A 115343-nucleotide genomic window follows, 5' to 3' on the forward strand; every position below is an offset into this window, starting at 1 on the left:
GTTGCAATCATACCTGGCACTCTCATTGTTGTTTCCCTATGATACCGAACTGCTCAGAAATTGCATTGATACCTTGCTAGGCATATCAATAATGGCCAAATCCGTATATTCAATGGCGCTTATGAGATTACATTTTGTGAATTGAGGAGGTACAGAGCTTCTTAGAGCAAGAAATTAGCACGCCTCTCAAACGACATTAAGAAAGACATGCATCACGATTTAATGAAAGAGCAAAAACGTGCTGCTAAAAGCAAGGACAATGGTGAAAAAGCATTCATCAAAGAAATGGCCAACTATCGTAAGTCATGCAAAGCCGGAAGAGCTGAGGAAACTTCAGGTCACAAAAAATCCACCATCGATCATAAAAACAAGATTTAACTGAACAACTTTCAAATCTCACCTGCCCGAAATTATTATGCCCTAAAATTCATTAACCAGTGCAAGCGTTGGTGATCGGACGATTATATCGATTAGTGATGGGTATGTAGGATATGCGGAACAAGAGCCCCTGCTTCCAAAAATCCAAATCTATCAATAGGCTCAAGAGATCGCGTCAAGTATTCAGGCGATAATGCCAGCGGCAAATCAACACTGATTAAGGCAATTTTAGATGATGTCCGGTGTTATTAAAGCGGGCAATTGGCATACACCAAAGGTCAGTGCTATTGGATATTTGGATCAGCATTACAGTACCTTGTCTGCTCAAAAAGACGGTATTAGAGACCATTGATGAATTGGTGCCAACCTGGCCCCATATTGCAGTGCGTCGTCATTTAAACGATTTTCTATTCCGCAAAAATGAAGAGGTCAACAGCCTGGTTGCTCGGCTATCAGGTGGCAGCACGTCTGTCACTCTCGCACAAATTGCAGCTAAAACACCTAAACTTCTGATCTTGGATGAGATCACGAATAACCTTGATTTAGAAACAAAAGAACATGTAGCGCAAATCCTCAAAGCTTATCCCGGAGCGATTGATTATATCTCCCATGATGCTGATTTCCTGAAAGAGATAGGTGGGATTCTTTTTTTTAAAATTAGTGATGGCTATGCAAGTTTTAGCACCAGATGATGGCAATTAAATTCGAACCCTCGTTTTAGGTAAACTTTATGCGCAGCATGTCTTGCATATCCTGTGTGTCCAAATGAACCTCTTGGCACAAAAGTTCCCTTGCAATTTGTATGACATGATCTAATAAAATTTAACCATATCCTTTACCACGGTTTTTTCTTTTGTGATCAAATCATCAATATAAAGAATTTCCCCCCATGCAAGCATTGTAAGAAAAGGCTGTGTTTACGGAGAAGATAATTGAACATCATAATAAAATAACTTTTTTCAAGATCTACCTATTTTTTAATGAACCCAACTAATCTTACTGGAGCTTCTGTCCCGTCTTTAATTTTGATGGGAAGAACCATAGTAAAACTGTTTGTAGGTAGCATACTATCCAAATTTGCTACATTTTCTATGATTATCTTATCCGAGCCTAAAAAGGTTTTATGCACTTTAAAGCCATCCTCAGGGCGATCGGGTGAAAGTGTATCAATGCCAAGAGCATTCACGCCTCGTTCAAATAAAAGTGACGCGGCTCCAGAAGATACGGATGGAAATACATGGTTGTTATGGTATTTCGAAGGTGTATGCCAAAATTTGCTCCAACCAGTTTTAACCATCGCACATGAGCCTTTTGGAATAAGCCCATACTTACTTTCAAAATCCAATACATCTTGGGCGCTTAAGGAATAGCGTTCGTGGCATTTATCTGATACATTGATGACCACGCACGGCATTATCAAGTCATTCACATCAAAATCATAAATGAATTTTCCTCCAAGAATACAGTGGCTTGGCGCGTCCATGTGCGTGCCGATTCCAGCATGCATTTTTACTTTCATCACACGGAATTTATCTTCGCTCGTGCAATCAGAATAATCTATATGCACATCATGATTAAACCCGCATCCACCATTCCAGGTAGGGATAGTGCTATCGAGCGCGTGGGTTAAGTCAATAAGTTTATAGGGGAAAGTCATAATTTACTCCTGATGCTTTTGATCTAATCTTGCGGGCCAAATAGTAGTTGCATCACCAAACTTTGGATCAGCTGATCAGCTACTTTATGGTCGATTAAAAAAACCCTTTAGGTTACTAATAGACATAAATGCTATAGCAAGTACTAAAAAGTGTCATATTTCGTTATTTTAAGAACATAGCAAGCTTAGTTTGAGTAAGAATCCTTATCATCAAAAACAGCAAAAATCAATAATAGCGGCATTTCTCATCACCACGGATGGTGATAATGGGTAGCATTATTATCGAAATCTGCTAGAATCCTGGTCGGCGAAGTTGACATTCCCCACCCAGTTTGGGGTGATTATTTGAAGGAATACCAACCTTCTCCAGTTAATCATTTTGCACAATTACCCTCCCCCCTCAAAAATAAAAATGAGCGCCTTAAATAGGTAATACGTAATATGCGTTACAATTGGAAAATTTTGTTAATCGGGTCACTTCACTAATATAGCGAGCATCACGATGAAATCATCTAAATCATTTTTGGGATCATTTTACTGCCTCTTTACTGATCCTCAATCTTGCTGGCTGTTCTTCGAAACCGAATGAAAAAGAAAAAGCCAATGTATCCAACAAAACATTGGTTATTGGTTTGTTAGCTGGTCCAGCTGGTTTTGACCCAGCGCAGTATACAACACATGATGACCTAGTTCCTTCCAACCCAATTTACGACCGATTGGTTTCTTTTAAACGCGGAACCACTACCATTGTCCCAAGCCTTGCCGAAAATTGGAAAGTTTCCAAAGATGGTTTAACTTATACCTTCTATTTAAGAAAAGGTGTTAAGTTCCATACCACCAATTACTTTAAACCCACAAGAGATTTTAATGCTGATGATGTGGTGTTTACCTTTAATCGTATACTTGATCAAAAACACCCCTTTAGAGTCGCCTATCCTGCAGAATTTCCTAACTTTGAAGATACTGAAAAATTTGATCAAAGTAGTGAAGGTGGATCCTTACACTGTGCAATTTGTCTTACGTAAACCGGAAAGAATGCTAGGGATTTGGCTGCACCTTCTTCCTCCATTTTATCTTGGGAATATGCCCAGCAGCTTCTTCGACAAGGTAAAGCGTCAGACATTGGCGTAAAACCGATTGGCACTGGCCCTTTTATCCTCAAAGAATATCGTAAGAATCAGCAGATTCGTTGTGTTGCTAACAAAAATTATTGGGATCAACGTCCTGAAAACCAGTTAAAGCTTGATGGGCTGGTTATGTCCATTGTTCCTGAGTTAGCGATCCATGTCAAAAAACTACAAGCAGGTGAATTGCATGTGCTTGGAAAATTACTACCCTTAGATATTCCAAAATTCAAAAAAGACCCGAATTTTGTTGTGCATCAAGCCCTTTCCATAGATGCTTGGTTTATTGTGTATAATACACAAAAGTCCTTTTTAAGGGACAAACGAGTTCGCCAAGCACTAGATATGGCTCTTGATAAAAAAGCCATTTTGAAGGTCTTTAACGGTGCTGCCGTGCCACTTGCTACGCAGGTACCTACCCTTCAATGGGGGCATGATCCTTCCATTCAAAACCGGCCTTTTAATCCCACTAAAGCCAAACAATTGCTCAAGCAAGCAGGTTATCCAAACGGTTTTAATCTTAAATTTTGATTGCACTGAAACTGGTACCTACGAATGATTTAATTGCACAAATTATTCAAAGTAATTGGGCCAAGATTGGCGTGAAAGTTCAACTTGTTTCCTACACAGGAGGTGAATTTTGGCAACACGCCCGGGCAGGCGAGCACGACGCCATGTTTATGGGTGGTATAGGTAACAACGGTGACCCCGGTAACTTTCTCATTGCGCATACTTGTCAAGCAATTGCCATTGGCCAGAATTTATCTAAATGGTGCCACAAGCCTTTTGATCGTTTATATGATAAGGGACGCTATTCACTTGATCATACTGAGCAGGTTAATATTTATAAACAAGCACAGCAACTTCTCAAAGAAGAAGTGCCTCTATCACCCCTTTTCACCAGAATGGACGCGCATGTTACCCATAAATCCGTCAAGGGCTATGTGATACCTCTATTAACACCACAACAATATACGGGTATTTCAATTGAGTAAGGTTGATTTGAATCCCACGCTAGCTTTTGGATAGCGTGGGATTTTTACTATTGATTCTTCAGGTAGGGCGAGGATATAAGACTAAAAAAGCTGTTAAATGACAAGAAGAGTAAATAAACTGATTTAACTTAATCTTTATAAATCCTACGACGTTATTTTCAGATTTACGTAGAGCTTAAGCGCTCTTGGAGTATTCTTTGGTAAGCTTTAAAATTTTTAATCGGTTTTTGTGCGACTCCACTGACCATAGCAGCTTTCGCTACAGCAGATGAGACAACATAAATGAGTCTTGGATCGAATATACTGGGCATGATATATTCAGACCCATATTCCATTTTTTTGCCTTTATGAGCAGCAAAGACAGATTCTGGTACTGGTTCACGTGCCAGCAAAGCAATAGCTTGTGCTGCGGCAAGTTTCATAGCCTCATTAATCGTTGTGGCACGAACATCTAAGGCACCTCTGAAAATGTAGGGAAATCCAATCAAATTATTAATTTGATTGGGATGATCTGATCGACCAGTAGCAATCAATACATCAGGTCTTATTGCTTTAGCAGCTTCTGGGAAAATTTCTGGATTGGGATTCGCCAAAGCAAAAATAATCGGGTTGGGTGACATGAATTGGATAAGCTCAGGCGACAATGTGTTTGCAGTTGATAGACCAATAAATACATCAGCTCCTTTCATTGCATCAGTCAACGTGCGGGCATTGGTTTTAATCGCATGCTTGGTTTTCCAAGGGTTCATGTTTTCCTGCCGACCTTCATAAATTACGCCTGTTCTATCCAAAGCAATGACATGTTCATGTGGCACGCCATAATGCTTGATCAGATTCATACAAGCCGTACCAGCAGCGCCCGTACCGCTTAATACAACGCGGATCATTTTCATGTTCTTTTTAGTAAGATGCATAGCATTAATAAGTCCCGCTAAAACGACAATAGCTGTGCCATGTTGATCGTCATGAAACACAGGAATATCCATCATTTTTTGAGCGCTTCTTCAATGACAAAGCATGCTGGTGAGGCGATATCTTCTAAATTAATGGCACCCCAACTTGGGCCAATGTAACGCACAGCATTGATGAAAGTATCCGGATCAGTTGTATCCACTTCAATATCAATCGCATCAATATCAGCAAAACGCTTTAGTAAAGCTGCTTTACCTTCCATCACTGGCTTGGAAGCTAGTGCACCAATTTTACCGAGCCCTAGTACAGCTGTACCATTAGAAATGACGGCAACCATATTGCCTTTTGTGGTGTAGCGATAGGCTGATAAAGGGTCTTCGTGAATCGCTAGACAAGGCATAGCAACACCTGGTGTATAGGCAAGTGATAAATCATGTTGGTTAGCAAGTGGTTTAGTCGGTATAATGGCAATTTTTCCAGCTTTACGCTTTTCGTGAAAACGCAAAGCTTCTTGCTTTAGTTGCTTTTCGAGCTTGATCATAAAAAAGTACCGTCCATTTTAATTATAGTATGCATTGGATGAGCATTTTAAAACAATTTTGTATAATGTTGCTGGTAATCTGATACAAGTTGAGGCGCTCAGTTGGCTAAATACTTTCTAACAAACGATAATCCATTTTTGAATTGAGCTAACAATGACTACAGTTCCAAGTTTCATTTTTGATAAGCGTAAGGCTTATTCCATATTGGCTGTTAGCACGCTAACCTTTATCATTGGTTACATGGTATGGATGATGTTTGCGGTCATTGGCGTCTTTATCAAGAGTAGATTGAATCTGAACGCAACAGAATTTGGTTTGCTGATGGCTGTTCCAGTTTTTACTGGTTCTTTGATGAGAGCACCTTTAGGTTTTTTAGTAGATCGTTTTGGTGGTCGTATCGTCATGTTTGTGGTGTTGCTGTTTTCAGTTATACCGATTTGGCTAGTTAGTTATGCTAAGTTGTATTGGCATTTTTTAGCATTAGGAATGTTTACGGGCATCGTTGGCGGTACCTATGGCATAGGTATCCCCTATGTTGCTCACTGGTTTCCAAAGCATCGTCAGGGATTGGCCATGAGTATCTACGGAGCAGGCAGTATTGGGACAACTCTTAATAAAATGCTTGCTCCTTTATTGATTGCGCTATCTAGTTGGGTCATTGTTCCGCAAGTTTATGCTTGCCTTGTGCTCGTCGCGGCTCTACTATTTTGGCTATTTAGTTATCAAAATACCGATCATATTACTACGAGTAAAGTAACACTTAGAGAACAAATTGGAACCTTAAAAGACAAAATTGTGCTGTGTTATTGTCATTACTATTCTATTTCTTTCGGAGCATTTGTAGCACTAAGTTTATGGATGGTTCAGTATTATAAGGACGAATTTAGTTTGAGTCTTGAACAAGCTGCTTTCTTGACAGCCTGCTTTACCTTCCCGGCCAGTATGTTTAGAATACTGGGTGGGTGGCTTTCAGATAAGTATGATGGCCAAGTTGTTACGTTGTGGACAATGCGCATTGGCTGTCTTTGTACATTTTTCTTGTCTTTTCCCAGTGCGAGTATTACATTTTTTCTTCAGGGTTTTTACGTCGAATTAGTCCCCTACATTTTTGCTGTACTGATGTTCATTTTGGGCATCTGTCTCTCCCTTAGTAAAGCTAGTGTCTACAAATTTATTAGTGACAACTATATAGCTAAAATTGGCGCCGTATCGGGCATTGTTGGTACAGTAGCTGGTATCAGTGGCTCACTTTGGTTGTTTATTTTTGGTTTTTTGTTTGATTTAACAGGCATTAGATCAACTACTTTTATGTTTTTATTTTTGATGATTTTTTTAGCGCTTATCTTATTACGTGCTACTAAAACAAAATAGATTTTTATATGTTGAATGTCTAGAAGATCTAGCGATAACTGAGAAATTATCCAGTCTAACCTTCTTACTTGCTACAACAACTTTGAATTTTGTGCCTGGTTAATGCATGGATTCAGTTTTAGGCGAAAGCTTGTTGGTGAATAAATTTTATTTTAGCTATCAATCAAGCGCATGAATGATAGTTTTTTCTTAATTTTGGAAAGGGTTGACGATGACATCGTGGATAACACAAATTGTGCGTCCCGAAATTCTGACTTTAGTGCCTTATAGTTCAGCACGTAGCGAATACAGTAGCCAAGGGCACAACGAAGTTCAACTAGATGCCAACGAAAATCCTTGGAAGCCTCGCGGGCAAAGCGTATCAATTAACCGTTATCCCGAACCGCAGTCCATCCAGTTAAAACAAAAAATAGCGAAGTTATACAACATAGCGCCTGAGCAGTTATTAATCTCAAGAGGTGCTGATGAAGCCATTGATTTATTAATTCGCACATTTTGTCGTCCTGAAAAAGATGCCATTATTGCTAGCCCACCTACCTTTGGCTCTTACACTGTTTATGCTCATATCCAATCAGCAAAAGTCATTAATATTCCATTGGATACGAAAGATTTTTCGTTGAATTTATCGGGTATGATGTCTGTTCAAGACGTCAAGATTGTTTTTATTTGTACGCCAAATAATCCAACAGGTTCAACCGTATCATTGGATCAGATCCAAGCTTTATGCGAAAATTATAAGGGTCGGGCTATTGTTGTGGTTGACGAAGCTTATATTGATTTTGCTGATATGCCTTCTGCCTTAACGCTATTAAAACAATATGCTAATCTTGTTGTATTAAGAACATTTTCTAAAGCATATAGCTTGGCTGGGGCGAGAATTGGCGTTTTGGTTGGCAATGCCGATATTGTTGCTCTAGTGAGAAAAGTTTTGGCGCCTTATCCTATTTCAACATTCTGTTATAACGCGGCTTTTGATGTGTTAACGCCGGAGAATTTGGTTGATGTTAAAGAACGCATTGCCATTCTCAAAAAAGAAAGAAAATATCTGTATCAACGTTTACAGCAATCCAATGTGCTGACAAAAGTTTGGCCAAGTGCCGCCAACTTTTTATTGGTGATTGCAAAAGAGGCGGATGATCTATATCAAAAACTCAAAGACCAAAACGTGATTGTGAGAAATTGGAATAAAGTCATCCCTGGCGGCTTAAGAATTACGGTTGGAGCGCCAGAAGAGAATCAAAGGTTATTAGCAGCACTGGATTGATTGTAGCAAGTAGTCTTGCTTGATATATTAAGCGTTTTTTCTTAGCAAACTTGGTAGTATTGATGAAAAAACTTGCCAAGATACGATCAGCATTGGCTGATGGTGTTAGCGTATCTCCTCAAAAAGCAGCTTCTTTGTTTAAGACTGATTCGGGTTGTTATGCGGCTCATGACCAGTTCATAGGTGTGACCGTTCCAACCATCAGAAAAATTGCAAAACAATTCGATTCTCTTCAGTTAGGCGATCTACAAGGTTTATTGACCTCTTCTATTAACGAAGAAAGGTTTTTAGCGCTCATTATTCTGATTATGCAGTATCAAAAATCAGACCTTGTGCAACGCGAAAAACTGTATCAGTTTTATGTGGATCACCTTCAACATATCAATAATTGGAATTTGGTTGATGCCTCGGCACATTGGATTATTGGTGCGCATTTGTTTGATAAAGATCGTTGTTTATTAGAACAACTAGCACAATCTGATAATTTATGGTCGCGAAGGATTGCTATGGTAGCAACTTGGTATTTTATTCGGCAGAACGATATAGTATGGACATTCAAAATTGCAACTCAGCTTTTGGCAGATCAAGAAGATCTTATTCATAAAGCGGTAGGTTGGATGCTAAGAGAAGCTGGGAAGCGTGATGAAAGCGCGCTTACTCAATTTCTCAACAAATATGCTTCAATCATGCCAAGAGTAATGCTGCGTTATGCCATTGAAAAATTATCACCAACGATTCGTCAGCAGTATCTTGCAATGCGTTAAATCGTGCCAATAAAAAATTGCAATACTTCATCTAATCCATTGTTGTTGGTTGTGTTGATGCTAATTTAGCGCCGAGCCAGCGAATAAACCTGACCGCTCCATAAAAGAAGGGTATGCCACATATTGTGAAAAACAATTTCCAGCCATAACTATTTATAAATAATGGCCACAATTGTTCTTTAGGAAAAATACCAACCCAGGCAGAAAGGGTTAGTACAACTCCCGTATCAATAAAAAGTGATACCATGGTACTACCACTATTTCTTGCCCACAAGTATCTTCCCTTGGTGAGTTTTCGGATGGCTAAGTAAAGGAAAATATCAAATGATTGTGAAATATAACAGGCAATCATTGATATGATGAACATATAACCAAACATACCAAAAGTATTGTGAAAAGCTAAACTGGTCATTTTTGACCATGTGGTAGTAGGTAAAGTATCTATAAATAAAACCAAAAGAGCAACCATGGCACTGGCTGCTATAGCGCTACGCACACAAAATCTTGCTTTTTCTTTGCCATAGAATTCTGTAATTAAATCACTGATAAAAAATGAAATCGGATACAAAACCGCACCAGCAGATAGTTCAAAATTCGGAATCAACAGAAAATTTAGCGCAACAAACTTCTGATAAACCAAATTTGATAGTACGATCACCAGCGCAAATAGTATGCAAAGTCCCGTGAAGATTCTTTCATTAGAGAACATAGAAAATATCCATTTCGTAAGTAATAGTGAAATGGTATTTTATCTACCTTTCATCTTTTCTCATCAATTGTTTGGATATTGCTGACTAAATACTCACCTATTTAGCGTAATAGGGAGCTGGAAGAACGCTTTATTTATTGTGCGAGCGCTTTATATCTCTAATTTGCAATGTTTCGGGGATTTACTGGGCAGATGCAGTATTCTTTTACCACCGATAGTTGACCTAAGTAATAGTTGGACAATGGACAGCTTTCATTTACAGTGCCATTAGCAATATCATCCTTACTATTTGTAATCTGAATCATTAGAATAAAGCAGGCACCATAATATAACCAAGATGTTCTTCAGTAAACCAAATAGGTTTCCGACAGCGGCACGACCAATGATCGGTACACTAATTAAATTAATGGCTGTCAAAACACCATTGGGTTCATTCTCAATGACTTGAATTGAGCGAGATTTGCAAGATAGCACGTAGATACCCCTTTTCCTCTAAGGATTTGATACCATCCCAGACATTAGGGGCTTGATTTGAAGCTTAGCTGCGATTTCTTGAAGTGTGGGAGCAATACCTCACCTACTTTTTAAGTTTTGCATTACCTGCAAAAGTCTATGCTGCACTTGAGAAAGCTTGAACACACAAGATCCTTGTATATTATTTTTCCTTTCTAACTCCTTTAAATTTTTTGTTATCGTGCTTGACATCCATAAACCGACCCGTTTGAGTATCGCGCTTAGTAAAGCGTTCGTTTTGTGGATTTTGCACTTGACTTCTTCCTTTAACTGCACCCCGACGGCTCCCATCACCAGACGGTGGATTCTTTGCCATAGCTTGTACCTCCTGATTTGATAGTAAATTTTAATTTCCCTTTATATATTTATATATTAGATAAATCTAAACACAATATCACATGCAAAAAAGTTGAAAATCATTAGTCATTATTATGAAACAGTATTTTTTCATCCTCGCACCTGTCTGATTTGATACTTAACAAATTATCTTTAAAATTCCTTATTTTTTAATTGAAATTTCCATTAATTTTTGGCCTTTTATTTGCTCGTTGTTAACTAAAGCGTAAATCGTCAAAAATTTTTGGATTCAAGAAAAATATCTTTAAATATGCTGGATTGCTTTAAAAAAAAGATATCGAACAAAACAATTGTAAAATTCCCTGTATATTATGCTCTTGCTCAAGTACAGTTTAGTTTGGTTGCGGATATTGAAAAAATATATGGTAGCTATACAATAAGAATTACATGACTTTTGGGGAAGAGTGTAATTAACTAAAGGAACATAGAATGAACGAACAGCAAAAAAAGGCAATGGAATACCCAATAAACGCAATGGCTTGCAGGATTCTTCTTGCTATTTCAGCAGGGAGGAATTCGAACCCACCAGTCTACTTCAAACCATCAGAGTTGCTCAATTTTTTTCCAGATGTAGATAGCGATAATGAAACAAAATTTAATCAAACATTTGGATTGACAATGATAGAAAAAAACTGTTGATATTAGATGCAAATGGAAATTTAGAAGTAGGTTCCAAGGGGTTTGATTTAGTGATCAGCATGATAAAAGATTATCCATATGTAGAAGGATACATTACTGGAAAAACCGAAGAACTCCCAGACAAAAAACCATTTTGGGCAAAATTTTTAGACGTGTATCCAACACTCGGAGTTATACCGATCATTTTTATTGGGCTTTTTATTGGGCTAATTTTAATTAACATCTTCGAATAGGAAGCATAACAAAAAAGGTTATTTGGCTTTACAACAAAGGTCAATCGCTATACTGAACCGGAACTAGTTGCAAAAGCATCTGCCGAAGAAAACGCCAATAGACCTACAGCATAAGATTGATAATACGGAGCATTTCATGAATATACACTCTCAATGAGGCGCAACAAGTTTATAGCGATTTATTATTAACCAACCACTGGCCACACAAAAAACTAAACCTAAACTAATGCAATAAACTTTCATACTATTCACTCTTGCGCAATACAAAAAATATCTCAAAGTTAAAAATCAAATATCTGGGAGGACAAAAACTACTTGGTGGTACACAATGCCCTCCATCATCAATCAAACAAGCATTTCCTATGCTGTTACCAGCAATCGAAAACTGGCTATCAATAGTTAAGAGAGTGGGGTAAAAATAAAGATCAGAAACGATAAAAGAAAACGTTTAGTGCGTATTAAGGGGCATCCATCATGCTATTTCGGAGGAGAGCACTACACACAATAGGGGGTACATTATGTGCTCTACTAAGTAGCAACTACAAAACTGTTAGATCTTTATTAGATCAAGTAATCTTTTTGGAATATGTCTGTTAAGAACCCCGATAATACAAGTGTTATTTCTTGGATTCTAGAATAAAAAAATACATGCAGAAAGTAGGTAAGATTGTCAATTAGACTGGTGGGTCTGGTTGGACTTGAACCAACGACCCCCGCCTTATCAAGACGGTGCTCTAACCAGCTGAGCTACAAACCCCATGACAGGTAGACATAAAGAACTGATAGATGTGAGACTTGATTGTATTCCTTTTTTAGTCGCTTTCTTTCTCTAGAAAGGAGGTGATCCAGCCGCAGGTTCCCCTACGGCTACCTTGTTACGACTTCACCCCAGTCATGAAGCATACCGTTGTAAGCGACTCCCCGAAGGTTAGTCTACCCACTTCTGGTACCCCCCACTCCCATGGTGTGACGGGCGGTGTGTACAAGACCCGGGAACGTATTCACCGCAGCATGCTGATCTGCGATTACTAGCGATTCCGACTTCATGCACTCGAGTTGCAGAGTGCAATCCGGACTACGATCGGCTTTGTTGGGATTGGCTTCGCCTTGCGGCTTTGCGACCCTCTGTACCGACCATTGTATGACGTGTGAAGCCCTGGTCATAAGGGCCATGAGGACTTGACGTCATCCCCGCCTTCCTCCGGCTTGTCACCGGCAGTCCCATTAAAGTGCTCAACTAAATGGTGGCAACTAATGGTAAGGGTTGCGCTCGTTGCGGGACTTAACCCAACATCTCACGACACGAGCTGACGACAGCCATGCAGCACCTGTGTCCAAATTCCCTTTCGGGCACTCCCGCATCTCTGCAGGATTCTTGGCATGTCAAGACCAGGTAAGGTTTTTCGCGTTGCATCGAATTAATCCACATCATCCACCGCTTGTGCGGGTCCCCGTCAATTCCTTTGAGTTTTAACCTTGCGGCCGTACTCCCCAGGCGGTCAACTTCACGCGTTAGCTGCGCTACTGAGGATTTCAACCCCCAACAGCTAGTTGACATCGTTTAGGGCATGGACTACCAGGGTATCTAATCCTGTTTGCTACCCACGCTTTCGTGCCTGAGCGTCAGTCTTATCCCAGGGGCTGCCTTCGCCATCGGTGTTCCGCCACATCTCTACGCATTTCACTGCTACATGTGGCATTCCACCCCCTCTGACAGACTCGAGTTCACCAGTCCTCAATGCCCGTCCCAAGTTAAGCTCGGGGATTTCACATCAAGCTTGATGAACCGCCTGCGCACCCTTTACGCCCAGTAATTCCGATTAACGCTCGCACCCTACGTATTACCGCGGCTGCTGGCACGTAGTTAGCCGGTGCTTATTCTTTGGGTACACTCATGCTATCTTGTTTATTAGACAAGATAAGCTTGTTCCCCAACAAAAGTCCTTTACAACCCGAAGGCCTTCTTCAGACACGCGGCATGGCTGGATCAGGGTTGCCCCCATTGTCCAAAATTCCTCACTGCTGCCTCCCGTAGGAGTCTGGGCCGTGTCTCAGTCCCAGTGTGGCGGATCGTCCTCTCAGACCCGCTACTGATCGAAGCCTTGGTAGGCCTTTACCCCACCAACTAGCTAATCAGCCATCGGCCGCTCGTATAGTGTGAGGCCCGAAGGTCCCCACTTTCCTCTTCATAACAAAGAGCGTATGCGGTATTAGCTACGCTTTCGCGTCGTTATCCCCCGCTACACGGTACGTTCCGATGTATTACTCACCCGTTCGCCACTCGCCACCCGGTGTTGCCACCTGTGCTGCCGTTCGACTTGCATGTGTAAAGCATGCCGCCAGCGTTCAATCTGAGCCAGGATCAAACTCTTGAAGTTTAATCACTGTTTACATATTGTATTGCATGATTTGCGACTTCTTTGAATCAAAAAAGTCCCACATCTATCGGTTCTTTATGTCTAAATTGTATAAAGAGCATATATCAAACAAGGGGGAAGAACTATACGGGAAGTTAGGTGGGGTGTCAATGGGAAATATCACTAAGGCACTTCTAAAAAACCAAATCATATTGATCAATCAATTAGTTATCAAAATAAAGTCGGTATTTAAGTTTTTGTTTTTCGTGTAGCAGCATATTTTTGATTCGGGTCAACCAATGCAAAGTCAACCTGCTTACTTTCCAGATTAGCTGCGGCTACAAGTATGGTGAGCGTATCGCCAAGTCGATAAACTTTGCCACTACGTTCCCCCTCAATAGCAAGTGTTTCTGGTCGATAATGAAAATAGTCTTTACCTAAGGCAGAAATATGTACCAAGCCTTCCACGTAAATCTCATCTAAAAGCACAAATAATCCAAAGCTGGTTACCCCACTAATTTTTCCCGTAAAAATCTCACCAACTTTGTCCTGCATAAAATAAGTTTTTAACCAAGATTCAACAGCTTGAGTCGCCTCATCGGCCCGCCTTTCGGTTAATGAACAATGTAGACCCATTTGATCCCACTGTCGCATTTTTTCAAAACGCTTGGCTAGAATCGCTTTAATCACCCGGTGCGTTAATAAATCTGGATATCGTCTAATCGGCGAAGTAAAGTGCATATACTGTGGATAGGATAAACCAAAGTGACCCACGTTTTCAGGACGATAAACAGCTTGTTGCATAGAGCGCAATAAAGCAATTTGTAACATGGTGGCATCGGGTCGATTGCGTATCTTTTCAGACAATTTTGCGTAATCTTTTGAAGTAGGTTTATCGCCACCTGATAATGCGAGTCCACATAACGACAAAATTTTTCTTAATGCTTCTAATTTTTCTGGCGTGGGTCCTTCATGAACACGATATAAACAAGACACTTTATGTTGTGCAATCATATTCGCCGCACAAGTATTAGCAGCAAGCATGCACTCCTCAATTAATCGGTGCGCATCGTTTCTCACAACTGGCTCGATACGTTCAATTTTGCCTTGTTCATTAAAATGCATAAGGGTTTCTACACTATCAAATTCAATAGCGCCACGATGGAGACGTTGGGAGTGCAAACGCTTGAACAATGCATAAAGTGTATCAATAACTATTTTATATGGATAATCGCTACCCGTACTAATCCATTGCCATACTTGGTTATAAGTCAGTCGAGCTTTGGAACAAATTATTGCTGGATAAAATTGATAATTGGTAACGCTACCTTCTAGGCTAATTTGCATTTCACAAACAAGGCTTAATCGATCAGCTTCTGGGTTTAACGAACAAATACCATTGGATAAGGATTCTGGTAGCATGGGAATTACACGTCTTGGAAAATAGACAGATGTTCCTCTTTCATAGGCCGCTTCATCCAAAGCACTATGCGGTTTGACATAGTGACTCACATCCGCAATAGCAACCCATAAACGCCAATCGCGACCATTTTTTTCAGCATAAACAGCATCATCAAAATCCCGTGCATCTTCTCCATCAATAGTCATAAACAGCAAATTACGCAGATCAACACGACCAACACAGTCTTGCTCACGCACATAATTTTTTATAGTTGCTGCTTGCTTCAAAGCTGCATCGCTAAAAAGATGTGGCAAAGCATAACTACGTAATGCCATTTCTATTTCCATGCCCGGTGCTGCATAATCACCCAGTACTTCTACAATTTTCCCAATAGGCTGATCAACAGTATTTGGCTGCTGCACGATATCGACAACCACAACTTGCCCAGGTTTTGTGGAGATACTTTGAGTGCAATCAATCAAAATACGCTGGCAAATACGATTGTTATCAGGCAAAACCATCGTCAGACCGTATTGATAATAAACCCGTCCTACTAACTGGTTTACAGCGTGATGTAGTACTTCAACAATGCGGCCATATGGTTTTTTGCGATGATTAAATCCCATTACCTGCACCATAACTTCATCACCATGAAACACTTGGCGCATCTCTTGTTCAGATAAAAACACGTCTTCCAATGTATTGTCATCGGGCACAGCAAACCCATAACCTGCTTGATGACCTTGTATGCGACATTTAATGAGGTGTAATTTACTCGTAACACAAAGTGCCCCCTTGCGGTTTAGAATGATTTGCCCATCACGTTGCATAGCACGCAAACGACTATCAAAATATTGCTGTTCAGTAGACTTAATGGAGAGTAGTTTGCAAAGTTCACGAGGGGCAACAGGCATGTTCAACTGCAAAAGTACATCCAAAATATGTTCTCGACTCGGCAAAGGAAAACCATATTTTGCTGTTTCGCGTCGGATATGTGGATCTTTTTGTCGCAGACTTTGTTTTTGAAGTTTGGAAGGTCTTTTAAACATTGACATTTCAGGTACCATCCTTATAATCTAATGCTTGCAGTTGAGAGCTCCTAGCAAATCGCGCTGTGTCGTCGTGCCCAGGTGGCGGAACTGGTAGACGCACTAGGTTCAGGTCCTAGCGCCGGCAACGGTGTGGAAGTTCGAGTCTTCTCCTGGGTACCACTTTTTTAAGCTGTAAGCATACATGATGCATTTATCCTACTTTAGCAGGTATTGTACGGTTAGCAGCATACCATGCAAAATGTTTGTGTACTTGTACAGCATAAATTGCAGTATTGCTAAAAAATAGCTTAAAAATCATGATCAATACAGAAATTCTCAATCAAACAGAAAATTGGCTTATCAACTTGTCGTCACGCACGCTTGCCATTAAACAGCATCTTGAATACGACACCAAAAAAGAAAGGCTAAAAGAACTAACAGCGCTCATTGAACAGTCGGCAGTGTGGTGCGATCCTAAACGTGCTCAAACGGTTGGGAAAGAGAAAAAAACAATAGAAGTGACTGTCAAGCTATTGGATACCATCACAAATCATCTTGCAGATTGTAAGGCGCTATTGTCTATGGCTACCGCTGAAGCAGATCATGAAACCATCATGGCAGTATTTCATGACGTTGCAGATATTGAAAAACAGCTCAAGCAACTAGAGTCTTGCACTTTATTTAACCAACCCATGGATGCCAATAACTGTTTTATTGATATCAAAGCAGGAGCTGGTGGTACCGAGGCACAAGACTGGGCTAGCATGCTCTTTCGTATGTATATACGCTATGCGGAACGTAAGGGTTTCCAGGTGGAAATATTGGAAGAATCAGAAGGGGAAGTGGCAGGTATCACAAGCGCCACCATTAAAATTGCGGGCCGCTACGCTTTTGGTCTACTACGCACTGAAACAGGGATACATCGCTTAGTGCGCATCTCCCCTTTTGATGCCAACGCTCATCGGCACACTTCTTTTGCTTCTGCTTTTGTTTATCCAGAAATTGATGAATCAATCCAGATTGATATCAATCCGGCCGATTTGAGAATTGACACCTTCCGGGCATCCGGAGCTGGTGGTCAACATGTGAATAAAACCGACTCGGCCATACGGATTACGCACCGCCCAACAGGCATCGTTGTACAATGTCAAAATGATCGCTCGCAGCACCGCAATCGCGAAGAAGCCATGCAGTTATTGCGTGCTAGATTATATGACCTTGCACTACGTGAGCAACATAAAAAAAAACAAGCTTTGGAAAGTAACAAAAAAGAGGTGGGATGGGGACATCAGATTCGCTCTTATGTATTTGATCAGTCGCGCATTAAAGATTTGCGGACAGGGTATGAAGTAGGCAATATCAAATCAGTCATGGATGGCGACTTGGATGGCTTTATTGAAGCGAGTCTCATGGCGAAAGTATAATAAACAAAATGACAACTACAACGCCAAAAATGATCAGTGAACCTGCCACTGACGAAAACCAAGTTATTACAGAGCGACGCCATAAATTGACTGCTTTGCAGCAAGTAGGTAACGCCTACCCGAACGATTTTCGCCGTAGCCACTTTGCTCAATTGCTACATACAGAATTTGGTTTACTTGATAAAACACAGCTCGCTGAAAAACCGATTACTGTCTCGGTTGCGGGTCGTATGATGCTCAAGCGACTCATGGGTAAGGCAAGCTTTGCAAGCTTGCAAGACCAATCTGGAACCATTCAGTTATATATCAGCGATCAAAGCATTGGCCATGTTGCTCATCAAGCTTTTAAAGCATGGGATCTTGGTGATATTTTAGGAGCAACAGGCGTTTTGTTTAAAACGAACACCGATGAATTGACAATACGAGTCACCACCGTTCGGATGCTTACGAAAACCATTCGACCACTCCCTGAAAAGTTTCATGGGCTAAGCGATCAAGAGCAAAAATATCGACAGCGCTATGTTGACTTGATCGTCAACGCTGCAACCCGAGAGAATTTCATCAAACGCTCGCAAATTGTGCAGGCTATGCGCCAGTTTATGGTCGATGAAGGATATTTGGAAGTTGAAACACCTATGATGCATCCTATACCAGGTGGTGCTGCAGCCAAGCCTTTTATCACACACCATAATGCTTTAGATATGCCACTTTATTTACGCATTTCTCCGGAGTTATATCTCAAGCGTCTTGTTGTAGGTGGCCTTGAAAGAGTATTTGAGATCAACCGTAGTTTTCGTAATGAAGGACTCAGCACAAAACATAATCCAGAATTTACCATGATGGAATTTTATGAAGCATACTGCAACTATGAGCGTATGATGCAGATGGCAGAATCCATCATTCGCAATTGTGCGACGTTAGTCTGCCATACACAGGTTATCGCTTATAACCAACACACAATTGATCTTTGCAAACCTTTTTTGCGTTTAACGATCACAGAGGCTATACAACATTATAATCCACAATATCAAGCAAACGATCTGGCTGATATAGCTTGGCTAACAAAAACCTTGGCGAAACTTCAGCAAACGCTACCCATCAACCCAACACTTGGTAATTTGCAGTTAGCCTTATTTGAAGCCTCTACTGAAAAACAACTACAACAACCTACTTTTATTATTAATTATCCAACCGAGGTCTCTCCGCTTGCTAGGGCTGCGGATCATAATGCTGCAATCACCGAACGCTTTGAGTTATTCATTGCGGGCGCCGAAATCGCTAATGGATTTTCTGAACTCAATGATCCACAAGAACAAGCGAAGCGCTTTATGGAACAGGTCAAACAAAAAGAGGCGGGAGACGAAGAAGCAATGTATTTTGATGCAGACTATATTCGTGCATTAGAGTATGGCCTTCCACCTACAGGCGGTTGCGGTATCGGCATTGATCGGCTCGCGATGCTACTAACTAACGCACCTTCTATCCGCGATATCATCTTATTTCCAACTCTACGCACTGAATAATTTATGTACTAATTCAATCAATCGTACAACATATGTCCTAAGCACGGTTGATGCGTTCTTTTAAGTCTTTACCTGGTTTAAAATGCAACCTATACTTTGCAGGTGTTTGAACGCTCTGACCAGTTTTTGGATTACGACTAGTGCGTGCTTGCCTGTAGCGCAGGAAAAACGCGCCAAATCCGCGAATTTCAATGCGCTGTTCTTTACGTATTGCCTGAATCATACTGTCTAATATTAAGGTAGTCGCCTGCCTTACATCCGAAACAGAAAGAAACGCCTTACTGTTCTTAGCAAGGCGCTCACTGATTGCAACCATAAGCGCTGACTTAATCATCACAATACCAGTTATTTTTCCTCATCACCCGATAATTTAGCCTTGAGTAGTACCCCTAAACTAGTCGTACCTGTGCTGACATTCTTATCTTGCTTTGTTTTTTTGGTCGTTTTCACTGTTTTAGTAGTCTTAGTCACCTTGGTTGTTTTTTTAATTTCTGGCGCTTTAATAGATAACAGCGCGCGACGCAATTTGCGGTCAGTTGAAATAATAACGACTTCAAGCTGGTCACCTACTTTGGGATCAAATTGACCTTCCCGTTCACGTATTGCGATCACTTCCGATTCAGGTAAGTACCCCTCAACCCCTTCTGCTAAATCAACCAATACACCTTGATCATCAATGAACTTTACCGTACTAGTAATAACGGTATCTTTCACATAAACAGATACAAAATTGCCAAATTTATCTTCTTCAAGCTGTTTAATGCCTAATCCAACACGTTCTTTATCGGCATCAAGCGATAGCAATACCGCTGTTACTTCATCGCCTTTGGTAAAACGCTTGATTGACTCTTCGCCCGCTTCATCCCACGCAAGATCATGAATATGCACCAGACCATCAATACCGTTAGGTAACCCAATAAAAATACCAAAATCCGTAATAGATTTGATCTTACCAGTAATATGGTCGCCCTTATTATACTGGCTTGCAAATAATACCCAGGGATTCTCTTGGCACTGTTTCATACCCAAACTAATACGACGTCGATCTTCATCAATATCTAAAACCATGACCTCTACTTCATCACCAAGCTGAACAAATTTTGATGGGCTCACGTTTTTGTTTAACCAATCCATTTCGGACACATGCACCAATCCTTCAATACCTTGCTCAATCTCAACAAAAGCACCATAATCAGTCAAATTGGTGACATGGCCGAGCAATTTAGTGCCTTTTGGATAACGCTGTGACAAACCAATCCACGGATCTTGCGCAAGCTGTTTTAAACCGAGCGAAACACGATTTTTTTCTTGATCAAATTTTAGGACTTTTGCTTCAATTTCATCCCCTACTGCCAATATTTCAGAAGGATGTTTAACGCGACGCCACGCAAGATCTGTAATATGGAGCAGTCCATCAATACCCCCCAAATCAACAAAAGCGCCATAGTCTGTAATATTCTTAACAATTCCCTTGATTGTCATACCCTCAGTTAAGCTATCTAATAATTCTTTCCGCTCTTCTCCGAGGGATACTTCTAAAACGGCACGACGGGACAGGACGATATTATTGCGCTTCCGATCCAGTTTAATAACCTTAAATTCAATGGTTTTACCTTCATAAGGGGTCATATCTCGAATAGGCCGTATATCAACCAGTGACCCGGGCAAGAAAGCACGGATACCACTAACCATCACAGTTAAACCACCTTTAACCTGCCCGCTGATCAATCCAGTAAGTATTTGGCCATTTTCTAACGCTTCTTCAAGCATAAGCCATGTCGCTAGTTTTTTAGCTTTATCGCGCGATAACTTGGTCTCACCATAACCGTTTTCGAGCATTTCAATAGCAACAGTTACAAAATCTCCTATTTGCACTTCAAGTTCGCCGTTATCGCCTCTAAATTCGCTAATGGGAACAAGGGATTCGGATTTCAAGCCAGCACTTAGTGTGACAAAATTACTGTCAATATTTATCACTTCTGCAGTGACAACTTCCCCTGTACGCATTTCTTGCTGCTTAAGGCTTTCTTCAAAAAGTTGGGCAAAATTTTCCGTATTTGTATTTGTCATGAAATCGCTCTTCACGCGTACCAGGCAATACGCAACATGTAATTAAAAAATCGCACCTTCCTGAGTGTGCGTACAACTCATCTTTCTTCTGAACACCGTAGCGAGGCTTTTAAGCTTGCAACGTGCCACCAATTTAGCATCTGTTGGAGCACAGCATCAACAGACAAAGCTGTTGTGTCCAATGCTTTAGCATCACTTGCCATTTTAAGTGGCGAGGCATTACGTTGCCTATCTTGCTCGTCACGCTTAAGAAGCTGCACTCTAACAGTAGCGAGGTTAGCAGGTTCACCGTTTTTAATCAACTGGTTGTATCGTCGACGCGCTCTTTCATCCACGCTTGCGATAAGATATACCTTCAATAACGCATCAGGAAAAATGGTTGTAGCCATGTCTCTACCTTCTGCAACCAACCCAGGGAAACATCGATATTGTCGCTGCCAACCAATCAGTTGCATGCGCACATTAGCAAAAGTGGCCACCTTTGATGCCATCATACTCACGTTTTCGGTACGCAGATCCTCTAAAACAATTGGCCTGCCCTTAAAACGAAGAGGCAAGTAAGTAAGATCACGTGCAATATCTGATGCACACTGTTCAATAGTAGCGTTATCTGACAAATCAACTTGATGCACTAAAAGAAACCAAGCAAGCACACGATACAGTAAACCTGAATCAAGATAATGAAAACCAAGTAAATTTGCCATTTTTTCTGCAATAGTTCCTTTCCCAGAGGCTGAAGCACCATCAATGGCAATAACTGGCGGCAGATGATCGTTCAAATCAGTTGGCATGTATGATTCATATACAATTAAAAGCTATAATGCTCATTTATTTTATTTAAATTCATTGATATATAGTGTATCAAGAAGCTGCCCAAGCACTCTTTACAGTGCGAGATATTTTACGTTTTGCCAGTAGCAAATTTAGTGCAGCGTCGCTTTTTTACGGACATGGCACAACTTGTCCCTATGAAGAAGCTGTCTATCTCGTGCTAACCGCCTTATCTTTATCATACAATCAACTTGATGCTTGTCTTGACGCACGTTTACTGCCTAGCGAAATTAACCAGCTCCTTTGCTACATTGAGGAGCGCATCACAAAACATATTCCTGTTCCGTATCTTACAAAGAAAGCTTGGCAGGGCGACTATGAATTTTATGTTGATCAGCGCGTTATTATACCGAGGTCATTCATCCACACATTACTCATCAATGCTGTGGCTCCTTGGGTTAATCCACAACAAATATATTACGCCCTTGATTTATGTACTGGTTCAGGTTGTCTAGCTATCCACATGGCTAACCTTTATCAAAAAGCCAAAATTGATGCTGTAGACATTTCGCCTGATGCATTGGTGGTAGCTGCCATCAATATTGAGCTTTACCAACTTAAGGAGCGTATTCGACTCATCCAAAGCAACCTATTTAGCTGCTGCAAACCAACTTTTCTTTATGACCTGATTGTGACAAATCCACCTTATGTCAGCCCAAGCAATATGGCAAATTTGCCAATGGAATATCGTTATGAACCCGGTTTAGCGCTTCGCGCAGAACAAGATGGTTTAGCGATCATCCTCACTATCCTCAAAAAAGCGGGTGATTTTCTAAGCGAAAAGGGAATATTGCTGATGGAGGTGGGCAGTAATAGAAAGGAACTCGAAATACGTTACCCTCTAACAACATGGCTGTGGTTAGACACGCCTGAAGATGCGGGCGCTGTCTGTTTGCTTACAAAAACTGATTTATCACTTTTTGCTACAATAGAAGCCGATAATAAAATAATACCGTAACACATGGGTGTAAGCAAACATCAAAATTTGAAACGTAGTAGAATTAGCATAACATGCATAAACATTATTTGATCGCAAAGGAAGGGTGGACGTTAATCGGGATCAGCTTGACCATCAGCATGGCATTGCAGTGTTATGCTGGTAAATGGGTCTTACCCGCTTGGCTCATTACATTCTTTGTCATTAGTTTTTTTAGAGACCCTGAGCGTATTGTATCAGTTCAGCCCAGCGCTATCTTATCCCCCGCTGATGGTCGTATTGTGGCCGTTGAAAAAACAAAAGATCCTTACCAGAAAAGTGATGCCTTAAAAATTGCTATTTTTATGAACGTTTTCAACATACATGCCAACTACCTTCCTGTGGCTGGCACCATACGCCAAGTGCAATATCATCCAGGCAAATTCTTTAAAGCCTCTCTTGATAAAGCATCTAAAGAAAATGAACGTAATGCGCTATTAATTGATATGCAAAATGGGCAGTCAATAACCGTCGTGCAAATCGCTGGGTTAATCGCAAAACGTATCTTGTGTTACATTAGCGCCGGAGATAAAGTCAACCAAGGTCAACGGTATGGATTTATTCGGTTTGGTTCGCGGGTAGAAGTTTATCTACCCATCACAGCTAAACCTCATGTGGCGATTGGTGACCATGTTACCAATGCACAAACTATAATTGCACAACTATAATTGCCATGATGAATCATTTTTCGCAACAGCCACTTGACGGAGTATGGCTTAAAAAGCAAGGCATCTATTTATTGCCGAATCTCTTCACATTAATTGCCTTATTTGCTGGATTTTTCAGCATCATTCAATCCATTAATCATCATTTTGAGGCAGCAGCATTATCGATCTTTACTGCTATGGCATTTGATAGTCTAGACGGTCGCATAGCAAGATTAACACATAGCCAAAGCCCATTTGGTACAGAATTTGACAGTCTTTCTGACATGGTAAGCTTTGGCGTAGCACCAGCAGTATTATCTTATGTATGGAAACTAAAAAATATGGGTAAATTTGGTTGGATGATTGCCTTTATTTTCTGTGCTTGTACGGCGCTACGATTGGCAAGATTCAACGTCATGGCAGGGAACACCGCTACGAGTAAGCGCTGGTTTATAGGCATGCCAAGCCCCGCTGCAGCTGTCTTGATAGCTGGTCTTATTTGGGTATGTTACGTCTATCACTACACAAGGCTACCCCATTTGGACTGGATCACACTCGTACTGACAGCTTTTGCGGGCATTTCTATGGTGGTCAATATCCCATTTTGGAGTTTTAAAGAAATTCACTTTAACCAACAGATACCCTTTACGGTCATGTTGGGGTTGGTACTGGCTATTTTGTTTTTTGTATATCAACCTCCTTTGGTATTATTTGGCTGCTTTTTGTGCTACAGCTTATCCGGATATTCGATTGCCCTTTATCGATGCTTATATCGCCCTCACAAACCTTCATAAGCACCTTACATCAAATCCTGTAACGCTTGCTGTAAGGCAGGAACGATATCAAATAAGTCCCCTACTATGCCATAGTCAGCAACCTGAAAAATGGGCTCTTCGGGATTTTTGTTAATTGCAATGATTACTTTTGCATCTTTCATGCCTGTTAAATGCTGAATTGCTCCTGAAATACCAATAGCAAGATAAAGCTCCGGCGCAACAACTTTACCCGTCTGCCCAATTTGATAAGTGTTCGGTACATATCCCGCATCTACTGCTGCACGCGACGCACCAATTGCAGCGCCTAGTTGATCAGCAAGCGGATCTAACAATGCATGGAATTGTTCACTAGATCCAAGCCCCTTACCACCTGCCACAATCACTTTTGCAGCCGTTAATTCAGGACGCTTTGAACAAGTTAAGCGTTGTGTTACGTACCTAGATAAATGGGCTATTTCGTCATGCATAATCGGTATAATCGGTACCATAACATCAGCATATACAGCTTTCTCGAAAGCAGTGCTGCGCACACTGAGCACTTTCACAGGATCTAGGGATTCAATGGTTTCAATGAGACTGCCGGCATAAATGGGTCGCACAAATTGATGTGCTGACAACAAATGGATCACATCCGAAATGGGGGCAACATCTAAGAGAGCAGCAATCCTAGGCAATAGGTTTTTTCCAAAAGCATTCGCACTAGTCACAATATGTGTATAGGGTACTTGCTGAAAACAAGCTACAGTAAGCCCTGATAATGGTTCTGCCAACTGATATCGATAGTTAGGTGAATCAGCTAACAAAACACACGAAATACCCGATAGAGCACTTGCTTGTTTCGCAACACCTTGGCAAGCATCACCAGACACCAATAGATCAACTTTGCCACCCAAAGTAAGCGCTGCGGAGACAGCATGTAATGTATCAAAAGCAAGCTGTTGATTGTTATGCTCAGCAATGACAAGTGTATGGATCATAATAATCCCTTCACTCTAACACTAAGCAGCATGGCTAGTTCTGCCACATCGTCAATCAATACGCCAGGTTGGCGAGTAGGCGGTTCTTCCACTTTAAGTTGTCGAAAGTGCGGCACGATATCCACCTTTAGTGATTCGGGACTTAGTGTTATTAAAGGTTTTTTCTTAGCAGCTATGATATTGGGTAGCTTGATATAGCGTGGTTCATTAAGCCGAAGATCAGCAGTTATAACGCAAGGCACTGGTAATTCAAGTATTTCATGACCCCCATCAATTTCTCGTTGTGCTGTTACGGTTCGTTGATGAATATCCATCTGAGACACAAAAGTGGCTTGTCCCCAACCCAAAAGGGCAGCAAGCATCTGACCAACTTGGTTAGCATCATCATCAATTGCTTGCTTGCCAAGCATCACCATATGGGGCGATTCTCTTTTTGCAACAGCAGTCAGTAACTTAGCAACCGATAGCGGTTGCAATACAACATTGGTTTCAATATGTATAGCACGATCCGCTCCCATAGCCATACTGGTACGTAAAATATCTTCACATTGCTTAACGCCACAGGATACAGCAATAACTTCCGTAACTTTGCCTGCCTCCTTTTGGCGTACAGCCTCTTCTAATGCAACCTCATCAAATGGATTCATGGTCATTTTGACGTGGTCAATATCTGCGCCTGTGTTGTCTGCTTTAGCGCGCACTTGAATATGGTGATCAACAACCCGCTTTACTGCCACCAATATTTTCATGTTATATTTCCCTTCCCTAGCAAGTCCTTCAATCTAATCTGACGACTTCCAAATTCGGTAAAGCACAACCCAAAAAACGCTCTGCAATGGTTTGGAACCGCAGTGGAATATCCGATACATAAAACTGATAAGTGGGTAAAATCGTGTCCTGATTTAGTAGTTGAGACGTTTGTAGCACAGACGCAACTTCATCGGCAACCGTTTTAGCGGGATCCACAATGTATATAGAGCGGCCAATAAGTTTAGTTAATAGCGGTGTTAGTAACGGGTAATGCGTGCAGCCTAACAACAAAGTATCGATAGATTCGGTACGGGTAAACTGTAGGTAGTCTTTAGCAATATGCCAAGTAGCAGCATGATCCAATAAACCTTCTTCTACTAACGGCACAAAGAGTGGACAGGCTTGTGTATAGACAGAGCAAGACTGAAGACGCTCTTCAATAGCTACTTCATAAGCGCCACTATTAACCGTAGCAAGGGTTGCAACTACTCCAATTGATTGGTGACGCGTTCTAGCTACTGCTGCATTTGCACCGGACTCAATCACATTTAATACTGGCAAAGTACCCGCTATCTTTGTAACATGCTCCGCTGCAACTGCAGCAACGGTATTACAGGCAATCACCAGCATTTTTACATGCTGATTTAGTAAAAATTGCGTCATTTGCGTTGCAAAATTCTGGATGATTTCAACCGATTTTATGCCGTAAGGCACACGTGCTGTATCCCCAAAATAAATAATATTTTCATGAGGTAGTCGTTCCATCAATGCCTTCACTACCGTTAATCCACCCACCCCTGAATCAAAAACACCGATAGGGCTATTTGATAGCATATGAATCCCTTAAGCGCTACAAGATAAGAATCCATTCTAACATGATCGGTTTAGAGCGACGTTTTAAGTAAATAGTATGTATCAAATCTGACAAATTGAATAAAATAGAACCCTACCATCCTGCAATTCGTTGAGAATGAGCGGTCTATCTCATGCAATATATACTCTTACAAGAACAAGATACTTTGGCTTTAGGTAGTAATTTGGCACGCGTTTTAAAAAGTGGCATGATCATATATTTGCAAGGCGATTTAGGTACTGGCAAAACCACACTCGTCAGAAGTATATTAGGCCAACTTGGACAAAAAATGCCTATCAAAAGTCCCACTTACACCCTAGTGGAAAGCTATTATCTTGGAAAATGGACGATTCATCATTTTGATTTGTATCGACTACATAGTCCGCAAGAATGGGATGATATGGGTTTAAATGATTTGTTTACTTGTGATGCCCTGTGCTTCATTGAGTGGCCAGAAAAAGCTGCAACATTTCTGCCTACTGCAGATTGGCAAATTTTGCTGTCATGGATGCAGCAAGGTCGCAATGTTTCAATCGCTGCCTCAACCTTCCTTGGTCAATCATGCCTAAAATTATTAGCCAATTGATCTACCGCTGGATATGGTGCAGCTTATTTTTATTCAGTATACCTTTCAGCCAAGCTGCTTCCAATGGTCTGCTCAGTAACGCCAGCGTGATCATTTTTTCGGATCATGTACGTTTAGCGTTAACAACTAATCAAATTGTTAGCACAAAACATTTCACGCTTACAAATCCATCAAGATTAGTTATTGACATAGATCAAGTCGGTCTTACCGATACCCTCAAAAAAAATGCTTTACCAATCATGATCAAAAATCCCTATATAGAAAGTATTCGTATCGGGCAATTTACCCCGAAGACAGTACGTTTTGTTGTACTATTAAACGCTGGCGTTACGATTCAAAGTGCACCAGCACAAACTGTGCGGAATACTTCATCATACCAGCTATACATTGATCTATATCCCACTAATCAGTCAATCAATATACCTAAAGCGCCTATCAATACGACTACTAAACCCATCGTTCAAAAAATACATAAAAACATAGATCGCAATAACAATGACCCTTTCGTAGTAATTATTGATCCAGGTCATGGCGGTCATGACGCAGGAGCGATTGGCTCCGGTAACAACAAAGAAAAAGATGTTGTTCTTGCGATTGCTAAAAAATTAAAGCAACAGTTGGCCTTGGATCCCCGTATTAAAACCTATTTAACCAGAGAAACTGATACATATGTCCTGTTAGGTACACGCGTAAATTTTGCAAGAGAACATCGTGCTGACTTATTTATTTCGATTCATGCAGACGCTTTTATCAAACCGCACGCACATGGCTCATCAGTTTTTGCGCTATCTGAAAAAGGAGCAACTAACAAGGCTGCAGATTTGCTTGCAAAAAGCCAAAACAGTGTTGATCAAATGATTGGTATCACAGCACGCAATACCAATATTCATATGCGATATACACTACTTGATTTGACGCAAACCGCCACAATCAACAGCAGTCTAAAACTGGGCAAATATGTACTTAATCATCTGAAGCTGGTCAACGCCCTACACAATGTTCGTGTTGAGCAGGCCAATTTCGCTGTCCTTAAGGCACCTGACATTCCATCCATTTTGGTTGAAACGGCTTTCATTAGTAATCCTGATGAAGAAAAACTACTAACGGACAATATTTTCCAACAAAAAATTGCTAAATCAATTTTTGATGGCATCCAAGCTTATATGGCAACACTGAGCCAATATCGATCAAACTAGTGGCGGTTTATCGGAAGGAATTACGTAATGCTCACTGGCCCATTCCCCTAAATCAATTAAGCGACAACGCTCGCTACAAAAGGGTTTGAACTGATTGCTGGATATCCAATCTACAGGCATTTTGCAATGCGGGCACAGAACTCGGAGCGGTTTTTTTGTATCCATCATACATCTGTCTTTAATAAAGCATATCACCCTATTCTGTATTATGATAAAAGAATAGGCTTTGTAGCAAAATGGTGCATATAAAATTGGTGTTTAGCTTCAACTTGCTTAGCCAAATAGACCTTATCTTTGTTGTTGACGATGACATCATCTGCCAATTGCAATCTTTGTTGACGCGTACATTGGGATGCTAATACAGCTCGTATAAGCGACCGTGTATAGCAACACCGTGCATAAGCACGTTCAATTTGCAATGATTCTTCGCAGTCAATCAGCAAAATACGGTGCACAAGTTGTCCATATGTTGCATAGTGTTCACATAATAGTGGCACGACAAGTAACGCATAAGGAGCAATGTGCACGACTTCCTTGAGTTTTGCTACACTCTTTTGCAAAATAAGCGGGTGTAGGATGCTTTCTAATTGCTGTTTCTTTATCGAATTCGCATAAATACATTGTCTAACATGAGCACGATCTAAGCTGCCATCGGCTAAAAAACTATGTTCATCAAAAAGCGCTCGTAATGCTGGTATGGCTTCACCGTCCTTGGCAGTTAGTTCGCGAGCAATAAGATCCGTATCAATAATCGCAATGCCATGCTCTGCAAACAATGCTGAGGCCGTACTTTTACCAGCACCTATACCACCCGTTAAACCAATAACATTGAGATTCATAAACAAAATGCCTATCTATGCCTTTGATTAACGTACGGATCAAAAAGCACGTTACAATATCAGCAGAGCACTATGATTAATTGCGATTATTGATAGGCTTGATCCAAAGGACTCATCATATGGGAATTTGGTCTATTCATCAATTGATGTCATTTAGATAGCTATGTTAGATCATTTAACAACAAATTTCTCGAATATCTTCAAAATGGTTCGCGGTCAAGCAAGACTTACCGAATCAAATATCGAAGACATGTTGCAAAAAACACAACAATCCTTGCTTGAAGCAGATGTTGCCGTATCCGTTATTGATCAATTAGTTGCGCACATTAAAAAACGTGCACTTGATCAACGTGTCTTAAGTGGCCTGACACCAGGGCAAATGTTGGTTGATATTTTCCGCGAAGAACTCACCATATTACTTGGTCAGCAACATCATATGCTGAACTTAGCGACTATCCCACCTGCTGTGTTGCTCATTGCAGGACTACAAGGCACCGGAAAAACAACAACTGCTGGCAAGCTCGCCGTATTACTAAAAAAACAAAAGAAAAAAGTACTCCTAGCATCGGTTGATATACATCGACCTGCCGCCATTGAACAACTTAAACTTTTATCCGAACAAGCAGGTGTTGCCTGTTTTCCTACTGATCCATCACAAACCGCCCTAATCAATGCAGAAGCTGCTAAAAACCATGCAAAACGGTACTTTTTTGATGTACTAATTTTGGACACTGCGGGTCGATTGGCTATTGATAGTGCGATGATGGATGAAATTAAAGCGTTGTATGACGTAACAAAACCTATCGAAACATTATTCATTGTTGATGCGATGCAAGGCCAAGATGCTGCCAAAACAGCGCATGCTTTCAACGAGGCTCTCCCCCTTACCGGTTTAATTGTGACAAAACTGGACAGTGACACACGAGGAGGAGCAGCCTTATCCGTCCGACAGATCACAGGTAAACCAATTAAATTGGTTGGAACAAGCGAAAAACTGGAAGGACTTGAAATATTTTACCCAGACCGCCTTGCCAATCGCATACTCGGTATGGGCGATATGTTGTCTTTAATTGAGGATATTAAAAAAGGTATTGAACCACAACAAGGAGCTAAAGTAGCCAAAAAAATCCAAAGTGGGAAGGGGTTTAATTTGGAAGATTTTAGGCAACATATGCAACAAATTCAGGCAATGGGTGGCACTGCAAACCTGATTGATAAAATGCCCAGTCAGTTCGGGCAACCAATTAGTCCGATACAAAAACAAGAAGCTGATAAAAGAATCCGTCATCATGAAGCTATTATCAATTCCATGACGAACCAAGAACGCCAAGAACCCGATATTATTAAAGCCAGTCGTAAACGTCGTATTGCGATGGGAGCTGGGGTTAACGTACAGTCCGTGAATCAACTACTCGAACAATTTGAGCAAATGAAAAAAATGATGAAGCAATTCTCCAAAGGCGGGCTTGGTAAGCTAGTTCAAAATTTACAAGGCAGGTTTATAAAACATCATTAATGCAAACCAGAAAAGGGAATCATTTAATATGGATGCATCAACATTAACTGCACTTTGTCCGCTGGATGGGCGTTACGCAAAATATACTTTAGCGTTACGCAATATATTTAGTGAACATGCTTTGATGAAAACACGTATTCGGATAGAACTAGCATGGCTTAAAACTTTGAGTTTAGAAAAGAAAGTTGCGGAAGTACCAATTTTTTCTGCCAAAACATTAGCGATGCTCGATAGTTTGGTAGACCAATTCAGTCTCGAAGACACTCAAGCGATCAAAAATATCGAAAACACTACCCAACATGATGTCAAAGCCTTGGAGTATTGGCTTAAAAACTATCTTTCCAATCATTTAGAAATAAAAACAGTTACTGAATTTGTACATTTTGCTTGCACTTCAGAGGATATTAATAATTTAAGTTACGGGCTCATGCTCAAAGAAGCGCGCGATCAAGTCATGATACCGTCTTTGAGCACACTCATTACGCTATTGACCAACCTTGCTCATCAACTAGCAGAACAGCCGATGATCGGCAGGACGCATGGTCAAGCTGCAACCCCCACTACAATGGGTAAAGAGCTAGCAAATATCCTTTATCGGCTCAAACGCCAGCACCAACAATTGATTGCACAACCTATTTTGGGCAAAATAAATGGAGCTGTTGGTAACTATAACGCACATTACACGGCCTATCCCGATCTAGATTGGGAAAAACTTGCACAGCGTTTCGTTGAAACATTGGGTCTTGTTTTTAATCCCTACACAACTCAAATTGAACCTCATGATTATATTGCCGAATATAGTCACGTGTTATTGCGTATCAATACTATTTTGATTGATTTATGTCGTGATATGTGGGGCTATATTTCGCTAGGCTACTTTACACAACAAACCAGCGAAAAAATGATTGGTAGTTCAACCATGCCGCATAAAATTAACCCGATTCATTTTGAAAATGCAGAAGGCAATTTGGGCTTGGCCAATGCACTGCTTGCGCATTTTGCGGAAAAATTACCTGTTTCTCGTTTCCAGCGTGATTTAACCGATTCAACTGTGTTGCGTAATATGGGAGTCGCACTTGGTTACACCTTATTAGGCTACCAATCTTGTCATCAAGGTCTGTTAAAACTACGTGTCAATACTACCCAATTAGCATCAGAACTGGCACAACATTGGGCACTTTTAGCAGAACCTGTTCAAACCGTCATGCGTCGCTACGGACTAAATCAACCTTACGAGCAACTCAAAGTACTCATACAAAAAAACCCCCATCTCACCCAAAAACAACTTGCAGATTTTATTAAAAATTTGGATTTACCCGAATCTGAAAAAGCTAAACTGCTGGCACTAACTCCTAACTGCTATTTGGGCCAGTCCATTAAGCTCGCCAAAGCAGTTACCAGCACGTCACTACCATAGCATATCAAGTGCTATATTGACCACTGCTAGGTGGCCGGGGATCCTACTCACTTTGCGCTATCTTCTAATTAATTGGTCTTTCACGCTTGGCTAACAAATCAGCTATGTTAGTTCGGTGCCGATATAAAACTAGTGTCGCGATTAAGCTAACCGCCATAAAGTAAGGATGTGTCATATCCCATAACCAATAACTTGCCACTAGTACCGCCAATGTTGCTCCTATAGCAGCCAACGATGAAAAACGCTTGACAACCATAATCACTGTCCAAACGCCTGTTGCGATAAAAGCTAGTGTGGGTGATAAAGCTAATAAAATTCCTAGAGCCGTTGCAACGCCCTTGCCACCTTTAAAGCAAAAAAAGAGTGGATAGATATGGCCCAATAACACACAAACTGCACAACCTGCCACGATCCATATATCTGTTTGGCAAAACAAGGCCAGCTTTACCACTATCCAACCTTTGGCACCATCTCCAAGAAGCGTGCACAGTGCCGCCCATTTTCTACCCCCTCGCAGCATATTGGTTGCACCTGGATTGCCTGAACCATATAGTCGCGGATCAGGTGCTTTAATTAACTGACTAATCATAACGGCAAAAGACAGTGAACCGAATAGGTAAGCAATAGCGAGTAAGCAAAAGGGCAAAACAACTGAAACAACAGTAGGTTCAGACCACATCAAAACCCCCTTGACAGCAATAAAATGCTCTATCACACACTACATGATTCGTCTATTTAGTATACTCTAAGCAAAATGGGAGTATCTAGATTGCATTATGAGAAAAAGCTAGTCATGGATACAATTTTTTTGCGTAAAATTGCTTTATATACCTTCGTGGGTTATTACGATTGGGAGCGCCTGCAACCTACTAAATTACAAATTGATCTAGATATCGGATTGCCCGTTAGTTATCGACCCTGCACAGATGATATCACCCAAACAATTGACTATGCCCGTTTAATTCAAGACCTACGAAAAGCTTTATCCACTAAACATTTTGCATTAATTGAGCCCCTTGCAGAATATATTGCACAATTTATCCTTGAAAACTTTCTTGTGCCGTGGGTAAAGGTATCATTAACTAAGCTTGGTACACTGCCTGATAATGGAAAGGTGGGCGTTGTCATAGAGCGCAATTGTCGCTCATAGATCCAACTTAACTGATAGGTCGGTTAGATTGCAAAGGCTCATATTTTCTCGCATAATGGCTAGCTTGGCCGGTGTAGCTCAGTTGGTAGAGCAGCTGATTTGTAATCAGAAGGTCGAGGGTTCAACTCCTTTCACCGGCACCATATTCGGCGAGCTGTTTATAGCGTGGTGAGTGGTCAACCTGGTCAGGTTCGGAAGAAAGCAGCCAAGGCCACCTTACTAGTGCAAAACAGTCTCGCCACTTTTTTTGATTAACCAAGTACCACCTAACACTTCGAGTCAACTACCACCATTGATGGAAATGATGCAAAGGACCAATTGGTCCTTTGCCAACATTTAACCTATGGGACGAAACTAGAGCCTCTTGCAAGAAATTTTTTGCATCCTGAATTGTTATAGGCCAGTTTGGACGCTGAACACGCAAAGCCGCGATCGCTGAAGAAAGGGTGCAGCCCGTACCATGAATATGATTTGTTAAAATTCTGGGCGAAGAAAAAGCTAGTGTACTATCTTGTGTGAGCAGCCAATCCGTGCTCATGGCACCAGATAGGTGACCCCCTTTGATTAACACAGCCTTACAACCTTTAACAAGTAATAAACGACCTTGGTGACACATGGTCGCATCATCAGTTGCTATTGCTTCTTCGCTTAATGCTGCTGCCTCAGGCAAATTTGGCGTAATTAAATCCACTAAGGGCAACAAAATGTCTCGCAAGGCTTGTACAGCTTCCTTAGTAAGTAGCGAATGGCCACCTTTTGCAATCATCACGGTATCTAAAATGGTATAGGGTGGTTTATAGCGCTTTAGTGCTGTTGCAACGACCTGAACCAATTCAGCGTTGGACAACATACCAATTTTAACCGCGTCAATACGGATATCGTTAAACACTGCCTTGAGCTGTGCCGATAAAAAATTTGCTGTGCAGGCCTCTACAGCACTGACACCTTGCGTATTTTGTGCCGTCAAAGCCGTTATCACACTGAGACCATACACGCCTAAAGCAGAAAAAGTTTTAAGGTCTGCTTGGATCCCTGCCCCTCCAGAAGAATCAGAACCTGCTATCGTTAATACATTAAAAATCATGATAGCATTCTCCAATCTCTGACTAATTGTCGCGTGGCTTCGCCAGGATTCGGGTGGCAACAAATGGCAGCAATGACCGCAATGCCTCGAATACCCGTCTTGCGCAGTGTTTGAATATGTGCCCTATTAATGCCTCCAATAGCAACAACTGGCATGGGATAAACCAATTTTACAATATGTTCTAATGTAGTTAACCCAATAGGTGAAACAGCATCTTTTTTGCTAGCTGTTTGGAAGATAGGACCAACACCCAAGTAATCTATGTAATGTGCAGGTAAATGCATCAGTTCTTTTTCGCTAGAAATAGATAGGCCCAACCATTTTTCTGAACCAACTAATGCCCGCACCTTTTGAGGAGGTAAATCTTGTTGACCAACATGAATGCCTGCAGCATCAACCGCTAGCGCTATCTCAATATCATCATTAATAATCAATGGGATTGACCGATCACTCAACAAATGTTTGACTTGTCTTGCTAATGCCATGCAACGCTGTGCTGACCAATTTTTCATACGCAACTGTATCATCGTAATGCCAGCATCGACTGCTGCACACGCAATAGCCAACATGTTTTTTTCGCTGCCACATACGGTCGCATCCAATACCAAATAGCACTGTAGAGCATCTGTATTTTTTTGCATTGCCGTATAAAACACCTCATGTGACCAGCTTTTTCATATCGTGGAGAGCATCTAAAAAGGCGGGCATAAAAGAACCGGGGCCACGACTAGCTAATACTGCCTGTTCACCAGCCATTGCAAATAACAAGCAAGCAGATGCCACCGCTAAAATGGGTTGATCCGCTTTAGCTAAGAGAGCCGCTACCCAAGCTGAGAGCACGCACCCTGTCCCAACAACGCGTGTCATTAGAACATGGCCACGCTCAATAGCGTAAATTGTACGACCATCCGTAATATAGTCAACAGCACCCGTTACTGCTACAATCGCGCCCGTGCGTTGGGCAAGTAAGCTTGCGCTTTGTATAGCTGACGTTGAGCTATCACCACTTTCTACGCCATGATTGGCCGACTTACCGCCAGATAAAGCGATAATTTCAGAGGCATTACCTCGTATCGCAGTGGGTCGTTTAGATAACAATTGCTGACAAAAATCACTGCGATAATCCAACACCCCCACAGCCACAGGATCCAGCACCCAAGGCTTATGAGCCTGCATAGCTGCGTCAACTGCATAACGCATTGCTTCATCACGCGTTGGATATAATGTGCCAACATTAATCAACAATACATCGGCTAGCTGCGCAAAAGCTCTGACTTCGGCTGTTGCTACAACCATAGCTGGTGATGCTCCAACTGCTAATAATGCATTAGCTGTAAAAGCTTGCACCACTTCATTAGTCATGCAGTGTACTAAAGGAGTTTGTTGATAAAAACGACGTAGCTCCGCTTTAGCAATTGCCTCTGAAAATGGTTGAATGGTCATGTAATCCCTTGCTTGACGAATTTAAAAGCACCATACTTACCGCTTCTAAAACATCCTTTGTTAATCTTCTCAAATGCACGGGTCGTAATACAGTTCGCATATATTGCACCATAACACGTACCAACTGATTATAATTTATCTTGCATTGAGGAAACGTGAGCAGTTTTTTATCAATCAAAGTATGGAATTTATCGTGAGCACCAATCATATATTGGGCTGGGTAAGAAATAGCTGGACATTATTCAGGCAATATCCTCTCAAATGGATTGTCCTGCTCCTGATATTTTTGTTCTTAAATAGTTTGACCTTAAACCTAGCTAACCCCCTATTCGTGGCTGGCATTGCTTTTGCTTGTCAGCAACAGCATGAAACAGGAAAACTTAAAATCACATTTCTTTTCACTGGATTTTGCCAAGCAACACGTCAACTCATCTATCTTTGTTTAATTTATATTGCAGCATTGGTTATTTTTTATGTCGCTGTTGAATTACCTATTCGATTCTATGTTACCCACTATTCAGGTAGTACTAGTTTATTTTGGCTACTGCTTTTGGTTTGGCAGTTACTATGCTGCGCTAGTTTTTTAGCATCCACACTGGTCTTGCTACAGCACCAAACAGCAGCCCAAGCAACCAAAAGAGCCCTTGTAACTATGATTAATCACGCCGGGAGTCTATTGGCATTAAATCTTGCGTTATCGGTTGCAATCTACTTAGCGCTAACTGGGATGCAGACCTTGGTGCACCGCACACCCTTTATATGGTTCATGATATTGATCGGAGGATCATGTGTTGCGCTGATCCTCTTTTTTCATGCATTGTATTATGCCCATCGTGATTGGGTGCTTGATGTACAATAGAATTATAAATTCATCAAAAGGTTGCCTTGACAGCAATCGGCATCAATTATCTGCCATAAAAATATGTGATTGGTACAATAAATAGCAATTATGGATGTGAAATAAGTAGCAACTACAAAATATGGAAACTGCCAAAATTCGTCAGCTATTTGTTGATTTTTTTATTGAGCATAATCACCAATTAGTAAGATCCAGTTCGTTGATTCCACAGAATGACCCGACACTGCTGTTTACAAATGCGGGTATGAATCAATTCAAAAATATATTCTTAGGTTTTGAACCTGCACCCATCAAACGAGTGGTCACCATTCAAAAATGTATGCGTGCTGGCGGTAAACACAACGACTTGGAAAATGTTGGTTACACAGCACGACACCATACTTTTTTTGAAATGTTGGGCAATTTCAGTTTTGGTGATTATTTCAAACAGGACGCGATTCGTTTTGCTTGGACATTCCTAACCGCACCACAATGGCTTCATTTGCCACCAGAGCGACTCTTAGTAACTGTCTATGCGCCGGATGAAGAAAGCTATCAAATTTGGCGCCAAGACATTGGATTGCCTGACCATAAAATTATACGTATTGGTGATCAAGCCAACATGCCTTATGTTTCGGATAATTTTTGGCAGATGGGCGATACAGGTCCTTGCGGGCCTTGCACAGAAATTTTTTATGACCATGGTAAATCAATAGCAGGCGGGCCACCAGGATCAATGGAGGAAGCTGGGGATCGTTTCACAGAAATTTGGAATTGTGTTTTTATGCAATTTAATCGTGACGCTTCCGGTGTCATGCATCCCTTACCCAATCCATCCGTAGATACTGGCATGGGTCTAGAACGGATCGCAGCGGTTATGCAGGGCGTTCACAGCAACTTTGAAACTGATGTCTTCCAAGCGTTAATGACATCAGCCAAACATGTTATTGAAAATACAACAAGTGGTAATAATGCCTTTTTTTGCGTCATTGTAGATCATATTCGAGCTGCTACTTTCTTGATTGGTGATGGTGTTTTGCCAGCTAATGATGGTCGTGGCTACGTATTGCGTCGCATTATTCGGCGCGCCAGTAGACACGGTTATCAGCTCGGCCAAAAAAAGCCTTTTCTGCATAACATGGTTGAGCACTTGGTATCAATGATGGCAGTAGCTTACCCGGAATTAGTCCCTCAACAAACCATCATAAAACAAACCATTTTTGAAGAAGAGAGTCGTTTTGCTGAAACATTAGAGCGTGGTATGACATTGCTTGAAACAGCTATGCGACAATCCGCAAAAAATAAATTACTGCCTGGTGAAACGGTTTTTTTGCTGTATGACACATTTGGCTTTCCTGTGGATTTAACTGCCGATATTTGTAAAGCGCAAGGTATAAACATTGACCAAACAGGTTTTGATCAAGCCATGCAACTTCAGCGTCAACAATCACAACAATATACTGCTTTCAAAAGTACCGAACGCCTCGCTTTTGATGGTCAGGCAACTTGTTTTGAGGGTTATCAAAACACACAAGCTCAAGGAACTATTATTGGTCTTTTTAAATCTAATCAACCCGTTAAGGAACTTTTGGCCAAAGAAGCAGGCGTTGTTGTGCTAGACCGCACCCCATTTTATGCTGAATCAGGGGGGCAAATTGGCGATTGCGGAACTATTACGCACACAAGTCATCAAGGAATTTTCGAAGTATCGGATACGCAAAAAATTAAAGCAGCTGTTTTTGGCCACTATGGGGTAGTAACAGAGGGCGCCTTGCGTATTGGCGATACCATTTATGGAGTTATTGACTCTAATCGGCGTCAACACATTGCAAAAAATCACTCTGTTACGCATCTTTTACACGCAGCACTTAAACAAATATTGGGTTCACATGTTACACAAAAAGGTTCGTTGATTACCGAAGCATATTCTCGCTTTGATTTTTCCCATAATGCACCAGTATCCATCAAACAACGTGAAGCAATCGAAAACTTAGTCAACCAAATCATTGTAGAAAATCATCCCATTACCATTACAAATATGGCTTTTGAGGAAGCCATGCTTCAGAACATTACTGCACTATTTAATGAAAAATATGGTCAGACAGTACGCGTATTAGCCATGGGTACTTTTTCACGTGAATTGTGTGGTGGAACCCATGTAAATCGCACGGGGGAAATTGGATTATTTAAGATTACCAATGAATATGGTGTTGCAGCGGGTATACGACGTATTGAAGCGATAACAGGCCATGCTGCATTGCTTTACACACAGCAGCAGCAGCAGCTTATTGCGCAAATTGCTAGCCAACTTAAAGCAAACGTTGACAACGAAATATTGGATAAATTAAATAGCCTACGCCATCAACTTAAAAATACTGAAAAAGCGCTCAATCAAGCTACAACTAAATTGGCATCCAGCACTGCTGCCCAACTGGTCAAGATGGCCAAGAAGGTCGCTAATATCACATTGCTCACCGCTGAGCTAGAAGAAGAAAATGCTGAAGTACTCAGGCAAATAATTGATCAACTTAAAACCAAATTTGATAATGCAATTATCGTTTTGACCAGTCATCAGTATGATGAAACTGTGCTAATCATGGTTGGGATAACAAGCAATCTTACGCACCGCTTCCATGCTGGAAAAATGGTGCAATATCTTGCACAACAATTGGTTGGTAAGGGTGGAGGACGAGCCGAATTAGCCCAAGTATCCTGCCAAAAAACACCACAACTCAATGCTGTGTTACACAGCATTGAAACATGGATAACTAAGCAAAACTAACCATTTTTGGTATTCAGGAGTCTACCTAAATAACGTCCCGTGTGGCTACCTTTGTGGCGTGCAATAGTTTCTGGTGTACCGCAAGCGATAATTTGACCGCCACCATCTCCACCTTCTGGCCCTAAATCAACGATCCAATCTGCAGTTTTGATGACATCTAAATTATGCTCAATGATCACAATAGTATTGCCATGATCTCGCAATCTTCTTAGCACATTAAGTAGTAGTTCAACATCTTGAAAATGTAGGCCAGTTGTTGGTTCATCAAGAATATAGAGTGTATGTCCTGTATCCTTCTTGGATAACTCCAAAGCAAGCTTTACGCGCTGCGCTTCGCCACCTGACAAGGTAATTGCGCTTTGACCTAAACGAATATAACCCAACCCTACATCCATGAGCGTTTGCAATCGACGTGCAACAGCAGGAATAGACGAAAAGAAATCCATGGCCTCTTCAACCGTCATCATGAGAATATCGTGAATATTTTTACCTTTGTAATAGACATCCAATGTTTCACGGTTATAACGTTTACCTTGACAGATGTCGCACTGAACATAAATATCGGGCAAAAAATGCATTGCTACCTTAATCAATCCATCACCCTGACAAGCCTCGCAGCGCCCTCCCTTAACATTAAAGGAGAATCGACCCAAGTTATAACCTCTTTCTCGTGATAAGGCAACGCTGGCAAATAACTCACGAATGGGGGTAAATAATCCTGTATATGTTGCTGGATTTGATCGTGGCGTACGACCGATTGGACTTTGATCAACATTGATAATTTTGTCTAACTGTTCAATACCAATCAGGTCTGTAAAGGGTGCTGGTTCTTTGGAAGTTGTGCCATGCAATTTGGCCGATACAGCTCTGAAAAAAGTATCGTTAACAAGCGTCGATTTTCCAGAACCCGATACACCCGTAACACATACCATTAAACCAAGCGGTAAATCAAATTGTACATTTTTTAAATTATTACCTGTTGCCCCAAATAGCGAGATAGTACTTTTGCGATCATAAGGTAAACGCAGATCAGGTACCTGAATACATCGGCGTTTAGATAAAAAAGCGCCCGTGATTGATTGCTTACATGCTTTGACAGCATCGAGTTGGCCAGCAACTAAAATCGTTCCACCATGCTCACCCGCACCAGGACCAATATCCACAATAAAATCAGCACTACAAATAGCTTCCTCATCATGTTCAACCATGATGACACTATTTCCCAGATCACGCAGACGTAATAAAGTAGTAATCAAACGCTGGTTATCCCGTTGATGTAATCCAATAGATGGTTCATCCAATACATACATCACACCCGTTAAACCCGATCCAATTTGACTAGCCAACCGAATACGTTGTGCTTCGCCACCCGATAAAGTCTCTGCTGAGCGCGATAAAGAAAGATAGCTTAATCCAACATCATTCAAAAAAGTAATACGCGCCTTAATTTCCTTGACAATTTTTTCTGCAATAACATGACGTTGTCCAGAAAAAGCAAGGTCGGAAAAAAAAGTAGCAGCATCCCGAAGTGACATGGCATTAATTTCCGGCAAAGAAACACCCTTAACAAGAACGTGCCGTGCTTCTTTTTTAAGTCGCGCACCTAAACAAACAGGACACACTTGATTAAGTTGATATTTCACTAACTCCTCTTTTACTCTTGATGAATCCGTTTCTAGATACCGACGCTCAAAATTAGCCACCACCCCTTCAAATGGATGGCGACTATGGGAGGTTTTGGTGCTAAATAACTGCGTAAAAACAATTGACTCGTCTTTTGAGCCATATAAAACCACTGACTTGACCGATTCAGGAAGTTGCTCAAAAGGCGTTTCAACATCAAAATTGTAGTGCTGAGAAAGATCCTTGAGTATTTGAAAATAAAACATGTTTCGCCGATCCCAGCCACTAATTGCACCATCGGCTAAAGATAGCTGTGGATAGCGCACAACACGGTTCGGATCAAAAAATAGGATCTCCCCAAGTCCATCACACTTTGGGCAAGCGCCCATTGGGCTATTAAAAGAAAAAAGGCGTGGCTCTAATTCAGGCAGGCTATAAGCACAAAGTGGACAAGAAAACAAGGCAGAAAACCATTGTTCATGATGATTTTCAATATCTACCACCAACGCTCTGCCTTGACCATATAAAAGCGCTGTCTCAAAACTTTCTGCTAAGCGAGAAGCAGCATCTGGGCGTATTTTGATGCGATCTACCACAACTTCGATGTTGTGTTTTTGATGTTTATGTAGTGCAGGTAACGCTTCTAACTCATGGAGTTGCCTATCAATACGTACCCTAGAAAAACCTTGTGCTCGCAAGTGTTCGAATAGCTCTAATTGCTCTCCCTTGCGTTCCATCCTGCACGGCGCAAGGATCATCACTTTTGTCCCTTCCGGAAAGGTAAGCGTATGATCCACCATTTGTGACACTGATTGGGCTGCAAGGCTTTTACTATGTTCTGGGCAATAAGGCTCCCCAACTCGCGCAAAAAGTAGTCGTAAATAGTCATGGATCTCCGTAACGGTGCCAACGGTAGAACGTGGATTATGACTTGTCACTTTTTGTTCGATAGAAATTGCTGGGCTTAGTCCTTCAATCAAATCCACATCAGGCTTTTCCATCAACTGTAAAAATTGCCTTGCATAAGCAGATAAACTTTCTACATAGCGACGTTGCCCTTCAGCATAAAGGGTATCAAAAGCCAGTGAAGACTTACCCGACCCCGATAAGCCAGTAACAACGATTAAACGCTTAGCTGGTAAATCAAGGTCAATATTTTTGAGGTTGTGGGTTCTAGCGCCCCGAATACGAATAAAATCCATTGGTTTTTAGCTGGATAAGTAGGTAAAATATACTCAAAACATCACACACATCTTGGCATGATTTTAGCCGATATCGCAACATATCCTTATTAAAATCAAACATAGTGTAGAATAGAGTTACTCTATTGGTCGCAAGTGTACTAATACGTAGTAATTTTATGCTGCTTAGCTAATAGTTAGGAGATCGCCATGTCATCAGTTAACCGCGTCATGCTCATTGGCCATTTAGGTCGCGACCCGGAGACACGTTACACTCAAAGCGGTGATGCGGTGTGTACCTTCAGCATCGCAACCTCCGAAAACTGGAAAAACAAAAACGGGGAGCGCGTCGAACATACTGAATGGCATAACATCGTCTTATACCGAAAACTTGCAGAAATTGCTCAACAGTATTTGGTTAAAGGTAGACAAGTTTATATTGAAGGCAGTATTCGATCAAGGAAATATCAAGATAAAAATGGTGTAGATCGCACAGCTTACGAAGTAATATGTAGTAGCATGAAAATGCTTGGCACAAAAGATCATGCCGTACCATTGTCAGAATCAGGAAATACAGTCACTCATAAAACAAACACACCAGCCAGTGCAACCGATAGAGCAATAGAAGAAGAAAAGCCCCAAGAAATTATAGATGACCTGGACGATGACATTCCCTTTTAGGAAAGCCAAAATTTAATCTAGTGAACTTTGTCTGAATTGAGAGAAAAAAACGGGTGATCAGTTGGTTGCGGGGACAGGATTTGAACCTATGACCTTCGGGTTATGAGCCCGACGAGCTACCAAGCTGCTCCACCCCGCGCCAGTGTCTGATTATGCTAATAGGGTCGTTCACTCTACAAGAATTTATTCAACTTGTCAAACAGGTATTTTCCGTGCCTGTTACCCTTCACGCATTGAACCACAATCCTAACATAGCGAGCCCAAAGATAATACGATACCAAGCAAACACTAGAAAAGTGTGTTGAGAAATAAATTTTAATAATCCTCTGACCGCAATAAAAGCTGATATAAAAGCAAAAAATAGACCCACAAAAAAAATAGGGATGTCAATCAATTCGAATAGTGCACGACACCGTAGTCCATCATAAAACGCCGCCGCAAACATGATGGGAATTGCTAAAAAAAATGAAAATTCTGTGGCAACCTGACGGCTCAGGCCACATAGCAAGCCTCCAATAATTGTTGAGCCGGAACGGCTGATCCCTGGAACAAGCGAAAAAATTTGTATGCAACCCACTTTGAGTGCATCCAATACGGTCATCTCTTCAATACGACCTACATGTACGCTGTGCTCGCGACGTTCGACCCAAATGATGATCAGTCCTCCAATCAATAATGCGATAGCAACTGTGAGAGGATTAAACAAATAAGCTTTAATAGAGCCAATTAATACTGATCCGAACACTGAAGCGGGTAATGCAGCAACCAATATATTGGTCATCAAGCGTTTTGTATCGTGGTGATCAAAAATATGCCTCAACGTAAAAAGTAATCGCAGGCGATATTCCCAACATACTGCTAAGATAGCACCTAACTGGATAACGACCTCAAACACTTCAGCTGTAGTATGATTAAAATGGATCCATTGTGCCACGAGGATTAAATGCCCTGTTGAAGAGATTGGCAAAAATTCCGTGAGACCCTCAACAATACCCATTATTGCTGCTTTAATTAAAATCGACCAATCCATTCAGAACTTTCCGTTCTTCTATCGAATTTTGCCATCACTCTTAGTGCGGTATAAACCTAACAAATCGTTACCTTGCTCAAGTGAGGTTTTAAGTAGATAAGCATCCTGCCTCCTCGCTACACTATTGCGTGCAGCAAGTAGAATAAAAATATAGGGTTGATCATTGACAGTTGCATAAGCGACCATGCAACGGCCAGCTTCCCGGGTAAACCCTGTTTTTTGGAGTTTAATATGCCACGAATGATCCCGAATAATAGGGTTGCTATTATTATAGGTTAAGGTAACGCCTTCTTTTATCTTCAACTCGTAAGTACGTTGCGTACTATAGTCTCGTAGCAATGGGTAATGAAGGGCAGCTTTAACCATCTTTAGTAAGTCAGCTGCTGTGGATAAATTACGTGCATCAAGACCTGTTGGGTCACAAAACACGGTCTGTGACATATTCAGCGATTTGGCTTTTTTATTCATTGATTCAATAAATGCTGGCATACCGCCCGGATAGGTTCTTGCTAAAGCAAAAGCAGCTCGATTTTCAGAGGACATTATGGCCAATAATAATGCGTCATGTCTTGATAACACGGTACCGATCTTTAGTCGAGATCTTGACCGCTTTATAACGTCAACATCTTCAGGCAAAATCGTAATGAGCTCATCCATTGGCAAATGGGCATCCAATATGACCATCGCCATCATTAACTTCGTGATCGAAGCAATGGAAAGCTGAGTATGAATATTTTTTTCAAAAAAAAATTTACCTGTTGTGCCATGCGCAACCAATGCCGCACCTGAATTGACCAATAATGCTTCTGTTGGCGAAACAAACTGGCTCGTATTACCAATTGCCTCCCTTGGCTTTGTACAGTCTAGGCAGAAGGTCGATGCAACAGAAAATGCTGCCTGACAAGCAATCACTAAACATAAAAGACGTGGCCAATAAAACAAAGGTTTGACAACAAGCATCGTGTGCAGTACCTAAAATAACTTATCATTGATCATCGTTATGATAAGCTAATTTGTGCCTTGTGGTAACCCATAACTAGTATTAGAACCCCAAGGATGATAAAAAGTTGGAAAACAGTAAAATACGCAGAGCCCGTACCATGAAGAAATAGTGTATTGTTGTTTATAGACAGATTACATGGTTTAAAAAGAGCTATATAAGCTTAAAACATGCCTAATATATATTTTCCAAATAGTCCATTTATATTGAGCCAGCCCTTCGAGCCAGCTGGTGACCAACCTGAGGCAATTACGCAATTAGTCGATGGCATCAATAAGGGGTTGCCATGCCAAACCCTGCTTGGCGTAACAGGATCTGGTAAAACATATACCGTGGCTAACGTCATCGCACGCATGGGACGCCCAGCAATCATTTTGGCGCACAATAAAACCTTGGCTGCACAATTATATGCAGAAATGCGCGATTTTTTTCCGCAAAACGCTGTGGAATACTTTGTATCCTACTATGACTATTATCAACCAGAAGCCTATGTGCCCAGTCGCGATCTTTATATTGAAAAAGACTCCAGTATCAACGAACATATCGAACAAATGCGTCTTTCAGCAACCAAATCCGTCTTAGAAAGACGTGACGTCATCATTGTTGCAACAGTCTCTGCAATTTATGGTATTGGCGATCCATCCGACTATCATCAAATGATATTGCATGTAAAAACAGGGGATAATTTTTCACAAAAAGCGATTATTGAACGCTTAGCCATTATGCAATATCAGCGTAATGACTGCGATTTTACAAGAAGTACTTTTCGGGTAAGAGGTGATACCATCGACATTTTTCCTGCAGAAAGTGCTGAAATTGCCCTGCGCATTCATTTGACAGAGGATGAAATTACCAAGCTTGATCTATTTGATCCCCTGACAGGGCATGCACAAAAAACAATTAGTCGCTATACCATTTTTCCTTCAAGTCATTACGTAACGCCTCGTCAAAAAGTGCTAGAAGCTTGTGAACGTATTAAAGAAGAATTAGCAACACAATTGGCTTTTTTGCAAACCCATGACAAATTAGTCGAAGCGCAACGGCTCGAACAACGAACCCATTTCGATTTAGAAATGCTCTATGAAATAGGCTTTTGTAAAGGAATTGAAAATTATTCTCGTTTATTTTCCGGCAGAAATCCTGGTCAACCGCCACCGACTTTATTGGATTACCTGCCAAAAGATAGCCTGCTTTTTATTGATGAAAGTCATGCTACTATTCCCCAAATCGGCAGCATGTATAAAGGCGATCGGGCACGTAAGCAAAATCTCGTCGAATATGGATTTCGATTGCCTTCTGCCATGGATAACCGCCCACTGACTTTTGAAGAATTTGAGCATCTAATTCCACAAACAATTTGTATTTCTGCAACACCAGCGAACTATGAAGTCGCACATTCTACGCAGATTATTGAGCAAGTCGTCAGACCAACAGGACTGGTAGACCCTATTATTGATATACGACCAGCTGCAACACAAATTGATGATTTACTATCCACTATTTACGCAGCCACTAAGCAAAATGAGCGTATATTGATCACAACACTCACCAAAAAAATGGCTGAACAACTAACCGATTATTTAAATGAACACCATATAAAAGTACGCTACTTGCATAGCGATATTGATACTGTAGAACGCGTTGAAATTATTCGCGACTTACGTTTAGGCATGTTTGATGTATTAGTTGGTATTAACTTGCTACGAGAAGGTTTGGATATTCCCGAAGTTGCGCTGGTGGCTATTTTGGATGCCGATAAGGAGGGTTTTTTACGCTCAGAACGTTCCCTCATTCAAACGATCGGGCGCGCTGCACGTCACGTTAACGGGCGTGCCATTTTATACGCAGATCACATCACAGATAGTATGCAAAAAGCTATTGCAGAAACTAATAGACGCCGAGATAAACAAATAACCTTTAACAAGGTGCATCAAATTACACCTCAAAGTATTCAAAAATCAGTAAAAGACATGATTGAAGGTATTTATAGCCTAGATAAAACCACCCATCCTATCAATCATCCAACGCTATTATATAGCGAAAAACAGCTTGCAAAAGTGATTAAGCAAACTGAAAAAGCAATGCTAAAGGCAGCACGCGATCTTCGTTTTGAGGAAGCCACACAATTACGTGATGAACTCAAGGCACTCAAAGCGCAATTATTTGAAAATGGATAAAATAAGCCGCTTACCACGCAAATAGTTTGCCAATAATTTTGAGTAGATTCTTACTGTATAATAGCCCTTTGCAATCAGTTAGCGCAATGACAATGACGGCATATACGGCCATTCATACTTAACCACTACCTAATAAATCAACCAATCATGAGTTTGGGATCCCTCTTACAAAAGTTTCGTACTCACCAGAAAAAAAATATCCCGCATGCCAATACCGTTGCTTCTCCAAGGTTTTCTATTTTGCTTAAAGAAGGAAAATGGCTCGGGTTGATTGCACTCACAGCATATGCAAGTATCGCTCTACTAAGCTATTCTCCATCGGACGCAGCATGGTCACATAGTACTGATGAAGCAGTCATTCGCAACTATGCTGGTACATCGGGTGCTTGGCTGTCTGATACGCTCTTTTACCTTTTTGGTTATTCTGCTTGGGTACTCATCGGATTTTTATTGTTAACCATCCTGTTCAATTGCAAGCAGATTCTCCGAAAACAATTAAAACTGGAAACCATGCCAACACATTATGCTGAAAGAACTATAGGCGCTACACTCTGCCTTATTGCCAGCACTGGCATCGAAGCATTATTTGTTACTCCACACAACCAATTTTTGCCATTACAAGGAGGCGGTCTTTTAAGTTTATTATTGTATAACTCGGTAACTTACACAATCGGTCATACTGGTATTGTGTTGTTGCTTGTTACGCTCAGTATATTGGGCTTATCGCTCTTATTTCACTGCCATTGGCTGACTATTTTTGAGAAAATTGGCTGGGTATTGGAAAAAATAGCCCTCTCTAGTTGGCAATTGGTCAACAAAAAATGGCAAGCTGCAATACACATTCATCAAACAGCCCATCAATCTGTGCCCCGCACAGAATCTGCTACCATTGCTATACCAAGTATGCCAGCCGCTATCAAGAAAAAACAACGACCCAAACCAACACAATTCGTGTCACCAGGACAAGGCTCACTTTTCGCAAATATGGGATATGGTAACCTGCCCGGCTTAATTTTATTAGAATCGGTGACATCACAGAATTTGTCAGTTTCTGAAGAAACCATCCGAGTAACTTCTCGTCTCATTGAAGAAAAACTCGCTCACTTTGGTATTGCAACCCGTGTTATTCAAGCATATCCAGGACCAGTTATTACGCGTTATGAAATTGAGCCTGCAGTCGGAATCAAAGGCGCACAGATTGTCAATTTGGCCAAAGATTTAGCGCGCGCACTGAGTTTAGGCTCAATCCGTGTTGTCGAAACCATCCCCGGAAAAACTTGCATGGGATTAGAATTACCAAACCCCCAGCGACAAATTGTTCGGCTTTCAGAAATTATTGGCTCCGAACTTTACCAACACAGCGACACACCGTTAACCTTAGCAATGGGTAAAGATATTGCTGGGATGCCCGTTGTCGCTAATCTGAGCAAAATGCCCCATTTACTTGTCGCAGGCACAACAGGGTCTGGTAAATCTGTTGCCATTAATGCCATGGTTTTGTCGTTACTTTTCAAAGCCACATCCAGCGACGTACGCATGATTATGATTGATCCAAAAATGTTAGAGCTATCGGTATATGAGGGCATTCCGCATCTTCTAGCACCTGTTGTAACCGATATGCATCAAGCCACCAACGCCTTAAACTGGTGTGTTGGCGAAATGGATAGACGCTATAAATTAATGTCGCAATTGGGTGTTCGCAATTTGACCAGCTTTAATCAAAAAATCCTTGAGGCACAGCAAGCCGGGCAAACATTACCTAACCCATTTAGTACCAATTTAGAAGCACCAGAACCCCTTAAAAATATGCCATTTATTGTGGTGGTTGTAGATGAATTAGCTGATTTGATGATGGTGGTGGGCAAGAAAATAGAAGGTCTTATCGCAAGATTAGCTCAAAAAGCACGGGCAGCAGGTATTCATTTGATTCTTGCAACACAACGACCGAGCGTAGATGTAATTACCGGATTGATTAAAGCAAATATTCCTACAAGGGTTGCCTTTCAAGTATCCAGCAAAATCGATAGTCGGACTATTTTAGATCAAATGGGCGCAGAAAGTTTATTAGGTCAGGGAGACATGTTGTATCTACCGCCAGGTACAGGTTATCCACAGCGTATACACGGTGCTTTTGTTGCCGATGAAGAAGTGTATCGGGTTGTTGAGTTTCTCAAAACTTATGGTGCGCCAGATTATGTGGCGAACATTTTGGAACATAGTACAAATAGTAGCGAACATGATGTAGCAGTAATCACTGCAGCAGACAATATGGAAGACAGTGCTTTATATGATCAAGCAGTTGCTGTCGTCCTTAGAACAAGACGTGCCACCATTTCATCCATACAGCGACACCTAAGAATCGGATATAATCGTGCTGCAAGACTTATTGAGCAAATGGAAGTTGCTGGTTTGGTTAGTCCAATGGAAAGTAGCGGTAACCGAACAGTGCTTGTGCCACCTACTGATGAGTGAACTTTGGCTGTGAATAGTGTTGCATCACAACACTCTACCCACTCGCCAGCTTATTTTACTTCGTGTGGGGTATTGTTGATCAATTTTGGCACGCCGACTGAACCGAGTGCTCGGGCTATTTTCGACTATCTTAAAAATCTACTATCTGATAAACATATCGTCAAGCTGCCAAGTTGGTTATGGCAACCAATGCTTTGGGGTATTGCGCAAATCCGATCGCGCCAATTAGTCAAACCTTACCAGGATATCTGGTCACCACAAGGTTCACCTTTACATATCCATAGTCAAAAGCAAGTTAGGCATTTGCAAACACAATGTGCTCAACAACATGCAAATCAAATTCTCATTAAGTACGCTATGCAATATGGTCATCCAGCCATTGGCAATGTATTACAGGATCTTTTAGAACAGGGTATTGAACACTTGGTCGTATTACCCCTTTATCCACAGTCCACTCAGGCAACCACACACAGTGCATTAGATCAAGTGTGGCAATACTTGATGCGCTATCATCACAGTAGACCAATTGTGCATACCATTAGCGGCTTTTTTGAGCATCCTGATTATATTGCTGCATTGGCCGATTCAGTTACGCATTATTGGCATACCAATCAGCAGGGTGATAAATTATTAATGAGTTTTCATGGTTTACCGCAGCAACCCTTAGCAAGGAGTAGATTCTATCATGACCAATGCTATGCAACTGCTCAAGCACTCGCTCAGGCGCTGTCACTTAAACCAAACCAATATATCGTATCCTTTCAGAGCCGTTTTGGTCCACAAAAATGGTTGCAGCCCTACACAAAAACTATATTACGCAAGCTCGGTGCTCAACAAACACATACACTTGATGTTATTTGTCCAGGGTTCATGGTAGATTGCTTAGAAACACTCTATGAAATTGCCAAAATAGGTACAATACTATTTCGCCGAGCTGGTGGACACACATTGCGTTATATTCCCTGCTTAAATAGCACGGATGGTGCTGTTAAGATGCTGTTTCGCATTATGCATTCAGCGTTACCCATGCTTTTTTGCTTGCCGCCAAAAACTAATAAATCACATAATTGAAAATAGTAAGGCTCTATGATGAGATGTAATTTTAGCAAGATGCATAGCATTGGTAACGACTTTGTCATCATAGACAATGTTACGCAGACAGTTGCGCTGACTACTCAACAAATCCGCCAATTAGGACATCGTCAACTCGGTATCGGTTTTGATCAGTTATTGCTGATCGAAAAACCGAAACAACCCAAAAGCGATTTTTCTTACCGTATTTTTAATCAAGATGGTAGTGAAGTTGAGCAATGTGGCAATGGTGTAAGATGTTGCGCTCAATTTATTTGGGATAATCAGCTTTCGACAAAACCAATTTTAGCAATGGCTCACCAAAAGGGTATTACCAATGTACAAAAACAGTCAGACGGTCTAGTTTCAGCTAATATGGGTTTACCTACTTTTGAGCCCAAGACAATTCCCTTGTTGATTGATCGCGAGGCAACACAATATGCCATCACAATCAACCAAAAGATCTATTGGCTATCAATATTATCAATGGGAAATCCACATACCATATTGACCGTTAAAAATATTGTAAGCGCTCCCGTTAAAAAAATTGGTAGTGCGCTGCAGCAACATCCGCTTTTCCCCCAAAAAACAAATGTCGCCTTTATGCAAATTCTTGATCGTAATATGATTAAACTCCGCATCTTTGAAAGAGGGGTTGGCGAAACATGGTCCTGTGGCAGTGGAGCTTGTGCCGCTGTGGTTAGTAGTATTCGTCTTAACCAACTAGCAAAAAAAGTGACTGTACACATGCCCATCGGGATATTAACTGTTGAATGGAAAGGAAATACACATCCTGTTTGGCTAACAGGTCCTGTTACAACAAGCTTTATTGGGCAAATTGATATCGGCTCACTACTTTAAAAAAAACTTTAAGGAAATCTTGTGCAAGAAAATGAAGTATTGGCATATTTAGTAGCGCATCCGGCATTCTTGATGCAACATGCACCACAATTTGGCTTAAGTCCCAAATTAAATGACGTCATGGCCTTGTCTGAAAAACAACTCTCCACACTCCGTGGGCAACACCAACAACTTAAGCTACACCTTGATAGGTTGCAAGCCAACGCCACACTAAATGATACGACACAACAGCACTTGCACGCTTTAACTTTGGCACTCCTATCTGCATCCGATCTTAACGCATTGATTCGAGCGATTGATACTGTTTTTGGTGCTGTGTTTAATCTGCCATACATTGCTTTGAAGCTTTGGCATCCTCATGCCAAAGCACTGCCCAATTATTTTCAGCCTACTGAACAATGCAAGCAATCATTAAATAGTTTAAATCCAACTTGTGCGCATTACATTCGTGATGAACTACTGGCCTGGTTGCCCAGTACAACAACCTTTCAGTCTTTTGCGATATTGCCCTTAATGGATAGTCATCAAGCCCATTTTGGTTTATTGCTAATTGGCAGTGAAGACCCTGAGCGCTTTTCGCCGGATTTACACAATCATTATTTGCAAAAGATGGACGAACAGATCAGTGTGGCATTATTACGCTTTCTGGTTTGATATCGTGGCATAACGCATAATTTCAGCATGTTGTCAGTCAGGCAAAATTGATGAGTAAGCCAACCTCACAAACTACAGATACCATCGCTGCTATTGCCACGGCTACTGGTCTTGCTGGTATCGGTGTGGTTCGCATTTCAGGTCCCGCTGTTCCGAATATGCTTGTACCACTTTTGGGCAGTCCACTACAACCAAGACTTGCAACCCATAAAGATTTCTTAGCAGAAGACGGCTCCACTCTTGATACGGGTCTTGCTATTTATTTTATAGAGCCAGCAAGTTTTACTGGTGAACACGTGCTGGAATTACAAGGACACGGTGGCATCGTTGTGTTACAAACTTTGTTAAGAAGATGCCTAGCACTTGGTGCTCGTTTAGCACAACCCGGTGAATTTACTCGCCGCGCCCTATTAAATGGCAAACTGGATCTTGCGCAAGCTGAAAGTATAGTTGATTTGATTCATGCGCAAAGTAGCATAGCAGCTAAAAATGCCATGCGATCCTTAAAGGGCGATTTTTCATACCAAATCAATCAGTTGGTCGCAGATATCACAACACTGCGCGCCATGATTGAAGCGACATTTGATTTTTCAGATGAAGACATTGATTTGCTGTCAGTTGAACATATTCATCGCGATATCAAAACCCTGCAAGCACAGCTTGCGATCCTACAATCGCATTCCAAGCAAGGTGCTTTACTGCGAGATGGCGCACATATCGTACTAATTGGGGCACCAAATGTTGGCAAATCTAGCTTGATGAACGCATTGGCCGCAGAGGATGTGGCGATTGTTGATGAAGAGGCTGGCACAACTAGAGATACGCTACGAGAAATGATCTTCATCAATGGCATTCCACTTCATATTGTTGACACAGCCGGATTGCGTATGACGAGCAATAGATTAGAAAAAATAGGGATTGCCCGTACTTGGTCAATGATCCATCAAGCAGACCTTGCGCTCATCATAGTAGATCGCCGTTATGGATTGACACAGGACACAAAAAAATTGCTAAAGCATCTTCCAGCAAATCTCCCATACTTGACAGTTTGCAATAAGATCGATTTGACTAATGAAGAACCCAGCGTTAAACAAAAAGAAACTGAGTGTACAATATTGCTCTCTGCCAAAGCGCATTTGGGCATTGATTTATTACGTGATCACATCCTCCATTACATTGGTTGGCAAGGTAACACTGAAGGATTATTTCTTGCACGGGAACGCCACCTAGAAGCACTCAACGAAGCGGCGCAATATGTCAATGAAGCCGAACAACTTGATCAGCAATTAGAGCTTATCGCTGAAGCCTTGCGTTTGGCTCAGCAGGCACTTAATCGTATTACGAAAGAAATTTCTAACGAAAATCTGCTTGACGAAATTTTTTCAAAATTCTGTATTGGCAAATAAAATCAACTAGCGTTTTACAAAAATAATATTAGTGATTTGATGGCCGAGTTTGCAACCACGTTGTTCAAATTTTGTGGTGGGTCGATAGAAAATATTCGCATCTTGGTCAAGTGGCATAAGCATCGGAAAAGCTGATAAAACTGCCTTGATATGCTCTGCATAATCAACCCAATCGGTAGCACAGTAAATGTAGCCACCCACTTTTAATTTATCGACTAATAATTCAACAAAAGGTTTTTGGATAAGACGTCTTTTTTGATGGCGTTTTTTGGGCCAAGGATCGGGGAAAAAAAGATGGATACCAGCCAAAACCTCATTCGGTAACATGTGTTCCACAACAGGAACTGCATCATGATGAATGATTCGAATATTGCGAATTTCATGCTGCGCAATTAATTTCAATAAACTAGCAACGCCAGGACTATGTACTTCTACACAAAGATAATCATACTGTGGGTGATGTATAGCAATATCAGCACTAGCCAATCCCATACCAAAACCGATTTCCAAAATACAAGGCGCTTCTCTTTTGAAGACATCGATTAGATGAAGATAAAAAGGTCGATAAACAATGCCCCATATCAATAAATCATTTTCCATCGCTTGTTTTTTGGCGACAGAAAAACGTCCTTGGCGTCGTACGAAGCTTTTGATATTTCTCATTTCATCCAAGATATTTAGCCAAATTGTTTATGGGTCAGTTTACAATACACCATCATGCTCTGACCAATTTACGATGCCATTATCATGAGTCTGCTTCAATCATCATTGAGAGTAACTTTCATATGTCTTATAAGGAAACAATATGACTTACTGTGTTACTGTGCAATCCACTCATCATACTTTCCAAGTTGAAGAAAAAGAAACTGTTCTAGAGGCTGCGATACGGCAAAACATCCCATTGCCTTACGGGTGCCGCAATGGTTTGTGTGGCAAATGCAAATGCAAAATATTGTCTGGAGATATTGGGCAAGATACCTACGCAACAGGCACGCTTAAAGCTGAAGAGATTCAGGATAACATTGTCTTATTATGTCGTGCGCATGCACGCTCTGATTTACGTTTAGCATCAACCTTGCCATCAGACCAAGCAATTATTGAGCCCAAAGTATGGGCAACACAAATCCAATCCATCACTAAATTACATCGTGTAGCACTATTAACATTGATACTGCCACAACATGAACCATTCATTTTTTACGCAGGTCAGTATGTCAATGTCATCATGAAAGATCACAGCGAGCGTAGTTTTTCCATTGCTAACCCACCCCATGAAAAAGGTTACCTTGAACTACATATACGCTATCGAGCTCATGGCAAATTTGCTAGCGAAGTGTTTAATGATTTAGTCAAACCTGGCGAATCGCTCAATATCAGAGGACCGATGGGCGACTTCTGTCTCCAAGAATCTGACAAGCCCATATTATTTATTTGCAGCGGCACAGGATTTGCGCCCGTTCAAAGTATTATTGAGTATATGATTAAACAACAGTCCAAACGTCCTATGATCTTATATCGAGGCGCTCGGGATAAAAATGATCTGTATCTTAACCGACGCGTTGAAGGATGGCAAAGTGAGTTACAACATTTCCAGCATATACCCATCTTGTCAGTAGCCTTACCAGCTGACTGCTGGACAGGTAGAACAGGTTATGTTCATCAGGCTGTTTTAAATGATTTTTCAGATCTATCAGGCTATCAAGCTTATGTATGTGGCGGGCAGAAAATGGTCGAAGCAACCCATAAAGCATTGTTATCAATTGGATTACCAGATAGTGAGTTTTATTCTGACACCTTCTTTACCGCACCACAAATTCAAATTGAAGATTCATTTGGATAGACAAGGACTAATAGATAATGGTTTTGAGGTCAACGAATATCATATCTTTCTTTCAAAGAATTCATTGGAATATGCTAAAAATGAAGCGTCAAAAACACCAATGATTGATGAAGATACCTTTATGAACATGATTAAGCTTGAAGATGAACACAAAATTATTCAAGCACACATCAAGTTAGCAAAATCTTCTATGGCGGAGGGCCTAAGATTTAAGTTGAACAAAAAAGAAAAATATCTGCAGCCAATGTTGTGCATCGCAACAGCAATTATTGCGCTAGATAATACTGCTCATTGGATAGAAGTAGGAAAAAAGTTTGATTTTTTTGGTTATTAACTAAAAATAGTAACACTAGCGCCCCGCACAATCGAAGTGTGTGGGCGCTATACTATTGCGTGTTATTTGCCTTTTTTGGCTAATTGTGCAAATTTCTTTGATTTCTTGTTATAAATCACCTTAATAGGCATAGCTTCCTTGGCAGAATCTTGCTGCGTTTTCAACTGTGGGATTAATAAATTTAACACAATACCCGTTAGCCCACCGACGCAAATAGGATTATCCACCAAAGCCTGAATTTGCAAGGGTAACTGTCTAATCAATTCGGGCTCATACGATACCCCTAAACCCAACCCGAGTGATGTGGCAACAATCACTGCTTCTCGTCGATTCATGCCGTACAACATGATCATGCGAATACCAGCAATGGCAATCATGGCAAACATTAAAATCATGGCGCCCCCGACTACTGGGCTAGGAATCGTAGAAAATAAGCGCCCAATAACAGGAAAAAGCCCCAATATAACCAGTATCACAGCCATCAATTTACCAACATGGCGAGACGCTACACCAGTCATTTGTATAACGCCATTATTTTGTGCAAAAGTAGTCAGTGGTAATGATCCAAAAACACAAGCGATAACAGAAACAATACCATCTGCCAATACACCACCCGAAAGCCGAGAAGTAAATTCTGGTCCCTCAACAGGTTGGTCAGATACCATAGCGGTCGCCGTAATATCCCCAACTGCTTCAAGCACACTTAATAGATAAATCGTACCGGCCGCCAAAAATGCTGTCCAATCAAATGTAAAACCATATTTGAAAGGAACGGGAATCGTCAAAATAGGCATATCACGAAGTGGGGTTAAATCCACCATGCCCATACATAAGGCAACGATATAACCAACAATCAGGCCAATGGCAATAGATCCCATGCGCAAGAGGGGCTGGCGGAAACAGTTTAAAAACAAGACAACTACCAATACAAGTGCTGCCAACCCAATGTTTTGGTATGCGCCAAATGTGCCCGACATTTTGGCACCAAATCCACCTCCAAAATCAATAACGCCAAATTTGATAAGACTCAAACCAATCATCAGTACAACAATACCGCTGACAGTAGGCGTAATAATACGCTGCAAATAAGGTAATACACGAGAAGCAGCAATCACCAAAAAAGCACCGACAGCCGATACGCCTAATAAAGTGGAAACGATCACATCAAAAGCAGGCTCTACTTGACCAGCTTTCATTGCCATACCCGTGCTGATCATCACCGTCACAAATGAAAAATTCACAGATTGAATAGATAACAATCCAGAGCCAACTATACCGAAACGGTTCACCTGCAAAAAGGTGCCAATACCTGATGCCACCATTGCCATGGAAATAAGATATGCGGTCATTTCTGGCGGGAATTTAAGTGTGGTTCCCACGATCAAAGCCGGCATCACCATCGGTACAAATATTGCCAACAAATGTGTCACCGCACCAATGAGCGCCGCAACAGGAGGAGGTCTATCTTCTAGCTGATAAATCAGATCCGGTTTGCGGTAAGTTTCAAGCGACATAGCACAGTCCCCGAATGAATGACAAATAAACAAAAGTTGATATTAATATTGTTTAACCACAATAAACGCCTTCCTGAACAACCTAACTACCAACTACAAACACCTCAACTTTCCAACAATCATATCCCTGATAAAAACAAGGACTTTATAATAACAAGACCAATGCAATGACCATGCGTACCTAAGCTCGGCATAGCACTACATCGCCTCAAGTACTCTAATACCCAATAATTCCATACCCACCTTAAGTGTTCTTGCGGTCAATGCTAAAAGTTGCAAGCGACTATTTTTTAATGCAGGCTCGCTTTTCAATATAGAGCAATTTTCGTAGAAATTCGAAAATATATTGGCTAATTGATATAGAAATGTACATAGATGATGGACATAACAGCCCTCAACAACTGAATGTAGTACATCCTCAAACTGCAATAAATGATTCGCTAAGCGCCGCTCAGTAGGATCCACTAAGTTAATAGATCCGCCACCGCTAAAAGCACCTGCCTTGCGAAAGATACTTTGAATACGCGTATAAGCATATTGAATATAAAGCGAAGTATTCCCTTCAAAAGCAAGGATCGTATCCCAATCAAATATGTAGTCACTTGTACGATGCTTGGAAAGATCAGCATAGCGAATGGCACCAATACCGATTGCATGAGCGAGCTTTAACTGTTCCTTTTCAGATAAATCAGGGTTTTTTTGTTTTACAATGACAAGCGCCCGATCAATCGCTTCATCCAAAAGCGCAATCATTTTGACTGTATCGCCAGATCGCGTCTTAAAGGGCTTGCCATCACTTCCCAAAACTAATCCAAAACCGATATGTTCCAACACCATTTCGGGTGGCGCAAATCCAGCTTTGCGACAAATGCGAAATATTTGCTGAAAATGTTGACTTTGCCGTGCATCCACCACATACAGAACACGATCCAATTTGAGAACACGATGGCGATAGCGTACTGCTGCAAGATCAGTAGCTGTATAAAGAAAACCGCCATCTCGTTTTTGAACAATAACACCGAGTGGTTTACCATCCTTGTTACGAAACTCTTCTAGATAAACTACCTTGGCACCTGCATCAACTGCTAACAATCCTGCTTTTTCTAGATCCTCGACAACAGTAGGCAAATCCTCGTTATAAGAGGACTCGCCTTTAGCATCATCACGCGTTAATAGTACATCTAGTTTCTCATAAACCGCTTGGCAATGTTCTAAAGAAATATCAACAAATTGTTGCCACAACGCCAAAATTTCCGGCTGACCACCCTGCAATTTAGTGACATAATCACGTGACACATCAGCAAATGCTTCATCCTCATCAAAACGCACTTTAGCTTTTCTATAAAACTCTTCCAGGTCAGCCAATTCCATGGCTTGTTTGCCCGCCTTTTGTATCTCAACAAGATAGGCGATTAACATACCAAACTGCGTACCCCAATCACCAACATGGTTGCCACGCACAACATGATGGCCAAGATACCCAAATATTCTTGTTAATGCATCCCCAATTACAGTCGTACGAAGATGCCCAACATGCATTTCTTTGGCAATGTTTGGTGAAGAGTACTCTACCATGATATGTTGCGGTTTCGGTAAATGAATGCCGAGTTTAGGATCAGCTAAAGCAACTTTGAGTTGCTTACTTAAAAACTCTGTATCAAGGTGAAAATTGATAAAACCTGGTTTAACCACATCAATCTGATGAACCACACCTTTAAGGTCAAGCTTACCAACCACTTGCTTCGCAAGTTTCATTGGATCCATTTTGAGTACTTTGGCGGCATTCATCACGCCATTTGCTTGATAGTCACCAAACTCTGGGCGAGAAGCTGGCCTCACAACCGCTTGTACATGATCTAACCCAATTTGAGATAACGCCAAAGTTACATGTTTGTTAAGCAATTGTAAAACAGTCATGAGAATTGCCTCTTTTCTATCTGTTACCTGAATGGTTTGTACAAAGCGACCACGTGCCGCCGAAGCAGAGCCGATTCAACAAAAAACTCGCAAGCACTTAATTCGCTCCAATAAAATTCGCTATCGCAACTGATGAGCTTGCCTTTCAATTTGTTATAATATACCATTTACGCGAAGGTTTTTGGTAAAAAATCCTTGAAGAGATAACAGAGCACTGTATTGAACCATCATACCGTCTTATAGGATTGATCAATAAGACTTTGCTTGTATCAATAAAAGCAACGATAAACATGAAATCGGCATGCTCCAAATCTGTCTAAACAGGATGTACTCTCAATGGAGTGAAGTGCTTAAAATCATGCGTAACTGATAAAAACAGTGCAACAAATTGATAGTTGCTATAAAAATAGGCTAGAATAACACTGGGTATGTTTGGATAAAGGTGGGCTGGGTGCCCATTTTTTATTTCTGGATAACTATATGGACATACATACACTGTGTGAAAAAACGCTTGTTGGTTTGGGATATGAGCTTGTTCATCTAGAGTATGTAACTGGTAAAACCATGAGCTTATTTATTGATCGACAACCCAGTGGGGTCACCATTGAGGATTGCGTAGCTGTCAGTCAGCATTTCACGCGCCTATTCGCAGCGGAAAATATTGACTACGCAAGATTGGAAGTATCTTCCCCTGGTCTTGACAGGACACTCAAAACACAAGCAGATTTTTTGCGATCAATTGGCAAATTGATCTATATCAAAATCAAAACTAGTACAGCCTCAATAGACAAGAAAAAAAATATGATAGGTCGACTCCTTAAAGTAGAAAAAGATCAGCTCTTTTTGGATCTTGGTGACAGCACTATAAATGTCGCCCTGTCAGCAATTAGCAAGGCGCGTTTGGAGCCCGAATTAATAAAACACTAAATGTGGGAGACGGCATATGAGCCGGGAAGTACTGCTGCTAGTAGAGGCATTGGCAAACGAAAAAAATGTGAGTCAGGATATTGTGTTCTCAGCTTTAGAGCTGGCGCTTGCCTCGGCAACAAAGAAAAAAATAAGCGGTGAAACGGATGCCAACATTCGCATTGAGATTGATCGGGAAACTGGTGCTTATCAGAGTTTTCGTCGCTGGGAAATTGTGGAAGAAACCATGCTTGAAACGCCAAACTGTCAATTGACTTTGCAGCAAGCGCTCAAAAAAAATGCGCAAGCCGAATTAGGTGGTTTCATTGAAGAGCCTATAGAAGCTGTCGTGTTGGGTCGAATTGGTGCACAAACTGCAAAGCAGGTTATTCTACAGAAAATGCGTGACGCAGAACGGGAACAGTTGCTTAATGATTTTCTGCAACGACAAGACCATCTGATTAACGGACAAATCAAACGTGTAGAGCGCCACCACATCATCGTAGAGTGTGGGAAACTGGATGCTGTGTTGCCACATGATCAAATGATCCCGCGTGAAAATCTGCGCATTGGAGACCGCATTAAAGCCTTCTTACTCCGTGTCGATCAAACCAGTCGTGGTCCACAGTTGGTACTGACTCGAACATCGTGTGACTTTCTGCGCAAGTTATTTGAATTAGAGGTTCCAGAAATTGAAGAAGGTTTGCTAGAAATTAAAGAAGTTGCCAGAGATCCCGGTGCACGCGCTAAAATTGCCGTGAAGTCTAACGACGCAAGAATTGATCCACAAGGTACTTGCATTGGTATACGCGGTTCGCGCGTGCAAGCAGTGATACAGGAACTTGCTGGAGAGCGCATTGACATCGTTCTATGGTCACCTGATGCAGCACAATTTGTCATTAATGCATTATCTCCTGCCCAGGTTAATCGTATCGTTGTAAACGAAGAAAGCCATATTATGGATGTCATTGTTAACGAGGATCAATTACCGCTTTCTATTGGTAAAAATGGCCAAAATGTTCGCTTAGCAGCTGAATTAACGGGCTGGAATCTGAATATTCTCACTGAAGACGAGGCAAACGAAAAATTGCGTGGTAAAGATCTTTCGATGCAACAATTATTTATTCAAAGCCTTGATATTGGTGAAGACGTTGCGGCTGTCCTGGTTCAAGAAGGGTTTGCAAGTTTAGAAGAAATTGCTTATGTCCCAACTGCTGAATTTTTAGCCATTGAAGGCTTTGATGAAACACTGGCTAATGAATTGCGTCAGCGTGCTAGAAATGCTCTATTGCTTCAGGCTATTAACGATGAAGAAAAAACCTCAACAGCAGAAGAGGCACTGAAAAATCTTGAAGGCATTGATCACCACATATTGCACCAGCTGGTTGCAAAAGGTATTACAACGCGTAATGGTTTGGCTGATCTGGCTACAGATGAACTAGTAGAGATTGCCGATATTGACGAAAAAAGAGCCAATCAGCTGATTTTGAAAGCAAGAGAACATTGGCAAATCGACGAATCTTAATGCGACGGTAAACGGCTAAGCAATTTAAGGGAACATATGGCCATCTATATCAAACAACTTGCTGTAGAGCTTGGCTTGTCCGAAATACAACTGATCGAACAACTTCATGCAGTGGGCATTAAAAAAAGTCAAGCCGATGATCCGTTGACAAAATCGGAAAAGCAAGCACTGCTTGCACATTTGCGGCAACTTTATGATAAAACTGCACGTAATACGCTCACCTTGGGTATTAAAAAACCAAGCCCCAGTCATACGTTGGTCAGTGGTGCTGTCAAAATTGAGCGACGTAAACATCGCATGGTTATCCCCCCCCAAATACCCCCCTCATCTCAAACTTCTGTGCCATTGATAAGTGTAGATGCTGATGAAAAAGCTTCTGTATCAACTACTAGCAACACCACCAATATAGTATCTGCTCCTTTGACACCACAGGGTATTTCACAAGCACGCGCTATTCCAAAAAGTAGCACCAAATCAACCAATGGTACGGGCATTTTAACCGCTGAAGAAATTCAAGAACGTGAAGCAGAAGCTAAACGTCATCATGAATTACGTGTGCGTCAAGAAGTGCTCATGCATGAAAAAATTGAAAGAGAAAACCGCCGACTAGCTACCGAAACAAATCAAACTGCTGGAAAAGATACACTTGCTAAACCGTTACCTGCACCAGCAAGCGTTTTAGTAAAAAAGGATGGCAAAACCAAAAAAGGACAGCCTGTCGGTCGCGCTGAAGAGGGACGCGGCAAAAAATCGCTCAAGCTAATTTATCGTAGGAATGATCACTTAAGTGGGGAAAGAAGGTTTAAAAAAAAGGCATCACAAAAAAAACAGCGTGACAACCTCTCTGAACCCAACCTTTTTCAAGCACCAACTGAGCCGATTGTAAAGGAGATATTGGTACCGGAAACCATTTCCGTAGCAGAACTGGCTCATAAAATGGCCGTCAAAGGGACTGAAGTCATCAAAACCCTCATGCAGGTTGGTGTTATGGTCACCATTAATCAAATCTTGGATCAAGACACGGCGATGATCGTTGTGGGTGAAATGGGACATATTGCTAAACCAGCACCGATTGATAACCCAGAAATATACCTAGAGGACTCAACAGATGAAGCAGAGCAATTGCCTCGCCCACCTGTTGTCACCGTCATGGGCCATGTTGACCATGGCAAAACATCACTTTTGGATAATATTCGTCGTACCAAAGTAGCCACCACAGAAATGGGAGGCATTACACAACATATTGGTGCCTACCATGTCCAAACTAAAGATCACGTGATTACCTTTTTAGATACGCCAGGTCATGAAGCTTTTGCAGCTATGCGAGCTAGCGGCGCTAAAGTAACAGACATTGTCGTTTTAGTCGTTGCGGCAGATGACGGCGTCATGCCACAAACACTAGAAGCTATTCACCATGCTAAAGCGGCTAAAGTACCCATTGTGGTTGCTGTCAATAAAATCGATAAAACAGGTGCCAATATTGAGCGAATTTATCAAGAACTTGCCAACCATGAAATGGTTCCGGAAAAGTGGGGAGGAGACACATTATTTGTGGAAGTTTCTGCCAAACAAGGAGTCAATATTGATGGGTTGCTTGATGCTATTTTGTTGCAAGCTGAAGTACTAGAACTCAAAGCACCTGTACTCACCCCTGCTAAAGGCACCATTATCGAAGCTAGGTTAGACAAAGGAAGAGGATCCGTTGCAACAATTTTAGTACAATCAGGCACTTTAAGAAGGGGGGATATGCTGCTTGCTGGGACTGTGTTTGGTCGTATCCGTGCCATGGTTGATGAAAATGGTCATGCTATTGAGTCAGCGGGTCCATCTATGCCCGTCAGTATTTTCGGTCTTTCAGATATCCCCCAAACTTGGGTAGATGCTGTAGTACTCAGCAATGAAAAAAGAGCGCGGGAGATTTCTTTATTTCGTGCTGGCAAATTCCGCGACGTCCGGTTAGCCAAGCTTCATGCTGACTTGACGGAAAACCCGATGCAGATGACTGAAAGTAGTGCGCAATCTGTCTCGATTATCATTAAAGCTGACACACAAGGATCTTATGAGGCCTTATCCAATAGCCTACGGAAAATTTCAACGGATGAGGTAACCGTGCAAGTCTTGCATTCTGGCGTTGGGAATATTACCGAATCTGATATCAATCTTGCTATTGCATCACATGCTTTGATCATTGGGTTCAATACTAAAGCCGATGCGACAACCAAAAAGCTCGCTGAAGTTAATGGCATCGCAATTCATTACCATAGCGTAATTTATGATGTTATCAACCAAATACGAGATATCGCCTCCGGCACACTTGCTCCTGAGCGAAAAGAAAATAAGATCGGTTTAGCCGAAATTCGTCAGATTATTAGCGTCTCTAAAATTGGTAATATTGCCGGATGTATGGTTGTTGAGGGCTTGGTTAAAAAAAATGCTCACGCAAGACTGATACGTGACCAAACGCTATTACACATCGGAGAAATTGCATCACTTAAACACCTCAAAGATGACGCCAAAGAAGTCAGGCAAGGCTACGAATGTGGTGTTGTACTTAGGGGCTATAACGATATTGCTGTGGGCGATCAACTGGAAATCTTTGAAGTTGAAGAAGTTGCGCGCACCCTAAGCAATTCAGGACAATAGGCATCTTAATTGCGGAAAGACGGGCATGACCATGATGCGGCACAATAAAAGCTTTTCGCGGATCGATCGGATCCAAAAGCAAATATTGCAGGAGCTAGCTAAACTGATTTGTACCGATTTGAAAGACCCAAGATTGAGTCGCGTCATACCAACAGAAATCCACGTTTCAAAAGATTGTGCTGTTGCCAAAGTATACTACACGATATTAGCTGCTCAACCTTGTGAACATGTCCAAGCTGCACTGGATAATGCAGCAGGTTACTTCCGTAGCAAAATCGGCCAAAAAATCCTACTATTTACTACGCCCCAGTTGCATTTCATCTATGACCATTCTGTTGAACAGGGCGCTAAAATAGATCGCTTGCTCGCACAAATTCAGCAAGAGTAAAATTGAACACATATTTCGCATCCTATTTTTTCGCCATCAATCAAATGTCTAATATCGTTTTGTATACCACACTTGCTTGTCCTTATTGCAAAATGGCAAAACAACTGTTAGCAAGTAAAAAGTCTGTAACTATTCAAGAAATTCGCATTGATCTAGAAACGCAACAAAAAATGGAAATGATACGTTTGACTGGACAGCGCACAGTACCACAGATTTTTGTGAACGGCACCCATATTGGCGGTTATGATGACCTTTGTGCACTCAATCAGACTGGCAAGCTTGATACACTGCTTATTGATAAAGAAGGATCGTCATGGCCACAAAGATAAATAAAAAAGCACCCAAAACAAATCAGCCCGTTGTAACAATTGAAAAAATATATATCAATGATATATCGTTGGAATTGCCGAATGTGCCCGCCATTTTTCTTGAACAGGGCGAATTAAAAATAGACACAAAAATTCGTACAGAATCCGCTTTATTTCATGATGACCTTTACCAATGTTCAGTCATTGTTACCATAATCGCTAAACTAGTCGATCAGCGCACTGTTTTTCTAGTTGAGGTATCGCAATCGGGGATCTTTCGTATGCTAAACATGTCAAAAGGAAAATTGGAAGTCACGCTCAGCGTTACTTGCCCGAACATGCTTTTCCCTTATGCTAGAGAAGCTGTGTCCAATTTAATTAGTCACGCTGGTTTTCCGCCCATACTCCTTTCACCGATTAATTTTGAAGCTTTGTATTTACAACAGCGGCAGCAAAATGGAACAAGCATACCTGCATCAGAATAAACACATAGCACTCATGGTTAATTGCGTAACAAAACGATGAAACTCTCAATACTCGGCGGTGGTGCATGGGGCACAGCACTTGCAGTGACGTTGTCTCAAAAGCATGTTGTAACGTGGTGGGTCAGAAGCACCCAACAAGCTGAGAAAATGAAAAACGAAAGGCGTAATCATCAATATTTACCGCATTACCAACTACCTGCCTCAATTAATATACAGCATCACCTTGAGCAAGCGATCAGGCAAGCTAGCTTAATCATCTTAGCAACACCTGTTATAGGTTTTAGAGAAACACTACAAAGCCTTAAGGCGCTCAATCATCCGCTACCTCCCTTGCTATGGGCATGCAAAGGTTTTGAGGCAAAAAGCGGTTTATTACCACACGCAATCTTACTAGAAACGCTACCAACCCATACTCAATATGGACTATTATGCGGCCCTAGTTTTGCCGAAGAAGTAGCCAAAGGTTTACCAACTGCTATCGTTATCGCCTCAAAAGATAAGGTATTTGCCTGTGAAACGGCTCGATCTTTAAGCCACCAGCGCTTGCGTTGTTACGCTAATACTGATCTGATCGGTGCTGAAATTGGTGCAGCAGCAAAAAATGTAATAGCCATTGCCACGGGTGTAGTAGATGGTTTAGCGCTTGGCCTCAATGCAAGGTCAGCCCTCATTACAAGAGGTCTTGCCGAAATTAGTATGTTAATTGCTGCCATGGGCGGACATCCTAAAACATTATCTGGTTTGTCAGGTATCGGTGACCTGATTCTGACTTGTACAGGTGCTCTTTCTCGGAATCGTCAATTTGGTCTAAAAATTGCTCAAGGGGCAACAACCCAAGAAATTTTATCTAATACCAAACATGTGGTAGAAGGCATCCAAACAACTTATGAAATTAAAAAACTAGCTACGCAATATCAATTAGATATGCCCATTACGGAAGCTGTGTATAACCTACTGGAAGGTCGTATGTCTGCAAACGATATGGTGGCATGCCTAATGGAGCGCGAAACAAAATTGGAGTTTGGTAACATCCCTGACGCTGAATAAATGAAAGTTTGACCATGATTCAAGATGATAATATTGCCGTAATTATTCGCGAAGCACTTGAAAAATATTTCCGTGATTTAGATGGTGAGCAACCAAATCATATCTACAGCATGTTATTAAAAAGGGTGGAAAAGCCACTATTGGAAATAGTACTGTCTCGTGCTAAAGGTAATCAAACTTGTGCCGCTACCATGCTCGGTATTAATCGCAATACCTTGCGCAAAAAACTAAAAAGTTACAACATAGATTGACTATACCTGTCAATATTGATTGTGGTTGACAACATGAAGCGGTTTCATTTACCTGCCTATTCGCATATTCGGCTTGCCAAAGCAAGATTAAAAAGAGGGGGTATCATTGCCTATGCTACTGAATCTTGTTTTGGATTGGGTTGTCTGCCGAGCCATCATCGTGCCTTAAAAAGGCTATTGCGTATTAAAAAGCGTCCCGCACACAAAGGTATGATCGTGGTTGGTGCAAATCCTGAGCAGTTGCAGTCATTCATGGCGCCCCTAACTGGTAAAACGCAGCACTATATCAAGCAACATTGGCCTGGACACTATACTTTGTTACTGCATACCTCACGTCGCGTTCTGCCACATCTACGAGGTATCGGACAAGATCGTATTGCGTTGCGCTTAACTGCCGAGCCCAATGTTGCCGCGCTCTGTCATGCATTGGGCACGCCTTTGGTCTCAACTTCGGCAAATATCGCTAAGCAACGCACTCTTAAACAAGCACGGGATTGCCGAAAACAGTTCGGTTATCGGGTTTTAGCTTTGCCGGGTAAAATCGGAAAGCATGCTATGCCTTCCACAATTATTGATACAATAAGCGGTCAGATTTTGCGTTCATGATAGAACAACACGCTGTGTAGCTTGGGTCAATATAACCGGAAAATATCATGTCAGAATTAGCGACCATCGTAAACTTACTGAGTCACGCAACAATCGTTGTCAAACTGACATTGTTGGTGTTGGTGATCCTATCTGCACTTTCTTGGGGTCTAATGGGTCAGAAAATAATCCTGTTGCACCGTACATACCATGGCGACAAAATATTCAATAAGCAATTTTGGCAAGGTGGGGATATGAATGCACTATATCAAAAACTCGTTAACCAACCCACCCAAAGCGTCTTACAGCGTATTTTTTGTGCAGGTTTTGGGGAATGCTTAAAACTGGCCAGTAATAACCAAGCTTCCTCTATTCAATTGATTGAAAGCACGCGTCGCGCTATGAAAGCTGCGGCGCAACGCGAAATTCATATACTCGAATCTCATCATTCATTCCTCGCAACTGTCGGCTCGGTTAGCCCTTATATTGGTCTATTTGGCACCGTATGGGGCATCATGCACGCCTTTATGGGGTTAGAGCATACTACCCAAACGACCTTACAGGCCGTAGCGCCTGGCATTGCAGAAGCATTAATCGCTACAGCTGTTGGTTTATTTGCAGCGATTCCCGCAACAATTGGATATAACCGTTTTACAGCAGAAATTGAGCAATTGATGACGCATATTGACGTTTTTGTCGAAGAATTTTCCAATATCTTACAAAGAAAGCTGCCTAGATAGTTACCTTGGTAGACCATTTCAGCGACTATTCAAGTCAGGCGCTACCCAGTGTTTAATATACAATTGGACGCTTTTTTGATTTCGCCAAGTATTGGGTATCAACTGATAAACCGCATGAATGCAATCCGGCAATGGATGCGTAGCGTGAAATAGCATGCCTTCAAATGTTTCAGCATGTTTTTTCAATATCAACTTTAAATGTTTATCGGCCACAAGTTGCTGTGAATCAACCGTAAAGCAATCATAAAAAAACGGCGCCTCAAAACCTCTTCCCCATACCTGTTGCTCCAGTTGCTTAGCAACATTAAACAGCATGTCTTGGTTATCAAGGTGTCCGTCTGTATCATAATATCTTGTTAACAAGGCCTCGTTCAGCTGCTCTTTGGCAACACGCTCAAATAAATCCGAAAAATATGTCAAGTCTTCGGGTGCAATGCTTAATCCAGCAGCCATATCATGTCCACCAAACCGATTCAACAAACCAGGCTGGCGTTGATTAACGACATCCAGTGCATGACGAATATTAAAACCTGCTATAGAACGAGCAGATCCACATAATTCACCCTGTTCAGATAAAGCAAAAACAATAGTTGGCCGATAAAAACGATCTTTGAGTCGCGAAGCCAATATACCAACAACACCTAGATGCCAATTTTGGTCATATAGCGTCAAGGTACAACGATAGGCAGTATTCAACGAAACTGCTTGAAGTGCATCCTTCTGCATCGCTGTTTCAACAGCTCGTCGCTCATTATTGAGCTGTTCAAGTTGTTCGGCAAGTTTGCTAGCATGCACGGCATTTTGCTCAAGTAAACAAGCAATACCAGTAGTCATATCATCCATGCGACCAGCCGCATTCAAGCGGGGACCAATCGCATAACTCAAATCAAAAGCCGAAGCACAATGAATTGCCTTTTTGGCCACCGCAAACAATGCTTTGGTGCCAATATGACACAGACCAGAACGGATATGACGCAGACCTTGCTCAACTAAAATGCGATTATTTTGATCTAATTGAGCCACATCTGAAATGGTGCCAATGGCTACCCAATCTAGTAATTCAGCCATATTTGGAACTGGCTGGTTAGAAAAAGCACCCCGAGCACGTAATTCAGCACGTAATGCTAGTAAAACATAAAAAATGACGCCAACACCCGCTAAATATTTGGAAGGAAAAAGGCATCCCGGCTGATTCGGATTGACAATTAAGGCATTAGGCAATGCATCGCCGGGCAGATGGTGATCGGTAATGAAAACCTCTATACCCAATTCATGAGCACGTGCTACCCCTTCAAAACTACTGATACCGTTGTCTAGGGTAATAATAATGTTTGGATTTTTTTGCGCAGCATATTCTACAATTTGCGCAGTCAGGCCATAACCATATTTGAATCGATTCGGCACCATGAATTCAACCCGTGCCCCCATTTTGGACAAGCCTTCCATGGCAACTGCACAGGCCGTAGCACCATCTGCATCATAGTCAGCAATCAACAGTAAACGTTGATGATTTTGAATCGCATCGGCCAATCTTGCTGCCATGGTTTCGCAATTTTTAAGCTGGCTAAATGGCAACAAAGCAGCAAAACTGCAATCCATTTGGTCGGGTGAAGTAATACCGCGCGCCGCATAAAGTCTTGACATAAGTGGCGTGATACCACTCGCTACGAGCCGCTGATAAGCTATTTTGTCATAGGGGCGAATGCGAACATTGATCATTCAAATATCCTATGCCAAAGTATTGTAAGTATAGCGTTAGGATCGGCTAAGCAACCGTGTTCTAGTAAGTGTCATGCCCAATAACTAACTAAGAAAACTACCTACCGGCGCATGGAATCAAAAAATTCAGCATTATTTTTTGTTGCACGAATTTTGTCCAACAAAAACTCCATGGCCTCCAATTCGTCCATCGGATAGAGTAACTTTCGAAGCACCCATATACGTTGTAATAATTCAGGCTGAATTAATAATTCTTCTCGCCTAGTTCCAGAACGGTTGAGGTTAATAGCAGGAAATGAACGTTTTTCGGCCATACGACGGTCAAGATGGATTTCCATATTACCCGTCCCTTTAAATTCTTCGTAAATCACATCATCCATACGACTGCCTGTTTCAACAAGTGCTGTAGCAATAATCGTTAAGGATCCACCTTCTTCAATATTGCGTGCAGCACCAAAAAAACGTTTTGGGCGCTGTAACGCACTGGCATCTACACCACCCGTTAGCACCTTGCCAGAGGCTGGTGCGACAGTATTATAGGCTCTAGCCAGACGAGTAATAGAATCCAAAAGAATGACAACATCTTTTTTATGCTCAACCAAACGTTTTGCTTTTTCGATAACCATCTCGGCAACTTGCACGTGGCGTGTTGCTGGTTCATCAAAAGTGGAAGATACTACTTCCCCCTTAACAGAGCGAGTCATTTCGGTTACTTCTTCAGGACGCTCATCAATCAGTAGCACAATTAATACTGCCTCGGGATGATTTGCTGTGATAGCATGCGCAATATTTTGCAACATGACGGTTTTCCCCGTTTTGGGTGGCGCAACCAATAAACCACGCTGTCCTTTTCCAATCGGCGCAATTAAATCCACGACCCGGCTCGTTACATTCTCTTCGCTACGCACATCGCGCTCTAAGAAAAGCGGCTCTGTGGGAAATAACGGGGTAAGATTTTCAAACAAAATCTTATTTTTAGCTTTTTCTGGTAATTCACCATTAGCCTGATCAACTTTGACTAGCGCAAAATAACGCTCGCCATCTTTAGGCATACGAATTTCGCCTTCTATGGTATCGCCCGTGTGCAGATTAAAGCGCCTAATTTGCGATGGACTAACATAGATATCATCGGGACCCGCAAGGTAGGAAATATCAGGACTACGTAAAAATCCAAACCCATCAGGCAATACTTCAAGGGTGCCATCACCATAAATATTTTCTCCTTTTTTCGCTTTATTTTTCAGTAAAGCAAAAATAAGATCCTGCTTTCGCAGCCGGCTAGCACCCTCAAGTTCGTTTTCAACAGCCATATTGACCAAATCGGTCACGGGCAAGCGCTTTAAGTCAGAAAGTTGCATAAATTAAAATAGAACCTCTAAAGGCAGATAATAAGAAGGACGAGCCGGAAAAGCTCTAGAAGGCTAACAGATCGTGCTATCTAATGGAAAATTGCTAAATAAAAATCACCTTTTCACAAATGTGAATCAATAAAGGAGACCAGTTGACTTTGTGCCATAGCACCTAGTTTAGTATCAACTATTTCGCCTTTTTTAAATAAAATCATCGTGGGTACGCTACGTACAGCATACTTAGCTGTTGTTTTTTCGTTGTGGTCAATGTCTATTTTAACAACTTTGAGACGACCTTGGTAAAGCGAAGCGATGTCTTCCAAAATGGGAGCTACCATTTTGCAAGGTCCGCACCATGTTGCCCAAAACTCTAATAAAACAGGTAACGCAGACTGTACCACCTCTTGTTCAAAAGAACCGTCATCCACTGTTATAACAAGACTACTCATCGTACGCAAACCCTTTTAACTAAATCCTAAACTGCCTAGAAACCCAAAAACCGCCAAAACACCCGCATACCACCGACTCCGGTAAGCAATGATCATTTAAATACCTTGGCGCATCCTAGCACAAAACTCAGCAAGAAATCTGCTGATCCTTAATTGTTGGCATAGTTCTTTCATCGCTCGGCTAGCCGACCAAAGCTATTGGTTAGATTAGGCAGTTTAACGACCGCATCCCAAGACGGATGCGGTACATGGTAGAGTAACTTTTTCAGTTTGTAAAGTAACTTTTGCTATGAAAATATCATGAAACAGATTCTTGGTAAACCAATAAATACTTCAAGCATAATAAGACATGCGGTATAATAGAATCTAGAATTTTGATGCGGCCTTTTGCTGATAATCTATTCACCAAATAGGTAAGCACTATGTTGCCATATGTAGAATTATTCATATTTTTGTTTGTCATTTTAGTCGCCGCACAAATTTTTACCAATGCATTAGAACACCTAGGGGAGTGGCTTAAAATCTCCGAAGGTGTTACAGGATCCCTTTTTGCAGCAGTAGGTACTGCGTTGCCCGAAGCAATCATCCCGATTTTGGCTATCGCCAGTGGTACTGGTTCTTCGCACATTAATCACGATATTAGTATCGGTGCTATTTTGGGTGCGCCATTGATGTTATCAACCATTACTTGCGGTTTGGTGGCGCTTTTTGCCATTAAAAAGCGTGGTCTTTCTGGACACTTACATCCAGAATCTTCAGGTCTTAAACGTGATTTAAATTTTTTCCTAGCCAGTTATGTTCTTGCCACCATAGCTATGTTCTTGCCAAAAACACTAGGTACGCTTAACTTACGCCATGTTTTATTGCTCACTTTAGTCGGTCTTTATTTTATTTATTCCTTGGTTACCCTCAGAGCCTCCAAAAACCTAGTGAAAACCGGACACGGCACCATTGCTGAGCATCCCATGTATCTTGCCTATCTTGGTCTACCAGTCAATATGTTGAGCATTGTTGTGCAATTAATATTGGGGCTTATTTTGTTGATATGGGGAGCGGGTCGGTTCATCCACAGCATTGCCCATATTTCTTTACTAATGCATGTATCACCACTACTGTTATCCTTATTTATCATACCAATTGCTACTGAATTACCAGAAAAAGTTAACTCTATTTTATGGATACAGCGCAATAAAGATACATTAGCTTTTGGTAATATCACGGGTGCCATGGTATTCCAGGGGTCACTACTGCCTGCTGTGGGTATCGCACTGACGCCTTGGCAATACAATCAAGAGACACTACTAAGCATTGCCTTAACGATTGCAGCAACGTTGTGGTTGCGCTGTCACGCCACAAGACATCACGTGATCAAAATTTGGCACTTATTGTGTAATGGGGCGCTTTATATCCTGTACCTAATCCTAGCTTGGCTAGTTTGACGCTGTCATGACAACTTGATCGATGCCGCCCATATAAGGTCTTAGTATTTGTGGGATCGTTACGCTGCCATCTTTGTTTTGGTAATTTTCAAGCAATGCCACCAACGTTCGCCCAACAGCCAAACCGGAACCATTTAATGTGTGCACCAACTGAATTTGACCCGTTTTATCCTTAAAACGTGCCTGCATTCTGCGTGCTTGGAAGTCTTCACAATTTGAGCAACTTGAAATTTCGCGATAGGTATTCTGAGCAGGTAGCCACACTTCAATATCAAAAGTTTTTGCAGCACTAAAACCCATATCACCCGTACAGAGCAACATCACCCGATAAGGTAGTGCTAGAGCCCTTAAAATCACTTCGGCATGTGTCACCATTTCCTCAAGTACCTGATAAGAATCTTGTGGGCGCACAATCTGTACCATTTCCACCTTATCAAATTGATGTTGACGAATCATGCCGCGCACATCTTTACCGTAAGAACCTGCTTCAGAACGAAAACAAGGGGAATGTGCCGTTAAACGAAGCGGCAATTCCTCTGCCGTAAAAATATGTCCTCTTGCAAGATTGGTAAGGGTAATTTCAGCCGTAGAAATTAAAAACTGTTCGACCACACCATTTTTGTCTTTTTTTTGCACCCTAAACATATCTTCTGCAAACTTAGGTAGTTGCCCTGTGCCATATAATATGTCTTGGTTAACAATGTAGGGTGTATAATGCTCCGTATAGCCATGTTGCATAGTGTGTGTATCAAGCATAAATTGCACTAAAGCGCGATGTAATTTGGCCATAGCGCCCCGCAATACAACGAAACGTGATCCGCTTAATTTCGTACCGCTATCAAGATCTAAACCCAATGGTTCACCAATGGCTACATGGTCTTTTACGGTAAAATCAAAGGAGCGCGGTTGACCAACCCTCCTAATTTCAAGATTACCTTGTTCGTCTTTGCCAACGGGCACCGAATCATGTGGAATATTTGGTAACATCGACAACCATTCATCTAACTGGCTTTGGATCTCCTCAAACTCTGCTTGTATTTTTTTAATACTCTCATTAATAGCAAGCCCTTCTTCGGCTAAAGCCATTGGGAGTTTCTCGCCATTTTTTTTAGTTTGCCCGATATGCTTGGCGTGTGCATTTCGTCTTGCCTGTAAAGCTTGCAGCGTAGATTGTAAGACTTTGCGCTGTGCTTCCAGTTGGCTAAAAATCGACTGATCAAGCGTGATCCCACGCTTTTTCAACTGCTGCACAATCAGTGCAAGATCATTGCGAAAAAGCTGTATATTCAACATAACTTATCTACTTTAAAAAATTAAATATTGTCCATCATGCTTATTTTTTGTCATCCGCTGCCTGATTAAGGGATTGCAAAAAACGCATTTTTTGTGCAATTTTCACTTCTAGCCCGCGTTCAGTTGGCTTATACCATTGCTGATTTGCCATACCATCTGGCCAATATTGCTCCCCGACCACATAAGCGTTGGGTTCATCATGTGCATAACAGTACTCAGCGCCATAGTGCATCTTTTTCATCAAGTCAGTTGTTGCATTACGAAGATGCAAGGGTACTGGCGGCGAGCCATTGTGCTTAACAAATGCTCTAGCTTCATTATACGCGATATAGCTTGCATTACTCTTAGCAGCAATTGACAAATAAATTACTGCTTCTGCTAGTGCTAATTCACCCTCTGGACTCCCCAAACGCTCATAGGTATGAGCAGCATTTAAGGCAATATCAGTGGCACGTGGATCAGCCAATCCAATATCTTCCCAAGCCATGCGTATAATGCGGCGTGCCAAATAATGTGGATCAGCGCCCCCATCTAGCATGCGACAAAACCAATATAAAGCTGCATCAGGATGAGAGCCACGCACAGATTTATGCAATGCTGAAATTTGCTCATAAAAAACATCGCCTTGTTTATCAAATAAATGCACTGTGTCACTCATCACCTCCTTAAATAGCCCTTCATGAACTATTTTAAGGTTACGGCTTAAAGCAATTTTCAACAACTGTTCAATGGCATTTAAAAAACGCCTTGCATCCCCATCGGCATGGCGTGTAATCACCTCTATTACTGCATCCTCAAATTTTATTTCTTTAAACAGCGGATCACATTCAATGCGTTGAAATAAATGCCTCAGTGCTTCAGGCATCAAACTGGCTAACTGGTAAACCTGTACCCGAGAAAGTAAAGCATTATTGACCTCGAAAGAAGGGTTCTCTGTCGTTGCGCCAATAAAAGTTAATAATCCAGTTTCAACATAGGGCAAAAAAGCATCTTGTTGACTTTTATTAAAACGATGCACTTCATCAACAAATAAAATCGTGCGCTGGGATGATTGCTCAATCAGGGTTTTTGCATGCAAAATGACATCCCGAATTTCTTTAACACCTGACAGGACAGCAGAAATGCTGACGAACTTAGCGTGGAAACTGTTGGCCAAAATACGCGCAAGCGTTGTTTTGCCAACACCAGGTGGCCCCCATAAAATCATTGAATGCATCGCATCAGACTCAACAGCAAGCCTAAGCGGTCGATTGAGTCCAACTAAATGATCCTGACCGACCACTTCTTCCAAGGTCGTGGGACGCAATAAATCAGCGAGTGGTTTATCTAGCATCACGCATTGCATACTCTATGGAGTGGGTAAAATATTGACCTCTTTAGGATAGGTTGGTATAAAGCGCTCTTCGCTCATTGCAATATTTTTGCTAACTTGCGTAAACTGCAATACCATGCGTTGATTAAATCGATCAATTAATTCCATCTCAACTAACGTGTTATCACGAAATCCCATTCTCACCGAACTGAAAATATGATTCATCCGTTTAGAGGTTGCGCGAATCCATTCTAAATTGTTGGTCGGTGCATCATTAGCTAATTGATAACCCCGTCCAAGGTAATTGCTGCCGGACAAGAGCATTTCGTAAGCAGGACTCATTACCCAACTCATGGACTTTTTGGTTACCTGCGCAAGCGCTACATCGTAAATCCATAACGTTTTATAGCAACCAATGATAATTTGTTTGTAAGGCGTTTCATAAGTCCAGCGAAATTTTCCAGGGCGGGATACTTCAAGTGTACCTTGCGCTATTTCAGTTTTTCCATTTTTAACAACCGTTTGCACAAAATTTGCCCGCATGGTTTTGCTGCTGGCAATAAAGCGCTTAAATTGCTGCATTCCATCAGCTTGGACAATACTAATTAACAACCATAATGCGTTGGCCAAGATAATTTTTTTCACTATTCGCCCTTTAAAAACTATGATGAAACGAAATGATGGGTCATAGGATAATGCCAGTTACTACCGAAACTACAGCGAGTAATACAAGGACCTATCGGTCCTTGTTGACGCTTATATTCACTATGTACCAATAAATCAATCACTCGATGTACATCGGCTGACTTGTAACCTTTTGCAATGATTGCCGCAACAGCGGTATGATTTTCCACATATTCGGTGATGATAGCATCAAGCACGTCATAAGGAGGCAGATGATCCTGATCCGTTTGGTTAGGTCTTAATTCTGCAGATGGTGGGCGTTGAATGATCTCGAGTGGAATGATTGCTTTACTCGCATTACGCCATTTGGCTAATTCATATACCAGCGACTTAGATACATCTTTTAACACAGCAAACCCGCCAACCATATCGCCATACAATGTGCAGTAACCTGTTGCCAACTCTGATTTATTACCTGTGGCCAACACTAGGCAGTGCTTTTTATTAGAAATGGCCATTAGCAACATGCCGCGTATTCTAGCTTGAATATTCTCTTCTGTCACATCCTCTGGCTGATTGGCAAATAGTACTTTAAGGGATGCTGCAATTTGTTGGTAAATCGGCCAAATATCAATCGTATGATGTGTTACTTTTAAGTCATCGACCATTTTTTTTGCGCTGTTAATACTCATCGCTGATGTATAGCAAGAAGGCATCATGATGGTATTGACTTTATCTGAACCCAATGAATCGGTTGCAATAGCCAATGTCAATGCCGAATCAATCCCGCCCGATAAACCAAGTAGTACACTAGGAAAATGATTTTTATACACATAATCTTGTACACTCAACACCAAAGCTTGATAAATATGGGCTAAGCGATTGGGGATCGGTAAAACCTGCTGCGGAACAAAACAATTATTTTGAATATCTAAAACCAGTAGTGATTCCTCGTAAAATGGGGCGCGAGCCACACATGCTCCATCACGATTAACCGCAAAAGACCCGCCGTCAAATACCCACTCATCTTGTCCACCGACTAAATTTGAGCACAGTATTGGTGTTTGAAAATGTTTTGCGCAACGCGCTATGGATTCACTATGCTTGGCATATTGTCCAACACAAAATGGGATGGCCTGTAAAGCAACTAGGCAGTCAACACCATCCATTATCTGTTTGGCATGCTCTTCAGAAAAAATATCTTGATTGATGGCAATACCTATTTTGCAACCTACATGTTCCCAAACCACTTTTTGGCTGCCTGACGTAAAATAAGCCAAAGCACGTGGATATTCAGACAAAAGCATTTGATGATATTGCGCAATAATCCGTCCGTCTTGAATGATCGTTGCTGCATTGAAGAGCTGATTGTTGATTTGAGTAGGGTAACCAACTAGTAATGTGATACCACGCATTTGTAACAATATTTTTATTTGTCGTTGCATCGCCTCAAAAAAATCATTGCGTAGTAGCAAATCTTTTGGATGGTAACCGCTCAAAGCAAAAGCAGGTGTAATTAGAAGCGAAACTTGTTGTTTTTTTGCTTCCTGCGCAAAACGTAAGATAGCTTGCGTATTACCCTCCAGGTCTCCTATTCGAGGATTAAATTGAAGAAGCGCAATTTTCATCCTGCTAGCTCCATTTTTATGGGATTTAAAGTAACAGTATAACGCTAACTTGCAACCTGTACTGACTCAATGGACATGTGTCTTGTCAGTATGGATGATGGTCTATATACTTACCAGCCTAGCTCTATTGTAATGCCCGCTTCGGAGAGATGGATGAGTGGCTTAAGTCGCACGCCTGGAAAGCGTGTTCAGGGTTACACCCTGACGGGGGTTCGAATCCCCCTCTCTCCGCCATTGACTAAAAATGAATTACTCTATTTCTCAAGTGGTATATCCTCAAAATCTCACCACTGGCTAGTTTTTTAGCCATTTGTAACTGACTTTACCTCTATAAAAACACTTTTTTCATAACTCTTTTCTAAAAAAATACACTTTGCTTTTTCAAGTAAGGTATTTTTAGTCATGCGGAATCAATGCGTTGATAATTGACCAGTTCGCAGCAGTCTATGGATAGCATTGTTATGTATCTTTTGAGTAGTCAAGGATTACTTGACTACTGTTTGCGTTAGTTTATTGGTAATGTTATTTTAATTGTAAATATCAGCAATCCAATCATTGAGATCGCGACTTGTATCTTGGTAGATTGTTAGAATTGGTTGATATTCATACAAAGTTTTGTTGTAAGAAATCAGTTCATCTTTAAATACAAAGAAATGTTTTAGTAATTTGCTCAGCAAAATTTCCTGTGTTCTCATCCAATTCCAATCATCATGACAAAATAATTTTTTGATATCTTCTTGATTTAGCGCTAGTCTGCACAAAGCGAATTTCATCAAAAGAAGCTACTTAAAATAATGTAACAATTGATTCCCAGTTTGCTTTCTAGGAATAACATATCTATATCTGATTCAAGCATTCGAACGGTTTTATTTTAGGTAGATAAAAATCTTTACGGAGTTTTGTTGGGTTGAAAAGATTCAAATAAAAGCCTTTTCGCAATTATAGTTATCTAGGGTAAGAGAAGGAACTACAATAACAGTGATTTATACTATCACTTTAGATTTAATTTTGTTTTTTGCGAGGAAATTGTGAGTATTTTAGAAACATCTTTAAGTTTAGTTGAGCAATTATTGCTTAACAAAATAAAGTGTACTATTGATTCTTTCTTAGAAAATATTGATACTCATCCCAATAATGCTACCATTGAGAAGTTAGCAACATTTTTTCTACAGGAACTACATGTCAATATCCCTATTTTTGTAAATGAATTATTAGAGTCAAAAGATAAATTTGATGCTATATACATTAAAGGGCTGCCTAAATTTGATAATACACAAAAAGAATTAAGCTGCGCCAAAATAATTTCTTTTATGATTGGTCTAATAATAGGACAACCATTTCAATATCAACAGCAAAATAATGGCGATATTATTGCTCAAATAAAACCAGCACAAGGTCTAGAGCAAACTAATTCAAATGCTTGTAAAATGAGTTTTGGTTGGCACTCAGATGATTGTTTTTTGCCTTCTAAATTCCGCACATAGTGGATCCAACTCACTGGATTTTATAACCCAGACAAAATATTAACGAAAGTTTCTTTAATTGATGAAATCATTCAAAATTTACCAGTTCAATCATTAAGCCAACTGATGTTAAAAAATTATAAAGTAAAAATTCCTACCAGTTTTGGGTTAGGTGACATGTGGTCTGATAATATCCCATTGATAAGAATAAATGGTAATAATAAATTCGAAATTGGAGTACCAACATATCACGTTATACCAGTTAATCCGTCAGATAAATTGACAAGCTTAGCATTTAGTGATTTATTGAGTTCAGTAAATAAGTGCGAAAAATCCTTTTGTATTGAATCAGGAACAGCTCTTATTTTTAATAATGATAGATTACTGCATGCTAGAGATAAAATAAAAACCGATAGATTAGTGCTTAGGGTTTATATAAGAAACAGCCTCGATGATTTAATTCGGACAACTGGCTCTAATTCTAATGATAGGGTGTTTGATTTAGGAAAATTAATTCAACCATGATTGAACACGCTAGTCTATTGATCTACATATTGCTTGTTATGATTGCTTCAGTTGCTGGGTTCATCGATACTTTGTCTGGTGGTGGTGGTGGATTAATTACGTTACCTGCTATGTTATTTACGGGTATGAACCCTGTTACAGCACTGGGTACGAATAAACTGCAATCAGCAATCGGCGAGTTTTCCGCCACGTTGCATTTTTTTCGAAAATCGCAAGTTAATTATCGTACTTTAACCGTAGCATTTGTTTATACCATAATTGGTGCATCGATTGGTACGATCCTCTTACAAATTATCTCAACAGATAAATTAGAAAAAGCCATCCCTTTTTTCTTTTAGCAGTGTTAATTTATTATGTATCCAATCTAAATCGGAAAAACAAATTTTATAATCAAACACTAGAGCCAAGTCATCACAAATTTTTAGCATTGGGTTCTTCAATTGGTTTTTATAATGGCTTTTTTGGTCCAGGTACGGGCTCTATTTGGGCTTTAGCATTAATGAAATGCTTTAAGTTAGATTTGCGACAAGCAACTATATACGCCAAACCACTTAATCTTGCTGGAAATTTAACAGCTTTATCTATTTTTATAGTAGGGAGCAGAGTGGACTATGTAGCCGCTGTTTTAATGGGCATTGGCTCATTTATTGGCGGAAGGTTTGGTACTCATTTTGTGATGTATAAACATGTCAAATGGTTAAAAATTATTTTCTTGTTGCTTATTACATTAAGTACACTGGGAACATTTATTAAGTATTATGGGTAAATTACTGATTCTCTATTGACAACTGTGGAATGGAGATACAACCCTGAATAGGTGCAGTTGACTAAAATAGTACTAAGTAAATGCTTTAAAAAGTTCGTAGTAGCAAGTTTTATGGGAAGATATCATTTGGTATATGATCCATCGTACTGCTCCATTTTTATCGTTTTATCCCTAATGTGGGATAATGTTAAAAATCAAACAGTATGGAATTTAATGCACCGCCATTAGCTTGCAACAAACCTTCATACACTACATAAAAATAGGTAAAATCAAAAGCACTATGTGCTTACAAATTTTTTTGTGGTAGCTAGTAATTCAAAAAAGCTCAATCTTTTCACATAAATAATTTCAAAAATTAACATTTTTTGCTCTATAATCCTCCGGGAATGGTAAATGCTATGAACTTAATCACGAAAGAGACGGTTCAGTCTGCCTTAAAACGTGGTAGTAGGCGGATTTGTTTTTATGTCTATCCAGATCAATCACCGAAAATAACAACAGAAGGTAACTTTTATGGGACGATTAACTTGCCTTTTGGTGATGGTCTTATTAAAAAGATTTTCCCATACAAGTTGTATCAAAATAAAAGCAAAAAGGGTCATGTTTGGAGAGGCTTCAAAAGCGAAAATGAATTTAAACAATGTAGTCAGTGGTGCGAAGAGAGGAAAAACTATGTTTATATCCGTGATTGCCTATCAGGTTTGGTAGCACTTGATTTTAATAAACCAGATAGCAAAACACCAACTTACACGGAAATTGGTCGCTTGGTCGATCAGGTAAAAACAGCCAAAAATGAGAAAACAATTGATAAATTAGTAAAACTTTCTTTGACATTGATATCAAAAACACCACCATATCAGTCTTGCGACTCGATAGTTGCTGTGCCAGCTCAGGATAAGACCTATGATTTGCCTACTACTTTAGCGTCAATTTTGTCATCAAAACTTAGTATAACAAATTTAACAGAAAAATTTATATATCAAGGCATCAAACAATCCATAAAGGAAGTATCGGATAATGATTACTTTGATAAAAAGTGGCAAATATGGGAAAAGGCACAAGTATCCTATAAAGGCCAATGTCTCCAAAAAAATCTATTTTACTTATTGATGATAATTATCAGTCAGGCATTTCTATGCAATACATCGGTATGATTTTACAGCAGGCTGGGGCAAGTAAAGTTTTTGGTCTTACCATGACTAAAACCTTAGGGGATGGAGGAAATAGTTTATGGAAACAATAAATGCACTAAAACAATGTGGCGAAAAATGCGTGCGTATTGATATACAGGATTCTCAATACCCAGATCGCGTAAAAAGAATCATGAAAAAAAGGGCGCCGCAAAGGCTCTATATGTTGGGCAACATAGAGCTTTTGAATATACCAGGTATCGGTTTTTGTGGTTCAAGAAAGGCAAATCAAAAAGGTCTAGAAACAGCGGCAAGTTGTGCTGAAGAAATTGCAGGAAATAATATTTCCGTTATTTCTGGCAATGCTATCGGTATTGATCTTGCCGTTCATGTCAGTAGCTTAAAAAGTGGTGGTCGAACTATTTTTGTTTTGCCTGAAGGCATCAATCATTTTCGCATTAAGAAAATTTTAGCGGGTTTTTGGGACTGGAATCGTGTTTTAGTCATCAGTCAATTTGAACCAGAAGATTCTTGGCAAACTTTTCGAGCCATGACTAGAAACCAGTTGATAATAGCTTTAAGTCATGCTATGGTTGTTATTGAAGCTAGCGAAAAAGGTGGCACAATAAGTGCAGGAAAAGAAACGATTAGAGTGGGCCTTCCGCTATTTGTTGCACAATATAAAAATATACTTGAACAAGCTAAGGGCAACCAGATTTTGCTTGAGATGGGCGCTCAAAAATTGGCTAAAAGCAAAAGCACGAATACGGCAAATTTCAGCAAAATTTTTAAAAAAATAAAGGAGGATAAATTGATGACTAGCCTCACTGAACAGCACAGTTTGTTGTAGGTTGGTTAATGTGAACACGCGATAAATGCTTGCAGTGTTTGTTAGGTCGTTTCGTGCTAGCAAAACTCAAGGAAAATCCGTGGAATTAGGAATATAAACCTCCCCATTATAGGATCTAACGCCACTCCAATTAGCAGTTACTTCAATATATGTATGAGTATAGATAAATAGCAGTAGAAAATCAGCTGGGAATTTTTAAAAATTTTTGATAAAACCAACCATCTCAATCATTACAAAATGAGAATGGCGCGGTTCGTCATGAAAGATTCAAATGCTTTGAGCTCTATCGCCCGTAATATAGGGTAAATAACCAACTAAAAGAATTAATCAGTAGCAGTATACAATTTATGGCTATCCATCTTCTGAGTGTTTTGCAGTGCAAACACCGAGTGATGATTATCTGACGCAAGCGTGGCAAAATATTATTTAAATAAAGCGTAGAACTTGGCCGTTTACAATTTTTGCCAACCGAAAAACCAAACCCGTAAAAAGACTACCGCCTGATAAAGAAGAGATGTGAGCGATGTTTTCTAAAAGTTTTTTTCAGCCAAGTATTTCAGTGCACCAGCATGAAAGGCAGCAGCACGCATGCCGCCTCTATAAGGAGCTTGGTTGGACGCATCAACATATTCCATGAAGCTAATTTTTTCGTTTAAAAAATATTTAGCACTGTTCACGTAACATAAAGCTACCTAAAGCCATATATTTTTTAACATAACAATTTGTATGCCCCATTGGTAATGTTTAGTCTATTTGGCACTCGAAAGTAACATAAGGATTGTATGTCGCTTCGCTCATTTCCTAAACAAAATAATACCCTGTATAAAAATAAAACAAATCACTAAACCTAAACAACCAAATACCTTAAAATTAACCCATATTGCTTCGCTACAAAAATAAGCAACGGCTAAATTAAGCGCGCCTAGTAATAAAAAAAATATGACCCATGCTATATTCAATTTTACCCATATAACTTCAGATAACTGCAATTCTTTTCCCAATAAATACCTTATACCATTCTTCTTAAAGTACATGCCAACCAGTAAAGCACAGGAGATAGCCCAATATAACAAAGTTGGTTTCCACATAATGAAGCGATTATTGTGAAAGTAAAGCGTTGCGCCACCTAATACAATAACTAATAGCAAACTTATCCACTGCGTAGCAGAAATTTTTTTATACCGCAAAAAACTATAAAGCACCTGCATAGCCATCATTGCCATGAGCATTTGTGTTGCCAAAAAAATATTGTTACTGAACCAATAAACCGTAAAAAACAAAATGATAGGAATAAAATCAAAAAAAAGCTTCATGTTAGACCAACCCACTAAAAATTGATTGCGGTAAAGCTCAATGAAAAATCAAGTACCATGGAACTACTAGAAGACAAAGCATGGCGCAAAGCATTATGATACATCCGATTACATGACAGTATCAGTTTAGGGTAATTCCATAAAAATTTCTCAAAATAAACAGTTGAAAGCAAAAAATGATCGGTCATCTACAGGGTATTTTAATAGAAAAACAGCCACCGCAATTGACCATTGATCTAAGTGGAGTTGGATATGAAGTCTTAGTGCCGATGAGTACCTTTTATCAGTTGCCCGATACTGGCCAATCGGTCAAGCTATATATTCACCAACAGATCAGGGAAGACGCTCATATTCTATATGGGTTTGTCAGTTTAGCAGAGCGCGCTTTATTTAAACAATGCATTAAAATCAACGGCGTGGGACCGAAGATAGGGCTTGCCCTTCTTTCTACTTTATCGATTGAAGAATTGTTACTGATTATCGCAACAAAAGACACTAAGCGTCTGCTTGCTGTTCCTGGAATTGGCCAAAAAACAGCCGAGAGACTTGTTCTGGAATTGCAAGGAAAATCAATCTCAGAAGTACCACTAACGAATCATACTTTATCTGCACATGGCAAAAAATTACAAATACTTAACGATATTGCGGGGGCTTTATTGGCGTTGGGATACAGTGAAAAAGAATCCAGCGCCATGATTAAAAACTTGCCTGATGATGTTGATATCAATACTGGTATTCGTCTAGCACTTAAACAACCAGCAGTAAACAAGTAAGATAGCTTAAGAAAAATAATGAGAAAAAATGTCACTGCTACGTGGTGGATAGTGTATTTGACGCACAATCCGGTTGGGCAAAAAAATAGCCGCTTTGCGTACAACCTTCTCAAAAGGTGCTGTGAAAAATGCCTTTTGCCAACTGGGTTTTTTGGGTATGTTGGTCAAACCACATATGAGCGTCATACAGGCTACCAACGCTATGCCTCGGAGAGCACCAAAAAGAACACCTAGTATTCGATTGATCCCACTCAAACCACTCGCTTTAATCAATTTGGATAATAGAATACGGCATAGCACCGTAAGTATCCATACAAATATAAAAACCACCACAAAAGCAATAGCTGTTCTAGCACCCGCTATATCAGTCACGATAGTTGGAATAATCGTAGCGATAGTCGGTGTTGCAGATTTGGCCACAAAAAATGTGATGAACCATGCAGCAAGGGACAGTATTTCAGATACGAGCCCTCGAAAAAGCGAAAGCGTAATGGATGCACCCATAATAATAACTACAATCAGGTCAAAAATTTCCATGTGCACCCTTTTAGGGAAGAACAGTACCACTTAGCCCATGCTGAGCCAGTTTATGGATCATGCGATGGGCATCTTCAAGGCTCAAAAAGGGACCCAAGCGTACACGAACAATTTCGCCCTTGCTCGTTTTTGCTTTGATAAAGCTAGCACGTATTCCCATATGTGCCAGCTTGGCTTTGAGTGCTTGAACCATTTTTGGATTAGCTAGTGCTGCCAATTGAATCATAATATGACGAGACGTTGTTTTAGATACCGATTGCTTGGGTTGCTTCGCAGGTGGTAAGATTTTTGGGTTAACTGTTAACGAGTGAGTGGAAGATGCCAATTTTTTGGCCAAAGCTGGCTTTGATGGCTTCGTTGGTTCGGCTATATGCAACTTATCACTGCTTTTAATAGCTTTTATGGGCTTGGTCGGTGCTACTTGTTGATTAATGCGTTGCGTATCCGCTTGCGTTTCCGCCTTCCCAGCGGCCACTATATCCGATGGCGCAAGCGATGCATCGGATACGTCGCTAGACACAGCACTCGCATCAAGCACCACGACCCTTTCTACATCACCTGAAGCATCAACCTGAACAAGCTGTGATTGAAATGTTTTAGGAGTCTGATGAAAACTCTGCCACAACAAAACCAGTGCTACCAACACAAGAAAAATAGCACCTATCAATCGCCTTCTTGCCCTTCTACGAAGCTGGTCAGCTTCCTCATGCGTTAAACCAGACAGATTCATGGTTAATTTTCCGGACTTGTTCAACAGCAGTAATTGTATAAAACGATCCAAATGCGACTATTCTATCACAGGCTGCCGCATCGGATAGAGCAGCAAACCAAGCATCCGCTATTTGATCAAAATAATGCACTGAGCGTATATTTTGCGCCTTGAAGTAATGTGCTAGGTCATCGGTTGACAAACCACGCTCAACACCTAGACCAGCAACATACCAAGCATCAAAATGCTTTTTTGTACACGCTAACACCGCAGCAATGTCCTTATCAGCAAGCATGGAAAATACAGCTAACTGTCTAGGTACAATAGATAATAAAGCAAGCTCCTTAACCAACTGTAAGGCTGCGTGTGGATTGTGCGCCACATCTAATACTAGGCTTGGTTTGCCTGTTAAACACTGCAAGCGCCATGGCCATTTAACGCTCAACAGGCCTTGCTGAATAGCGTTATAAGAAACGGCTAGTTTGGTGCGTAGTGCATAAAGTGTTGCAAGGGCTAAAGCAGCATTACCCATCTGGTATGTCGCTTGTAAATGGGGGATTTGTAATCCACGATAGATTGTTTGTTCAATCTTAAAGTCCCACGCATCCGGTTTTCCCTCTACCTGAAAGTCGCGCCCCATAATATAGGTCAACGCCGCTATCTTCTTAGCATAACGCAACAAAGTCTGCGATGGGTATTTATCCCCAATAATCGCAGGACATCCTGGACGAAAAATGCCTGCTTTTTCATAACCAATCGCTTCTTTCGTATTACCCAGCCAATCGCAGTGATCTAAATCAACATTCGTCACCACCGCAGCGTGTGCATCGAATACATTAACCGCATCCAGTCGACCACCCAACCCTACTTCTAATACCGCTACATCCACACTAGCCTCAATAAAATAATGCATGGCCGCTAAAGTTAAAAACTCAAAAATGGTCAAGGCAGTATTGCCACTTGCTTTATCCACCGCAAAAAGATGTTTAACGATAGTTTGATTGTCGGCTGCTTGCAAATTAACAGCGATGCGCTCGTTGTAACGCAAAACATGAGGAGATGTATAGGTACCTACCTTATAGCCTGCTTGATAAAGTATGGTTGATAACATGGCACAAACCGAGCCCTTGCCATTCGTGCCACTCACTGTAATAATTGGGAAAGTTGGCATCAAGTCCAGCGACAGACGAACTTGATGAATGCGATCAAGCGCAAGATCCATAGATTTATGGTGCACGCTTTCTAAATAAGCTAACCACTCGTCAAGCGTATGATGTTCATTCATTAAACGTTTCCACGTTATAGATCCACCTTGCGCAACAAGGTGTAGCGCACTTGGTAATTGTAAACCATAATAGAACTATTAAATCCTGCGTGTTGGTGCCATAGGTCATGGATTGAGAAATAACTATGTTGCAATTTTGGCGCATCATGAGTCAAGTGCTATCCTTTGTGCTAGCCATATGGCTTTGCTATAACACATGGATATTCGGTCATATTGTTTATTGGCGTTATCACAATCCAAGTAGTACAGCGTTTATGCGTGCCCATGAACAATCAGCAGTTCATCATCCTATTCAGCAACGCTGGATTCCCTATCTACGTATTTCTTCTCATCTTAAACATGCCGTCATTGCAGCAGAAGATGCCAAATTTATGATGCATCATGGATTTGATTGGACGGGCATGAAAAAGGCAATAAAAAAAAATATCCAGCATAAAAAAGTGGTTGCTGGTGGGTCAACTATCAGTCAACAGCTTGCTAAAAATCTTTTTCTTTCCAACAAGAAAACGCTATGGCGAAAAATTGAAGAAGCTATTATCACTATGATGCTAGAAACCACTATGCATAAACACCGGATTCTAGAAATCTATTTGAATACAATTGAGTGGGGAGAGGGTATATTTGGCGTGGAAGCGGCCAGTAAACACTATTTTAACGTTAGCGCGACGAACCTGACGCGCGCACAAGCCGCCAAGCTTGCCGCCATGATCAGCAATCCGTGCTTCTATGATGCCAACCGCTACACTAGGAAACTCACGCATAAAACACATGCTGTCATGCGACGAATGCGCAGCACGCAAGTACCCTCGTTACGCCCATACCATTATAACCGCTAACCACAAGCACCCACTGCACCGCAGGCAGTACAAAACTCACAGCCATCGCGTTTCACAAGACTTTTTAAGCCACATTCTGGACAAGGCTTAGCAAGCACTGCCCTAACAGGCATCATAGTAACACCCTCAAATAAATCGCCCTGCTCAACCATCACACCCATGCTCTCAATCGGATAACCTTTCTCCGATAAAATACCAAGCATGGCATATCGGTGAGTAATTAATCTTGCTGCGTAAGCAATGGTTGACGGCCAGCTTTGCGATTTTTCACTACCGGGGACACGGGCGAAAAAATCGCCCTGTGGCTCTGCGTAACTCAATAGCTTTCTAAGCTTCATGCCAATCCAAGCAGGATCAATAACGCGCATATCCAGTGAAATCAGTTTGCATAAGCCATCCAATTCACTGGGATAATTGCCTGCCATCCAAACAGAAAATGGACGGCGCTGACCATTGGGTAAGGTTAATTCCTTGATGAATAATACGAAGTCATCGCCCGTTTGTGGATTATTGATATCCACAGACCAACTCATCGTGCCATTCGGACCAGATTTTGGCTCTTTTTTAGCAAATAAAGCATCGATGACCGGATTGGTCGCTGTTTCTGTTTTTTCCAGTGCACCGAGCTGCTTAATGCGATAACGAACAATTTGACCCAACGCGGAAGCTGCAGTGGAAGCTGAGATGATTTCAGTGCCGATTTCCAGCTTATAGTAATTATCGGTCACGCTAACTGTACGAGATAAAGCATCAAGCTTCATCAATAACCAAGCGCGGTCATGGCATCGCATATCCATAGAAAGTGTTTTGGCAATGGCGCCTAATCCTCGAATCGCTTCATCATGATCATTTACCCAACACTCAAAGGGATAGGATCCACCATTTTCCACATGCCCCACAACAACAGCAAATTCGCCACTACCATCCTCTCTTCCTGCAATATATGTCCAAGATTGGTTTCCCTCTTTAAGCTTCGGTCGATTAGGCCACTTTAGACTTGCTAGGGCAGGACTTGGTGCTGTATTAAGAGCAATACGACGATCTGGATCTGCATCAATGCCTGATAAATCGCTCGGATTTTGTTGGGCTGGCTCAACAGACAATACTGAACCTAAAATACGATTAGGTCGATAAGTGGTAATACCCTTTAATCCAGCCTTCCATGCTTCGAGGTAGAGTGCCTCAAATTGATCAAACGGATAGTCTTCTGGCACATTAACCGTTTTAGAAATGGCCGTATCAATGAACGGTGCCACAGCAGAAACCATCAGCATATGGTCAATAGCTGACATAGAAAGTGCCGAAATAAATGGCGAAGGCAAATGATCAATATCGCCACCCATGCTGCGATATAAGCGATAAGCATAATCTTCAACTACATACTCTCTTGTGCTGCCATCTGCCATACGTTTTTTTCTGGTGTAAAACCAAGAAAAAGGTGGCTCAATACCATTAGAAGCATTGTCAGCAAAAGCTAACGAAATAGTACCTGTCGGAGCAATAGATAAAAGATGCGAATTGCGAATACCATGTTTTTTGATTCTATCTTGAATGGCTTTGGGCAATCGGCTCGCAAAACTTGGTTTGGCAAGATATTTTTCAGCATCAAATAGGGGGAAAGCCCCCTTCTCAATGGCTAAATCAACCGAAGCTTGATAGGCACTGTCCCGCATAGCCTGGGCAATTTTGCTAGCAAAAGCACGGCCTTCTGCGCGATCGTAGCGTAATCCCATCATAATTAAAACGTCACCAAGCCCCGTAAAACCCAGACCAATACGGCGTTTGGCATGCGCTTCGCGCTCTTGCTCTTTAAGGGGCCAAGCAGTTACGTTTAAGACATTGTCCAACATGCGAACAGCAGTTTGAACCACGGTATGAAAGGCTGCAAAATCAAATAAGCTAGACTTTGAAAACGGCTTCTTGACGAAGCACGTCAGATTAATAGAGCCTAAGTCACAGCAACCATAGTCCGGCAAAGGCTGTTCGCCACAAGGATTAGTTGATTCGATGATTTCGCAATAAGCAAGGTTATTGTCTCGATTAATAGTAGATAAAAACAATACGCCAGGCTCAGCATGATCATAGGTTGACTGCATAATTTGCTGCCAAAGTGCTTTGGCACGAATTTTGCGGTATACCCATTGGCCATCTGCCCTTTGATAGCTGTCCATGAACATGCTTTTATCAGGCTCAACAGGATGGACAAGTTCCCAATATTGATCGCTAATGACCGCTTGCATGAAAGCATCGGTCACACCCACTGAAATATTAAAATTGCGCAAATCCCCCTTATCTTTTGCGTGGATAAAATGCTCAATATCAGGGTGATCACAATTTAATACACCCATTTGTGCGCCACGACGAGCACCAGCCGATTCGACAGTCTCACAACTTCGATCAAAGACAGACATGTAACTAACAGGGCCTGATGCGCGACTATCTGTGCCGCTGACGCGTGCACCATGAGGACGTATATAGCTAAAGTTATAGCCTACACCACCCCCCCTTCGCATCGTTTCAGCCGCTTGTAACAAGGCACCATAAATGCCCACCCTACCTTTAGATAATTCACTAACAGAATCTCCAACAGGCTGCACAAAGCAATTAATCAGCGTAGCACGCAAATTGGTACCTGCCGCTGAATTGATGCGACCACCAGGAATAAAACCCTTATCCAGCGCTTGGAAAAATAGCTTTTCAAAATGCTGCGCATCGTTTTCCTGAACCGATAAAGCACGCGCAACGCGATGTTTGACGTCTTCGACGCTTTTTTCACCATTTTTTGCATATTTTTCCAACAAGACTTCTCGTGAAATTTCCTGTTCTGACAGCACAAGCTTTGCCACCTTGCACACTCCTTTTATTGCGAGAAATACACTATATATTGAAGTATTATACTTTGAAATACCATATATTGAATTAATTCTGGTAAATTATACCTTCAGTTTTTAAAGATCAAAAACTACGCTTTTTCCTTTTTATAATTACCTTTATTGATGCTACGGACAGAAATTGCGCAAAAAATTATACTGAGCAAAATCCCACCTGCCATCCGTTGACATCGTAATATGCTGAATAATATGTCAATTGTACATACTCGTTGGGACATCTTTTGCAAAGTTATTGATAACTATGGTGATGTTGGTGTTAGCTGGCGTTTAGCAACTCAATTAGCTCAAGCCCACCATATGCGGGTCAGATTTTGGATAGATAAGCCAGAAGTTTTGGCAGATTTATGCACAGCCTTCAAGATAAAAAGCCCTAAAGAACCTGTAGTACTCTGTAAACATTCCATAGCTATTGAAGTGTGCCATTGGCAAGAGAATGTTGATTATATTGCCAATGTTGTCATCAGCATGTTTGGCTGCACTTTGCCTAATCATTATCTTGTTGCTATGCAGCATCATTTACCTTGCCCGCTTTGGTATAACTTAGAATATCTTTCTGCAGAAACCTGGGTAGACCGTTACCACGGCATGCCCTCTCTTAAACAAAATGCCCCACTGATACAGCATTTCTTTGTGCCGGGTTTCTCTGAAAAAAGCGGTGGCCTGCTTCGGGATGTTGCATTACTTGAACGCCGCGATCGTTGGCAAGAAGATGTAAAAAATAGCCAAGCCCTGTTCGATTTATTAAATTTGCCAGCCGATACATCAGCTACCTATCATGTTTGCGTGTTTTGCTATCCCAATCCAGCTTTGATCAGTTTATTTAAAGTATGGTCAAAAAGTAAGGCGCCTATCACCGTTATGATGCCAACAGCTAGCGCACTAAAGAGTGTTGAGGCGCTTTTCGATGTCCCTTTAAAAAGCAATCAGCTATTGCGGCTGGGTTCACTGAACCTTAAAATTTTGCCTTTTGTCGATCAAACAATATTTACTAGGCTACTTTGGAGTTGCGATTGCAATATTGTGCGTGGCGAAGATAGTTTTGTATCAGCCCTTTGGGCAGCTAAACCCTTTATTTGGCATGTCTACCCGCAGCACCGTGCAGCGCACCTTATAAAACTACAAGCTTTCATAGCTCATTATACGGCACATTGGGATACAAACACGGCAAGCTTATGGCAAACCATCCAAGAGCGCTTTAATCAACACCAAAATATAGCGAAACTTTGGCCGCTTTTTTTTGAAAACCAAAAAATGATAGTGGAGCACGCCAAATCGTGGGCATACCAGCAAGCTCAACATAGCGATTTGGCTACTAAGCTCGTCCAAGACGCAAATAAAAAATTACTCAAATAACTAATCTTCCTGATATCATCATTAGACTTTTAGCTGGTCATTAAACTTGGAATGTACATGAAAACCGCTCAAGAATTGCGTACTGGCAATGTTTTTTTGGTAAATAACGAGCCCATGGTGGTACAAAAAACAGAGTTTGTGAAATCCGGTCGCAATGCGTCGGTTGTAAAGGTAAAAATGAAGAACTTGTTGGCCAATAGTACCACCGAATCGGTCTATCGTGCCGACGAAAAATTTGATGTTGTGGTTCTTGATAAAAAAAGCTGCATTTATTCTTATTTTTCTGCTCCATACTATGTGTTCATGGATGAAGAGTACAACTCTTACGAAGTTGATGCTGAAAATTTAGGGGATGCTATTCGCTATATCTTTGAAGGCATGGAAGATGCTTGTCAGTTAACTTTCTATGAAGGTAAGCCTATTTCTTTGGAAATGCCAGCCTCTATTGTGCGCGAAGTTGAATATACTGAGCCTGTAGTTCGTGGCGATACCTCCGGTAAAATTATGAAGACAGCACGCCTTAAGGGGAGTGGCTACGAAATACAGGTAGCCTCTTTTGTTGAGATTGGCGATAAAATTGAAATTGATACTAGAACCCATGAATTTAGAAAACGCGCCTAATGCATCAACCAATACCGTATATTACAACACACAATACAATAAAGAGCTTTAAATTCAATATTTCGCCTATCCGAGAAATTCCCTTTAATTACACTTCTTTATCAGACGACGAAGTCATAAAGCGTCTTTTGGGTCAGGAAGCATGGCAAATCTTAGCATCAATACGGCACGACCAGCCCGGGCGTTCAGTGCGCATGTTGTTTGAAGTGCTTGGCGAAATTTGGGTCATTGAGCGCAACCCTTACTTGACTGATGATCTACTAGCAGATGTTAATAGAAGATTAAAGCTTGTTCAGGCGATGCGCCATCGACTAACACAAATCGAAAAACTAAGCAAAGATAACCAAAAAGTTATGCTGGTACTGGCAGCTACAAGCTGCGCAGTAGATCAACTAGTAGCCCTTTTCGAACAAACAAACACTTTGCGACTAAGGATCCGAAAAAAACTATCCGTCATCACACAAGCGGATAATATACGCTTTGATGGCTTGTCTAGAAGTTCGCATGTTACCGATGCGACAGACTGGCGTGTTGAATATCCATTTGTCGTGCTATACCCTGATCATAAAAACGAAATTCCGTATCTTGTCCGTGCATGCATCGCTCTAGGGCTAACCATTATTCCGCGCGGTGGGGGAACTGGTTATACAGGGGGCGCTGTACCACTTACGCCATTAAGTGCTGTTATTAATACCGAAAAGCTGGATCAATTAGACCCAATAAAATATGTACCGATTGCTGGATTAATTGACCAACAACCAACCATTGCCTGTGGTGCTGGTGTTGTAACAAGGCGTGTTGAGGAAATAGCTACAGATGCCAATCTTATTTTTGCAGTAGATCCTACCTCAGCTGATGCGAGTTGCATTGGTGGCAATATCGCTGTTAATGCTGGTGGGAAAAAAGCGGTGTTATGGGGAACCGCTTTGGACAACTTGTTATCTTGGGAAATGGTTGATCCAGATGGTAACTGGCTGGAAATTGAACGCATCGGCCATAACTTTGGCAAAATTCATGATGTTAAGGAAGTCGCTTTTCGATTGGTAAGGCGTAACCTTCAAAAAAAAGTCATTGAAAAAAAAATACTGACTATTCCTGGTTCCCGATTTCGCAAAATAGGCTTAGGAAAAGACGTTACTGATAAATATTTAGATGGATTGCCTGGTGTCCAAAAAGAAGGTACTGATGGCATCATCACCTCGGCACGCTTTGTATTGCATCACAAGCGACGCTTTACACAAACCGTCTGTATTGAGTTTTTTGGAGCCGCGGCACAAGCCACACCAGCCATCGTTGAAATTAAAGCTTATTTTGAGCACACTTCTTCTGTTTATTTGGCTGGTTTAGAGCATATGGACTGGCGTTACGTACGCACTGTGGAATATGCAACCAAAGCTAGGGGCAGGGGCAGACCAAAAATGGTTCTTCTTGCCGATTTAATTTCTGATGATGAAAAAGCGCTTAGTCAGGCCGCTGAATATATTGTGCGTTTGGCTGAAAAAAGAATGGGGGAAGGTTTTATTGCAACAACCGCCGAAGCACAAAAAAAATTCTGGTTGGATCGATCACGCACCGCAGCAATTGCTAACCACACTAATGCCTTTAAGATTAATGAGGACGTGGTTATTCCTCTTGCAAAGCTGGGTGAATATTCTGATGGCATTGAACGGATTAATATTGAGTTATCGTTGCAAAATAAAATCGTGCTTTGTGAACAACTGGCTCGATTCTTTAAGGGGTACTTGCGTGTGGCTAAGCGTGATACCAATATATCAAGCTTAGAATTAATCGGTAACCGCCGTGACACCGCCCTTATGCATATTAAAAAAACGCAGGAGCGCTGGCAATGGTTATTAAAAAACTTAGATACACCCGCATCAGCATATAAAAAACGCTATGCCGATCAAATCATTGGCAGTGCAGCTGACCAACATGTTTCCTGTTTTTTTGCGATACGCGATAGCAATTTACGGATTTCTTGGAAACGTGAACTGTTGCTAGAACTAGAAATACTGTTTTCGGGTAAAACTGATGCGCCAATTCTGCAAGAAATACTGGATATTCAGCAGCGCGTGCTGCACGCACGCCTATTTGTGGCATTACATATGCACGCCGGCGATGGCAATGTCCATACCAATATTCCTGTGAACTCCAATGATCATGAAATGCTGAAAACTGCACAGCAAGTTGTTGAAAAGATCATAGATTTAGCAATTCGTTTGGATGGTGTTATCTCGGGTGAGCACGGTATCGGCATTACAAAATTGGCTTTTTTATCTCAAGAAAAAATACAAGCTTTTGCAATGTATAAACAAAAAGTGGATCCTAACGAACACTTTAATCAATACAAATTTTCCAAACAAGGTGGATTGGCGCGTGCCTATACACCATCTTTTGCGCTATTAGATATCGAATCGTTGATTTTAGAGCAATCTGATTTAGGAAAAATTTCGGCCAGCATCAAAAACTGTGTGCGCTGTGGTAAATGTAAACCTGTATGCAGTACGCATATTCCAAGAGCTAATTTGCTTTACAGTCCGCGCAATAAAATTATTGCAACAAGCTTGCTCATCGAAGCCTTTCTTTATGAAGAGCAAACGCAACGTGGCATTAGCCAATACCATTTTTCGGAGCTTGTTGATATTGCCGATCACTGCACCATTTGCCATCTTTGTCTAAATCCTTGCCCAACTAATATTGATTTTGGCGATACCTCCATCGCGATACGTAATTTTCTGCGTAAAAATAAGAAAAAATCGTCTCATTTAACTGCCTATCTTGGTATGCTACTTTTGTCAACAAAAAATCCATTATTCATCAAGTTATTACGGTTTAGCATCGTATCATTGGGCTACAAAGTACAGCGGTTTTTATATCATATCACCAAACGGTTTGACTTACTCAAGCAACAACTCGGCCACCCACCAAGCACTTATGGTAAACCTTCTTTAAAGGGTCAAGTTATTCATTTGATTAATAGACCCTTACCAAGTAACATGCCTAAACAAACGGTACGCGCCTTACTCAATCTTGAAAAAGATAATGTAGTACCGATTATTCGTCCGCCACATTGTGCTGATCATGCCGAAGCAGTGTTTTATTTTGCCGGATGTGGATCTGAACGATTATTTTCTCAGGTTGGATTAGCAACACAAGCCATGCTATGGCACGCTGGCGTTCAAACTGTTTTGCCGCCTGGATATCTGTGCTGCGGTTACCCCCAAACAAGCGCTGGATTTGCTGATATTGGCCAGCAAATCATTGCCAAAAATCGCGTACTGTTTCATCGCATGGCCAATACACTGAATTATTTGGATATTAAAACAGTGATTGTGAGTTGCGGCACCTGCTATGACCAACTCGCCGATTATCGCTTTGAAGATATTTTCCCAAACTGTCGGTTGATTGATATTCATGAGTATCTGATGGAAAAAAATATTGTGCTGCCCAAAAAAAATAGAGCAAATTATCTTTACCATGACCCTTGCCACACACCCATGAAGATACACCGCCCCATCAAAGTGGTACAAAAACTACTTAATGCACAAGTTATCCTGTCTAATCGTTGCTGTGGTGAAGCAGGAACGCTAGCAATTAGTAGACCGGACATTGCAACGCAGGTAAGGTTTAGAAAACAAGAAGAAATCGCTAAGAATCTTGACGCTCACCTTGCTGATAAACCTAAAAAAATACTGACTTCCTGCCCAGCTTGCCTTCAGGGATTAGAAAGGTTTGGTGAATATAACGGATTAAGTGCTGACTATGTCGTGGTGGAATTGGCCAATCATATACTTGGAAAGCATTGGCAACAAAACTATCTTAAGGCAGTAAAAAACGGCGCTATTGAGCATATACTGTTGTAACCAATTTTTTCATTAACGCGCAAGATATCCCTCCCATATTAATGCCTTCATTGCTTTTACCGCAGCAGCCATCCCAACTACTAGCGCTTGACTGATAATAGCATGCCCAATGTTCAATTCTGATATCTCATGAATCATCGTGATCGGCTGAACATTGTGGTAAGACAATCCATGCCCCGCAGCAACATAAATGCCTTGATTCGCCGCATAACTTGCCATGCTGGTAATTTTTTCCATAGCTACCTGAGCCTCTTCCAAATCGTTGGCATTGGCATAATGACCCGTATGTAACTCAACCATTTGTGCTCCAACTTGATGTGCTGCATCAATCTGTTCTTTGGCCGCATCAATAAATAATGAAACGCGAATAGCGGCTTGCTTTAACTGTTTCACAAAATACTCAACATCTGAAAAATAGCGCACTACGTCTAGCCCGCCTTCAGTCGTTAACTCCTCTCGTTTCTCGGGAACCAAACAGACATTATCAGGTTTAATAGATAAGGCGTGCTGCAGCATTTCTTCCGTCATTGCCATCTCTAAGTTCATACGAGTTTTGATGGCTTGGCGCATGATGATTACATCCATATCCTGTATATGGCGACGATCCTCTCGTAAATGTAATGTAATGAAATCTGCTCCTGCCGTTTCTGCAATTAAAGCTGCTTCAACAGGGCTAGGATAGGTAGTATGGCGACTTTGTCGTAAGGTAGCCACATGATCAATATTAACACCCAATTGAATCATTTTTATATTCCTTCTGCCTTTATCAAATTGATTAATCGCCTAGCATCCCCACATCACTCAGTATGCCGCGTACCAACAATTTACCGTGTGGCAACAAAGCTTCAATCCATTTTTTGGTCAGTCGTTTGGCAAAACGGCTGGTTTTGTCAGCAGAAAAATCACGTTTTGATATTGCTAATAATACGGATCCATCAGACACTAAATCTTGTGGCGAAAAAGAATGTACAACCTTAGGAAGTGATTTAGGGTTGCATAGATAAAAGCGTTCAGGTACCACAGGTTCGCCGTTGCTATCTTGATCAAGCGTTAACGAATAGCCAAACCATTGGAGTAGCGATAATTCAAAATGTCTCAAAATTATTGAGAGCTCGGATCGAGATGCTAGAGCACGGATTGTCTTATCATAAATATCAAAAAACTCAGGCAATGGATCATCTCGTGCAGTTAAACGCAAAACTAGTTCGTTGACATAAAAACCAGACCAAAGAAAAATATCCGTAAGTTGCACAATGCCATGACACCATTCTGCGCCATGTAACGTTCGTAAATCATTTTTACCAAACCAGGAAATATCAAGTGGCGCAAAAGGCATCAACACTCCCCTTAGCGCCGATTTGGGTCGCCTTGCACTCCTTGCTATCAGCGAAAAACGACCATAATATGGTGTTAGCACCTCAATAATTAAGCTACTTTCTTTCCAGGGCTGGCTCATTAATACATAAGCCATTTGATGGTCCACGCGGTTGAGCCGATCTTTTGGTTTCTGTGCCAACGCATCAATGTTTGGCATGATTGTCACCAGAATTTAGTTTAACCCACATTTTTAGCAAAACACGACGACCAATAAGCAGCTTTTCCATATCTTTGCGTGCTGTCACCGCAACTTTTTTTAATTTTTCACCATTTTTGCCAATCAACATACGTTTTTGGCTTATTTTATTAACCAGCAAAACAATATAGATATGGCACAAAGCATCCACTTCCACAAACCGCTCAACCTCGACAGAAACAACATAGGGAATCTCTTTGCCAAAATAACGAAATAGCTTCTCTACCACAATTTCACCAACCAAAAAGCGTTCGCTTTTATCCGTTATTGCTTGTACATCATAAAGTGGTGGCGAAATAGGTAGCTGTCCTCTTATGATAAACTTTAAATCATCCAACGCTTGGTGATGTTTTGCGCTGATTATTTGTTGTGCACAAAACGCAAATTGCATTTGGCAATAATCGGCAAAATCGGCTAATTTAGCTTTATTATTGACTTTGTCCACCTTATTAATCACTAAAATGACAGGCAGTGTTTTGGGTAATTGTTTAACTACCGCCATATCTCCATCAAGTAAATGCATGGCCTCCACAACCATCAAAGCGCAATCTACACCCTTTAGTGTTTCTGTAGCATGCCGATTCAGTGACATATGGCTTGTTGATTGAAATCCTGGCGTATCTACAAATACAAATTGTGTAATGGAATCCGTATAAATACCACGAATCACATGGCGAGTTGTCTGCGGTTTACTTGAGGTGATGCTAACTTTATTTTCTATAAGGTGATTCATCAGTGTAGATTTACCCACATTTGGACGACCTACTATTGCAACAAAACCGCAACGAAAACCAGTATCTGCACACATCCACTTAACTTTGTTTTATTTAAATTTAGCTAACATTGCTGCTGCTGCCTGCTGCTCGGCATTTTTTTTACTTGATCCGCTTCCTTTTGCACAAAGCAGTAGCTTATCAATGGTACATGTTACATCAAACCAAGACCCATTTGCTTTGGTGGCTTGATTAACAATAGTATAGTTTGGCAAAGGCAAGCGCTGTGATTGTAATGTTTCTTGCAGCACTGTTTTTGCATCCTTGGTTTGCAAAGGAAATTCTATTTGATTGACTCTATCTAAAAACAGATTTTGAATCACCACTTCCGATTCAACAAAACCTCCATCAAAACAAATGGCCGCAAATAAAGCTTCTAATCCATCAGCCAGGATAGAGGATCTATCAGCTCCTCCACTTTTTTTCTCGCCTTCCCCCAAAAATAAATGGTTGCCTAACCCTATGCTTCTTGCAATATCAGACAAGGTAGATTGATTCACCAACTTTGTACGAAGTAGGGTCAAATCCCCCTCAGTCAATGATGAAAATTGCTCATAGAGGATCCGCGCAATAACATAGTTAAGAATACTGTCTCCAACAAATTCTAGTCTTTCATTGTTAGGTGCGCCGTAACTGGAGTGCGTAAGCGCTTGCTTCAATAAAGATGGATCATCAAAATGATAATCCAATATTTCTTCAAGTGGTTGGCTATTAACCAAGCAAACCCGGTTGGTTAATGATGCCATTTTAGGGGTTGTCATAATATTATTGAATCGTTGTCCCGATTCGATTGGGCATTTTAAAATTCAACCAAATCATAAAGGCCTTGCCGACAATTGCGTGACCTGGCACAAAACCCCAATAGCGACTATCGTTGCTAGCATCCCTGTTGTCACCCATCATGAAGTAGTGGTTAGGCGGCACCTTACAAGTGAATGATTCGCCGCTCAGGTCATAATAACAATTTTTTGCAAAACGGTGTTTTTGCACACCCTCTAGGTAGACAGGAAGCATTTTTTGATCATTAAGTGTTTTAAAATGCTTTTGGTCAATTTGCTCAGTAAATTGTTGATTATAATGCAGCGTGTTTTCATCGTCTGTTGGATAAATGTAATTACCCTTTAAAACCTTATGGGTTGGTTTATCATTAATGAAAAGTGTTTTATTTTTATAGGTAATAGTATCGCCCGGCAATCCAACAATACGCTTGATAAAATCAACCTTTCTATTATCAACGGGCGCATTAAATACAACCACATCCCCTCTTTTTATACTATCAAACGACAAAACTACATAATTGAGAATAGGTAAACGTATACCATAGGTAAATTTGTTAACGAGTATAAAATCTCCAGGTACTAAACCAGGGCGCATGGAAGAAGAGGGGATTTGAAAAGGCTCAAAAAGAAATGCCCGTAACACAAAAACAGTCAATAAAATATAAAAAAAGTCACCACTATAATGTACAAAATGCCTAATGATTGGGTGTTTTTTGGTTGAGGGAGTTTTTAAAATAAAAGTTCTTATTATCCAACATATCCCTGTTACCAAAACTAGGCAGAACATACCGATTGTGAAGTTGGTTAAGGTTGATAAATAACCAAAGCCACCTGCTAAAAATAGTAAATACCCCCACTGCACAGTGGCTAACCCTTTTTCTCCTCGCTTATTACCAAAAATAATAAGTAAAATACCAATATGCATGCCTACTAAAAATAGCCAAGCCCATTGAGAAAACATAGTCATTTATCACCTACTTGTAAAACAGCAAGGAATGCTTCTTGAGGGATCTCAACATTACCTACCTGCTTCATTCTTTTTTTTCCAGCCTTTTGTTTTTCTAATAACTTGCGTTTACGCGTAATATCTCCACCATAGCATTTGGCGATCACATTTTTACGCAAAGCTTTAATAGTTTCTCTGGCCAAAATATGGCTACCAATAGCTGCTTGTATTGCAACATCAAACATTTGGCGCGGGATTAATTCACGCATTTTAGCAACAAGTTTTCTTCCGCGTAGCTGGGCGCTTTGCCGATGAATAATAGAGGATAAAGCATCTACACGATCTTTATTCACTAAAATATCCAATCTAACAAGATCAGCCACTTGGAACATTTTAAAGTGAAAATCAAGGGAAGCATAACCGCGACTCGCTGATTTTAACTGATCTAAGAAATCCATTACTACTTCATTCATTGGCATATCGTAGTTTAATACAACTTGGTGTCCAACATAATGAATATTTTTTTGCACCCCACGCTTCTGATTACATAACATCATAATGGATCCAACAAAATCATTGGGCACAATAACCGTTGCACTAATAATTGGTTCTCTAATCTCTTGTATAGTCGCTATATCAGGTAATTTGGAGGGATTTTCAATCTTAACTACTGTACCATCTTTTAGTAAAACCTCATAAACAACTGTTGGTGCTGTTGTAATCAGTTTTACATTAAATTCCCTTTCTAATCTTTCCTGTACTATCTCTAAATGCAACAACCCAAGGAATCCACACCGAAAACCAAAACCAAGTGCTTGAGAACTTTCTGGTTCAGATTTTAATGATGAATCATTTAACTGTAATTTTTCTAGTGCATCTCGCAACATTTCATAATCGTGACTTTCTACTGGATAAAGCCCAGCAAATACTTGCGATTGTACTTCCTTAAAACTAGGTAGTGGATATTTTGCTGGGTTATCAGAAAGTGTCATTGTGTCACCAACTTTAACAGACTGAAGTTTTCTAATACCCGCTACAACAAAACCAACTTCTCCTGCTGATAGCATTGATCTAACCAGTGACCTTGGAGTAAAAATTCCTATTTTTTCACAAATATATTCATGTTTAGTTAACATGAACTGTATTTTATCCTTTTGTTTAATCATTCCATCAAAAATACGAACAAGGATTACAACGCCTACATAGTTATCAAACCAAGAATCAATGACAAGCGCTCTAAGTGGCGCATTAATATCTCCTTTAGGGCAAGGTATTTTATTAACAATGGTCTCCAGAGCATCTTCTATCCCATGCCCTAACTTTGCAGAAACTTTTAACGCATGTACTGCTTCAATACCAATAATATTTTCAATTTCTTGAGATACTATTTCCGGTCGTGCAGCAGGTAGATCAATTTTATTAATAATTGGTAATACTTCTACACCTAACTCAATGGCTGTATAGCAATTTGCAACTGTCTGTGCCTCAACGCCTTGAGAGGCGTCTACTACAAGCAATGCACCTTCAGAAGCGGATAAAGAACGATTAACTTCATAGCTAAAATCAACATGGCCTGGCGTATCAATAAGATTTAATAGGTATGTTTCACCGTTTTTTGCTTGGTAAGAAAGAGCAGCAGTTTGCGCTTTAATTGTAATACCTCTCTCTTTTTCAATATCCATTGAATCAAGTATTTGTGTACCTTTTTCTCTTTTATCTATGGCACCACAATATTTAATAAATTGATCGGCTAAAGTCGATTTGCCATGGTCAATATGTGCAATGATTGAGAAATTTCGAATGTGTTTCATTTTATATAATTACAAAAATAGAGTTTGGAGACTGCAATTAATATCTTATTAAGATTTAGTTTATAAAAACTATAATTAAATTAATGTATTTTTGGTGGATAAAGTTTATATAGATGGTAAAAATTAGGTTTCATGTTGTTAACTATATTAAGAATTATTTTTGTATATAGTTGGGATAGATTGTGGATAGTTTAAGTAGATATTATTTTTGGTAATTTTTACATGGCTTTTGCTTGTGTTTTGAGTAGTTTAATGTGGATAACTTTGGTGGAGTTCATTTGTAAGTCTTACAAAATCAAAAACACTTAAGTTTTCGGCGCGACAATCCGGATCAACGTTACTTTTTTCAAGAAGTTTTGATGAAGTTAATGTTTTAAGGGCATTGTGAAGGGTTTTTCTACGCTGGCTAAAAGCTAAAGATACCAGTTTTTTAAATAAGATTTTATCTTGGACAGTGCCATATTTGCCGATAGATGGTTTCAGGCAGATAAAAGAAGATGAAACAGCTGGTTTGGGCCAAAAAGCATCTGCTGGTACATCAAATAGATGGTTGATGGAAAAATCATATTGCATGAGTACAGTTAAACGACCATAACTTGATGAAGAAGGCGTGGACAGTAATCGCTCTGCTACCTCCTTTTGTAGCATAAAGTACATTACATCAATTTGATTAATAAAATTGGCTAAGTAAAATAGTAAAGGTGTTGAGATGTTATAAGGTAGATTACCAACGATTTTTTTTAATCCAAAGATACTTGAAAAATTAAATTTGAGGACGTCTTGGCAATAGAGAGTTAGTTGTTGTGTAGAAAACTGTTGGAGTAATCTTGAGGCAATGTCCCGATCAATTTCGATAGCATAAAGATGCTCTAATACTTTAACAAGGTGTGTAGTAATAATTCCTAAGCCTGGACCAATTTCAATAACGTTGTCCTGTCGCTTAAGGTTAATGGCATTAACGATTTGGTGGATAATTGTTTCATCCTTTAAGAAATTTTGCCCAAAACGCTTCCTTGGAACATGGAATAAAGTCATATTATAAAATAATCATATTATCTCGATGAATCATTTCGGGTTCTATTAGGTGTACACCGCTATTTCCTATTAGTTCAGTAGAACACCCTACCATAATTTTTGCTTCGCTGGCACTATAGTTGATTAAACCTCTTGCCACCTCTTTTTTATTTTCGTTAATGCAGGCAACTAGATCGCCACGAACAAAATTGCCTTGTACCGAAAGAATACCAACAGGCAAAAGACTTTTTTTGTCTACACAAATTGCTTTAACTGCACCTACATCAAGCACCAATTGCCCAGCAGGCACTAATTGATCGGCCAACCAGCGTTTACGTGCCGCTATTTTATTTGTATCAGCCAATAATTTTGTACCAACAGATTCTCCATTAATAAGGCGAATTAGTATATCTTTTTCGTAGCCACACGCAATAATGGTATTTGCGCCACTTAAAGCAGCACGTCTTGCCGCCATAACCTTTGTATACATACCGCCTATGCCAAATTTTCCACCAACCCTACTTGCCGCCTTGGTCAGAAAGACATCATTGGCTTTTGCTTCTTTAATTAAAGCGGCATCTTTTTCGTGACGCGGGTCACCTGTAAATAAGCCGATTTGGTCTGTCAGAATAATTAATAAATCAGCATCAACTAGATTAGTTACTAGCGCACCTAATGTATCATTGTCACCCAAACGAATTTCATTGGTAGCCACTGTATCGTTTTCATTAATAATGGGAACAACTTGGTGGGACAAAAGAGTTTTTAGTGTGGAGCGTGCGTTCAAGTACCGTGTTCTATCCACTAAATCATCATGTGTTAGTAATATTTGGGCTGTATGAAGACTGTGCGAACGAAATAAAATTTCATAAGCATGAATAAGTTCCATTTGTCCTACGGCCGCAGCTGCTTGCAGTTCATGGATTCCTTTGGGCTTTGTTACCCACCCCAAAGTTTTGCAACCAGAAGCAATAGCGCCACTGCTAACCAAAATAACTTCTTTATTTTGGTTTTTGATTTGAGCAATTTGTCTTATCCAAGATTCCAGTGCATCAAAATCCAGCCCCAACCCTTCTTTGGTAATGAGGCTAGAGCCGATTTTAACGATGATTTTAGAAATGGATGACATATAAATTATTTTTTTTGAAATCAGACAGAAGCTATTTTTTGTAGACGTGCTACCCGATCGACAGTTAATGGATGTGTGCGAAATAAGTTAACAACGCCGTTTACCCCAGACAAGGGATTAATAATCATCATCTGAGCTGTCTCAGGATGTGCTATAGCAGACGGCAGCGTAATTTTATTTGCATAAGATTCAATTTTAGTTAGCGCATTGGCTAGAGAAAGTGGATCATTACTTATTTTTGCTCCTTCGCGATCTGCGTCGAATTCACGGGAACGGGAGATGGCCATCTGAATGAGTGCTGCTGCAATAGGAGCCAAAATTGCAATGAGTAGACCGAGTAATGGATTGCTGTGTCGACCTTCTTCATCTTTATTGCCGCCAAAAAATATAGCAAAATGAGCTAGCATAGAAATGGCACCAGCTAGTGTTGCGCAGACTGTCGCAATCAACGTATCACGATGTATGATATGAGCAAGTTCATGTGCCATGACGCCACGCAGCTCATGCTTGTTTAACAGGCTTAATAAACCCGTAGTGGCCGCAACGGAAGCGTGGTTTGGGCTACGCCCTGTTGCAAAAGCATTAGGTTGAGCCTCTTCAATAATATAAACACGAGGCATAGGTATTTTAGCTTGCACTGCTAATTCTTTTACAAGCGTATAAAGTGTCGATTCTGCTATATCACTAGTAATTTCTTTTGCGCTATATAAACGCAAAACCATTTTGTCAGAATTCCACCAAGCTAATAAATTAACAAAACCGCCAAAACCAAGTGCTAGTAGCATGCCTTTTTGGCCACCGACCCATTGTCCTATCAAGCCAAACAGCATAACAATGGATGCCATGAGTAGTATGGTTTTAATGTTGTTGATGTTCATGTTTTCCTCTTTAAAAAGCACAAAAACAATCAGTCTAAGGCAAGTAATGGGTCGTAGCGGATACCAAAAAATCAAGCACCGAACTGCTCACCACATTGCAAAAAATTGTTATTAATTAATGCCTCGGCAGGTAGCCGCTTGCTATTGGCAAACTGCAAAGCGGTAAGCCTGACAGCTTTTGATCCTGCTGCAACGATAATACCTGTCTTTGTTCGGTCAATAATTTCCCCGGGCTTGCCCTTAAAATCATTGATCAATTCAGCACCCCAAAGCTTAACAAGGCGATGATGAAGATAAGTAAAAGCGCCAGGCGATGGATTAAAGGCATGGATTTTACGCACGATAGTTAATGCATCATCTGTCCAACAAATATGGCCTTCAGCCTTTTGAATTTTTTCAGCATAACAAACGCCCGTTTCAGATTGATTAGTAGGTGTTATTTGATGTAAGGCATCGAGTGTCTTAGTTAGGAGTTCGGCACCCAATTTTGCTAGTTTATCGGATAACATTGCTGCATTATCATTAGGTAAAATGGGCATGGGTTGCCAAGAGAGGATAGGACCTGTATCTAATCCTGCATCCATTTGTGTTATTGTAACTCCTGTTTCTTTATCGCCTGCTTCAATAGCCCGCTGAATTGGCGCTGCTCCTCGCCATCTTGGTAACAATGAAGCATGAATGTTAAGACAGCCATATTTTGGCAGCACCAAAATGCTTTGTGGTAGCAGTAAACCGTAGGCAGCTACAATCATCAAGTCAGCACCCACCGAGCCAATGAGCGATTGAGCTTCAATATGTTTAAGGTTGTTAGGTTGTGCAATATTGAGGCGGTAATGAAGAGCAACATCTTTAATTTTGCTGCTTCGCATAAGCATTTTACGTCCAGCAGGTTTATCCGGTCGTGTTAATACTAACGCAATATTATGCCCAGCTTCTATTAAGGCTAATAATGCTGCCACCGCAAAATCAGGCGTGCCCGCGAAAATCAATCTCATCTTTTAGGACTTTTAAGATAGGCTACATATTACTTTCATGTAGCTTTTTTAGTTTTTGACGAATTCTTTGTTGTTTGAGTAAAGAGAGATACTCTACAAACAGCTTGCCATTTAAATGATCAATTTCATGCTGTATGCAAATTGCTGATAGCCCTGTTGCTTGAAAAGAGAATGTGTTGCCCTGTTGGTTGATTGCTTTAATAGCGATGTTTTTTGAGCGGTTAACTGTCCCCAGAAAGCCGGGTATGGATAAACAGCCTTCTTCGCAAGATATTTGACCGTCGCGATTGGTTATTTCTGGGTTCACAAATACCATAACTTGATTTTTTTCTTCACTAGTATCCATTACAAAGATGCGCTGTTGGATATTCACTTGTGTTGCGGCAAGACCAATGCCTCCTGCGGCATACATGGTTTCAATCATATCCGAAATATATTGCTTGGTTTGCTGGTCAAGCGCCTTAACAGGTTGAGCAATTTGGTGTAATCGCTCATCTGGATAATGCAGAATACTTAATAGTGCCATATTTTATTAACAAACGTATCTTGATATTTCTACAAAGGTATATATCAGGTATATTGTAGCGTAACTCCACAGTGATTAGCCCCTAAAATTTCCAAGAATTGCTGGGCATCTTCAAAAATAAACCGCAAAATTAGAAGGAAACGCAAAAGATACGTTGAGTGCTTGGAGCTATGGAGCTATCTAGGTGTTGGTGGCTAATTTAAAAACGCTCTATTTTTGGCAGACTGAAAATTTTTTTAAGCAAGAATTGTTAAGATAGCAATGAAGGTTGGTAGAATGTCGTGCTATTTGAAAATGGGATTGGGTGCATATGTTAGGCGTTTTGGCCTTTTTAGCTGGTTTTTTTAAGCATTTTGAATATTTTCCAGAGCAAATAGATTTGAAGCGTTGCTTGGTGATGGCTGGTTTCTCTGAAAATGAAATTGAAGAGGCCCTAAGCTGGTTGGAGCCACTGAAAGTTGCTCAGCCTTTAGAAACCGATGCTATTAGCAAAAGTCGCAGCATCAGGGTGTATTCAACCATTGAATGCAAAAAAATGTCTGTCTCGATCCGAGGTTTTATTCAATTTTTGGAAAGAGAGGGTGGTATTACCGCCTTGCAACGTGAAACGATTATCAACCAATTGCTCAGTTTACCAGATCAAGATATTACCCTCCACAGCGCCAAACTTATTGGGTTGATGGTTTTGTGGCCTCACAAGCAAGCATTGCCTGCATTGGTGAGAGAAAATTTATTGTCAGCCATTCCTATTGAACAAACCCTGCAATAAGTTTATGTAGCACATATTGCATGAATGTTTTAATCACAGAATAAGGTTATGTCCAGCCATCTACTTGTTGTTGAATCGCCCGCCAAAGCCAAGACACTTGGTAAGTATTTGGGCAACAACTTTAAAATTCTAGCGTCTTATGGGCACGTACGCGATTTAGTACCCAAAAATGGTGCCGTAGATGTGGATAATGATTTTGCAATGAAATACCAAAACATTGCTAGTCATACTAAATATATCAATGCTATTGTCAATGCTGCACGCAATGCACAATGTGTTTATTTAGCAACTGATCCGGATCGTGAGGGCGAAGCAATTGCGTGGCACATTACCCAGATTCTGCGTAGCAAAAAAATATTGCAGGATAAGACTATAAAGCGCTTAGCTTTTCACGAAATCACCAAGGATGCAGTACAAGAAGCCATTGCCAATCCACGTAACATTTTGCAGGAACTAGTGGATGCACAGCAGGCAAGGCGCGCATTGGATTACTTGGTTGGCTTTAACCTTTCTCCACTACTTTGGAAAAAAATTCGCCGTGGTTTATCTGCAGGACGCGTGCAAAGTCCTGCGCTGCGCTTAATTTGCGAGCGCGAACAAATGATTCGTGATTTTGTGACACAGGAATATTGGACGGTTCATCTGAGCAGCCACAAAGGTAGCCAAAAACTATTTGCCAAGTTAATGGCAGTAAATGGCAAAAAAATAGCACAGTTCGATATTCCTAATGAAGCTATTAAATCGGCTTTGATCGAGCAATTTGCTGAAAAAATGGCACGTGTTATTAAAATTCAAAACAAGAAAAAAACACGTAATCCTGCCCCCCCTTTTACCACCTCAACTTTGCAGCAAGAAGCTTCCCATAAGCTAGGCATGACGACTGATAAGACGATGCGTGTTGCGCAGCAATTATATGAAGGTGTGAATATTGGCCAAGAAACGGTAGGCCTGATTAGCTACATGCGTACTGATTCTGTAACGCTAGCAAAAGAGGCGTTATTGGATCTGCGTCGCTATATTCAGGTGAATTATCCAGCAAATTGTCTACCAGCCAAACCTATTTTATTTAAGAATAAAACTAAAAATGCCCAAGAAGCACACGAAGCTATTCGACCTACTTCAATTGACCGTGCTCCGGATAAGCTAAAACCTTACTTAACCCAAGATCAGTACAGATTGTATGACATCATTTGGAAGCGCACAATTAGTTGTCAGATGTCCCCCGCTATTTTTGAAGCTACAACAGTGGATCTTAAATTGGGTGAAGGGATTTTTCGTGCAACAGGCCAGGTGTTAATTTTTCCAAGCTTTTTATCTATCTATCAATACGCAGAAGGAATATCAGATGAAGAGGATCGCGATAATGTAGATTTGCCCGCTCTTAAAGAAGGGGAGTTATTAACAGTTGATGCGATTTATGGTGAGCAGCATTTCACACAGCCCTTAGCACGTTTTAATGAGGCTTCTTTGGTTAAGGCACTTGAAGAATACGGTATAGGACGACCTTCTACTTATGTGTCCATTATTTCTACACTCAAGCATCGCAAATATGTTGCATTTGAGAAGAAACGTTTTACGCCTACTGATACAGGGGAAGTGGTTAATAAGTTTCTTACCGAGCATTTTGCGCAATATGTTGATTATAACTTTACGGCACATATGGAAGATCAGCTAGATGATATTGCAACAGGTAATGGCCATTGGATAACTTTACTCCATGGTTTTTGGCGTGATTTTTCTGGGCAAATTTCTGCGAAAGCAAGCTTAACGCGTATGGAAGTAACTACTGAATCCTTAGATGAAGTCTGCCCAAAATGCAGTAAACCCATGCTATTGCGTTTTGGGAAACTCGGTCGTTTCGCGGGGTGTTCAGGTTATCCAGATTGTCGTTACACGCATAATATAAATGGTATTAGCGCGCAACAGATAACAGAAGAAAATTCCATGCTGGAGGGGCGTACTTGTCCGGTATGCCAAGGAGATTTATTAATTAAAAATGGATCCTACAGTAAGTTTATAGGTTGCACGAATTACCCACAATGCAAATACAGCGAACCCTTAGAAAAGCCTCAAGATACCGGGATAGCTTGTCCTTTGTGTCAACAAGGGCGCCTTATCACAAAAAAAAGTCGCTACGGTAAACTATTTTATGGTTGCAGCATGTATCCTAGTTGTCAGTATGCTTTATGGGATAAGCCCCTTAATGAATCATGTCCTACTTGCGGATGGTCTATTCTCATACAAAAAACGACTAAACGATCTGGTCACAGCAAGCGGTGTCCACAAAAAAATTGTGTTTATAGTGTTCCTATTCATACACCGGATGAATAGTTGCCAAAACAAATTTTTAGTCATTTGAAACGAAATTGCCATGCATATTGAGCAACAAGTATCTGCTATTTGTCAGCAAGCAAAGTTAGCTAGTAGGGCGTTAGCTTGCGCTTCAACGCAACAAAAAAATCAAGCCTTATATGAAGCTACTGAAGCACTTTTAAAGCGCTGCGATGAATTGCTTGCGGCTAATCAACAAGATGTTGCGAAGGCAAAACAAGAACATTTGTCGCAGCCAATGATTGAGCGCCTAATGCTTGATCAAACTGCTATTGAAAAAATGGCAGAAGGTATACGCGAAATTATAGCATTGCCCGATCCAATTGGAGAAATCAGCCATCTGGTTTATCGTCCTTCTGGTATCCAAGTAGGCAAAATGCGATCACCCTTAGGGGTAGTTGCTATTATTTATGAGGCACGGCCTAATGTAACGGCTGATGCAGCGGCTTTATGTCTTAAATCTGGCAATGCTACGATTTTACGTGGTAGCAAACATGCTCTGCTAAGCAATCAAGCTATTGCACATTGTTTGCAACAAGGTCTAATGAAAGCCAAGTTACCGCATCATGGTATTCAAGTTTTGGGTGTAACCGATCATCTTGCTGTAACATTATTGGTTCAAATGACTAGCTTTGTTGATGTTGCTGTACTTAGGGGGGGCAAAGGATTAATACAAAACGTATGTCGTGAGGCATATGTGCCTGTTATTAAGCATTTGGATGGGATATGCCATGTTTATATTGATCAGTATGCCAATTTAGACAAAGCGTTTGCTATTGCTTTGAATGCCAAAACGCAGCGCTACAGCACTTGTAATACAATGGAAACGCTCCTCGTACAAGAGGAGGTAGCGCCCATTATCCTGCCCAAACTTGCTAAAGCCTATTGGGAAAAAGGTGTTGAGCTTCGGGGTTGCCAAAAAACTTGCGTATTGCTGGGCAACCAAGCTGTTGTTGCCAAAGACCTTGATTGGTCTACCGAATATCTTGCGCCGATACTGTCTATCCGGATTGTGCCATCGCTATCCGAAGCCATTGCACATATTAATACTTTTGGCAGTCATCATACCGACAGCATCATGACGGAACATTATAGCCATGCGCAGCGTTTTTTAAGAGAAGTAGAATCTGCAAGCGTCATGATCAATGCCTCAACACGCTTATCAGATGGTTTCGAATATGGTTTGGGGGCAGAAATCGGCATTTCAACAGATAAAATTCATGCCAGAGGTCCGGTTGGTTTAGAGGGACTAACCAGCCAAAAATGGATTGTGCTAGGCGATGGGCAATTAAGAAGTTGATGGATACAAAATTAAGCTATATTTTTGGGTTCATCGGATAGGGTTAATACCTCATATCCACTTTCTGTTACCAAGATTGTATGCTCCCATTGCGCAGACAAGCTGCGATCCTTCGTGACGATAGTCCATCCATCTTCTGAAAGCGAAACATGGCGCTTACCTTGGTTAATCATGGGCTCAATAGTAAATATCATGCCAGGTATCAGTTTCATGCCCATGTGTGGGTAGCCATAGTGCAGTATTTGTGGTGGCTCATGAAATTGACGCCCAATACCATGCCCACAAAATTCCCGCACCACACTGTAGCCGTTTTTTTCGGCCAGTGTTTGAATAGCGTGGCCGATATCTCCTAATGTTGCATTGGGTACTACTTCATAGATACCTGCCCACATGCATTCATAGGCTGTTTGGCATAAGCGTTTTGCGTTTTCACTAACATTGCCTATCAAAAACATGCGACTGGTGTCGCCATGGAAGCCATCTTTAATGACGGTAATATCAATATTAAGAATATCACCACTTTTAAGTGGGGTATCGTTGGGAATACCATGGCAGATGACGTTATTGGGTGACATACAAGTAGCGTTAGGAAAAGGCGGGCAATTACCTACTGTGTAATGGAGGGGAGCTGGAATTGTTTTTTGCGTATCTACCATATAGCGATGGCACAATAAATCGAGCTCTTTTGTGGTTGCTCCGACTTTAGCAAAGTGGGTGATATAGTCTAACACTGCGCTTGCTAAGCGACCAGCGGTACGCATTTTTTCAATATCATCAGCGCTCTTAATGGGTATAGACATTCATACAATCCTGCTCAAATTACGCTACCCTTCTTTTGTGGTATATTGGGCGATAATAGTATCCATGTTACGGTCATCTACCACGCTAAATCGGGTTCGGTAATTGCGACCACTTTTTGTACCCCTTTGGTTCGACTAATAATTTCTGCTACCTTGCTAGTTTCCTCTTCATTTAATAAACCCATAAGATATACGATACCTTGCTCTGTGATGATTTTAAGCTGGGTAATTGGGTAACCTCTACCTGCTAGCAAATTGCAATATACTTTAGCGGTTATCCAAGTGTCTTGGTTTCTAGCGTTTAATGTTGATAGAGTGCCTAAATCAATGTAATTGAATACTCTACGCACCTCTGGATGATTACGTGTTATTGCATCGGCTTTTGCACGATCGCCATCATTTAATACTTGTCCTGTGAGCAGGATAGCTCGGTTATAACTGGCCACATTAATATGATTATCAGGCAGTATTGCTTTAATTTTTTGAGCAATATCAAAAATGATAACCTTATCGCTAATATAAGCGCCCGCTGTCCGGCGATCTTTAGCGGCGGCAACAGTGCTTCCTATAGCGACTCCGCCTACTGTTGTGGCTAACAACGAGGCACAGCCAGATAACTGCAATATAAGCCCAAATCCTGCTAGCCAGCTCACCAAACAACGCATATAGCGAAATCTGGTACGCAAAGAGTATGGCTTTATAAACAGGGAGCAAAACCTATTAGGTGTCATCAGTATTTGCCATTGTAATTTCTTGGATAGTCATGACCATAGCACTATTTTGACATTAATTTTGATTTCGTGATCGCTATTTTGATATATATCACTTTATGATAGATCCCTTAACAATCATAACAGCCTAATTCTATGTCCTTTTTAGACTTAAGTGAAACAGCGCGCCAATATTTTGTTCCGAAAGTGCTTTATATGATGGCTACACCTATTGGCAATTTAACCGATTTGAGTGCGCGTGCAGTGGCTGGATTAGCCTGCGCAGATATTGTTTGTGCTGAAGATACCCGCATAGCAAGCCGTTTATTAAATGCCTGTGGCTTGTCAACGCATTTAGTAAGTGTGCGAGAGCATAATGAGCAGGCTATGGCAAAAAAGGTTTGTCGCTGGTTATCAGACAACAACATTGTGGTGTATTTATCTGATGCAGGAACGCCAGCTTTATCTGATCCTGGCGCTCGGTTGGCGGATACTATATGGCGTGACGGATTTTGTGTGAGTGTTGTGCCAGGTCCTTGTGCAGCAGTTGCAGCATGGTCAGCAAGTGGTGTGCTAGCTCATTCTTTTTTATTCCAAGGTTTTTTGCCTGCTAAATCTATACAGCGTTGCTTATATTTAGAACGCTGGAGAGCAGTGGATTATGCTGTTATATGTTATGAGGCTCCGCATCGCATCATTAGTTTGTTATCAGATATTGTTAAGATGCTAGGCGTAAATAGACAACTGATTTTAGGGAGAGAATTAACGAAAGCTTTTGAGACGATTATGCGTATGCCTGCTGGCGAGCTTCTAGCATGGGTTAGAAAAGATTGTTATCAACAACGGGGCGAAATGACGCTCATCATCTGTCCTGAACAACTTCCCAAAACGGATAGAGCAGAATTAACAAAAGAAGCCGATAGAGTATTGCGAATTTTGCTGCTTAATTTACCTATTAAGCAGGCCGTTCAATTGACCCACCAAATTACCCGTGCTCCCAAAAAATCATTGTATCACTTGGCGCTGACATTGCGTAATGAATAGATCAATACCCAAGTTGATTTGCAATCACCTGTATCGCAAGGTAGAATTCTCGTTCAAAGCCCAGGTGGCGAAATTGGTAGACGCAGGGGACTCAAAATCCCCCGCCGTGAGGTGTGACGGTTCGAGTCCGTCCCTGGGCACCACTATTTTGCACAACAAACGCTGCGTTATTAAGCTACCGATTGAAGCCTAGCTCACCGTTTATATTGTTTGGCAGCATTACTGTTGGGGTAGCGTTTTATTAGCTCTTTTAGCGTCGCTTCTTTTTTATCTTCTTGGTTAAGCGTTTGGTAGCAGCTGGCAATATTGAAAAGTGCTTCAGGAGCCTTGGGATGACTTGGAAAATGATGCAAGAAGTTTTTATAAGCTTCAATTGCCTTGTTAAATTCGTTAAGTCCTGTATAAGTAATACCTATCCAAAAACCTGCATCAGCAATGTAATTTGGTTGATCATGCGAAGCAATAATTTGAGTAAGTATAGGCAATGCTAGGTTAAATTGGCGGCTATTAATTAGTTCCATAGCATGTTTATATGAGGCGGTAAGATTGAATTTTTCTGACATATCCTTAGCAGAAACATTATTTTTTTGTGCGATATTTTGTTCACTGATCCTATTATCAAGGTCGCTGTATAGGTCTTTTTGATGTTTTTTAGTTTCAGATAAATCATGC

General features: G+C 40.9%; 106 protein-coding genes, 6 tRNA genes, 1 rRNA gene, 1 other RNA gene and 2 pseudogenes (1 of these 116 running past the window's edge). 61 read left to right on the plus strand and 55 right to left on the minus strand.

Features of this window, described 5'->3' with window-relative positions; all coding sequences use genetic code 11:
• Positions 1–207: 207 nt before the first annotated feature.
• A complete protein-coding gene (locus tag IPK86_00005) occupies positions 208–378 on the plus strand; it encodes a hypothetical protein (GenBank protein ID QQS16648.1) in 171 nt (56 codons plus the stop codon).
• A 383-nt stretch (positions 379–761) separates the two neighbouring features.
• Positions 762–1070 carry an ABC transporter ATP-binding protein gene (locus tag IPK86_00010; protein ID QQS17000.1) on the plus strand — a complete coding sequence of 103 codons (309 nt, stop codon included), beginning with the start codon at positions 762–764 and terminating at the stop codon, positions 1068–1070.
• 278 nt (positions 1071–1348) lie between these two features.
• On the opposite strand, the gene IPK86_00015 is transcribed toward IPK86_00010, so the two are convergent.
• Positions 1349–2035, minus strand: coding sequence for a cyclase family protein (locus tag IPK86_00015; GenBank protein ID QQS16649.1), 687 nt, complete (start codon positions 2033–2035; stop codon positions 1349–1351).
• 632 nt (positions 2036–2667) lie between these two features.
• On the opposite strand from IPK86_00015, the gene IPK86_00020 reads away from it, so the two are divergent.
• Genes IPK86_00020 through IPK86_00030 form a run of 3 tightly spaced genes read left to right on the plus strand, consistent with a single transcriptional unit; the run spans position 2668 to position 4154 of the window.
• On the plus strand, positions 2668–3060 hold the full coding sequence (locus IPK86_00020; GenBank protein ID QQS16650.1) for a hypothetical protein: 393 nt from the start codon (positions 2668–2670) through the stop codon (positions 3058–3060).
• A 21-nt stretch (positions 3061–3081) separates the two neighbouring features.
• A complete protein-coding gene (locus IPK86_00025) occupies positions 3082–3690 on the plus strand; it encodes a hypothetical protein (protein ID QQS16651.1) in 609 nt (202 codons plus the stop codon).
• On the plus strand, positions 3687–4154 hold the full coding sequence (locus IPK86_00030; protein ID QQS16652.1) for a hypothetical protein: 468 nt from the start codon (positions 3687–3689) through the stop codon (positions 4152–4154). The genes IPK86_00025 and IPK86_00030 overlap by 4 nt, the downstream gene beginning before the upstream one ends.
• A 164-nt stretch (positions 4155–4318) precedes the next feature.
• Here the strand turns inward: IPK86_00030 and IPK86_00035 are convergent.
• Positions 4319–5607: pseudogene (locus tag IPK86_00035) on the minus strand (malate dehydrogenase).
• Positions 5608–5761: 154 nt separating this feature from the next.
• Here IPK86_00035 and IPK86_00040 point away from each other — a divergent pair.
• From IPK86_00040 to IPK86_00050, 3 genes are all read left to right on the plus strand, one after another.
• Positions 5762–6979 (plus strand): NarK/NasA family nitrate transporter, encoded by a 1218-nt coding sequence (locus tag IPK86_00040; protein QQS16653.1) that lies wholly within the window; start codon positions 5762–5764, stop codon positions 6977–6979.
• Positions 6980–7190: 211 nt separating this feature from the next.
• Positions 7191–8243, plus strand: coding sequence for a histidinol-phosphate transaminase (hisC, locus tag IPK86_00045; GenBank protein ID QQS16654.1), 1053 nt, complete (start codon positions 7191–7193; stop codon positions 8241–8243).
• 62 nt (positions 8244–8305) lie between these two features.
• Positions 8306–9007, plus strand: coding sequence for a DNA alkylation repair protein (locus IPK86_00050; protein QQS16655.1), 702 nt, complete (start codon positions 8306–8308; stop codon positions 9005–9007).
• A gap of 31 nt (positions 9008–9038) precedes the next feature.
• On the opposite strand, the gene IPK86_00055 is transcribed toward IPK86_00050, so the two are convergent.
• From IPK86_00055 to IPK86_00065, 3 genes are all read right to left on the minus strand, one after another.
• Positions 9039–9716, minus strand: a complete 678-nt coding sequence (locus IPK86_00055; GenBank protein QQS16656.1) for a queuosine precursor transporter — start codon at positions 9714–9716, stop codon at positions 9039–9041.
• Between the two features lie 285 nt (positions 9717–10001).
• Complete coding sequence (locus IPK86_00060; GenBank protein QQS16657.1) at positions 10002–10190, minus strand: hypothetical protein; 189 nt, start codon at positions 10188–10190, stop codon at positions 10002–10004.
• Between the two features lie 181 nt (positions 10191–10371).
• On the minus strand, positions 10372–10545 hold the full coding sequence (locus tag IPK86_00065) for a hypothetical protein (GenBank protein ID QQS16658.1): 174 nt from the start codon (positions 10543–10545) through the stop codon (positions 10372–10374).
• 470 nt (positions 10546–11015) lie between these two features.
• On the opposite strand from IPK86_00065, the gene IPK86_00070 reads away from it, so the two are divergent.
• Both IPK86_00070 and IPK86_00075 read left to right on the plus strand, forming a co-directional pair.
• Entirely contained in the window at positions 11016–11225 is a 210-nt protein-coding gene (locus IPK86_00070) for a hypothetical protein (protein QQS16659.1), read from the plus strand.
• Entirely contained in the window at positions 11222–11458 is a 237-nt protein-coding gene (locus tag IPK86_00075; GenBank protein ID QQS16660.1) for a hypothetical protein, read from the plus strand. Before IPK86_00070 ends, IPK86_00075 begins: the two co-directional genes overlap by 4 nt.
• Positions 11459–12138: 680 nt before the next feature.
• On the opposite strand, the gene IPK86_00080 is transcribed toward IPK86_00075, so the two are convergent.
• The 3 genes from IPK86_00080 to rnr all read right to left on the minus strand — a co-directional run bounded on the left by IPK86_00080 (position 12139) and on the right by rnr (position 16272).
• Positions 12139–12215, minus strand: a tRNA-Ile gene (locus tag IPK86_00080).
• Positions 12216–12291: 76 nt separating this feature from the next.
• Positions 12292–13836 (minus strand): 16S ribosomal RNA (locus IPK86_00085).
• Between the two features lie 228 nt (positions 13837–14064).
• Entirely contained in the window at positions 14065–16272 is a 2208-nt protein-coding gene (gene rnr / locus IPK86_00090) for a ribonuclease R (GenBank protein ID QQS16661.1), read from the minus strand.
• Positions 16273–16341: 69 nt separating this feature from the next.
• Here rnr and IPK86_00095 point away from each other — a divergent pair.
• The 3 genes from IPK86_00095 to lysS all read left to right on the plus strand — a co-directional run bounded on the left by IPK86_00095 (position 16342) and on the right by lysS (position 19195).
• Positions 16342–16428 (plus strand) — tRNA-Leu (locus IPK86_00095).
• Positions 16429–16568: 140 nt separating this feature from the next.
• Positions 16569–17672: a peptide chain release factor 2 gene (prfB, locus tag IPK86_00100; protein ID QQS17001.1), complete on the plus strand. Its 1104-nt coding sequence runs from the start codon at positions 16569–16571 to the stop codon at positions 17670–17672.
• An 8-nt stretch (positions 17673–17680) separates the two neighbouring features.
• A complete protein-coding gene (gene lysS, locus IPK86_00105) occupies positions 17681–19195 on the plus strand; it encodes a lysine--tRNA ligase (protein ID QQS16662.1) in 1515 nt (504 codons plus the stop codon).
• A gap of 37 nt (positions 19196–19232) precedes the next feature.
• On the opposite strand, the gene IPK86_00110 is transcribed toward lysS, so the two are convergent.
• From IPK86_00110 to IPK86_00120, 3 genes are all read right to left on the minus strand, one after another.
• Positions 19233–19529 carry an HU family DNA-binding protein gene (locus IPK86_00110; GenBank protein ID QQS16663.1) on the minus strand — a complete coding sequence of 99 codons (297 nt, stop codon included), beginning with the start codon at positions 19527–19529 and terminating at the stop codon, positions 19233–19235.
• Positions 19530–19540: 11 nt separating this feature from the next.
• Positions 19541–21265, minus strand: a complete 1725-nt coding sequence (rpsA, locus tag IPK86_00115; protein ID QQS16664.1) for a 30S ribosomal protein S1 — start codon at positions 21263–21265, stop codon at positions 19541–19543.
• 77 nt (positions 21266–21342) lie between these two features.
• A complete protein-coding gene (locus IPK86_00120) occupies positions 21343–22056 on the minus strand; it encodes a (d)CMP kinase (protein ID QQS16665.1) in 714 nt (237 codons plus the stop codon).
• A gap of 65 nt (positions 22057–22121) precedes the next feature.
• Here IPK86_00120 and prmB point away from each other — a divergent pair, with 65 nt between their 5' ends.
• Genes prmB through pssA form a run of 3 tightly spaced genes read left to right on the plus strand, consistent with a single transcriptional unit; the run spans position 22122 to position 24513 of the window.
• Positions 22122–23054 (plus strand): 50S ribosomal protein L3 N(5)-glutamine methyltransferase, encoded by a 933-nt coding sequence (gene prmB, locus IPK86_00125; protein QQS16666.1) that lies wholly within the window; start codon positions 22122–22124, stop codon positions 23052–23054.
• A gap of 53 nt (positions 23055–23107) precedes the next feature.
• The gene (locus IPK86_00130; GenBank protein ID QQS16667.1) at positions 23108–23740 is read left to right on the plus strand and encodes a phosphatidylserine decarboxylase; all 633 of its coding nucleotides are present in this window, start codon (positions 23108–23110) and stop codon (positions 23738–23740) included.
• An 8-nt stretch (positions 23741–23748) separates the two neighbouring features.
• Positions 23749–24513, plus strand: a complete 765-nt coding sequence (pssA, locus tag IPK86_00135) for a CDP-diacylglycerol--serine O-phosphatidyltransferase (GenBank protein QQS17002.1) — start codon at positions 23749–23751, stop codon at positions 24511–24513.
• A gap of 5 nt (positions 24514–24518) precedes the next feature.
• On the opposite strand, the gene IPK86_00140 is transcribed toward pssA, so the two are convergent.
• The 3 genes from IPK86_00140 to IPK86_00150 are packed head-to-tail and all read right to left on the minus strand — an operon-like array spanning position 24519 to position 27056.
• Positions 24519–25469 (minus strand): FAD-binding protein, encoded by a 951-nt coding sequence (locus IPK86_00140; protein ID QQS17003.1) that lies wholly within the window; start codon positions 25467–25469, stop codon positions 24519–24521.
• A complete protein-coding gene (locus IPK86_00145; protein ID QQS16668.1) occupies positions 25469–26221 on the minus strand; it encodes an electron transfer flavoprotein subunit beta/FixA family protein in 753 nt (250 codons plus the stop codon). The genes IPK86_00140 and IPK86_00145 overlap by 1 nt, the downstream gene beginning before the upstream one ends.
• Before the next feature lie 28 nt (positions 26222–26249).
• Complete coding sequence (locus IPK86_00150; protein ID QQS16669.1) at positions 26250–27056, minus strand: glutamate racemase; 807 nt, start codon at positions 27054–27056, stop codon at positions 26250–26252.
• 152 nt (positions 27057–27208) lie between these two features.
• On the opposite strand from IPK86_00150, the gene tsaE reads away from it, so the two are divergent.
• Positions 27209–27661, plus strand: a complete 453-nt coding sequence (gene tsaE / locus IPK86_00155; GenBank protein ID QQS16670.1) for a tRNA (adenosine(37)-N6)-threonylcarbamoyltransferase complex ATPase subunit type 1 TsaE — start codon at positions 27209–27211, stop codon at positions 27659–27661.
• A complete protein-coding gene (locus IPK86_00160; GenBank protein QQS16671.1) occupies positions 27637–28857 on the plus strand; it encodes an N-acetylmuramoyl-L-alanine amidase in 1221 nt (406 codons plus the stop codon). Before tsaE ends, IPK86_00160 begins: the two co-directional genes overlap by 25 nt.
• Here IPK86_00160 and IPK86_00165 read toward each other — a convergent pair.
• Entirely contained in the window at positions 28849–29022 is a 174-nt protein-coding gene (locus tag IPK86_00165; protein QQS17004.1) for a DNA gyrase inhibitor YacG, read from the minus strand. The two genes, IPK86_00160 and IPK86_00165, sit on opposite strands and share 9 nt — an antisense overlap.
• Before the next feature lie 41 nt (positions 29023–29063).
• Positions 29064–29696 (minus strand): dephospho-CoA kinase, encoded by a 633-nt coding sequence (locus IPK86_00170; GenBank protein QQS16672.1) that lies wholly within the window; start codon positions 29694–29696, stop codon positions 29064–29066.
• Between the two features lie 163 nt (positions 29697–29859).
• Between IPK86_00170 and ffh the strand changes: the two genes are divergently transcribed.
• The gene (ffh, locus tag IPK86_00175) at positions 29860–31212 is read left to right on the plus strand and encodes a signal recognition particle protein (GenBank protein ID QQS16673.1); all 1353 of its coding nucleotides are present in this window, start codon (positions 29860–29862) and stop codon (positions 31210–31212) included.
• Positions 31213–31240: 28 nt separating this feature from the next.
• Positions 31241–32629 carry an adenylosuccinate lyase gene (gene purB, locus IPK86_00180; GenBank protein ID QQS16674.1) on the plus strand — a complete coding sequence of 463 codons (1389 nt, stop codon included), beginning with the start codon at positions 31241–31243 and terminating at the stop codon, positions 32627–32629.
• A 64-nt stretch (positions 32630–32693) separates the two neighbouring features.
• Here the strand turns inward: purB and plsY are convergent, their stop codons facing one another.
• On the minus strand, positions 32694–33308 hold the full coding sequence (gene plsY, locus IPK86_00185; GenBank protein QQS16675.1) for a glycerol-3-phosphate 1-O-acyltransferase PlsY: 615 nt from the start codon (positions 33306–33308) through the stop codon (positions 32694–32696).
• A 114-nt stretch (positions 33309–33422) separates the two neighbouring features.
• On the opposite strand from plsY, the gene IPK86_00190 reads away from it, so the two are divergent.
• From IPK86_00190 to ffs, 3 genes are all read left to right on the plus strand, one after another.
• The gene (locus tag IPK86_00190; GenBank protein ID QQS16676.1) at positions 33423–33779 is read left to right on the plus strand and encodes a dihydroneopterin aldolase; all 357 of its coding nucleotides are present in this window, start codon (positions 33423–33425) and stop codon (positions 33777–33779) included.
• Between the two features lie 67 nt (positions 33780–33846).
• A tRNA-Thr gene (locus IPK86_00195) sits at positions 33847–33922 on the plus strand.
• Between the two features lie 8 nt (positions 33923–33930).
• An RNA gene (gene ffs, locus IPK86_00200) (signal recognition particle sRNA small type) lies at positions 33931–34018 on the plus strand.
• 44 nt (positions 34019–34062) lie between these two features.
• On the opposite strand, the gene thiD is transcribed toward ffs, so the two are convergent.
• From thiD to thiM, 3 genes are read right to left on the minus strand one after another with little or no spacing between them, the layout of a single operon-like run.
• Positions 34063–34866 (minus strand): bifunctional hydroxymethylpyrimidine kinase/phosphomethylpyrimidine kinase, encoded by an 804-nt coding sequence (thiD, locus tag IPK86_00205; protein QQS17005.1) that lies wholly within the window; start codon positions 34864–34866, stop codon positions 34063–34065.
• Positions 34860–35504, minus strand: a complete 645-nt coding sequence (gene thiE / locus IPK86_00210; protein QQS16677.1) for a thiamine phosphate synthase — start codon at positions 35502–35504, stop codon at positions 34860–34862. Before thiE ends, thiD begins: the two co-directional genes overlap by 7 nt.
• Positions 35505–35520: 16 nt before the next feature.
• Complete coding sequence (gene thiM, locus IPK86_00215) at positions 35521–36306, minus strand: hydroxyethylthiazole kinase (protein QQS16678.1); 786 nt, start codon at positions 36304–36306, stop codon at positions 35521–35523.
• A 193-nt stretch (positions 36307–36499) separates the two neighbouring features.
• Here thiM and IPK86_00220 point away from each other — a divergent pair, with 193 nt between their 5' ends.
• The gene (locus IPK86_00220) at positions 36500–37165 is read left to right on the plus strand and encodes a hypothetical protein (protein ID QQS16679.1); all 666 of its coding nucleotides are present in this window, start codon (positions 36500–36502) and stop codon (positions 37163–37165) included.
• Between the two features lie 121 nt (positions 37166–37286).
• Positions 37287–39926 carry an alanine--tRNA ligase gene (alaS, locus tag IPK86_00225; GenBank protein QQS16680.1) on the plus strand — a complete coding sequence of 880 codons (2640 nt, stop codon included), beginning with the start codon at positions 37287–37289 and terminating at the stop codon, positions 39924–39926.
• On the opposite strand, the gene uvrA is transcribed toward alaS, so the two are convergent.
• Positions 39923–42751, minus strand: coding sequence for an excinuclease ABC subunit UvrA (uvrA, locus tag IPK86_00230; protein QQS16681.1), 2829 nt, complete (start codon positions 42749–42751; stop codon positions 39923–39925). The genes alaS and uvrA overlap by 4 nt on opposite strands.
• A gap of 189 nt (positions 42752–42940) precedes the next feature.
• On the opposite strand from uvrA, the gene IPK86_00235 reads away from it, so the two are divergent.
• Positions 42941–43411: a single-stranded DNA-binding protein gene (locus tag IPK86_00235; GenBank protein QQS16682.1), complete on the plus strand. Its 471-nt coding sequence runs from the start codon at positions 42941–42943 to the stop codon at positions 43409–43411.
• Positions 43412–43473: 62 nt separating this feature from the next.
• Here IPK86_00235 and IPK86_00240 read toward each other — a convergent pair.
• From IPK86_00240 to IPK86_00250, 3 genes are all read right to left on the minus strand, one after another.
• A tRNA-Met gene (locus IPK86_00240) sits at positions 43474–43550 on the minus strand.
• Positions 43551–43637: 87 nt separating this feature from the next.
• Positions 43638–44441 carry an undecaprenyl-diphosphate phosphatase gene (locus IPK86_00245; protein ID QQS16683.1) on the minus strand — a complete coding sequence of 268 codons (804 nt, stop codon included), beginning with the start codon at positions 44439–44441 and terminating at the stop codon, positions 43638–43640.
• A gap of 18 nt (positions 44442–44459) precedes the next feature.
• On the minus strand, positions 44460–45401 hold the full coding sequence (locus tag IPK86_00250; protein QQS16684.1) for a serine hydrolase: 942 nt from the start codon (positions 45399–45401) through the stop codon (positions 44460–44462).
• Positions 45402–45611: 210 nt separating this feature from the next.
• Here IPK86_00250 and uvrB point away from each other — a divergent pair, with 210 nt between their 5' ends.
• The 6 genes from uvrB (at position 45612) to mnmE (ending at position 54082) form a co-directional block, all read left to right on the plus strand.
• The gene (uvrB, locus tag IPK86_00255) at positions 45612–47618 is read left to right on the plus strand and encodes an excinuclease ABC subunit UvrB (GenBank protein QQS16685.1); all 2007 of its coding nucleotides are present in this window, start codon (positions 45612–45614) and stop codon (positions 47616–47618) included.
• A gap of 147 nt (positions 47619–47765) precedes the next feature.
• A complete protein-coding gene (locus tag IPK86_00260) occupies positions 47766–50090 on the plus strand; it encodes a DNA translocase FtsK 4TM domain-containing protein (GenBank protein QQS16686.1) in 2325 nt (774 codons plus the stop codon).
• 9 nt (positions 50091–50099) lie between these two features.
• Complete coding sequence (gene hemH, locus IPK86_00265; protein ID QQS16687.1) at positions 50100–51161, plus strand: ferrochelatase; 1062 nt, start codon at positions 50100–50102, stop codon at positions 51159–51161.
• A gap of 18 nt (positions 51162–51179) precedes the next feature.
• Positions 51180–52022 carry a diaminopimelate epimerase gene (gene dapF / locus IPK86_00270; protein QQS17006.1) on the plus strand — a complete coding sequence of 281 codons (843 nt, stop codon included), beginning with the start codon at positions 51180–51182 and terminating at the stop codon, positions 52020–52022.
• A 21-nt stretch (positions 52023–52043) separates the two neighbouring features.
• Positions 52044–52676, plus strand: a complete 633-nt coding sequence (locus tag IPK86_00275; protein ID QQS16688.1) for a DUF484 family protein — start codon at positions 52044–52046, stop codon at positions 52674–52676.
• 50 nt (positions 52677–52726) lie between these two features.
• Entirely contained in the window at positions 52727–54082 is a 1356-nt protein-coding gene (gene mnmE, locus IPK86_00280) for a tRNA uridine-5-carboxymethylaminomethyl(34) synthesis GTPase MnmE (protein QQS16689.1), read from the plus strand.
• Positions 54083–54088: 6 nt separating this feature from the next.
• On the opposite strand, the gene trmB is transcribed toward mnmE, so the two are convergent.
• Positions 54089–54745, minus strand: a complete 657-nt coding sequence (gene trmB / locus IPK86_00285) for a tRNA (guanosine(46)-N7)-methyltransferase TrmB (GenBank protein ID QQS16690.1) — start codon at positions 54743–54745, stop codon at positions 54089–54091.
• Between the two features lie 142 nt (positions 54746–54887).
• On the opposite strand from trmB, the gene IPK86_00290 reads away from it, so the two are divergent.
• The gene (locus IPK86_00290) at positions 54888–55922 is read left to right on the plus strand and encodes a 2Fe-2S iron-sulfur cluster binding domain-containing protein (protein QQS16691.1); all 1035 of its coding nucleotides are present in this window, start codon (positions 54888–54890) and stop codon (positions 55920–55922) included.
• Positions 55915–56256 carry a hypothetical protein gene (locus IPK86_00295; GenBank protein QQS16692.1) on the plus strand — a complete coding sequence of 114 codons (342 nt, stop codon included), beginning with the start codon at positions 55915–55917 and terminating at the stop codon, positions 56254–56256. Before IPK86_00290 ends, IPK86_00295 begins: the two co-directional genes overlap by 8 nt.
• Before the next feature lie 62 nt (positions 56257–56318).
• On the opposite strand, the gene IPK86_00300 is transcribed toward IPK86_00295, so the two are convergent.
• Entirely contained in the window at positions 56319–57770 is a 1452-nt protein-coding gene (locus IPK86_00300) for a purine permease (GenBank protein ID QQS16693.1), read from the minus strand.
• 198 nt (positions 57771–57968) lie between these two features.
• On the minus strand, positions 57969–59687 hold the full coding sequence (gene argS, locus IPK86_00305) for an arginine--tRNA ligase (GenBank protein QQS16694.1): 1719 nt from the start codon (positions 59685–59687) through the stop codon (positions 57969–57971).
• A gap of 480 nt (positions 59688–60167) precedes the next feature.
• Here argS and rimP point away from each other — a divergent pair, with 480 nt between their 5' ends.
• From rimP to tolQ, 10 genes are read left to right on the plus strand one after another with little or no spacing between them, the layout of a single operon-like run.
• The gene (gene rimP, locus IPK86_00310; GenBank protein ID QQS16695.1) at positions 60168–60614 is read left to right on the plus strand and encodes a ribosome maturation factor RimP; all 447 of its coding nucleotides are present in this window, start codon (positions 60168–60170) and stop codon (positions 60612–60614) included.
• A gap of 16 nt (positions 60615–60630) precedes the next feature.
• Positions 60631–62118, plus strand: coding sequence for a transcription termination/antitermination protein NusA (gene nusA / locus IPK86_00315; GenBank protein QQS16696.1), 1488 nt, complete (start codon positions 60631–60633; stop codon positions 62116–62118).
• 36 nt (positions 62119–62154) lie between these two features.
• Positions 62155–64761 (plus strand): translation initiation factor IF-2, encoded by a 2607-nt coding sequence (infB, locus tag IPK86_00320; GenBank protein ID QQS16697.1) that lies wholly within the window; start codon positions 62155–62157, stop codon positions 64759–64761.
• 31 nt (positions 64762–64792) lie between these two features.
• A complete protein-coding gene (rbfA, locus tag IPK86_00325) occupies positions 64793–65149 on the plus strand; it encodes a 30S ribosome-binding factor RbfA (protein QQS16698.1) in 357 nt (118 codons plus the stop codon).
• Between the two features lie 44 nt (positions 65150–65193).
• Positions 65194–65478, plus strand: coding sequence for a glutaredoxin 3 (gene grxC / locus IPK86_00330; GenBank protein QQS16699.1), 285 nt, complete (start codon positions 65194–65196; stop codon positions 65476–65478).
• Entirely contained in the window at positions 65463–65942 is a 480-nt protein-coding gene (gene secB / locus IPK86_00335; protein QQS16700.1) for a protein-export chaperone SecB, read from the plus strand. The genes grxC and secB overlap by 16 nt, the downstream gene beginning before the upstream one ends.
• A 36-nt stretch (positions 65943–65978) precedes the next feature.
• Complete coding sequence (locus IPK86_00340; GenBank protein ID QQS16701.1) at positions 65979–66989, plus strand: NAD(P)-dependent glycerol-3-phosphate dehydrogenase; 1011 nt, start codon at positions 65979–65981, stop codon at positions 66987–66989.
• A 14-nt stretch (positions 66990–67003) separates the two neighbouring features.
• The gene (locus IPK86_00345; GenBank protein ID QQS16702.1) at positions 67004–67240 is read left to right on the plus strand and encodes a Fis family transcriptional regulator; all 237 of its coding nucleotides are present in this window, start codon (positions 67004–67006) and stop codon (positions 67238–67240) included.
• A gap of 33 nt (positions 67241–67273) precedes the next feature.
• Entirely contained in the window at positions 67274–67846 is a 573-nt protein-coding gene (locus tag IPK86_00350; GenBank protein QQS16703.1) for an L-threonylcarbamoyladenylate synthase, read from the plus strand.
• A gap of 47 nt (positions 67847–67893) precedes the next feature.
• Positions 67894–68565 carry a protein TolQ gene (tolQ, locus tag IPK86_00355; protein QQS16704.1) on the plus strand — a complete coding sequence of 224 codons (672 nt, stop codon included), beginning with the start codon at positions 67894–67896 and terminating at the stop codon, positions 68563–68565.
• Between the two features lie 18 nt (positions 68566–68583).
• Here tolQ and recJ read toward each other — a convergent pair whose 3' ends face one another.
• The 3 genes from recJ to trxA all read right to left on the minus strand — a co-directional run bounded on the left by recJ (position 68584) and on the right by trxA (position 72082).
• Entirely contained in the window at positions 68584–70284 is a 1701-nt protein-coding gene (gene recJ / locus IPK86_00360) for a single-stranded-DNA-specific exonuclease RecJ (GenBank protein QQS16705.1), read from the minus strand.
• Between the two features lie 101 nt (positions 70285–70385).
• On the minus strand, positions 70386–71642 hold the full coding sequence (gene rho / locus IPK86_00365; protein QQS16706.1) for a transcription termination factor Rho: 1257 nt from the start codon (positions 71640–71642) through the stop codon (positions 70386–70388).
• 113 nt (positions 71643–71755) lie between these two features.
• The gene (gene trxA, locus IPK86_00370; protein QQS16707.1) at positions 71756–72082 is read right to left on the minus strand and encodes a thioredoxin; all 327 of its coding nucleotides are present in this window, start codon (positions 72080–72082) and stop codon (positions 71756–71758) included.
• A gap of 422 nt (positions 72083–72504) precedes the next feature.
• On the opposite strand from trxA, the gene IPK86_00375 reads away from it, so the two are divergent.
• The gene (locus IPK86_00375; protein ID QQS16708.1) at positions 72505–73521 is read left to right on the plus strand and encodes a sodium:calcium antiporter; all 1017 of its coding nucleotides are present in this window, start codon (positions 72505–72507) and stop codon (positions 73519–73521) included.
• Here IPK86_00375 and serS read toward each other — a convergent pair.
• Genes serS through IPK86_00395 form a run of 4 tightly spaced genes read right to left on the minus strand, consistent with a single transcriptional unit; the run spans position 73513 to position 78378 of the window.
• Positions 73513–74814, minus strand: a complete 1302-nt coding sequence (serS, locus tag IPK86_00380) for a serine--tRNA ligase (protein QQS16709.1) — start codon at positions 74812–74814, stop codon at positions 73513–73515. The genes IPK86_00375 and serS overlap by 9 nt on opposite strands.
• Positions 74815–74854: 40 nt before the next feature.
• Positions 74855–76147 carry a replication-associated recombination protein A gene (locus IPK86_00385; GenBank protein QQS16710.1) on the minus strand — a complete coding sequence of 431 codons (1293 nt, stop codon included), beginning with the start codon at positions 76145–76147 and terminating at the stop codon, positions 74855–74857.
• 15 nt (positions 76148–76162) lie between these two features.
• Positions 76163–76771 carry an outer membrane lipoprotein chaperone LolA gene (gene lolA, locus IPK86_00390; GenBank protein ID QQS16711.1) on the minus strand — a complete coding sequence of 203 codons (609 nt, stop codon included), beginning with the start codon at positions 76769–76771 and terminating at the stop codon, positions 76163–76165.
• A gap of 17 nt (positions 76772–76788) precedes the next feature.
• Complete coding sequence (locus IPK86_00395) at positions 76789–78378, minus strand: NAD+ synthase (protein QQS16712.1); 1590 nt, start codon at positions 78376–78378, stop codon at positions 76789–76791.
• A 143-nt stretch (positions 78379–78521) separates the two neighbouring features.
• On the opposite strand from IPK86_00395, the gene IPK86_00400 reads away from it, so the two are divergent.
• Positions 78522–78612, plus strand: a tRNA-Ser gene (locus IPK86_00400).
• A 293-nt stretch (positions 78613–78905) separates the two neighbouring features.
• On the opposite strand, the gene IPK86_00405 is transcribed toward IPK86_00400, so the two are convergent.
• The gene (locus tag IPK86_00405) at positions 78906–79151 is read right to left on the minus strand and encodes a hypothetical protein (protein ID QQS16713.1); all 246 of its coding nucleotides are present in this window, start codon (positions 79149–79151) and stop codon (positions 78906–78908) included.
• Between the two features lie 255 nt (positions 79152–79406).
• Between IPK86_00405 and IPK86_00410 the strand changes: the two genes are divergently transcribed.
• From IPK86_00410 to IPK86_00430, 5 genes and pseudogenes are all read left to right on the plus strand, one after another.
• Positions 79407–79862, plus strand: coding sequence for a hypothetical protein (locus IPK86_00410; protein ID QQS16714.1), 456 nt, complete (start codon positions 79407–79409; stop codon positions 79860–79862).
• Between the two features lie 105 nt (positions 79863–79967).
• Positions 79968–80366: a hypothetical protein gene (locus IPK86_00415; protein QQS16715.1), complete on the plus strand. Its 399-nt coding sequence runs from the start codon at positions 79968–79970 to the stop codon at positions 80364–80366.
• Positions 80363–81132 (plus strand): annotated as a pseudogene (locus tag IPK86_00420) (TSUP family transporter). Before IPK86_00415 ends, IPK86_00420 begins: the two are co-directional and overlap by 4 nt.
• Before the next feature lie 365 nt (positions 81133–81497).
• Positions 81498–82286, plus strand: a complete 789-nt coding sequence (locus tag IPK86_00425) for a hypothetical protein (protein QQS16716.1) — start codon at positions 81498–81500, stop codon at positions 82284–82286.
• Positions 82287–82362: 76 nt separating this feature from the next.
• Positions 82363–83112 carry a DNA-processing protein DprA gene (locus IPK86_00430; GenBank protein ID QQS16717.1) on the plus strand — a complete coding sequence of 250 codons (750 nt, stop codon included), beginning with the start codon at positions 82363–82365 and terminating at the stop codon, positions 83110–83112.
• Between the two features lie 530 nt (positions 83113–83642).
• Here IPK86_00430 and IPK86_00435 read toward each other — a convergent pair.
• Both IPK86_00435 and IPK86_00440 read right to left on the minus strand, forming a co-directional pair.
• The gene (locus tag IPK86_00435; protein QQS16718.1) at positions 83643–83789 is read right to left on the minus strand and encodes a hypothetical protein; all 147 of its coding nucleotides are present in this window, start codon (positions 83787–83789) and stop codon (positions 83643–83645) included.
• A gap of 117 nt (positions 83790–83906) precedes the next feature.
• Positions 83907–84425, minus strand: coding sequence for a septation protein A (locus IPK86_00440; GenBank protein ID QQS16719.1), 519 nt, complete (start codon positions 84423–84425; stop codon positions 83907–83909).
• Between the two features lie 176 nt (positions 84426–84601).
• On the opposite strand from IPK86_00440, the gene ruvA reads away from it, so the two are divergent.
• Complete coding sequence (gene ruvA, locus IPK86_00445; protein ID QQS16720.1) at positions 84602–85198, plus strand: Holliday junction branch migration protein RuvA; 597 nt, start codon at positions 84602–84604, stop codon at positions 85196–85198.
• Between the two features lie 6 nt (positions 85199–85204).
• Here ruvA and IPK86_00450 read toward each other — a convergent pair whose 3' ends face one another.
• From IPK86_00450 to folC, 3 genes are read right to left on the minus strand one after another with little or no spacing between them, the layout of a single operon-like run.
• Entirely contained in the window at positions 85205–85735 is a 531-nt protein-coding gene (locus tag IPK86_00450) for a CvpA family protein (GenBank protein ID QQS16721.1), read from the minus strand.
• 10 nt (positions 85736–85745) lie between these two features.
• The gene (locus IPK86_00455) at positions 85746–86465 is read right to left on the minus strand and encodes an SPOR domain-containing protein (protein ID QQS16722.1); all 720 of its coding nucleotides are present in this window, start codon (positions 86463–86465) and stop codon (positions 85746–85748) included.
• Entirely contained in the window at positions 86440–87729 is a 1290-nt protein-coding gene (folC, locus tag IPK86_00460) for a bifunctional tetrahydrofolate synthase/dihydrofolate synthase (GenBank protein ID QQS16723.1), read from the minus strand. The genes IPK86_00455 and folC overlap by 26 nt, the downstream gene beginning before the upstream one ends.
• A 125-nt stretch (positions 87730–87854) precedes the next feature.
• On the opposite strand from folC, the gene mtgA reads away from it, so the two are divergent.
• On the plus strand, positions 87855–88565 hold the full coding sequence (gene mtgA / locus IPK86_00465; protein ID QQS16724.1) for a monofunctional biosynthetic peptidoglycan transglycosylase: 711 nt from the start codon (positions 87855–87857) through the stop codon (positions 88563–88565).
• On the opposite strand, the gene IPK86_00470 is transcribed toward mtgA, so the two are convergent.
• Positions 88562–91420, minus strand: a complete 2859-nt coding sequence (locus IPK86_00470; protein ID QQS16725.1) for an adenosylcobalamin-dependent ribonucleoside-diphosphate reductase — start codon at positions 91418–91420, stop codon at positions 88562–88564. The genes mtgA and IPK86_00470 overlap by 4 nt on opposite strands.
• A gap of 225 nt (positions 91421–91645) precedes the next feature.
• Between IPK86_00470 and earP the strand changes: the two genes are divergently transcribed.
• From earP to IPK86_00485, 3 genes are read left to right on the plus strand one after another with little or no spacing between them, the layout of a single operon-like run.
• Positions 91646–92809 carry an elongation factor P maturation arginine rhamnosyltransferase EarP gene (gene earP / locus IPK86_00475; protein ID QQS16726.1) on the plus strand — a complete coding sequence of 388 codons (1164 nt, stop codon included), beginning with the start codon at positions 91646–91648 and terminating at the stop codon, positions 92807–92809.
• A 57-nt stretch (positions 92810–92866) separates the two neighbouring features.
• Positions 92867–93430, plus strand: coding sequence for an elongation factor P (gene efp / locus IPK86_00480; protein ID QQS16727.1), 564 nt, complete (start codon positions 92867–92869; stop codon positions 93428–93430).
• Positions 93430–97293, plus strand: a complete 3864-nt coding sequence (locus IPK86_00485) for an FAD/FMN-binding oxidoreductase (GenBank protein ID QQS16728.1) — start codon at positions 93430–93432, stop codon at positions 97291–97293. Before efp ends, IPK86_00485 begins: the two co-directional genes overlap by 1 nt.
• A gap of 12 nt (positions 97294–97305) precedes the next feature.
• On the opposite strand, the gene pdxJ is transcribed toward IPK86_00485, so the two are convergent.
• The 11 genes from pdxJ to def form a co-directional block, all read right to left on the minus strand.
• Complete coding sequence (gene pdxJ / locus IPK86_00490; protein QQS16729.1) at positions 97306–98037, minus strand: pyridoxine 5'-phosphate synthase; 732 nt, start codon at positions 98035–98037, stop codon at positions 97306–97308.
• A gap of 31 nt (positions 98038–98068) precedes the next feature.
• Positions 98069–98827 (minus strand): DNA repair protein RecO, encoded by a 759-nt coding sequence (gene recO / locus IPK86_00495; protein QQS16730.1) that lies wholly within the window; start codon positions 98825–98827, stop codon positions 98069–98071.
• Positions 98814–99674 (minus strand): GTPase Era, encoded by an 861-nt coding sequence (era, locus tag IPK86_00500; GenBank protein ID QQS16731.1) that lies wholly within the window; start codon positions 99672–99674, stop codon positions 98814–98816. Before era ends, recO begins: the two co-directional genes overlap by 14 nt.
• Before the next feature lie 15 nt (positions 99675–99689).
• The gene (rnc, locus tag IPK86_00505; GenBank protein ID QQS17007.1) at positions 99690–100385 is read right to left on the minus strand and encodes a ribonuclease III; all 696 of its coding nucleotides are present in this window, start codon (positions 100383–100385) and stop codon (positions 99690–99692) included.
• 19 nt (positions 100386–100404) lie between these two features.
• Entirely contained in the window at positions 100405–101379 is a 975-nt protein-coding gene (gene lepB / locus IPK86_00510) for a signal peptidase I (GenBank protein ID QQS17008.1), read from the minus strand.
• Between the two features lie 2 nt (positions 101380–101381).
• Positions 101382–103175: an elongation factor 4 gene (lepA, locus tag IPK86_00515; GenBank protein ID QQS16732.1), complete on the minus strand. Its 1794-nt coding sequence runs from the start codon at positions 103173–103175 to the stop codon at positions 101382–101384.
• A gap of 249 nt (positions 103176–103424) precedes the next feature.
• Positions 103425–104210, minus strand: a complete 786-nt coding sequence (gene rsmA, locus IPK86_00520; protein QQS16733.1) for a 16S rRNA (adenine(1518)-N(6)/adenine(1519)-N(6))-dimethyltransferase RsmA — start codon at positions 104208–104210, stop codon at positions 103425–103427.
• Position 104211: 1 nt separating this feature from the next.
• Positions 104212–105318 carry a glutamate 5-kinase gene (locus IPK86_00525; GenBank protein QQS16734.1) on the minus strand — a complete coding sequence of 369 codons (1107 nt, stop codon included), beginning with the start codon at positions 105316–105318 and terminating at the stop codon, positions 104212–104214.
• A 20-nt stretch (positions 105319–105338) separates the two neighbouring features.
• Complete coding sequence (gene htpX, locus IPK86_00530) at positions 105339–106196, minus strand: zinc metalloprotease HtpX (protein ID QQS16735.1); 858 nt, start codon at positions 106194–106196, stop codon at positions 105339–105341.
• 71 nt (positions 106197–106267) lie between these two features.
• Entirely contained in the window at positions 106268–107191 is a 924-nt protein-coding gene (locus tag IPK86_00535) for a methionyl-tRNA formyltransferase (GenBank protein ID QQS16736.1), read from the minus strand.
• 22 nt (positions 107192–107213) lie between these two features.
• Positions 107214–107717 carry a peptide deformylase gene (def, locus tag IPK86_00540; protein QQS16737.1) on the minus strand — a complete coding sequence of 168 codons (504 nt, stop codon included), beginning with the start codon at positions 107715–107717 and terminating at the stop codon, positions 107214–107216.
• A gap of 310 nt (positions 107718–108027) precedes the next feature.
• Here def and IPK86_00545 point away from each other — a divergent pair, with 310 nt between their 5' ends.
• From IPK86_00545 to IPK86_00555, 3 genes are read left to right on the plus strand one after another with little or no spacing between them, the layout of a single operon-like run.
• Entirely contained in the window at positions 108028–108486 is a 459-nt protein-coding gene (locus tag IPK86_00545) for a DUF494 domain-containing protein (GenBank protein QQS16738.1), read from the plus strand.
• Positions 108487–108534: 48 nt separating this feature from the next.
• Positions 108535–110817 (plus strand): type I DNA topoisomerase, encoded by a 2283-nt coding sequence (gene topA, locus IPK86_00550; GenBank protein QQS16739.1) that lies wholly within the window; start codon positions 108535–108537, stop codon positions 110815–110817.
• Between the two features lie 40 nt (positions 110818–110857).
• Positions 110858–112117 (plus strand): glutamate-5-semialdehyde dehydrogenase, encoded by a 1260-nt coding sequence (locus IPK86_00555; GenBank protein QQS16740.1) that lies wholly within the window; start codon positions 110858–110860, stop codon positions 112115–112117.
• An 11-nt stretch (positions 112118–112128) separates the two neighbouring features.
• Here the strand turns inward: IPK86_00555 and map are convergent, their stop codons facing one another.
• Complete coding sequence (gene map, locus IPK86_00560) at positions 112129–112917, minus strand: type I methionyl aminopeptidase (protein QQS16741.1); 789 nt, start codon at positions 112915–112917, stop codon at positions 112129–112131.
• Positions 112918–112994: 77 nt separating this feature from the next.
• Positions 112995–113582, minus strand: coding sequence for a BON domain-containing protein (locus IPK86_00565; GenBank protein ID QQS16742.1), 588 nt, complete (start codon positions 113580–113582; stop codon positions 112995–112997).
• A 261-nt stretch (positions 113583–113843) separates the two neighbouring features.
• Between IPK86_00565 and rsmI the strand changes: the two genes are divergently transcribed.
• Positions 113844–114671 carry a 16S rRNA (cytidine(1402)-2'-O)-methyltransferase gene (rsmI, locus tag IPK86_00570; protein QQS17009.1) on the plus strand — a complete coding sequence of 276 codons (828 nt, stop codon included), beginning with the start codon at positions 113844–113846 and terminating at the stop codon, positions 114669–114671.
• 58 nt (positions 114672–114729) lie between these two features.
• Positions 114730–114814, plus strand: a tRNA-Leu gene (locus IPK86_00575).
• Between the two features lie 51 nt (positions 114815–114865).
• Here the strand turns inward: IPK86_00575 and IPK86_00580 are convergent.
• Positions 114866–115343, minus strand: the 3' portion of a protein-coding gene (locus IPK86_00580; GenBank protein QQS16743.1) for a tetratricopeptide repeat protein. It continues 209 nt past the right edge of the window; only the last 478 of its 687 coding nucleotides appear in the window; its start codon lies off the right edge, out of view; the stop codon is at positions 114866–114868.

The sequence above is a fragment of the Neisseriales bacterium genome (assembly GCA_016699915.1).
Lineage (GTDB): Bacteria > Pseudomonadota > Gammaproteobacteria > Burkholderiales > Q3-R57-64 > Q3-R57-64.

What these genes read in the sequence shown, in the direction of transcription:
- IPK86_00005 (QQS16648.1), top strand. Translation starts at nt 208, where the DNA reads ATGCATCACGATTTAATGAAAGAGCAAAAACGTGCTGCTAAAAGCAAG.
- IPK86_00015 (QQS16649.1), bottom strand. Translation starts at nt 2,035, where the DNA reads ATGACTTTCCCCTATAAACTTATTGACTTAACCCACGCGCTCGATAGC.
- IPK86_00040 (QQS16653.1), top strand. Translation starts at nt 5,762, where the DNA reads ATGACTACAGTTCCAAGTTTCATTTTTGATAAGCGTAAGGCTTATTCC.
- hisC (QQS16654.1), top strand. Translation starts at nt 7,191, where the DNA reads ATGACATCGTGGATAACACAAATTGTGCGTCCCGAAATTCTGACTTTA.
- IPK86_00050 (QQS16655.1), top strand. Translation starts at nt 8,306, where the DNA reads ATGAAAAAACTTGCCAAGATACGATCAGCATTGGCTGATGGTGTTAGC.
- IPK86_00055 (QQS16656.1), bottom strand. Translation starts at nt 9,716, where the DNA reads ATGTTCTCTAATGAAAGAATCTTCACGGGACTTTGCATACTATTTGCG.
- IPK86_00065 (QQS16658.1), bottom strand. Translation starts at nt 10,545, where the DNA reads ATGGCAAAGAATCCACCGTCTGGTGATGGGAGCCGTCGGGGTGCAGTT.
- IPK86_00070 (QQS16659.1), top strand. Translation starts at nt 11,016, where the DNA reads ATGAACGAACAGCAAAAAAAGGCAATGGAATACCCAATAAACGCAATG.
- rnr (QQS16661.1), bottom strand. Translation starts at nt 16,272, where the DNA reads ATGTCAATGTTTAAAAGACCTTCCAAACTTCAAAAACAAAGTCTGCGA.
- lysS (QQS16662.1), top strand. Translation starts at nt 17,681, where the DNA reads ATGACAACTACAACGCCAAAAATGATCAGTGAACCTGCCACTGACGAA.
- IPK86_00110 (QQS16663.1), bottom strand. Translation starts at nt 19,529, where the DNA reads ATGATTAAGTCAGCGCTTATGGTTGCAATCAGTGAGCGCCTTGCTAAG.
- rpsA (QQS16664.1), bottom strand. Translation starts at nt 21,265, where the DNA reads ATGACAAATACAAATACGGAAAATTTTGCCCAACTTTTTGAAGAAAGC.
- IPK86_00120 (QQS16665.1), bottom strand. Translation starts at nt 22,056, where the DNA reads ATGCCAACTGATTTGAACGATCATCTGCCGCCAGTTATTGCCATTGAT.
- IPK86_00130 (QQS16667.1), top strand. Translation starts at nt 23,108, where the DNA reads ATGCATAAACATTATTTGATCGCAAAGGAAGGGTGGACGTTAATCGGG.
- pssA (QQS17002.1), top strand. Translation starts at nt 23,749, where the DNA reads ATGAATCATTTTTCGCAACAGCCACTTGACGGAGTATGGCTTAAAAAG.
- IPK86_00145 (QQS16668.1), bottom strand. Translation starts at nt 26,221, where the DNA reads ATGAAAATATTGGTGGCAGTAAAGCGGGTTGTTGATCACCATATTCAA.
- IPK86_00150 (QQS16669.1), bottom strand. Translation starts at nt 27,056, where the DNA reads ATGCTATCAAATAGCCCTATCGGTGTTTTTGATTCAGGGGTGGGTGGA.
- tsaE (QQS16670.1), top strand. Translation starts at nt 27,209, where the DNA reads ATGCAATATATACTCTTACAAGAACAAGATACTTTGGCTTTAGGTAGT.
- IPK86_00160 (QQS16671.1), top strand. Translation starts at nt 27,637, where the DNA reads ATGCCTAAAATTATTAGCCAATTGATCTACCGCTGGATATGGTGCAGC.
- IPK86_00165 (QQS17004.1), bottom strand. Translation starts at nt 29,022, where the DNA reads ATGGATACAAAAAAACCGCTCCGAGTTCTGTGCCCGCATTGCAAAATG.
- IPK86_00170 (QQS16672.1), bottom strand. Translation starts at nt 29,696, where the DNA reads ATGAATCTCAATGTTATTGGTTTAACGGGTGGTATAGGTGCTGGTAAA.
- ffh (QQS16673.1), top strand. Translation starts at nt 29,860, where the DNA reads ATGTTAGATCATTTAACAACAAATTTCTCGAATATCTTCAAAATGGTT.
- purB (QQS16674.1), top strand. Translation starts at nt 31,241, where the DNA reads ATGGATGCATCAACATTAACTGCACTTTGTCCGCTGGATGGGCGTTAC.
- plsY (QQS16675.1), bottom strand. Translation starts at nt 33,308, where the DNA reads ATGTGGTCTGAACCTACTGTTGTTTCAGTTGTTTTGCCCTTTTGCTTA.
- IPK86_00190 (QQS16676.1), top strand. Translation starts at nt 33,423, where the DNA reads ATGGATACAATTTTTTTGCGTAAAATTGCTTTATATACCTTCGTGGGT.
- thiE (QQS16677.1), bottom strand. Translation starts at nt 35,504, where the DNA reads ATGCAAAAAAATACAGATGCTCTACAGTGCTATTTGGTATTGGATGCG.
- thiM (QQS16678.1), bottom strand. Translation starts at nt 36,306, where the DNA reads ATGACCATTCAACCATTTTCAGAGGCAATTGCTAAAGCGGAGCTACGT.
- alaS (QQS16680.1), top strand. Translation starts at nt 37,287, where the DNA reads ATGGAAACTGCCAAAATTCGTCAGCTATTTGTTGATTTTTTTATTGAG.
- uvrA (QQS16681.1), bottom strand. Translation starts at nt 42,751, where the DNA reads ATGGATTTTATTCGTATTCGGGGCGCTAGAACCCACAACCTCAAAAAT.
- IPK86_00235 (QQS16682.1), top strand. Translation starts at nt 42,941, where the DNA reads ATGTCATCAGTTAACCGCGTCATGCTCATTGGCCATTTAGGTCGCGAC.
- IPK86_00245 (QQS16683.1), bottom strand. Translation starts at nt 44,441, where the DNA reads ATGGATTGGTCGATTTTAATTAAAGCAGCAATAATGGGTATTGTTGAG.
- IPK86_00250 (QQS16684.1), bottom strand. Translation starts at nt 45,401, where the DNA reads ATGCTTGTTGTCAAACCTTTGTTTTATTGGCCACGTCTTTTATGTTTA.
- uvrB (QQS16685.1), top strand. Translation starts at nt 45,612, where the DNA reads ATGCCTAATATATATTTTCCAAATAGTCCATTTATATTGAGCCAGCCC.
- IPK86_00260 (QQS16686.1), top strand. Translation starts at nt 47,766, where the DNA reads ATGAGTTTGGGATCCCTCTTACAAAAGTTTCGTACTCACCAGAAAAAA.
- dapF (QQS17006.1), top strand. Translation starts at nt 51,180, where the DNA reads ATGAGATGTAATTTTAGCAAGATGCATAGCATTGGTAACGACTTTGTC.
- mnmE (QQS16689.1), top strand. Translation starts at nt 52,727, where the DNA reads ATGAGTAAGCCAACCTCACAAACTACAGATACCATCGCTGCTATTGCC.
- trmB (QQS16690.1), bottom strand. Translation starts at nt 54,745, where the DNA reads ATGAGAAATATCAAAAGCTTCGTACGACGCCAAGGACGTTTTTCTGTC.
- IPK86_00290 (QQS16691.1), top strand. Translation starts at nt 54,888, where the DNA reads ATGACTTACTGTGTTACTGTGCAATCCACTCATCATACTTTCCAAGTT.
- IPK86_00300 (QQS16693.1), bottom strand. Translation starts at nt 57,770, where the DNA reads ATGTCGCTTGAAACTTACCGCAAACCGGATCTGATTTATCAGCTAGAA.
- argS (QQS16694.1), bottom strand. Translation starts at nt 59,687, where the DNA reads ATGACTGTTTTACAATTGCTTAACAAACATGTAACTTTGGCGTTATCT.
- rimP (QQS16695.1), top strand. Translation starts at nt 60,168, where the DNA reads ATGGACATACATACACTGTGTGAAAAAACGCTTGTTGGTTTGGGATAT.
- nusA (QQS16696.1), top strand. Translation starts at nt 60,631, where the DNA reads ATGAGCCGGGAAGTACTGCTGCTAGTAGAGGCATTGGCAAACGAAAAA.
- infB (QQS16697.1), top strand. Translation starts at nt 62,155, where the DNA reads ATGGCCATCTATATCAAACAACTTGCTGTAGAGCTTGGCTTGTCCGAA.
- rbfA (QQS16698.1), top strand. Translation starts at nt 64,793, where the DNA reads ATGATGCGGCACAATAAAAGCTTTTCGCGGATCGATCGGATCCAAAAG.
- grxC (QQS16699.1), top strand. Translation starts at nt 65,194, where the DNA reads ATGTCTAATATCGTTTTGTATACCACACTTGCTTGTCCTTATTGCAAA.
- secB (QQS16700.1), top strand. Translation starts at nt 65,463, where the DNA reads ATGGCCACAAAGATAAATAAAAAAGCACCCAAAACAAATCAGCCCGTT.
- IPK86_00340 (QQS16701.1), top strand. Translation starts at nt 65,979, where the DNA reads ATGAAACTCTCAATACTCGGCGGTGGTGCATGGGGCACAGCACTTGCA.
- IPK86_00345 (QQS16702.1), top strand. Translation starts at nt 67,004, where the DNA reads ATGATTCAAGATGATAATATTGCCGTAATTATTCGCGAAGCACTTGAA.
- IPK86_00350 (QQS16703.1), top strand. Translation starts at nt 67,274, where the DNA reads ATGAAGCGGTTTCATTTACCTGCCTATTCGCATATTCGGCTTGCCAAA.
- tolQ (QQS16704.1), top strand. Translation starts at nt 67,894, where the DNA reads ATGTCAGAATTAGCGACCATCGTAAACTTACTGAGTCACGCAACAATC.
- recJ (QQS16705.1), bottom strand. Translation starts at nt 70,284, where the DNA reads ATGATCAATGTTCGCATTCGCCCCTATGACAAAATAGCTTATCAGCGG.
- rho (QQS16706.1), bottom strand. Translation starts at nt 71,642, where the DNA reads ATGCAACTTTCTGACTTAAAGCGCTTGCCCGTGACCGATTTGGTCAAT.
- trxA (QQS16707.1), bottom strand. Translation starts at nt 72,082, where the DNA reads ATGAGTAGTCTTGTTATAACAGTGGATGACGGTTCTTTTGAACAAGAG.
- IPK86_00375 (QQS16708.1), top strand. Translation starts at nt 72,505, where the DNA reads ATGTTGCCATATGTAGAATTATTCATATTTTTGTTTGTCATTTTAGTC.
- serS (QQS16709.1), bottom strand. Translation starts at nt 74,814, where the DNA reads ATGTTGAATATACAGCTTTTTCGCAATGATCTTGCACTGATTGTGCAG.
- IPK86_00385 (QQS16710.1), bottom strand. Translation starts at nt 76,147, where the DNA reads ATGCTAGATAAACCACTCGCTGATTTATTGCGTCCCACGACCTTGGAA.
- IPK86_00395 (QQS16712.1), bottom strand. Translation starts at nt 78,378, where the DNA reads ATGAAAATTGCGCTTCTTCAATTTAATCCTCGAATAGGAGACCTGGAG.
- IPK86_00405 (QQS16713.1), bottom strand. Translation starts at nt 79,151, where the DNA reads ATGAAATTCGCTTTGTGCAGACTAGCGCTAAATCAAGAAGATATCAAA.
- IPK86_00415 (QQS16715.1), top strand. Translation starts at nt 79,968, where the DNA reads ATGTTAAAAAATTATAAAGTAAAAATTCCTACCAGTTTTGGGTTAGGT.
- IPK86_00430 (QQS16717.1), top strand. Translation starts at nt 82,363, where the DNA reads ATGGAAACAATAAATGCACTAAAACAATGTGGCGAAAAATGCGTGCGT.
- IPK86_00440 (QQS16719.1), bottom strand. Translation starts at nt 84,425, where the DNA reads ATGAAGCTTTTTTTTGATTTTATTCCTATCATTTTGTTTTTTACGGTT.
- ruvA (QQS16720.1), top strand. Translation starts at nt 84,602, where the DNA reads ATGATCGGTCATCTACAGGGTATTTTAATAGAAAAACAGCCACCGCAA.
- IPK86_00450 (QQS16721.1), bottom strand. Translation starts at nt 85,735, where the DNA reads ATGGAAATTTTTGACCTGATTGTAGTTATTATTATGGGTGCATCCATT.
- IPK86_00455 (QQS16722.1), bottom strand. Translation starts at nt 86,465, where the DNA reads ATGAATCTGTCTGGTTTAACGCATGAGGAAGCTGACCAGCTTCGTAGA.
- folC (QQS16723.1), bottom strand. Translation starts at nt 87,729, where the DNA reads ATGAATGAACATCATACGCTTGACGAGTGGTTAGCTTATTTAGAAAGC.
- mtgA (QQS16724.1), top strand. Translation starts at nt 87,855, where the DNA reads ATGTTGCAATTTTGGCGCATCATGAGTCAAGTGCTATCCTTTGTGCTA.
- earP (QQS16726.1), top strand. Translation starts at nt 91,646, where the DNA reads ATGTCAATTGTACATACTCGTTGGGACATCTTTTGCAAAGTTATTGAT.
- efp (QQS16727.1), top strand. Translation starts at nt 92,867, where the DNA reads ATGAAAACCGCTCAAGAATTGCGTACTGGCAATGTTTTTTTGGTAAAT.
- IPK86_00485 (QQS16728.1), top strand. Translation starts at nt 93,430, where the DNA reads ATGCATCAACCAATACCGTATATTACAACACACAATACAATAAAGAGC.
- pdxJ (QQS16729.1), bottom strand. Translation starts at nt 98,037, where the DNA reads ATGATTCAATTGGGTGTTAATATTGATCATGTGGCTACCTTACGACAA.
- recO (QQS16730.1), bottom strand. Translation starts at nt 98,827, where the DNA reads ATGCCAAACATTGATGCGTTGGCACAGAAACCAAAAGATCGGCTCAAC.
- era (QQS16731.1), bottom strand. Translation starts at nt 99,674, where the DNA reads ATGTGTGCAGATACTGGTTTTCGTTGCGGTTTTGTTGCAATAGTAGGT.
- rnc (QQS17007.1), bottom strand. Translation starts at nt 100,385, where the DNA reads ATGGCATCATTAACCAACCGGGTTTGCTTGGTTAATAGCCAACCACTT.
- lepB (QQS17008.1), bottom strand. Translation starts at nt 101,379, where the DNA reads ATGTTTTCTCAATGGGCTTGGCTATTTTTAGTAGGCATGCATATTGGT.
- lepA (QQS16732.1), bottom strand. Translation starts at nt 103,175, where the DNA reads ATGAAACACATTCGAAATTTCTCAATCATTGCACATATTGACCATGGC.
- rsmA (QQS16733.1), bottom strand. Translation starts at nt 104,210, where the DNA reads ATGACTTTATTCCATGTTCCAAGGAAGCGTTTTGGGCAAAATTTCTTA.
- IPK86_00525 (QQS16734.1), bottom strand. Translation starts at nt 105,318, where the DNA reads ATGTCATCCATTTCTAAAATCATCGTTAAAATCGGCTCTAGCCTCATT.
- htpX (QQS16735.1), bottom strand. Translation starts at nt 106,196, where the DNA reads ATGAACATCAACAACATTAAAACCATACTACTCATGGCATCCATTGTT.
- IPK86_00535 (QQS16736.1), bottom strand. Translation starts at nt 107,191, where the DNA reads ATGAGATTGATTTTCGCGGGCACGCCTGATTTTGCGGTGGCAGCATTA.
- def (QQS16737.1), bottom strand. Translation starts at nt 107,717, where the DNA reads ATGGCACTATTAAGTATTCTGCATTATCCAGATGAGCGATTACACCAA.
- IPK86_00545 (QQS16738.1), top strand. Translation starts at nt 108,028, where the DNA reads ATGTTAGGCGTTTTGGCCTTTTTAGCTGGTTTTTTTAAGCATTTTGAA.
- topA (QQS16739.1), top strand. Translation starts at nt 108,535, where the DNA reads ATGTCCAGCCATCTACTTGTTGTTGAATCGCCCGCCAAAGCCAAGACA.
- IPK86_00555 (QQS16740.1), top strand. Translation starts at nt 110,858, where the DNA reads ATGCATATTGAGCAACAAGTATCTGCTATTTGTCAGCAAGCAAAGTTA.
- map (QQS16741.1), bottom strand. Translation starts at nt 112,917, where the DNA reads ATGTCTATACCCATTAAGAGCGCTGATGATATTGAAAAAATGCGTACC.
- IPK86_00565 (QQS16742.1), bottom strand. Translation starts at nt 113,582, where the DNA reads ATGCGTTGTTTGGTGAGCTGGCTAGCAGGATTTGGGCTTATATTGCAG.
- rsmI (QQS17009.1), top strand. Translation starts at nt 113,844, where the DNA reads ATGATGGCTACACCTATTGGCAATTTAACCGATTTGAGTGCGCGTGCA.